The organism is Stutzerimonas kunmingensis (genome assembly GCF_014764705.1).
GTDB lineage: Bacteria > Pseudomonadota > Gammaproteobacteria > Pseudomonadales > Pseudomonadaceae > Stutzerimonas.
Map to the genome: position 1 here is coordinate 1 of NZ_JACXXG010000012.1, position 110,344 is coordinate 110,344.

Annotated in this window: 110 protein-coding genes and 1 pseudogene (1 of these 111 cut by a window edge); 68 read left to right on the forward strand and 43 right to left on the reverse strand. The window is 61.8% G+C overall.

Annotation, left to right across the window (positions count from 1 at the left end):
* Positions 1-1,229: hypothetical protein (locus tag IEG05_RS11280; protein ID WP_191122063.1), on the reverse strand; the 1,229-nt coding region annotated here is incomplete at its 3' end.
* A 146-nt stretch (positions 1,230-1,375) separates the two neighbouring features.
* Between IEG05_RS11280 and IEG05_RS11285 the strand changes: the two are divergent.
* Both IEG05_RS11285 and recX read left to right on the forward strand, forming a co-directional pair.
* Positions 1,376-1,927, forward strand: a pseudogene (locus IEG05_RS11285) (recombinase RecA family protein); the annotation flags it as partial.
* Positions 1,928-1,932: 5 nt separating this feature from the next.
* Positions 1,933-2,400: a recombination regulator RecX gene (gene recX / locus IEG05_RS11290; RefSeq protein WP_090519012.1), complete on the forward strand. Its 468-nt coding sequence runs from the start codon at positions 1,933-1,935 to the stop codon at positions 2,398-2,400.
* 111 nt (positions 2,401-2,511) lie between these two features.
* Here recX and IEG05_RS11295 read toward each other — a convergent pair whose 3' ends face one another.
* Together IEG05_RS11295 and IEG05_RS11300 are read right to left on the reverse strand one after the other, a co-directional pair.
* Complete coding sequence (locus IEG05_RS11295) at positions 2,512-3,603, reverse strand: LOG family protein (protein WP_023444835.1); 1,092 nt, start codon at positions 3,601-3,603, stop codon at positions 2,512-2,514.
* Between the two features lie 115 nt (positions 3,604-3,718).
* On the reverse strand, positions 3,719-5,128 hold the full coding sequence (locus tag IEG05_RS11300; protein ID WP_102833037.1) for an MBL fold metallo-hydrolase RNA specificity domain-containing protein: 1,410 nt from the start codon (positions 5,126-5,128) through the stop codon (positions 3,719-3,721).
* Between the two features lie 132 nt (positions 5,129-5,260).
* On the opposite strand from IEG05_RS11300, the gene IEG05_RS11305 reads away from it, so the two are divergent.
* Positions 5,261-7,675: a phosphoketolase family protein gene (locus IEG05_RS11305; RefSeq protein WP_191122065.1), complete on the forward strand. Its 2,415-nt coding sequence runs from the start codon at positions 5,261-5,263 to the stop codon at positions 7,673-7,675.
* Positions 7,676-7,730: 55 nt separating this feature from the next.
* Here the strand turns inward: IEG05_RS11305 and IEG05_RS11310 are convergent, their stop codons facing one another.
* A complete protein-coding gene (locus tag IEG05_RS11310; protein ID WP_014819882.1) occupies positions 7,731-8,129 on the reverse strand; it encodes a PA3611 family quorum-sensing-regulated virulence factor in 399 nt (132 codons plus the stop codon).
* Positions 8,130-8,256: 127 nt separating this feature from the next.
* Here IEG05_RS11310 and IEG05_RS11315 point away from each other — a divergent pair, with 127 nt between their 5' ends.
* Positions 8,257-8,967, forward strand: coding sequence for a tRNA-uridine aminocarboxypropyltransferase (locus IEG05_RS11315; RefSeq protein WP_125897175.1), 711 nt, complete (start codon positions 8,257-8,259; stop codon positions 8,965-8,967).
* 13 nt (positions 8,968-8,980) lie between these two features.
* Here IEG05_RS11315 and IEG05_RS11320 read toward each other — a convergent pair whose 3' ends face one another.
* Positions 8,981-9,892: a DMT family transporter gene (locus IEG05_RS11320; RefSeq protein WP_046621319.1), complete on the reverse strand. Its 912-nt coding sequence runs from the start codon at positions 9,890-9,892 to the stop codon at positions 8,981-8,983.
* Positions 9,893-10,138: 246 nt separating this feature from the next.
* Here IEG05_RS11320 and erdR point away from each other — a divergent pair, with 246 nt between their 5' ends.
* The gene (erdR, locus tag IEG05_RS11325; protein WP_003299411.1) at positions 10,139-10,789 is read left to right on the forward strand and encodes a response regulator transcription factor ErdR; all 651 of its coding nucleotides are present in this window, start codon (positions 10,139-10,141) and stop codon (positions 10,787-10,789) included.
* 14 nt (positions 10,790-10,803) lie between these two features.
* Here the strand turns inward: erdR and IEG05_RS11330 are convergent, their stop codons facing one another.
* The gene (locus tag IEG05_RS11330; RefSeq protein ID WP_023444829.1) at positions 10,804-11,730 is read right to left on the reverse strand and encodes a LysR family transcriptional regulator; all 927 of its coding nucleotides are present in this window, start codon (positions 11,728-11,730) and stop codon (positions 10,804-10,806) included.
* Positions 11,731-11,843: 113 nt separating this feature from the next.
* Here IEG05_RS11330 and fpr point away from each other — a divergent pair, with 113 nt between their 5' ends.
* Positions 11,844-12,620, forward strand: a complete 777-nt coding sequence (gene fpr / locus IEG05_RS11335) for a ferredoxin-NADP reductase (protein WP_014819886.1) — start codon at positions 11,844-11,846, stop codon at positions 12,618-12,620.
* A gap of 55 nt (positions 12,621-12,675) precedes the next feature.
* Here fpr and IEG05_RS11340 read toward each other — a convergent pair whose 3' ends face one another.
* Complete coding sequence (locus IEG05_RS11340; protein ID WP_046621316.1) at positions 12,676-13,161, reverse strand: YchJ family protein; 486 nt, start codon at positions 13,159-13,161, stop codon at positions 12,676-12,678.
* Between the two features lies 1 nt (position 13,162).
* The gene (locus tag IEG05_RS11345; protein ID WP_045666942.1) at positions 13,163-13,660 is read right to left on the reverse strand and encodes a DUF6231 family protein; all 498 of its coding nucleotides are present in this window, start codon (positions 13,658-13,660) and stop codon (positions 13,163-13,165) included.
* A gap of 132 nt (positions 13,661-13,792) precedes the next feature.
* Here IEG05_RS11345 and IEG05_RS23465 point away from each other — a divergent pair, with 132 nt between their 5' ends.
* Positions 13,793-14,431, forward strand: a complete 639-nt coding sequence (locus tag IEG05_RS23465) for an OmpA family protein (RefSeq protein ID WP_473243922.1) — start codon at positions 13,793-13,795, stop codon at positions 14,429-14,431.
* 59 nt (positions 14,432-14,490) lie between these two features.
* On the opposite strand, the gene IEG05_RS11355 is transcribed toward IEG05_RS23465, so the two are convergent.
* A complete protein-coding gene (locus IEG05_RS11355; RefSeq protein WP_046621313.1) occupies positions 14,491-14,955 on the reverse strand; it encodes a CopD family protein in 465 nt (154 codons plus the stop codon).
* A gap of 87 nt (positions 14,956-15,042) precedes the next feature.
* Here IEG05_RS11355 and dinG point away from each other — a divergent pair, with 87 nt between their 5' ends.
* The 4 genes from dinG to pdxH all read left to right on the forward strand — a co-directional run bounded on the left by dinG (position 15,043) and on the right by pdxH (position 20,052).
* Entirely contained in the window at positions 15,043-17,187 is a 2,145-nt protein-coding gene (dinG, locus tag IEG05_RS11360) for an ATP-dependent DNA helicase DinG (RefSeq protein ID WP_046621311.1), read from the forward strand.
* Positions 17,188-17,296: 109 nt separating this feature from the next.
* Positions 17,297-18,445 (forward strand): EstA family serine hydrolase, encoded by a 1,149-nt coding sequence (locus IEG05_RS11365; protein ID WP_046621307.1) that lies wholly within the window; start codon positions 17,297-17,299, stop codon positions 18,443-18,445.
* A gap of 136 nt (positions 18,446-18,581) precedes the next feature.
* Positions 18,582-19,208, forward strand: coding sequence for an OmpA family protein (locus IEG05_RS11370; RefSeq protein ID WP_046621304.1), 627 nt, complete (start codon positions 18,582-18,584; stop codon positions 19,206-19,208).
* 196 nt (positions 19,209-19,404) lie between these two features.
* Positions 19,405-20,052 (forward strand): pyridoxamine 5'-phosphate oxidase, encoded by a 648-nt coding sequence (pdxH, locus tag IEG05_RS11375; RefSeq protein ID WP_046621302.1) that lies wholly within the window; start codon positions 19,405-19,407, stop codon positions 20,050-20,052.
* A gap of 223 nt (positions 20,053-20,275) precedes the next feature.
* Here the strand turns inward: pdxH and IEG05_RS11380 are convergent, their stop codons facing one another.
* Positions 20,276-20,512: a hypothetical protein gene (locus IEG05_RS11380; protein WP_023443738.1), complete on the reverse strand. Its 237-nt coding sequence runs from the start codon at positions 20,510-20,512 to the stop codon at positions 20,276-20,278.
* A gap of 164 nt (positions 20,513-20,676) precedes the next feature.
* Between IEG05_RS11380 and IEG05_RS11385 the strand changes: the two genes are divergently transcribed.
* The 7 genes from IEG05_RS11385 to IEG05_RS11415 all read left to right on the forward strand — a co-directional run bounded on the left by IEG05_RS11385 (position 20,677) and on the right by IEG05_RS11415 (position 27,063).
* Positions 20,677-21,138: an outer membrane lipoprotein gene (locus IEG05_RS11385; RefSeq protein ID WP_046621300.1), complete on the forward strand. Its 462-nt coding sequence runs from the start codon at positions 20,677-20,679 to the stop codon at positions 21,136-21,138.
* 216 nt (positions 21,139-21,354) lie between these two features.
* Entirely contained in the window at positions 21,355-24,147 is a 2,793-nt protein-coding gene (locus IEG05_RS11390) for a monovalent cation/H+ antiporter subunit A (protein WP_046621298.1), read from the forward strand.
* Positions 24,147-24,476: a Na+/H+ antiporter subunit C gene (locus IEG05_RS11395; protein WP_003299385.1), complete on the forward strand. Its 330-nt coding sequence runs from the start codon at positions 24,147-24,149 to the stop codon at positions 24,474-24,476. The genes IEG05_RS11390 and IEG05_RS11395 overlap by 1 nt, the downstream gene beginning before the upstream one ends.
* A complete protein-coding gene (locus IEG05_RS11400; protein WP_046621297.1) occupies positions 24,473-25,972 on the forward strand; it encodes a monovalent cation/H+ antiporter subunit D in 1,500 nt (499 codons plus the stop codon). The genes IEG05_RS11395 and IEG05_RS11400 overlap by 4 nt, the downstream gene beginning before the upstream one ends.
* Positions 25,969-26,469 carry a Na+/H+ antiporter subunit E gene (locus IEG05_RS11405; RefSeq protein ID WP_046621294.1) on the forward strand — a complete coding sequence of 167 codons (501 nt, stop codon included), beginning with the start codon at positions 25,969-25,971 and terminating at the stop codon, positions 26,467-26,469. Before IEG05_RS11400 ends, IEG05_RS11405 begins: the two co-directional genes overlap by 4 nt.
* Positions 26,454-26,723, forward strand: a complete 270-nt coding sequence (locus IEG05_RS11410) for a K+/H+ antiporter subunit F (RefSeq protein ID WP_003299380.1) — start codon at positions 26,454-26,456, stop codon at positions 26,721-26,723. Before IEG05_RS11405 ends, IEG05_RS11410 begins: the two co-directional genes overlap by 16 nt.
* A gap of 10 nt (positions 26,724-26,733) precedes the next feature.
* Positions 26,734-27,063, forward strand: a complete 330-nt coding sequence (locus IEG05_RS11415) for a Na+/H+ antiporter subunit G (RefSeq protein ID WP_003299378.1) — start codon at positions 26,734-26,736, stop codon at positions 27,061-27,063.
* A gap of 53 nt (positions 27,064-27,116) precedes the next feature.
* Here IEG05_RS11415 and IEG05_RS11420 read toward each other — a convergent pair whose 3' ends face one another.
* Together IEG05_RS11420 and map are read right to left on the reverse strand one after the other, a co-directional pair.
* Positions 27,117-29,819, reverse strand: coding sequence for a [protein-PII] uridylyltransferase (locus IEG05_RS11420; protein ID WP_046621289.1), 2,703 nt, complete (start codon positions 29,817-29,819; stop codon positions 27,117-27,119).
* 37 nt (positions 29,820-29,856) lie between these two features.
* Positions 29,857-30,639 (reverse strand): type I methionyl aminopeptidase, encoded by a 783-nt coding sequence (gene map / locus IEG05_RS11425; RefSeq protein WP_014819901.1) that lies wholly within the window; start codon positions 30,637-30,639, stop codon positions 29,857-29,859.
* A 286-nt stretch (positions 30,640-30,925) separates the two neighbouring features.
* Between map and rpsB the strand changes: the two genes are divergently transcribed.
* From rpsB to ispD, 23 genes are all read left to right on the forward strand, one after another.
* Positions 30,926-31,666 (forward strand): 30S ribosomal protein S2, encoded by a 741-nt coding sequence (gene rpsB, locus IEG05_RS11430; protein WP_014819902.1) that lies wholly within the window; start codon positions 30,926-30,928, stop codon positions 31,664-31,666.
* Between the two features lie 127 nt (positions 31,667-31,793).
* Entirely contained in the window at positions 31,794-32,657 is an 864-nt protein-coding gene (gene tsf / locus IEG05_RS11435) for a translation elongation factor Ts (RefSeq protein ID WP_014819903.1), read from the forward strand.
* Between the two features lie 200 nt (positions 32,658-32,857).
* The gene (gene pyrH, locus IEG05_RS11440; RefSeq protein ID WP_014819904.1) at positions 32,858-33,601 is read left to right on the forward strand and encodes a UMP kinase; all 744 of its coding nucleotides are present in this window, start codon (positions 32,858-32,860) and stop codon (positions 33,599-33,601) included.
* On the forward strand, positions 33,598-34,155 hold the full coding sequence (gene frr, locus IEG05_RS11445) for a ribosome recycling factor (protein WP_014819905.1): 558 nt from the start codon (positions 33,598-33,600) through the stop codon (positions 34,153-34,155). Before pyrH ends, frr begins: the two co-directional genes overlap by 4 nt.
* Positions 34,156-34,292: 137 nt before the next feature.
* A complete protein-coding gene (uppS, locus tag IEG05_RS11450) occupies positions 34,293-35,054 on the forward strand; it encodes a polyprenyl diphosphate synthase (RefSeq protein ID WP_014819906.1) in 762 nt (253 codons plus the stop codon).
* Positions 35,048-35,863 carry a phosphatidate cytidylyltransferase gene (locus tag IEG05_RS11455; protein WP_046621283.1) on the forward strand — a complete coding sequence of 272 codons (816 nt, stop codon included), beginning with the start codon at positions 35,048-35,050 and terminating at the stop codon, positions 35,861-35,863. The genes uppS and IEG05_RS11455 overlap by 7 nt, the downstream gene beginning before the upstream one ends.
* The gene (gene ispC, locus IEG05_RS11460) at positions 35,860-37,050 is read left to right on the forward strand and encodes a 1-deoxy-D-xylulose-5-phosphate reductoisomerase (protein WP_046621282.1); all 1,191 of its coding nucleotides are present in this window, start codon (positions 35,860-35,862) and stop codon (positions 37,048-37,050) included. The genes IEG05_RS11455 and ispC overlap by 4 nt, the downstream gene beginning before the upstream one ends.
* 59 nt (positions 37,051-37,109) lie before the next feature.
* Positions 37,110-38,462, forward strand: a complete 1,353-nt coding sequence (rseP, locus tag IEG05_RS11465; protein WP_046621279.1) for an RIP metalloprotease RseP — start codon at positions 37,110-37,112, stop codon at positions 38,460-38,462.
* A gap of 69 nt (positions 38,463-38,531) precedes the next feature.
* The gene (gene bamA / locus IEG05_RS11470; RefSeq protein ID WP_003299362.1) at positions 38,532-40,883 is read left to right on the forward strand and encodes an outer membrane protein assembly factor BamA; all 2,352 of its coding nucleotides are present in this window, start codon (positions 38,532-38,534) and stop codon (positions 40,881-40,883) included.
* Between the two features lie 48 nt (positions 40,884-40,931).
* Entirely contained in the window at positions 40,932-41,435 is a 504-nt protein-coding gene (locus IEG05_RS11475) for an OmpH/Skp family outer membrane protein (protein ID WP_003295019.1), read from the forward strand.
* A gap of 1 nt (position 41,436) precedes the next feature.
* On the forward strand, positions 41,437-42,495 hold the full coding sequence (lpxD, locus tag IEG05_RS11480) for a UDP-3-O-(3-hydroxymyristoyl)glucosamine N-acyltransferase (protein ID WP_046621273.1): 1,059 nt from the start codon (positions 41,437-41,439) through the stop codon (positions 42,493-42,495).
* Positions 42,496-42,599: 104 nt separating this feature from the next.
* Positions 42,600-43,040 (forward strand): 3-hydroxyacyl-ACP dehydratase FabZ, encoded by a 441-nt coding sequence (fabZ, locus tag IEG05_RS11485; protein WP_003299359.1) that lies wholly within the window; start codon positions 42,600-42,602, stop codon positions 43,038-43,040.
* Positions 43,037-43,813, forward strand: coding sequence for an acyl-ACP--UDP-N-acetylglucosamine O-acyltransferase (gene lpxA, locus IEG05_RS11490; protein ID WP_003299358.1), 777 nt, complete (start codon positions 43,037-43,039; stop codon positions 43,811-43,813). Before fabZ ends, lpxA begins: the two co-directional genes overlap by 4 nt.
* Before the next feature lies 1 nt (position 43,814).
* Positions 43,815-44,948 carry a lipid-A-disaccharide synthase gene (gene lpxB / locus IEG05_RS11495; RefSeq protein ID WP_046621271.1) on the forward strand — a complete coding sequence of 378 codons (1,134 nt, stop codon included), beginning with the start codon at positions 43,815-43,817 and terminating at the stop codon, positions 44,946-44,948.
* Positions 44,948-45,586 (forward strand): ribonuclease HII, encoded by a 639-nt coding sequence (gene rnhB, locus IEG05_RS11500; RefSeq protein ID WP_046621270.1) that lies wholly within the window; start codon positions 44,948-44,950, stop codon positions 45,584-45,586. Before lpxB ends, rnhB begins: the two co-directional genes overlap by 1 nt.
* Before the next feature lie 154 nt (positions 45,587-45,740).
* Positions 45,741-49,262 (forward strand): DNA polymerase III subunit alpha, encoded by a 3,522-nt coding sequence (dnaE, locus tag IEG05_RS11505; RefSeq protein ID WP_191122066.1) that lies wholly within the window; start codon positions 45,741-45,743, stop codon positions 49,260-49,262.
* 182 nt (positions 49,263-49,444) lie between these two features.
* Complete coding sequence (locus tag IEG05_RS11510; protein ID WP_191122067.1) at positions 49,445-50,395, forward strand: acetyl-CoA carboxylase carboxyltransferase subunit alpha; 951 nt, start codon at positions 49,445-49,447, stop codon at positions 50,393-50,395.
* 144 nt (positions 50,396-50,539) lie between these two features.
* Positions 50,540-51,829: a tRNA lysidine(34) synthetase TilS gene (gene tilS, locus IEG05_RS11515; protein WP_080950601.1), complete on the forward strand. Its 1,290-nt coding sequence runs from the start codon at positions 50,540-50,542 to the stop codon at positions 51,827-51,829.
* A 168-nt stretch (positions 51,830-51,997) separates the two neighbouring features.
* Positions 51,998-53,629 (forward strand): CTP synthase, encoded by a 1,632-nt coding sequence (locus IEG05_RS11520; RefSeq protein WP_014819917.1) that lies wholly within the window; start codon positions 51,998-52,000, stop codon positions 53,627-53,629.
* A complete protein-coding gene (gene kdsA / locus IEG05_RS11525; protein WP_191122068.1) occupies positions 53,626-54,471 on the forward strand; it encodes a 3-deoxy-8-phosphooctulonate synthase in 846 nt (281 codons plus the stop codon). The genes IEG05_RS11520 and kdsA overlap by 4 nt, the downstream gene beginning before the upstream one ends.
* 33 nt (positions 54,472-54,504) lie before the next feature.
* Positions 54,505-55,794, forward strand: coding sequence for a phosphopyruvate hydratase (gene eno / locus IEG05_RS11530; RefSeq protein WP_014819919.1), 1,290 nt, complete (start codon positions 54,505-54,507; stop codon positions 55,792-55,794).
* 142 nt (positions 55,795-55,936) lie between these two features.
* Positions 55,937-56,215 carry a cell division protein FtsB gene (gene ftsB, locus IEG05_RS11535; protein ID WP_014819920.1) on the forward strand — a complete coding sequence of 93 codons (279 nt, stop codon included), beginning with the start codon at positions 55,937-55,939 and terminating at the stop codon, positions 56,213-56,215.
* On the forward strand, positions 56,212-56,928 hold the full coding sequence (gene ispD, locus IEG05_RS11540) for a 2-C-methyl-D-erythritol 4-phosphate cytidylyltransferase (protein WP_046621258.1): 717 nt from the start codon (positions 56,212-56,214) through the stop codon (positions 56,926-56,928). The genes ftsB and ispD overlap by 4 nt, the downstream gene beginning before the upstream one ends.
* A 33-nt stretch (positions 56,929-56,961) precedes the next feature.
* Here the strand turns inward: ispD and IEG05_RS11545 are convergent, their stop codons facing one another.
* The 3 genes from IEG05_RS11545 to IEG05_RS11555 form a co-directional block, all read right to left on the reverse strand.
* Positions 56,962-58,128 carry a baeRF3 domain-containing protein gene (locus tag IEG05_RS11545; RefSeq protein ID WP_014819922.1) on the reverse strand — a complete coding sequence of 389 codons (1,167 nt, stop codon included), beginning with the start codon at positions 58,126-58,128 and terminating at the stop codon, positions 56,962-56,964.
* A 75-nt stretch (positions 58,129-58,203) separates the two neighbouring features.
* On the reverse strand, positions 58,204-58,518 hold the full coding sequence (locus IEG05_RS11550) for an HPF/RaiA family ribosome-associated protein (RefSeq protein WP_014819923.1): 315 nt from the start codon (positions 58,516-58,518) through the stop codon (positions 58,204-58,206).
* A 123-nt stretch (positions 58,519-58,641) separates the two neighbouring features.
* Positions 58,642-59,553: a LysR substrate-binding domain-containing protein gene (locus IEG05_RS11555; RefSeq protein ID WP_191122069.1), complete on the reverse strand. Its 912-nt coding sequence runs from the start codon at positions 59,551-59,553 to the stop codon at positions 58,642-58,644.
* 163 nt (positions 59,554-59,716) lie between these two features.
* Between IEG05_RS11555 and IEG05_RS11560 the strand changes: the two genes are divergently transcribed.
* Positions 59,717-60,832 (forward strand): S-(hydroxymethyl)glutathione dehydrogenase/class III alcohol dehydrogenase, encoded by a 1,116-nt coding sequence (locus IEG05_RS11560; protein ID WP_041013633.1) that lies wholly within the window; start codon positions 59,717-59,719, stop codon positions 60,830-60,832.
* Between the two features lie 88 nt (positions 60,833-60,920).
* On the forward strand, positions 60,921-61,766 hold the full coding sequence (gene fghA / locus IEG05_RS11565) for an S-formylglutathione hydrolase (RefSeq protein WP_125862399.1): 846 nt from the start codon (positions 60,921-60,923) through the stop codon (positions 61,764-61,766).
* 134 nt (positions 61,767-61,900) lie between these two features.
* Here fghA and IEG05_RS11570 read toward each other — a convergent pair whose 3' ends face one another.
* Complete coding sequence (locus tag IEG05_RS11570) at positions 61,901-62,950, reverse strand: alkene reductase (protein WP_125862400.1); 1,050 nt, start codon at positions 62,948-62,950, stop codon at positions 61,901-61,903.
* A gap of 38 nt (positions 62,951-62,988) precedes the next feature.
* A complete protein-coding gene (locus IEG05_RS11575) occupies positions 62,989-63,291 on the reverse strand; it encodes an ArsR/SmtB family transcription factor (protein ID WP_003285796.1) in 303 nt (100 codons plus the stop codon).
* Between the two features lie 181 nt (positions 63,292-63,472).
* Here IEG05_RS11575 and ispF point away from each other — a divergent pair, with 181 nt between their 5' ends.
* The 8 genes from ispF (at position 63,473) to IEG05_RS11615 (ending at position 70,017) form a co-directional block, all read left to right on the forward strand.
* Positions 63,473-63,946 (forward strand): 2-C-methyl-D-erythritol 2,4-cyclodiphosphate synthase, encoded by a 474-nt coding sequence (gene ispF, locus IEG05_RS11580; RefSeq protein ID WP_125862401.1) that lies wholly within the window; start codon positions 63,473-63,475, stop codon positions 63,944-63,946.
* Positions 63,943-64,983, forward strand: a complete 1,041-nt coding sequence (gene truD / locus IEG05_RS11585; RefSeq protein WP_125862402.1) for a tRNA pseudouridine(13) synthase TruD — start codon at positions 63,943-63,945, stop codon at positions 64,981-64,983. The genes ispF and truD overlap by 4 nt, the downstream gene beginning before the upstream one ends.
* Entirely contained in the window at positions 64,983-65,732 is a 750-nt protein-coding gene (surE, locus tag IEG05_RS11590) for a 5'/3'-nucleotidase SurE (protein ID WP_003299332.1), read from the forward strand. Before truD ends, surE begins: the two co-directional genes overlap by 1 nt.
* A 38-nt stretch (positions 65,733-65,770) precedes the next feature.
* Entirely contained in the window at positions 65,771-66,406 is a 636-nt protein-coding gene (locus IEG05_RS11595) for a protein-L-isoaspartate(D-aspartate) O-methyltransferase (RefSeq protein ID WP_125862403.1), read from the forward strand.
* Between the two features lie 19 nt (positions 66,407-66,425).
* Complete coding sequence (locus IEG05_RS11600) at positions 66,426-67,361, forward strand: polyprenyl-phosphate transporter (RefSeq protein WP_023443764.1); 936 nt, start codon at positions 66,426-66,428, stop codon at positions 67,359-67,361.
* A 79-nt stretch (positions 67,362-67,440) separates the two neighbouring features.
* The gene (locus tag IEG05_RS11605; RefSeq protein WP_191122070.1) at positions 67,441-68,241 is read left to right on the forward strand and encodes a peptidoglycan DD-metalloendopeptidase family protein; all 801 of its coding nucleotides are present in this window, start codon (positions 67,441-67,443) and stop codon (positions 68,239-68,241) included.
* Between the two features lie 100 nt (positions 68,242-68,341).
* Positions 68,342-69,337 (forward strand): RNA polymerase sigma factor RpoS, encoded by a 996-nt coding sequence (gene rpoS / locus IEG05_RS11610; protein WP_003299327.1) that lies wholly within the window; start codon positions 68,342-68,344, stop codon positions 69,335-69,337.
* A 542-nt stretch (positions 69,338-69,879) separates the two neighbouring features.
* Entirely contained in the window at positions 69,880-70,017 is a 138-nt protein-coding gene (locus IEG05_RS11615; RefSeq protein ID WP_003299325.1) for a hypothetical protein, read from the forward strand.
* An 18-nt stretch (positions 70,018-70,035) separates the two neighbouring features.
* Here the strand turns inward: IEG05_RS11615 and IEG05_RS11620 are convergent, their stop codons facing one another.
* Complete coding sequence (locus IEG05_RS11620; protein WP_042925625.1) at positions 70,036-70,881, reverse strand: GNAT family N-acetyltransferase; 846 nt, start codon at positions 70,879-70,881, stop codon at positions 70,036-70,038.
* 154 nt (positions 70,882-71,035) lie between these two features.
* On the opposite strand from IEG05_RS11620, the gene IEG05_RS11625 reads away from it, so the two are divergent.
* Positions 71,036-72,973, forward strand: a complete 1,938-nt coding sequence (locus IEG05_RS11625) for a sodium:solute symporter family protein (RefSeq protein ID WP_191122071.1) — start codon at positions 71,036-71,038, stop codon at positions 72,971-72,973.
* 269 nt (positions 72,974-73,242) lie between these two features.
* Positions 73,243-73,758 (forward strand): hypothetical protein, encoded by a 516-nt coding sequence (locus tag IEG05_RS11630; RefSeq protein WP_014819933.1) that lies wholly within the window; start codon positions 73,243-73,245, stop codon positions 73,756-73,758.
* 113 nt (positions 73,759-73,871) lie between these two features.
* Here IEG05_RS11630 and IEG05_RS11635 read toward each other — a convergent pair whose 3' ends face one another.
* From IEG05_RS11635 to IEG05_RS11645, 3 genes are all read right to left on the reverse strand, one after another.
* Positions 73,872-74,663 carry an SIR2 family protein gene (locus IEG05_RS11635; RefSeq protein WP_191122072.1) on the reverse strand — a complete coding sequence of 264 codons (792 nt, stop codon included), beginning with the start codon at positions 74,661-74,663 and terminating at the stop codon, positions 73,872-73,874.
* Between the two features lie 6 nt (positions 74,664-74,669).
* Positions 74,670-75,218 (reverse strand): non-canonical purine NTP pyrophosphatase, encoded by a 549-nt coding sequence (locus IEG05_RS11640; RefSeq protein WP_191122073.1) that lies wholly within the window; start codon positions 75,216-75,218, stop codon positions 74,670-74,672.
* Between the two features lie 185 nt (positions 75,219-75,403).
* On the reverse strand, positions 75,404-75,844 hold the full coding sequence (locus IEG05_RS11645) for a group II truncated hemoglobin (protein WP_104097770.1): 441 nt from the start codon (positions 75,842-75,844) through the stop codon (positions 75,404-75,406).
* Between the two features lie 135 nt (positions 75,845-75,979).
* Between IEG05_RS11645 and IEG05_RS11650 the strand changes: the two genes are divergently transcribed.
* Positions 75,980-76,411, forward strand: coding sequence for a universal stress protein (locus tag IEG05_RS11650; protein ID WP_003299314.1), 432 nt, complete (start codon positions 75,980-75,982; stop codon positions 76,409-76,411).
* A 21-nt stretch (positions 76,412-76,432) separates the two neighbouring features.
* On the opposite strand, the gene IEG05_RS11655 is transcribed toward IEG05_RS11650, so the two are convergent.
* On the reverse strand, positions 76,433-76,777 hold the full coding sequence (locus tag IEG05_RS11655; protein ID WP_003299313.1) for a YajD family HNH nuclease: 345 nt from the start codon (positions 76,775-76,777) through the stop codon (positions 76,433-76,435).
* 93 nt (positions 76,778-76,870) lie between these two features.
* A complete protein-coding gene (locus tag IEG05_RS11660) occupies positions 76,871-77,569 on the reverse strand; it encodes a YebC/PmpR family DNA-binding transcriptional regulator (protein ID WP_014819936.1) in 699 nt (232 codons plus the stop codon).
* Between the two features lie 215 nt (positions 77,570-77,784).
* Between IEG05_RS11660 and IEG05_RS11665 the strand changes: the two genes are divergently transcribed.
* Positions 77,785-78,669 carry an O-acetylserine/cysteine exporter gene (locus tag IEG05_RS11665; RefSeq protein WP_014819937.1) on the forward strand — a complete coding sequence of 295 codons (885 nt, stop codon included), beginning with the start codon at positions 77,785-77,787 and terminating at the stop codon, positions 78,667-78,669.
* Between the two features lie 38 nt (positions 78,670-78,707).
* Here IEG05_RS11665 and IEG05_RS11670 read toward each other — a convergent pair whose 3' ends face one another.
* The 3 genes from IEG05_RS11670 to IEG05_RS11680 all read right to left on the reverse strand — a co-directional run bounded on the left by IEG05_RS11670 (position 78,708) and on the right by IEG05_RS11680 (position 80,066).
* Complete coding sequence (locus IEG05_RS11670) at positions 78,708-78,974, reverse strand: hypothetical protein (RefSeq protein WP_023443774.1); 267 nt, start codon at positions 78,972-78,974, stop codon at positions 78,708-78,710.
* Positions 78,975-79,158: 184 nt separating this feature from the next.
* The gene (locus IEG05_RS11675; protein ID WP_191122074.1) at positions 79,159-79,872 is read right to left on the reverse strand and encodes an MOSC domain-containing protein; all 714 of its coding nucleotides are present in this window, start codon (positions 79,870-79,872) and stop codon (positions 79,159-79,161) included.
* Positions 79,869-80,066, reverse strand: coding sequence for a hypothetical protein (locus tag IEG05_RS11680; RefSeq protein ID WP_179484493.1), 198 nt, complete (start codon positions 80,064-80,066; stop codon positions 79,869-79,871). Before IEG05_RS11680 ends, IEG05_RS11675 begins: the two co-directional genes overlap by 4 nt.
* Before the next feature lie 107 nt (positions 80,067-80,173).
* On the opposite strand from IEG05_RS11680, the gene dgt reads away from it, so the two are divergent.
* Positions 80,174-81,670: a dGTPase gene (gene dgt, locus IEG05_RS11685; RefSeq protein ID WP_191122075.1), complete on the forward strand. Its 1,497-nt coding sequence runs from the start codon at positions 80,174-80,176 to the stop codon at positions 81,668-81,670.
* A 280-nt stretch (positions 81,671-81,950) separates the two neighbouring features.
* Complete coding sequence (locus IEG05_RS11690; protein WP_191122076.1) at positions 81,951-83,159, forward strand: ammonium transporter; 1,209 nt, start codon at positions 81,951-81,953, stop codon at positions 83,157-83,159.
* Between the two features lie 34 nt (positions 83,160-83,193).
* On the opposite strand, the gene IEG05_RS11695 is transcribed toward IEG05_RS11690, so the two are convergent.
* The gene (locus IEG05_RS11695) at positions 83,194-84,126 is read right to left on the reverse strand and encodes a 2-hydroxyacid dehydrogenase (RefSeq protein WP_191122077.1); all 933 of its coding nucleotides are present in this window, start codon (positions 84,124-84,126) and stop codon (positions 83,194-83,196) included.
* Between the two features lie 117 nt (positions 84,127-84,243).
* Here IEG05_RS11695 and IEG05_RS11700 point away from each other — a divergent pair, with 117 nt between their 5' ends.
* Positions 84,244-84,480: a DUF2789 domain-containing protein gene (locus IEG05_RS11700; RefSeq protein ID WP_014819944.1), complete on the forward strand. Its 237-nt coding sequence runs from the start codon at positions 84,244-84,246 to the stop codon at positions 84,478-84,480.
* 54 nt (positions 84,481-84,534) lie between these two features.
* Here the strand turns inward: IEG05_RS11700 and IEG05_RS11705 are convergent, their stop codons facing one another.
* Positions 84,535-84,930: a DUF3597 domain-containing protein gene (locus IEG05_RS11705; RefSeq protein WP_191122078.1), complete on the reverse strand. Its 396-nt coding sequence runs from the start codon at positions 84,928-84,930 to the stop codon at positions 84,535-84,537.
* 387 nt (positions 84,931-85,317) lie between these two features.
* Between IEG05_RS11705 and IEG05_RS11710 the strand changes: the two genes are divergently transcribed.
* The 3 genes from IEG05_RS11710 (at position 85,318) to IEG05_RS11720 (ending at position 87,309) form a co-directional block, all read left to right on the forward strand.
* On the forward strand, positions 85,318-86,136 hold the full coding sequence (locus IEG05_RS11710; protein ID WP_191122079.1) for an inositol monophosphatase family protein: 819 nt from the start codon (positions 85,318-85,320) through the stop codon (positions 86,134-86,136).
* Positions 86,137-86,323: 187 nt separating this feature from the next.
* Positions 86,324-86,584 (forward strand): hypothetical protein, encoded by a 261-nt coding sequence (locus tag IEG05_RS11715; RefSeq protein WP_014819947.1) that lies wholly within the window; start codon positions 86,324-86,326, stop codon positions 86,582-86,584.
* 311 nt (positions 86,585-86,895) lie between these two features.
* Positions 86,896-87,309, forward strand: a complete 414-nt coding sequence (locus tag IEG05_RS11720) for an HPF/RaiA family ribosome-associated protein (RefSeq protein ID WP_014819948.1) — start codon at positions 86,896-86,898, stop codon at positions 87,307-87,309.
* Between the two features lie 40 nt (positions 87,310-87,349).
* On the opposite strand, the gene IEG05_RS11725 is transcribed toward IEG05_RS11720, so the two are convergent.
* Together IEG05_RS11725 and IEG05_RS11730 are read right to left on the reverse strand one after the other, a co-directional pair.
* A complete protein-coding gene (locus tag IEG05_RS11725) occupies positions 87,350-87,811 on the reverse strand; it encodes a DUF3597 domain-containing protein (protein ID WP_014819949.1) in 462 nt (153 codons plus the stop codon).
* Between the two features lie 97 nt (positions 87,812-87,908).
* On the reverse strand, positions 87,909-88,277 hold the full coding sequence (locus IEG05_RS11730; protein WP_003299292.1) for a SpoIIAA family protein: 369 nt from the start codon (positions 88,275-88,277) through the stop codon (positions 87,909-87,911).
* Between the two features lie 296 nt (positions 88,278-88,573).
* Here IEG05_RS11730 and IEG05_RS11735 point away from each other — a divergent pair, with 296 nt between their 5' ends.
* Positions 88,574-90,169: a methyl-accepting chemotaxis protein gene (locus IEG05_RS11735; protein ID WP_191122080.1), complete on the forward strand. Its 1,596-nt coding sequence runs from the start codon at positions 88,574-88,576 to the stop codon at positions 90,167-90,169.
* A gap of 96 nt (positions 90,170-90,265) precedes the next feature.
* Here IEG05_RS11735 and IEG05_RS11740 read toward each other — a convergent pair whose 3' ends face one another.
* Positions 90,266-90,547 (reverse strand): peptidylprolyl isomerase, encoded by a 282-nt coding sequence (locus tag IEG05_RS11740; RefSeq protein ID WP_014819951.1) that lies wholly within the window; start codon positions 90,545-90,547, stop codon positions 90,266-90,268.
* A 154-nt stretch (positions 90,548-90,701) separates the two neighbouring features.
* Here IEG05_RS11740 and IEG05_RS11745 point away from each other — a divergent pair, with 154 nt between their 5' ends.
* Together IEG05_RS11745 and IEG05_RS11750 are read left to right on the forward strand one after the other, a co-directional pair.
* Positions 90,702-90,929 carry a hypothetical protein gene (locus IEG05_RS11745; RefSeq protein ID WP_014819952.1) on the forward strand — a complete coding sequence of 76 codons (228 nt, stop codon included), beginning with the start codon at positions 90,702-90,704 and terminating at the stop codon, positions 90,927-90,929.
* The gene (locus IEG05_RS11750) at positions 90,926-91,213 is read left to right on the forward strand and encodes a cell division protein ZapA (protein WP_102840885.1); all 288 of its coding nucleotides are present in this window, start codon (positions 90,926-90,928) and stop codon (positions 91,211-91,213) included. The genes IEG05_RS11745 and IEG05_RS11750 overlap by 4 nt, the downstream gene beginning before the upstream one ends.
* A 19-nt stretch (positions 91,214-91,232) precedes the next feature.
* Here IEG05_RS11750 and glpD read toward each other — a convergent pair whose 3' ends face one another.
* The 7 genes from glpD to IEG05_RS11785 all read right to left on the reverse strand — a co-directional run bounded on the left by glpD (position 91,233) and on the right by IEG05_RS11785 (position 100,755).
* A complete protein-coding gene (gene glpD / locus IEG05_RS11755; RefSeq protein ID WP_191122081.1) occupies positions 91,233-92,768 on the reverse strand; it encodes a glycerol-3-phosphate dehydrogenase in 1,536 nt (511 codons plus the stop codon).
* Positions 92,769-93,144: 376 nt separating this feature from the next.
* Positions 93,145-93,903 (reverse strand): DeoR family transcriptional regulator, encoded by a 759-nt coding sequence (locus IEG05_RS11760; protein WP_041013582.1) that lies wholly within the window; start codon positions 93,901-93,903, stop codon positions 93,145-93,147.
* Positions 93,904-94,035: 132 nt separating this feature from the next.
* Positions 94,036-95,544 carry a glycerol kinase GlpK gene (glpK, locus tag IEG05_RS11765; protein WP_191122082.1) on the reverse strand — a complete coding sequence of 503 codons (1,509 nt, stop codon included), beginning with the start codon at positions 95,542-95,544 and terminating at the stop codon, positions 94,036-94,038.
* 12 nt (positions 95,545-95,556) lie between these two features.
* Positions 95,557-96,438, reverse strand: coding sequence for an MIP/aquaporin family protein (locus IEG05_RS11770; protein ID WP_191122083.1), 882 nt, complete (start codon positions 96,436-96,438; stop codon positions 95,557-95,559).
* Between the two features lie 233 nt (positions 96,439-96,671).
* Positions 96,672-97,436, reverse strand: coding sequence for a YoaK family protein (locus IEG05_RS11775; protein ID WP_191122084.1), 765 nt, complete (start codon positions 97,434-97,436; stop codon positions 96,672-96,674).
* Positions 97,437-97,511: 75 nt separating this feature from the next.
* The gene (locus tag IEG05_RS11780) at positions 97,512-99,872 is read right to left on the reverse strand and encodes an SUV3 family DEAD/DEAH box RNA helicase (RefSeq protein WP_191122085.1); all 2,361 of its coding nucleotides are present in this window, start codon (positions 99,870-99,872) and stop codon (positions 97,512-97,514) included.
* 94 nt (positions 99,873-99,966) lie between these two features.
* Positions 99,967-100,755, reverse strand: coding sequence for an ion transporter (locus IEG05_RS11785; protein ID WP_191122086.1), 789 nt, complete (start codon positions 100,753-100,755; stop codon positions 99,967-99,969).
* Between the two features lie 87 nt (positions 100,756-100,842).
* Between IEG05_RS11785 and IEG05_RS11790 the strand changes: the two genes are divergently transcribed.
* On the forward strand, positions 100,843-101,592 hold the full coding sequence (locus IEG05_RS11790) for a DUF72 domain-containing protein (RefSeq protein ID WP_191122087.1): 750 nt from the start codon (positions 100,843-100,845) through the stop codon (positions 101,590-101,592).
* Here the strand turns inward: IEG05_RS11790 and IEG05_RS11795 are convergent.
* Positions 101,589-102,185: a hypothetical protein gene (locus IEG05_RS11795; protein WP_041013588.1), complete on the reverse strand. Its 597-nt coding sequence runs from the start codon at positions 102,183-102,185 to the stop codon at positions 101,589-101,591. The two genes, IEG05_RS11790 and IEG05_RS11795, sit on opposite strands and share 4 nt — an antisense overlap.
* A gap of 180 nt (positions 102,186-102,365) precedes the next feature.
* Positions 102,366-103,229, reverse strand: a complete 864-nt coding sequence (locus tag IEG05_RS11800; RefSeq protein WP_191122088.1) for an SDR family oxidoreductase — start codon at positions 103,227-103,229, stop codon at positions 102,366-102,368.
* Positions 103,230-103,591: 362 nt separating this feature from the next.
* Between IEG05_RS11800 and IEG05_RS11805 the strand changes: the two genes are divergently transcribed.
* On the forward strand, positions 103,592-104,782 hold the full coding sequence (locus IEG05_RS11805) for a sugar transporter (RefSeq protein WP_191122089.1): 1,191 nt from the start codon (positions 103,592-103,594) through the stop codon (positions 104,780-104,782).
* Positions 104,783-104,866: 84 nt separating this feature from the next.
* Here IEG05_RS11805 and IEG05_RS11810 read toward each other — a convergent pair whose 3' ends face one another.
* The 3 genes from IEG05_RS11810 to IEG05_RS11820 all read right to left on the reverse strand — a co-directional run bounded on the left by IEG05_RS11810 (position 104,867) and on the right by IEG05_RS11820 (position 108,221).
* Entirely contained in the window at positions 104,867-105,592 is a 726-nt protein-coding gene (locus tag IEG05_RS11810; protein ID WP_046621773.1) for a hypothetical protein, read from the reverse strand.
* Positions 105,593-105,619: 27 nt separating this feature from the next.
* Complete coding sequence (locus tag IEG05_RS11815) at positions 105,620-107,620, reverse strand: peptidase U32 family protein (protein ID WP_191122090.1); 2,001 nt, start codon at positions 107,618-107,620, stop codon at positions 105,620-105,622.
* A gap of 199 nt (positions 107,621-107,819) precedes the next feature.
* Complete coding sequence (locus IEG05_RS11820) at positions 107,820-108,221, reverse strand: hypothetical protein (protein ID WP_014819968.1); 402 nt, start codon at positions 108,219-108,221, stop codon at positions 107,820-107,822.
* Positions 108,222-108,374: 153 nt separating this feature from the next.
* Between IEG05_RS11820 and IEG05_RS11825 the strand changes: the two genes are divergently transcribed.
* Both IEG05_RS11825 and IEG05_RS11830 read left to right on the forward strand, forming a co-directional pair.
* On the forward strand, positions 108,375-109,211 hold the full coding sequence (locus tag IEG05_RS11825) for a CAP domain-containing protein (protein WP_046621769.1): 837 nt from the start codon (positions 108,375-108,377) through the stop codon (positions 109,209-109,211).
* A gap of 139 nt (positions 109,212-109,350) precedes the next feature.
* Positions 109,351-110,344 carry the 5' portion of a metallophosphoesterase family protein gene (locus tag IEG05_RS11830; RefSeq protein WP_052742225.1) on the forward strand. Its footprint extends 917 nt past the window's final position, so the window shows 994 of its 1,911 coding nt (coding positions 1-994); it begins with the start codon at positions 109,351-109,353; its stop codon lies beyond the right edge, outside the window.

Consider the following 110,344-nt stretch of genomic DNA (forward strand, 5'->3'; position numbering starts at 1 on the left):
CAGGCTGAAGCCTTGGGTACGACCGATTTGAATGGTGGCGCGCTCTTCAACGCTGAGTTCGGTATAAGACATAGGGGCAGCACCGTACCGGAAAGGTCAGGTGTTGCACTCAGTTTTTGCCGCCGCCCATCCATGACGAAAAGATAGTTGGAGTTCAAAGCCTTGGAGTGCTGAGTTCTCATTTGTAACAGCATCCATAGCGTAGTATTAGCGTCTATACTTTCTGCATCGACTTTAATCTCGTTCGAAGCTTTTGGTGCATGGCGCTCAATTAATTTGTTAGCCCGGGGTTTAAGGGTAGTGACGGTGATCCCGCCATCCTCGCGGATGGTGACGAATTGCCCATCTTTCGTTTTCTTTACTTGGGCGTTTGCCAAGTCGATGACGTTAATTCCAAGCTCATCAATAATGATGCACATCGCCGCAACAGCAAATTCGTCAGTGATTCCCAAGTATGATTTAATTTTCATTGAAGACCAGGAATAAATGTGATGTGATCCAGGAAATGATTTGCGAGTAAAAAGGCCGTCTTGTTCTGTGGCTAGGTACGCAACAGAGTTAATGAAGCCATTTGGGTGGGAAGGTGAGAAAAAACTAATATGTTGGCCGGTGCCAAAGCCTCTCAGGTTAGGATCTAAGTTGTCCTTTGTTAGTCGAATAGCAATTACATCGCTTCTGCGAATAATGTCTGGGGTTTTTAAATAACGCGCAAAACTTTCTGCAACAACATGTTTGCATTTGGAGAGAATGACAGCTCTATGTTTTTCGATTTGTTGCGCAATTTCGCTCAGAGCGATTTCCATGGAGGCTGCTTGAACGGCATGTTCCAAAGTCAGATAACCAAGGATATTGCATTCTTTTTCCGAGAATACGTCTGACGATTTGGGGATTGGGGGGATCAGCGCATTACTAGGCAGTTTCTTGGCTTTTTGAAGCCTGTTTAAGTAATGACTAACTGCTGTGTAGTCAGAGATTACGGTAACTTCTTTGACCGGCTTGCCTGTGGTTTTTGATATTGCACTACGGCGATGAAAGAGAAATGTCCGACATGCATTGGTAATCACCCCAGAGTTCCGATGCCATTCCGGATCAAGGTCGTGAGCGATCATGAAAAATTCGCGGATGAAGGGCGCCCGACGCTTTGGAGGATGCTTTTCCACCCAGGTCAGGATGTCCTTCGGGCAGCAGGTTTTGATACCATTCAGGAAATTTTCCAGCTTCCCGCTCATCACGTTCCTACCTGAAGTTGGTTCAGATAGGAAGCGTAGATGGGGATTTGGCTTCCGCAAGGGTGAAAGGCATGAACAGTATGGCTTTGCAGCGCGTTGGCCTCGTAAGAGCGACCCTACCTGAACCCCTCCAAATACTGCTTCCCCTCCAGGCCCGTCTGATGTCCCAGGCGCTGCGCAAGATCACCGGCAACATCAAGAACGCCAATTGCCTGGTCATCTTCATCAACCAGATCCGCATGAAGATCGGCGTGATGTTCGGCAGCCCGGAAACCACCACCGGTGGTAACGCGCTGAAGTTCTACGCCTCGGTTCGTCTGGACATTCGCCGTACCGGCGCGGTCAAGGAAGGCGACGAAGTGGTCGGCAGCGAAACCCGCGTCAAGGTAGTGAAGAACAAGGTGGCGCCGCCCTTCCGTCAGGCTGAGTTCCAGATCCTCTATGGCAAGGGCATCTACCGCAATGGCGAGGTCATCGATCTCGGCGTGCAGCAGGGCCTGGTGGAGAAGTCCGGCGCCTGGTACGCCTACAAGGGCAACAAGATCGGCCAGGGCAAGGCCAACGCCGCCAAGTATCTGGAAGACAATCCGGAGATCGGTCAGGAGATCGAGCAACAGATCCGCGACAAGTTGCTGGTAGTTGCGCCAAACACCAAGGCCAACCCGGTTACCGAAGATCTGGCTGACGCCGATTTCTGATCCCCATGGCTGCCGTGCTCGATAACCCCGTCGCGGTACGGCGGACGGCCATGGATCTGCTGGCTCGACGCGAACATGGTCGCGTCGAGCTGGCTCGCAAGCTGCGCCAGCGTGGCGCCCCGCCTGAGTTGATCGAGCAGGCCCTGGATCGTCTATGCGAGCAGGGGCTGCTTTCCGAATCCCGATATCTCGAAAGCTTTGTCAGAAGCCGGGCCAATGCCGGCTATGGGCCGTTGCGTATCCGCGAGGAATTGGCCCAGCGCGGGCTGGTCAGAGCGGATATCGAGCAGGCATTGCGTGACAGTGGTTTTGACTGGGGTGAGCAGCTACGCGAACTCTGGCAACGCAAGTTCGCTGGACGGTTGCCTGCCGATGCCAAAGAGCGGGCGAAGCAGGGGCGCTTTCTCAGCTATCGCGGTTATCCGCTGGAGTTGATCAGTCGAGTGTTGCGCGGCGACAGCTCGGCGGATTGATGCGGTAACGGGGCTCTATGCCAGGTTGTGCGCGTCGGAGACCAGTCGGTGCTGAAGCCGACTAGCCTTACGAGCGCTCGCAATATCCGGAGTCCAGGCCATCAAAGGCCATCAGTCCTCGCTTGCCAGCGGCCGCGCCCAGTTGGCCGGTTCGTTGACGTAGTCCGTCAGCTCCCTCAAGCGCCCGTGGTTGCGGCCGTTGAAGACGAAGCTCAAGCGCGGCAGGCGCTGTAGTTCGGGCTCGTCCAGTTCCGATTCACAGCAGTTCTGCTGTTCGAATACGCCTTTCAGACACAGATCGGTGAACTCCGCGTTCAGGTATTCCATCGCCTGGTCGTTCAGTGCGTGGTTGAGGCGCAGAACGAAACGATCCTTCAGCCAGCGGCTCGAGTGGAAGTTGCGATAGAAGTTGGCGATTTCCCTGGCTGCTTCCTCGGCATCGTCCACCAGGCGCATCAATCGCATGTCGCTGGGCAGGATGTAGCGATTCTCCTCCAGCTGTCCGCGCATGAACTGCAGTGCATCCTTCCAGTAGGTGCCGCCGGGTTCGTCGAGCAGCACGATCGGCACCAGCGGACTCTTGCCAGTCTGGATCAGCGTCAGCACTTCCAGTGCTTCGTCCAGCGTGCCGAACCCACCGGGGCAGAGCACCAGCGCATCGGCTTCCTTGATGAAGAACAGTTTGCGCACGAAGAAGAAATGGAACGACAACAGGTTCTCGGTGCCACCCACTGTCGGGTTGGGGTGTTGCTCGAAAGGCAGCGTGATGTTCAGCCCGAGGCTGCTGTCGCGCCCCGCGCCCTCGTGAGCGGCGGCCATGATGCCGCCACCGGCGCCGGTGATGACCATGAAGTTGTAATGCGCAAGGATGGAGCCCAACTGACGGGCCAGCGCATACAGGGGATGTTCGACCGGCGTACGGGCTGAGCCGAAAACCGTGACCTTGCGGCGCCGCTTGAACTGGTCGAGCCGGCTGAATGCGTGCTCCATTTCGCGCATCGTCTGCAGCAGGATTTTGGCATCCCAGCGGCTGCGGTCGGCCTGAGCCATGCGCATGACGGTCACCAGCATCTCCCGGTATAGGGGCAGGTTCGCACTGTTCTCCGGAACGACCAAGGCGGCCAGCTCATCGATCTTGCTTTCCAGCTCGGCGCCGCTGGTCTTGAAATGCCGCGACAGATAGTCATCCGAATCAAAGGACATACAACATCTCCATGTATGAGCGTCGCGTTCAGGCTATAGGGTGCGGTCAGCCGGCTCAAGCCGGTTGCGTGGCGCGCAGGCGACCGAAGCCGCAAGCGGCTTCGGCGGGCTGCGTTCAGATGGCGATTCGGTCGCCAGGTTCCGGAATGCGTGCTTCCCAGTCGAGACGTTCACGGATGGTCTGCTGCAGCGCCTGCATCTTCTCCAGCTCGCCGTGCACCAGGTAGAGCTCCGGACGGCTTTCGAAGTTGCTGACCCAGTCGATGAGCTGAGACTGGCCGGCGTGGGCGGAGAACCCTCCGAGGGTATGCACCTTGGCATTCACGGCGATGCGCTGGTGCAGCAACTTGACGCTTTTCGCTCCGTCGACGATGGCACGGCCGAGGGTACCGCGTGCCTGGAAACCAGGGATCACCAGATGGCACTCCTCGCGCCAGAGGTTGTGCTTGAAGTGGTGCAGAATGCGCCCGCCGGTGCACATGCCGCTGCCAGCGATAATGATCACGCCGCTCTTGAAGCGGTTGATCGCCATCGATTCTTCCGGTGTCGGCGTGGATCGGAGGATCGGCAACCAGCGCTCGGCGTAAAGCTTGCCGCTGGCTCCGCTCAGGGCATTGTCGATGCCGTCGAGATCCAGCTGATCCTTGTAGTGCGAGTAGATGGCGTTGGCGCCGATGGCCATCGGGCTGTCCAGGAATACCGCTTGCTGCGGCAGGCGGCCTTCCCGGTAGAAGCGCCCGAGATAGTAGATCAGGTCCTGCGTACGTCCGACGGCGAAGGAGGGCATCAGCACGTTGCCCCCATCGCGATGGGCCTGTTGCAGGATGCCGGCCAGCTCCTCGATCGTGTCTTCGTGGCTGCGGTGGTCGCGGTCGCCATAGGTGGACTCCATGAGCACCACGTCAGCTTCCTTGAGCACGGTCGGCGCATGCATCAGCGGCGAGCAGTCGTTGCCCAGGTCGCCCGAGAAGACCACGCGCCGTGTTCTGCCATGGTCGTGCACATCCAGTTGCACGATCGAGGAGCCGAGGATGTGACCGGCATCGTGGAAGGTCACCGCGACACCTGGCGCGACATCGAACGTCTCGCCATAGGCGTGGGGAGTGCGCTGGCTCAACATGCGCTCGGCGTCGACGCGGGTGTAGAGCGGCTGGATCATCGGTTTGCCGATCCGTGCGCGCCACTTGTTTTCCCACTCGGCATCCTTTTCCTGAATCTGCGCCGAATCCAGCAGCATCAGTTCGAGCAGCTCCGCGGTGGCATCGGTGCAGTGCACCTCACCGCGGTAGCCGAGGGCGACCAGGCGCGGCAGCAGGCCGCTGTGGTCGATATGCGCGTGGGACAGCACCACCGCATCGAGTGTCTTGGGGTCGAAGGCGAAGGTGCTGCGGTCGCTGCCGGCTTCTTCCCGGCGGCCCTGGTGCATGCCGCATTCGAGCAGAACCCTTGCACCGTCGTGGGTCTCAATGAGATAGCAGGAGCCGGTGACCTGCTGAATGGCGCCTAGAAAACTGAGCAAAGCCATGTTGCCTTCCTGTCTGTACGATGATGTCCACATTGCCCGCTCGGTTGCCATGACCACTTGATACATATCAGAGATAACGAATCGAGCGCTGCCTAGACTACAGCACAACCCGCTTACCAACGGAGTGAACCCATGAGTCAGCTACTGCCCAGCCTTGTCGAGCTGGATCAACACGCGCAAGCCGAACCGGAGTTCGCCACCTGGCGTGTAGGTTTCGGGCCGTTCGAGCACGCGCTGGAGACCCAGGCGGCGGTGTTCCGGTTGGCCCATCAGCTGGTACAGGCAGGTCATCAGCCGGATCTGGCCAGTGTTTACCGGCTGCTGCAGGCGGTCGACCGGGTCGCCAGCGCCGGACTCTGGCTGGTGGTGCACATGACCTACGCGCGCCAGGTGCATCTGGACGGTTCGCCGTTGGCTGCCGAGGATTTCAAGCAGAACCCCGAGGGGCATACCGGCGGCGCGCTGAACATGGTGCCGGCCTATGCCGGTTACCTGGCCCTGAATGCGCTGACTGGCCGCACCCGCGCCTGGCTGATGGGGCAGGGCCACTGTGTGGCGGCCGTCGATGCGCTTAACCTGCTGACGGGCAACCTGCATCCGGAGCAGGCGCAAGCCTATGCGGGCGGCGAGGCGGGCATGAATCGCCTGCTGCAGGATTTCTACGGTTACGGCCAGGCCGCCGACGGCAGTCCGCTCGCGCCCCTGGGCAGCCATGTCAATCCGCACACCGCCGGCGGCATTGCCGAGGGCGGTTATCTCGGTTTCGCCGAGTTGCAATACGCACACATGCCGCTGCCGGGCGAGACGCTGGTGGCCTTCCTCTCCGATGGCGCGGCGGAAGAGCAGCGCGGCAGTGACTGGATTCCGCGCTGGTGGCGTGCCGAAGATTGCGGCGTCGCGCTGCCGGTGATGATTGCCAACGGACGGCGAATCGAGCAGCGTACCGCGCTTGGCACCGAGCAGGGGCTCGAGGATTTCCGTCAGCACTTGAGTCAGTGCGGCTTCGACCCGATGCCGTTCGATGGGCGTGATCCTGCTGCTTTCGTCACCACCCTGTGGGAGATGGAGCTGCGCCTGGAGCGACGCGTGGAAGAGAAGGCGCGCGGCATTCTCAACTATCCGCTGCCGATGCCCTACGGCATCGCCGAGACGGTGAAAGGCTTCGGCTTCTATGGTGCCGGCAGCAACGCAGCGCACAACCTGCCATTGCCGGGTAATCCGAGCCGCGATGAGCAGTCACGCGACCTGTTCAACGAGCACGCGGCGCGTCTGTTCGTACCGCAACAGGAGCTGGCTGCTTCACTGGAGCTGTTCACGCGCAGTCGCCAGGGTCGAACGCTGGAGCGCGACAATCCGCTCGCCTCGCGACGCCCGCCTGCGCCGACCATGCCGAAGTTGAACTACCGCGACGACGCCTGTTCACCAATGGCAGCGGTCGATCGTTTCTTCGTCGAGCTGACGGCCGCCAACCCCGCGTTGCGGCCGCGGGTGGGTAATCCGGACGAGCTGGCCAGCAACCGTTTGGGCGGCGTGCTAAAGGCGCTCAAGCATCGCGTCATCGAGCCGGAAAGCGAGCTGGAGGCCGTGGACGGCGCCATCATCACCGCTCTCAACGAGGAGGCGGTGGTATCCGCCTGCCTTGCCAACCAGGGCGGCTTGAATCTGGTGGCGAGCTACGAAGCCTTCTGCGTGAAGATGCTGGGCGTGGTGCGGCAGAGCATTATTTTTTCCCGGCAGCAAAAGGAGATTGGCAGGCCTGCAGGCTGGCTCGGCTGGCCCTTGATCGCGACGTCGCACACCTGGGAAAACGGCAAGAACCAGCAGTCCCACCAAGACACGAGCTTCTGCGAGGCGCTGCTCGGAGAGATGAACGACATGGTCCGGGTGCTGTTTCCGGCTGACCACAACAGCACTCTGGCGCTACTGCCATCGATATACCAGGCGCGTGGCGAGCTGGCCTGTCTGGTCATGCCCAAGCGCGACCGGCCGTGCTACTTCGATCAGACCCAGGCCGAGCAGTTGGCGCGCGACGGCGCCATCGTGGTCGAGGAGCAGCCGGGCAACGAGGCATTGCTGCTGATTGCCAACGGCAGCTATCAGCTGGGCGAGATGCTCCGTGCGGCCAAGCGGCTCAAGGAGGCCGACTGCGCTTATCGCCTTGTCTATCTGCAGGAGCCGGGCCGCTTCCGCGGTCCGCGCGATCATTGGGAAGTCGGGGCGCGCGCCAGCGAAGGCGTGGCGGAGCGGTTGTTCCCGGATGCGATGGAAATGCGCGTGCTGTTGACGCACATGCGGCCAGAAGTGGCGCGCGGTCACCTGTGGCCGATTCTGCCGGACGCGCGCAAGTGCTCGGCGCTCGGCTATCGCAACCGCGGCGGCACGCTGGATGAGTTCGGTATGCAGTTCGCCAACCGCGCCAGCTGGGCCAACGTGCTCGCGGCTTGCGCACGCCTGCGTAACGTGCCGCGCACGGCGCTGCTTACCAGGGACGAGGCTGCCGCAGTGGCCGGCAGGGGTGATCCGCAGATACTGCGGGGCGACGCTTGATACATAAACCTGGCAGGACGGCGGGCCGTGGCCTGCGCCTGCCAGCGTTCACCTGTTAGCGGTCGCAGTCCGAGGCCTTGTAGCGCTCGCTGGCGATGGGCTTGTTGCTCTGGTACTCGCTGAAGTCATAACGCAGGACTGCGCCCTGGCTCATCAGCTTGCGTAGTCCTTCATTGCCACAGACGCTAACAGCGAGCTGGCTGCGCACATCGGCCGGGTTATCGCGCATCTGCGCCGCATGTCGCGGCTGTACGCTGAGATGGTTTACCAGCATGTTGTTTTCTACGGTGTAGCCCTGGTCAAGAATGTCTTCGTTGATCGCGCGGGGCGTTCCGACACTGCTTTCGCGGGCGACCTGCTCGAGCAGCTGATTCAGCTGTTGCTCCTGCAGCGAGGCGGCGTGGGCAACGGGGAGGGCGAGGCTCAGAGCGAGCAGGGTGGTCAGACGATACATGGCGGTCTCCTTTTGACTGCGCTATTTCGACCGGCTGCCTGTGGTGCGGTTCATTTAACGGTGCTGGGCAGAAGTCTCGCTGGCGCTGGTAGACTGCCGCGCTTCATCGTCACCCTCGAGTCGATTCATGCCCCATGCCGTAGCCCGTCTGCGCAGCGAACGCCTGGCCAAGAGCCTCAAACCCTTCGTTGCCCGCGGCTCCCGGGCGCCGCGCTGCGAGCGCTGCCGGGTACCATTCAGCCATTGCCTTTGCCCTTGGCTTCCGGCGATCGAAAGCGATTGTGGTGTCTGCCTGCTGATGCACGATATCGAGCCGCTCAAGCCGAGCAATACGGGCTGGCTGATTGCCGATGTGGTGCGCGATACCTTCGCCTTCACCTGGCAGCGCACGGGCGTGGACCCGCGATTGCTGGCTCTGCTGGCCGATCCGCAATGGCAGCCACTGGTGATCTTTCCGGGCGAATACGCCGAGTCGAGGCGGGTGGTCGAGCAAGTTGAGCGGGATAACGCTAAGCGCCCGCTGTTCATACTGCTCGATGCCACCTGGACCGAGGCGCGCAAGATGTTTCGCAAGAGCCCCTACCTGGATGGCCTGCCGGTGCTGAGCCTGCGACCCGAGGTGCTGTCGCGCTACCGGCTGCGCCGGTCGACTCGCAGTGACCATCTGTGCACCGCCGAGGTCGCAGCGCTCTGTCTGGATCTGGCTGGAGATTCGGCCGCGGCGAACACGCTCGATGCCTTGCTCGACGTGTTCACCGAGCACTATCTGGGTGCCAAGTATCATCGCCAGCCGGACCTGCAGAACGCCGCGCATCTGGCATTGAGGCCTGCGCGCTGAACTCGATTGGCCGTCAGGCCTTGGCAGGACTGGCTGCGGTTAGCGGCTCGGCTTTGCGCGGCCAGAGTTGTGCGGCGAGCATGCCGATGAACATCAATACGCAGCCCATGTAGCCGCGCAGCGTCAGGCTTTCCTCAAGGAACAGTGCGCCCGCGATGGCTGCGAACACCGCTTCCAGTGAGAGGATGATCGCCGCATGGGAGGCGATCGCATGCTTCTGCGCAACAACCTGCAGCGTGTAGCCAACCGCAACGGCGAACAATCCACCGTAGATGAGGGCCGGCCCGGCGAGCCAGATGCTGGTCGGCTCAATCTCTTCAAAGATCAATGCCAGCAGCAGGCTCACCACGGCACAGGTGGCGAACTGCAGGAAGGCCAGGCGAATCGCGTCGTGACGGCTGACGAAGAAGCTCACCAGCAGCACATGCAGGCCCCAGACGAAGGCGCCGGCCAACTGGATCCAGTCACCAGAGGCAACGGTGAAATCCTCGCCGATGCTCAGCAGCGCCATGCCGGCAACGGCGAGAAAGGCGCCGACCCAGGTTCCGAGGCCTGTCCTGTGGCCAATGATCAGTCCCAGCAGTGGCACCACGATCACGTACAGGCCAGTGATGAATCCCGAGTTGGTCACGCTGGTAAACAGCAGGCCCACCTGCTGCAGGTTGATTCCCACGGTCAGCGCAAGCCCCATGCTCAGGCCGCCGAGCAGCAGGCCACGCTGCAGAAAGGGTTCGTGCCGGGCTTTGGTGCGGCCCTGGTAGATCACCAGTGGCAGCAGCGCGAGAGCGCCCAGGGCGAAGCGCAGGCCGGTAAATAGAAACGGGCCGATGTTGTCCATGCCGATGCGTTGGGCGACAAAGGCCGTGCCCCAGATCATGGCGGTGATCAGCATCAGGAAGTCGGCGCGGAGGGCTTGGCTACGCATGTTTCGGCTCGGTCGGGAAAAGTCGCAGACTTTGCTACAAAGCGCCGCGCTTGACCACTTATTCATGGGTGGGCATGCTTGCGCCGCTTGATTTGTTGTGGCGGGCGGCCGATATTCGGTCTGGCCGGCCGAAAATTTCACATCGGACCATCCCCGGAGCGTTGTCTCGGGGTTTCTGCCGTCATCTTGTCGGCATCGGCTGCTCAAGCCGATGAAAAAGCGCCAATAAAAACTACAGGTCTGCCAATGGCTGCTTACGAAATAATCATTGCCGATGATCACCCGCTTTTCCGCAGCGCGCTGCAACAGGCGCTCACCATGGGGCTAGGGGAAAACGTACGTCTGGTGGAAGCGGCCAGCATCGCCGAACTGGAAAGCCTTCTAAATCAGGGCGCCGATTGGGATCTGGTGCTGCTAGATCTGAACATGCCTGGAGCCTATGGTTTCTCGGGGCTGGTACTGCTGAGGGGGCAGTATCCGCATCTACCGGTAGTCATGATCTCGGCACAGGAGGACGCAGCGGTCGTTGCGCGCTCCCGTGAGTTCGGTGCCAGCGGTTTCATTCCCAAGTCCAGTTCTCTGGAAACCATCCAGGAAGCGGTACGTGCTGTTTTGGATGGTGATGTCTGGTGGCCTAGCAACATCCAGGATGTGGCCAACGTCAGCGATGAGGCCAAGGCCGCCAGCGCCGGGCTTGCCAGCCTGACGCCGCAACAGTTCCGAGTGCTGACCATGGTCTGTGACGGGCTGTTGAACAAGCAGATCGCCTACGAACTGAGCGTTTCCGAAGCGACCATCAAGGCTCACGTTACCGCTATCTTCCGCAAGCTCGGCGTGCGTACCCGCACCCAGGCAGCCCTGTTGCTGCAGCAGATGGGTTCCATTCCAACCAGCTGATCCGGATGCGGGCCTCAGGCGATCGGCGGCAGCTGGATTTCATCGCTGCGGCGCACGCCTGAGGTCAGGGCGCGGCACTGTTCGACGAACTCGAGCATGGCCGCGGTCTGATACTTGTGCGAATGCCATATGAAGTAGAACTGGCGGCGCAGGTCCAGCTCGGGCGTCGCCACCGGTACCAGGCTGCCACGGCGAAAGGCGTCACGCAGCGCCAGTCGAGAAATACAGCCGATCCCCAGTCCCGACTCCACCGCGCGTTTGATCGCTTCGGTGTGCTCCAGCTCGAGCCGCACGTTCAGCTTGCCTGGCCGATGTCGCACAGCCTGTTCGAAGGTCATCCGCGTGCCGGAGCCCTGCTCGCGGAGAATCCACGCTTCTCTGGTCAGCTCGTCCAGTCCCACCTCGCCGCGCCCGGCCAGCGGGTGCTGCGGCGCGCAGAACACCACCAGCTCATCCTCGATCCACGGCTGGACCTCAAGGTCCGGGTGCTGGCAATCACCTTCGATCAAACCCAGATCAAGTTCGTGTTGCGCGATCTGATGCACGATGTGTGCAGTGTTGTGTACGTGCAGCTTCACTCGGCATTCCGGGTGGCGCTGCATGAAGCTGCCAATCAGCAACGTGGCGAGGTAGTTGCCGATCGTCAGCGTCGCACCGACCGCCAGTGAGCCGAAGCCGCTCTTGCCGTTGAGCAAATCCTCGATGGCGCGTGCCTGATCGAGCAGGGCAACTGCCTGCGGCAGCAGCTGTTGTCCGAGCGCGTTCAAGCAGAGCCTTTTGCCGGCTCGGTCGAAGAGCTGGCAGCCGGACTGGCGTTCCAGTTCGGCCAGCGACGTACTGGTTGCGGACTGTGACAACGAGAGGCTCTCGGCTGCGCGCGACACGCTTTCCTGGCGTGCGACAGCGGCAAACACTTCGATCTGGCGGAGAGTAAAATGCATATCTATATAACCGATAACCTATATCTTTATTATCCAGTTAACGAATAAAGACGCCATCGCTAGACTAGCGCCACGTAACGACGCCCGTCGCGACACCACGAGGAATTCGTAGCATGAGCAATCTGAACGTAGAGCGCGTTCTCAGTGTGCACCATTGGAACGACACGCTGTTCAGCTTCAAGACCACCCGCAATGCAGGCTTGCGCTTCGAGAACGGCCAGTTCGTCATGATCGGCCTAGAGGTCGAGGGCCGTCCGCTGATGCGCGCCTACAGTATCGCCAGTCCCAACTACGAAGAGTATCTGGAGTTTTTCAGCATCAAGGTGCAGAACGGCCCGCTGACTTCTCGACTGCAGCACCTGCAGGAAGGCGACCAGATCATGGTCAGCCGCAAGCCAACCGGAACATTGGTGCTCGACGACCTGCTGCCTGGCAAGCATCTTTACCTGCTCAGCACCGGCACGGGCCTGGCGCCATTCATGAGTGTCATCCAGGACCCGGAAACCTACGAGCGCTTCGAAAAAGTCGTGCTGGTGCATGGTGTTCGCTACGCAAACGAAGTTGCCTATCGCGAATTCATCACCGAGCACCTGCCGCAGAACGAGTTCTTTGGTGAGGCGGTGAAGGAAAAACTGATCTATTACCCGACTGTGACGCGCGAGCCTTTCGAGAATCAGGGCCGCCTGACCGAGCTGATGCGCAGCGGCAAACTGTTCAGCGACATCGGCCTGCCTCCGATCAATCCGCAGGACGATCGCGCGATGATTTGCGGCAGCCCGAGCATGCTGGACGAAACCAGCCAGGTGCTGGACAGCTTCGGTCTGAGCGTCTCGCCGCGCATGGGCGATCCGGGGCACTACCTGATCGAACGCGCATTCGTCGAGAAGTAGCGCATCCGCTCCACGCCGCCGCCTCGCGCGGCGGCTATCCCGGTGCGGTCTGGCATCAGACGTAGGCGGCGCAGCACTTCTTGAATTTCGAACCGCTGCCGCATGGGCAGGGATCGTTGCGTCCGGCCCTGAGTGGCACCGTCGGATCGATGAAATACCATTTTCCGTCGCATTGAACGAAGGCCGAGCGTTCCTGGTGGACATGCTCGCCCGCCTGGTCGTGCCAGCGGGCGGTGAAGGTCACCCGTGCATGTTCAGGCTTGCCGCCGAGCACTGCACTCTCGTTCACTTCCAGCCCCAACCAGGTGCTGTCCAGGCTCCAGCGGCGCATGCCGTCCATGTCCAGCGCCGTCTGTTGCACCGGCAGCGTGGTGGCCTGCAGATAGTCGACCAGACCCAGCACGTAGGCGCTATAGCGCGAGCGCATCAGCAGTTCGGCGCTGGGTGCCGGTGTGCCTGCGTGATAACGGCCGCAGCACTGGTCAAGCGTATTGCCGCTGCCGCAAGGGCAGTTAGGCGCGAAGGGGCGCTGTTCGCTCATGTCACCACCAGTACTTTCCGAAGTTTTCCGGGTTGGCCCAGAACCTGGCATTCAGCCAGTCCGGAACCTGCTTGTATTGGAGCAGGTCGTAGGTGAAGAGCGTCAAGGTCTGTCCGTCGCGCTGGAAGCGCTCGCTGACTTGCAGGGCTAATGCATAGAAGTCTGTGGTCTGCCATTCGGATGCGTCGAGATCCACGAGTACCGCCATACGGCTGGCATTCAGATTGCGAACGCTGCCGAGCAGCTCCAGGCCGTTACGCTTGGGCATGTGCTCCAGGCAGTCGACGAACAGGGCCAAATCGTAGCGCTGAGAGGCCAGTTGTTCTGATAGCGGCGCGGCATCGGCGCGGTCTAGCTGAAACTCCGGATGACATTCGGCGTAGGCAGCCAGAGCAGGTTGATCACTGCGCCCCACGTGCAATAGACGGCTTGGGGCATAGTGCTCAAGCATCGCCGCAAGCGCTTGTTGTGGCGTGTGCACTACAGGGTTTTCAGTCAATCGAGAATCCTCGTTTCAAAGGTGAAGACTAGCGCTGTGCCGTTTGTCGGCCTAGTCTGAAAATAACCGGAGCCGCCCGGATTCCCGTACGTGGCGATTCTGGCTGAATGTCCACACTGGAGGTTTTGATCGATGAGTACATTACGGACAGCAGTACCCGTTATTGTCATGACCACGTTCCTGGCTGGTTGTGCAGGCGTGCAGAAACAGGATTGGCCGACATGTGCGGCCGTGGGTGGCGTGAGCGGTGCCGCGCTGGGGGCCATCGAGAGCAGCTCCTATGCCGGTTGGGGTGCGCTGATCGGTGGTGGTGTCGCGGCAGCCTATTGTTGGGCCAACGGCATGGAAGAGGAAACTGTCGCCGTCGTCGAGACGGTCGAGCCGATGCCTCAGTCCGAGCCGGAACCGGAGCCTGCGGCAGAGCCGGTGCGCGTCGAACTGGACGTCAAGTTCGACTTCGATCGTGATGTGGTCAAGCAGGATAGCTATGGCGACATCCAGAATCTGGCTGATTTCATGAAGGAATATGGCCAGACCACGACCGTGCTCGAAGGCCACACCGACTCCGTCGGTACCGATGCCTACAATCAGCGCCTTTCCGAGCGCCGCGCCAATGCGGTTCGTAAAGTGCTGGTCGACGAGTATGGCGTTGGTGGCGATCGGGTGAATGCGGTTGGCTACGGTGAGTCGCGCCCGGTGGCCGATAACGCAACCGAAGAAGGCCGAGCTATCAACCGTCGCGTAGAGGCTGAGGTCGAAGCACGCCCTTGAGTCGAATGCGGTAACAGATCCAGCCGGGCCCAGTGTCCGGCTGTTTTATTTTACGGCTGTCAGAACGACGGCCGTACGCTGGCCAGCGCGATCACCAGCAGGCCAAGCACGAGGTTGATGCCCACCAGTCGGCGAATCTGCCCGAGCACCGCACCACCGTCCGGCCACCGCTTGGTCTCGACCGCGCGCTTGAGGACCGGCAACTGCAGTAGCTGGATACGCAGAAACAGCGCCAGCATCACCAGATACAGCCCGGCCATGATGTGAACGTAGCGCGGCGCGCTTTCCAGCGGGCCGAAACGCATGTGCCACATGCCGATGCCGCTTAGCGGCAATACCAGCACCGCCACCCACACCCAGACGAAAAAACGTCGGAACACATCTGCCCATAAGGTCAACCGTTCCGGTGCCTGCAGCACCGCCACCGCCGCCGGGCGCAGCACCATCCAGGCGAAAAACATTCCGCCCACCCAGACCGTCGCGGCGAGTACATGCAGGGTGTAAAGCAGGGCAAATGACGTCATGGGGCAAATCTCCGGTGGCGGCAGGGCGAACGCGCGCTATCATAGCTGCCCCATTGAAGTACTGAAAATATATACAGCTCCGCGCCCATGCTCAGCACCGAACTCAAGTCCCAGATCCAGGGCGCCTACAGCCGTTTTCTCGAAGCCAAGGGGCTCAAGGCCCGCTATGGCCAGCGCCTGATGATCGCCGAGGTCGCCAAGGTGCTCGGCACTATCAAGACCGATGATGAAGGGCGTCGCGAGAGCGAGCCCGCGGTCGTCGCGGTCGAGGCGGGCACCGGTACAGGCAAGACCGTCGCCTACAGTCTGGCGGCGATCCCCACCGCCAAGGCGGCTGGCAAGCGGCTGGTAATCGCCACGGCAACGGTCGCCCTGCAGGAGCAGATCGTGCACAAGGATCTGCCGGACCTGATGCGCAACAGCGGACTGAATTTCAGCTTCGCATTGGCCAAGGGCCGCGGGCGCTACCTGTGCCTGTCAAAGCTGGATCTGTTGCTGCAGGAGGGCCAGGCGCAGAGCGCGACCGCCCAGTTGTTCGAGGAAGAAGGCTTCCGCATCGAGGTCGACGAGCGCAGCCAGAAGCTCTTCACCGGCATGATCGAGAAGTTGGCGGGTAATCACTGGGATGGCGACCGCGACAGCTGGCCGGAGGAGCTGGGCGATGCGGACTGGTCGCAGCTCACCACGGATCACAGCCAATGCACCGGCCGGCATTGCCCCAACTTTCAGCAGTGCGCGTTCTACAAGGCGCGCGAGGGCATGACCAAGGTCGACGTGATCGTCACCAACCACGACATGGTTCTGGCTGACCTGTCCCTTGGCGGCGGTGCGGTGTTGCCCGATCCACGTGACACCATCTACGTCTTCGACGAAGGGCATCACCTGCCGGACAAGGCCATCGGTCACTTCGCCCATTTCACCCGGTTGCGCTCCACGGCTGACTGGCTCGGGCAGGTGGAAAAGAACCTGACCAAGCTGCTTGCCCAGCATCCGCTGCCGGGCGAGCTCGGTCGGCTGGTGGAGGGCATCCCAGAACTGGCTCGTGATCTGCGCACCCAACAGCAGTTCATGTTCAGCGCCTGTGAGCAATTGGCCGATTTCAAGGCCGGTGAGGACATGGAGGGCCGTGAGCGGCCGCGGCACCGCTTCGTCGGTGGCGTGGTGCCGGAGCATCTGATCGAGCTGGGCACCGAGCTGAAGAAGGGTTTTTCCAAGCTGACCGACCTGTTCAGTCGGATCGCTGAACTGCTCAAGGAGGCCATGGACCGCGAAGCAGGTGGTGGAATCGCCAGCCATCAGGCCGAGGAGTGGTACCCGCTGTTCGGCAGTCTGCTGACGCGTTCGCAGAACAATTGGGAGTTGTGGACCGCATTCACCGTCGAAGACCCGGAGGATAGCCCGCCAATGGCGCGCTGGCTGACCCTGGCGGAAGGCGGGGCGCTGTTCGATATCGAGGTCAATGCCAGCCCGATCCTTGCAGCGGAAACATTGCGGCGCAATCTCTGGAATGTCGCCTTTGGTGCGCTGGTGACATCGGCGACGCTCACGGCGCTGAACAGTTTCGACCGCTACCGCATGCGGGCCGGCTTGCCCAAGGCTGCGGTCACCGCCGTGGTGCCGAGTCCTTTTCATCATGCCGATGCCGGGGTGCTGCGCGTCCCCGATCTGAAGGCCGATCCGCGCGATGCTGCAGCACACACGGCAGCCATCGTCCGCGAACTGCCGGGATTGGTCGAAGGTGCACGGGGAACGCTTGTACTGTTCTCGTCACGCAAGCAGATGCAGGACGTGTTCGACGGCCTGGAGCGTGAATGGCGTCGGCGGGTGCTGATCCAGGGCAACCTGTCCAAGCAGGAAACCCTGAACAAGCACAAGGCGCGGGTGGACGATGGCGAGTCCAGTGTGCTGTTCGGGCTTGCCAGCTTTGCCGAAGGCGTCGATCTGCCGGGGGCATACTGCGAGCATGTGGTGATTGCGAAGATTCCGTTTGCGGTCCCCGATGACCCGGTCGAGGCCGCATTGGCAGAGTGGATCGAGGCCCGCGGCGGCAACCCCTTCATGGAGATCGCCGTTCCAGATGCCTCTCTGCGGCTAGTGCAGGCCTGTGGGCGGCTGCTGCGTACCGAGGCGGACCGTGGAACCATCACGCTGCTCGACCGGCGAGTGGTGACGCAGCGCTATGGCAAGGCGATCCTCAATGCGCTTCCGCCGTTCCGTCGCGAGATTGGTTGATAGGCGAGATAACCGGTCGCGATATCACCCCATCACCGCTTCGTCTGGCGGTTTTGTTGCGTAATGGCGGCTGCAAGAATCCCGAGAATTGATTGCGAGAGGTGACAGCGTGCAGGTTCAGGGCTATTTCGATCTTCGTTTCGAGGCCGTTCGCGATGCGTTCGGCGCGCTGTTCGATGGCACCCAGCAGCGCGGCGCGGGACTCTGCGTGCAGATCGGCGGCGAGACGGTCGTCGATCTCTGGGCCGGCGTTGCCGACAATCAGGGCGAGCAGGTGTGGCACAGCGATACGGTGGTCAACCTGTTCTCCTGCACCAAGACCTTCACCGGGGTTGCTGCGCTGCAGCTGGTCGAGGAAGGCAAGCTGCAGCTGGATGAGCCCGTCGGCCGTATATGGCCGGAGTTCGCAGTCAATGGCAAGGAAACGATCACCCTGCGTCAGCTGCTCTGTCATCGGGCGGGATTGCCGGCGATTCGCAGACCGCTAGCCGCCGAAGCGCTGTACGACTGGGACGTCATGACCGCCGCGCTAGCAGCCGAAGAGCCATGGTGGACGCCCGGCACCGATCAGGGCTACGCGGCGATGACCTACGGCTGGCTGGTTGGTGAGCTCCTGCGTCGTGTCGATGGCTGTGGGCCTGGGGAGTCGATCGTTCGTCGTACGGCGGTGCCGCTCGGGCTTGACTTCCATATCGGTCTCGGCGACTCCGAGGCTCATCGTGTCGCTTATCTCACGCGCACCAAGAACGACTTCGGTGACGCTGCCGCGCAGCGCCTGTTCAAGGCCTTGATGAGCGAGCCGGAGTCAATAAGTGTCCGGGCCTTCAACAATCCACCATCCATCATGAGCAGTGGTAACAAACCGGAATGGCGACGCATGGCGCAACCGGCAGCCAACGGCCATGGCAATGCCCGCTCGTTGGCGGGTTTCTATACAGGGTTGCTGCAGGGCAAACTTCTGGATGAGTCGCTGCTGCGCGAGATGACCAGCGAGCACAGCGCAGGACAAGACCGCACTCTGTTGGCGGCCACGCGTTTCGGCCTCGGCTGCTGGTTGGATCAGCCGCACGTCGCCAATGCCACCTTTGGCATGGGAGAGCACGCGTTCGGTCACCCTGGTGCCGGTGGCAGTGTTGGTTTTGCCGATCCGGAGCGTGAACTGGGGTTCGGTTTCGTGACCAATACCCTCGGCCCCTATGTGCTGATGGACCCGCGTGCTCAATCGCTGGCGCGCAGCGTTGCAGCATGCCTGCGTTGAACCACTCGTCACTTCTGGCCTCGCAGGCTTTTCAAAAGAAGGGCTTGCGTCCACAATTTCAACTCGAACTCAATAGTGGCCTCACCTCGATTGGTCGCACCCTCCTAGAACGCTTCTGGTTGACGGAACCTGCCTCATGAACCTGCTGAAGAGCGTCTCCCTGATTTTCTGCATGATCGTCGTTGCCGGCTGCAGCTCGAAGAGCGAGAAAGCGAGCGAGGCCGCTGCCCCGGCTACGGTCAAGGTGGATTACGCCTGGCTCGATGAGTACGAGCCGCAGTTGAAGGATGCGCTCGTGGGCAGTGGTTTCGAGGTGGAGCGCCGTGACAGCGTGCTGGTGGTGACAGCGCCGGTGGACTCGTCCTTCAATCCGGATCGTCCCGGCATGCTCCTGCCGGTAACCCTCGGGCCGATCACCCGTGTTGCAAAGCTGGTCGAGAAGGACGACAAGACTGCCGTAGTCGTACTCGGTCATGCCGACAGCACTGGCTCTGCGGACACCAATCGCACCGTAAGTCGCGAGCGTGCCGGTGCCGTGGCGGCCATTTTCCGCCTGAGTGGCCTCAAGCATAACCGCCTGCGCATTCGAGGCCTGGGTTCCGACATGCCGCGTGCAGCCAACGACAGCAAGGAAGGCCGGGCTCTGAACCGTCGGGTCGAGATGGTACTGGCGCCGCAGGCGACGATGCTCGCATTGATCGCCAAGTACGAGCAGCCGGCGCAGGCCGCGACTCAGGTGGCGCAAGCCGAGGTCGCCAAGTAGCGCTGCCAGGCATTGGATATCGACAGGCCCGCATGCGGGCCTGTTTTCGTTGGGCATGGTTGCCTTGAATCAAGCGCGTTGCCTGAGCACGCGGATAAGCTAGTTCATGCAGGCCGGCTGGGTTCAACCACCGTCGCCCGGCGAATGGCCGCCTGGTAGGCTGAAGCCTGCTTATTCGACTACAAGGAGCCCCGCGATGATCCAGACCCTGGCCGATATGCGCCGTGACTACACCCGTGACGGACTCAGCGAGGCCAATGCACCAGCCGAGCCGTTCGGATTGTTTCGTCAGTGGTTCACCGAGGCCACGAAAACCGAACAGGCGCCGGTGGAGCCTAACGCGATGTCCCTGGCTACGGTCGACTCCGACGGCCGTCCTCACTGTCGCATCCTGCTTCTCAAGGCGCTGGATGATCGAGGCTTTACCTTTTTCACCAATTACGACAGCGCCAAGGGTGAGCAACTGAATGCTGCGCCCTATGCAGCCATGACTTTCTTCTGGCCGACACTCGAGCGTCAGGTTCGTATCGAGGGGCGGGTGGAGAAGGTTACTCAGGAGGAGTCGGATGCTTATTTTCAAGTCCGCCCCTTGGGTAGCCGGCTCGGTGCCTGGGCATCGCCGCAGAGCCAGGTGATTCGCGATCGCGCCGAACTTGAGCGTTTGCTGGCGGAAACCGAGCAGCGCTTTCTCGACACGGCACCCCATTGTCCGCCGCACTGGGGTGGTTATCGCCTGCTGCCGGAGCGTATGGAGTTCTGGCAGGGCCGGCCTAGCCGCCTGCATGATCGTCTCGACTATCGTTTGATCGCAAACAGCTGGCAGCGGGAGCGCTTGGCGCCCTGAATGGTCTCCCAGCAACAAACTAGTCCAGGCGCTGTTGCTCCAAGCCTCTTGTGCCGGAGAGCGGCGCTTTGCTGGAGCGCCAGCGGGTAAGCTCTCGCGCCGTGCTGGCAACGTTCTGTGACCAGCAAACGATCACCTGGTGCTAGGGATGTGCTTTCCGATGGCCAGAGACCATGAAAGCGTGGCTTGTCTGTTCGGGTCTGATTTTCTGAAAGTGTCCGAATCAGAGGCCGGGGTAGTGTTGTACCTGCTGCTCCAGCCAGCTTTGTAGTTCCCGCCGCTTGATCTTCTGACTCTTCGCGTCGGCGAGGCGTTGTAGCATCCAGCTGCGCTTGTCTGGGTCGCTGCCGGCGATTGAAAGCGCCAGGTCCCGATCGGCCCAAAGTCGGAAGCGCATGATCAGCCAGCCGTGAAAAGCCAGGCCAGCTATGGTGGTGATGGCTATGATGAAGTAATCCATGGATCGTCTCGGCGAGAGGAACCGGTGCGCCAGGTTCGACTCGCATAGGTATGCTAGGAAGGTAGTAAATGCTGAGTCAGGACGGAGAAGTTGCCAAGCGCTTTTTTGTCGCTACTGCTCATGCCGCCGTTCAGAACGAAACAGCTGTCCGCAGGAGAATTGCAATGCGTAGGTCCATTTATGTCGCTTCCTTTACAGCTCTGACGCTCGCTCTGGGTGGGTGCGCCTCCAGCCTGACCGGAGATACCTATTCTCGGGATGAGGCGCGAGCCGTACAGACCGTGCGTTACGGAACCATCGAATCGCTGCGTCCAGTGAAGATCGAGGGAACCAAGACCCCCATCGGCACCGGCGCTGGCGCAGTGGTTGGTGGCGTTGCCGGCAGTGGCATCGGCGGCGGTCGTGGCAGCGCGGTTGCCGCTGTAATCGGTGCGGTTGCCGGTGGCATGCTCGGTGCCGCGGCAGAAGAGGGGATAACCCGTACCCAGGGTGTCGAGATCACCGTGCGCGAGGATGATGGCAACATGCGCGCCTATGTGCAGGCCGTGGAGCCCAATCAGGTGTTTCGGGTCGGACAACGGGTTCGCATCCTCACCGTCAGTGGTACCAGTCGCGTGGCGCCCTGATCTTCATAGCAGCTGCCCGAGGCTGAGGTCAGAGCGCTGTCACCGCTCCGTAAACGGAACGGTGACAGCGCTTTTTGTTTTTCGAAATACATGAATCCATGACGCCAGCATCATCGGTATGGATAATCGGGCACACATTTATGTGCTGTTTCAGGCAGTTGCTGTGCCTGCAAGGATAAGAATGCCTCCGCTCAGGTGGCTTAAGGGGTCTCGTTCATGGCGCTTGCGCTGATCATCGCTTTGCCATTTCTGGGCATCTTCCTGCCTTTGCTCCTGGAGCGGTTTGGTCGCTCCGCTTGTGCCTTTGGCGCGGGCTTGGCGCCACTGACAGCGCTGATTCTGCTGCTGACCAAACGGGCCGACGTATTTGCCGGCCAAACCGAAATCATCCATTACGAGTGGTTGCCGCAGCTCGGACTCAACCTGAGCCTGCGCCTTGATGGATTGGGCTTCCTCTTCGCCCTGCTGATTCTCGGCATCGGTCTCCTGGTCATTCTCTACGCACGCTATTACCTGTCGAAGAAGGACCCAATGGGGCGATTCTTCGGCTTCTTCCTGTTGTTCATGGGCGCCATGCTCGGCGTGGTGCTGTCCGAGAATCTGCTGCTGATGCTGATGTTCTGGGAGCTGACGAGCCTTTCGTCGTTCCTACTCATTGGTTACTGGAATCACCGCGCCGATGCGCGCCAAGGCGCGCGCATGGCGCTCGCCATCACCGGGGGGGGCGGCCTCGCTCTGCTCGCCGGGATTCTGCTGATTGGCCATATCGTCGGCAGCTTCGAGCTCACAACCGTGCTCGCTTCGGGCGATCTGATCCGTGCCAATGCGCTGTACCCGCTGACCTTGATTCTCGTGTTGCTCGGTGTGTTCACCAAGTCCGCGCAGTTCCCTTTTCACTTCTGGTTGCCACAGGCAATGGCAGCGCCCACGCCGGTATCGGCCTTCCTGCATTCCGCGACGATGGTCAAGGCCGGTGTCTTCCTCCTCGCTCGGCTGTATCCGGCGCTGGCCGAGTCGGAGTGGTGGTTCTACATGGTCAGCGTCACCGGGCTGGCGACATTGCTGCTGGGTGCGGTGATGGCGCTGTTCCAGCACGACCTGAAAGGCCTGCTGGCCTATTCCACCATCAGCCACCTGGGCCTGATTACCTTGCTCTTCGGCCTGGATTCGCGTCTTGCGGCGGTGGCGGCGATCTTTCACATCATCAACCACGCAACCTTCAAGGCTTCGCTGTTCATGGCCGCCGGGATCATCGATCACGAGACGGGCACTCGCGACATGCGCCGCATTAATGGCATGTGGAAGTACATGCCGCATACCGCGGCACTCGCCATGGTGGCGTCGCTGGCGATGGCGGGCGTGCCGTTGCTCAATGGCTTCCTGAGCAAGGAGATGTTCTTCGCCGAGACGCTCGATCAGCACCTGCTCGGTAGCTTCTATTGGACGATTCCTGCGGCAGCGACGCTGGCCGGTGCGTTCTCGGTCGCCTATTCGCTGCGTTTCGTTCACGACGTGTTCTTCAACGGCGAGCCGATCGATCTGCCGAAGTACCCGCCACACGAACCTGCCCGCTACATGAAGATTCCGGTGGAAATCCTCGTGTTGCTCTGCTTGCTGGTGGGGATGCTACCGGCTTTCACCGTAGGCCCATTGTTGGCGGCGGCCGTGTCGGGAACGCTGAATGGCAATGTGCCTGAATACAGCCTGTCGATCTGGCACGGCTTCAACTTGCCGCTAGCCATGAGCTTTGCAGCGCTGATCGGCGGGATAATGATCTACTCGCTGCGCAAGTGGGCGTTCCGCTGGTACGAAGGGTTGCCCACCGTCGATTCGCTGGAGGTGTTCGAACGGGTGATGGGCGGACTGACCCTCGCTGCACGTCACTTCACCTGTCTGCTGGAAAATGGCTCGCTGCAACGCTACATCGCCCTCATGCTGCTCAGTACGCTGGTGCTCGTGGTTTTTGCGTTGACCCCGTTGGAAACGCTGCATGGACCGGTCGCGCTGACGCCGCTTGATGGAATCACCGTGCTGGGCATGGCGATTCTGGCGCTGACTTCGCTGCTGACCGTGCTTTTCCATCGCCGCCGTCTGACCGCGCTGATCGTACTCAGTGTCGTTGGTCTCATGGTCGCGCTCGGGTTTGCCCGTTATTCCGCCCCGGATCTGGCGCTGACCCAGCTTTCGGTAGAGGTGGTGACGATCATCCTGCTGATTCTCGCGCTGTTCTTCATGCCCGACCGTACGCCGGCCGAGTCGAGCAGCCTGCGTGCCTTCCGCGATTTCGTTCTTGCGGGCGGCAGCGGCACCATGGTCGCGCTGCTTGCCTACACCGTGCTGACCCGGCCCTATGACAGCATCGCGTCGTACTTCCTCGAGAACAGTGTTTCCGGCGGCGGCGGCAAGAACGTCGTGAATGTGATCCTGGTGGACTTCCGTGGGTTCGATACCCTGGGCGAGATCGCAGTGCTGGCGATCGCCGGCGTAGGCATCTATGCGCTACTCAAAGGCCTGCGCCTGCCGCACCCGGTTCGCGACTATGGCGGGCGACTCTGGTCGGTTGACCGGCACCCCATGGTTCTGGATGCACTTGCCCGCGCGCTGCTACCGATGGCGCTGCTGATTTCCGCCTTCATCTTCCTGCGCGGGCACAACCTGCCGGGTGGCGGATTCATTGCCGGTCTCATCACCGCGGTGGCACTGATTCTCCAATACATCGCGCATGGCGTGAGCTGGGCACAGGCGCGGCAACCGATCAGCTATCACGCACTCTGCGGCGCAGGCCTGCTTATTGCGGGGCTGACGGGGCTGGGCAGCTGGGCGTTCGGCTACGCGTTCCTGACGTCGTCATTCGGGTATTTCCATCTGCCTCTCGTCGGAGAGTTCGAGCTGGCGACTGCAATGCTCTTCGATCTGGGGGTTTATCTAGTGGTTGTCGGCGCGACATTGCTGATTCTTTCCAACATCGGCCAGGTCAGCCAGGACGATTCCAACAGGGAGGTGCTGTAGTGGAAGCGCTGTTCGCGATCACGCTGGGAATCATGACGGCCAGTGGCGTCTATCTGCTCCTGCGTGCCCGGATCTTTCCGGTGGTGATGGGGCTGACGCTGATTTCCTATGCGGTCAACCTGTTCATCTTTTCCATGGGCCGGCTGGCGACCGGCGTTCCGGCGGTGATAGGCAAGAGCGCGGAGTATGGCGATCCGCTGCCGCAGGCGCTGGTGCTTACGGCCATTGTCATCGGCTTCGCCATGACCGCCTTCGTGGTGGTGCTGGCGTTGCGCAGCATCGGAGAGCTGCGTACCGATCACGTCGATGGTGAGGAGCCGCGCAAATGAATCATGCGTTGATTCTCCCGCTGCTGCTGCCGTTGTTCATGGGGGCGCTGTTGCTGTTCGCTCATCGCGCGAACAAGTCGACCAAGCGCGTGCTTTCACTGGCGGCAACCTGGACCCTGGTCCCGATTGCGATCTGGCTGGTGCTGCTTGCCGATGATGGCCAGCTGCGTATCTATGCGCTGGGTAGCTGGCAGCCGCCATTCGGCATCATTCTCATGCTGGACCGGTTGAGCGCGCTGATGCTGCTGGTGACGGCGGTGCTGGCTGGTTTCGCAGCGCTTTATGCCTGCCGTGGTGATGATGAGCGCGGGCCCAACTTTCACGCCCTCTATCAGTTCCAGCTGCTCGGCATCAATGGTGCCTTCCTGACCGGCGACCTGTTCAACCTGTTCGTGTTCTTCGAGATCCTGTTGATCTCTTCGTATGCCTTGCTGCTGCACGGCCATGGTCAGCGCAGGGTGCGCTCGGGTATGCACTATGTTGTGCTGAATCTGCTCGGCTCCTCGCTGTTTCTGATCGGCGTGAGCATGCTCTACGGGCTGCTGGGCACCCTGAACATGGTCGACATGGCTGCCCGTGTGAGCGCGGCCGATCCGGCCGATGCGCCGCTGCTGGCGGCCGCCGGGTATCTGCTGCTGGTGGTGTTCGCGCTCAAGGGCGCAATCCTGCCGCTGTACTTCTGGTTGCCGCGGGCTTATGCATCAGCCACCGCGCCGGTCGCTGCGCTATTCGCGATCATGACCAAGGTCGGTCTGTACGCGATCATTCGTGTGTTCACCCTTGTCTTCGGCAGCGAAGCGGGCGAGTTGAGCGGCATGGTCGATGTCTGGCTCTGGCCGCTAGCTCTGCTGACGCTCGGTGCGGCTGTGATAGGCGCATTGGCCGCTCGCAGCCTGCAGGTGCTGCTGGCCTATCTGGTGGTCGTGTCGGTGGGCACGCTTCTGGCGGGTATTGCGCTCGGCAGCGAGGCAGGGCTTGCTGCGGCACTTTATTACCTGGTCCACAGCACGCTGGTTGCGGGCGGCTTGTTCCTGCTCGCCGATCTGATAGCTCGTCAGCGCGGAGACCTGGGGACCGATCTGATTTCGGCGCCTGCGCTGCGTCAGCCGCTGCTGCTTGGCACGCTGTTCTTCATGGGCGCCATCTCCGTGGCCGGTTTGCCTCCGTTCTCCGGCTTTCTCGGCAAGGTGATGCTGCTGCGCGCCATCGAGCTTGGCGCAGACGCTATCGCGCTGTGGGCCGTGGTGTTGGTCGGGGGGTTGGGCATGCTGATTTCACTGAGCCGAGCCGGCAGCCTGGTGTTCTGGCGTCCCAGTGCCGAGGCGGTGGGGCAGCCTGCCGATGCCATTCGGGTTCTGGCGACGGTCGGCCTGCTGCTTGGTAGTGTGATGCTGGTTGTCGCCGCCGGCCCGCTGCAGGCGTTCGTTCAGGCCACTGCTGCGCAGCTGCTGGATGTTGCGCCTTATCTGCAGATCCTTCAGGGAGGTGCGGCATGAAAGCGCGCTGGTTACCTAATCCCGCCCTGACCTTGATGCTGGCCATTCTCTGGCTGCTGCTCAACAACAGGCTGAGCTTCGGGCAGTTCTTGCTCGGTCTGTTTCTTGGTTGGGCGATTCCACTTCTGGTTCGGGGGTTTCTCGTCGAGGTGCCGCGCATACGCAAGCCGCTGCGGCTGTGCGTGTTCTCGCTCAAGGTGCTCTACGACATCGTCGTGGCCAATGTGCACGTTGCCAAGCTGGTGCTGGGACCGAAGAAGAACCTGCGTCCTGCGTTCATTGAGGTGCCCATGGCCATCGAGAACGAGTTCGTCCTGTCCACCCTGACCAGCATCATCTCGCTGACGCCTGGGACGGTGTCAGCCTGTCTGAGTGAGGATCGCCAGATGCTGATGGTGCATGCGCTGGACGTGCCTGATGTCGATGCGCTAATCGCTGACGTCAAGCGTAACTATGAAGCGCCACTGCTGGAGATCTTCGAATGCTCGCCTACGTGATTCCGTTCTGTATGGCCGTTTTGGGGCTGGCGGCGGTGTTGAATGTCGTTCGTCTGGTCCAGGGGCCGGACATGCCCGACCGAGTGCTCGCGCTCGATACGCTGTACATCAACGCGCTCGCGCTTATCGTGCTGTTCGGCATCTGGCTCGCCTCCGACCTGTTCTTCGAGGCTGCACTGCTGATTGCCGTGATGGGTTTCGTCAGTACCGTGGCAGTCGGTAAGCACCTGCTGCACGGCGACATCATTGATTGAGGGAAACGACATGCCATTCTGGATCGAAGTGCTGGTAAGCGTGTTCCTTATTATCGGCAGTCTGTTCGCGCTGATCGGTGCGATCGGCCTCTACCGGCTGCCGGATTTCTACACGCGCCTGCATGGCCCGACCAAGGCGACGACGCTGGGTGTTGGCGGTATCGTGATTGCGTCGATGATCTTCTTCAGCAGCCAGAACGATGGCTTGAGCCTGCACGAGCTGCTGATCACGCTGTTTCTCTTCCTCACTGCGCCGGTCAGTGCGCACATGCTGGCTAAGGCTGCAATGCAGCAGAAACTGCCAGCTGTCGAACAAACGCGGGGTCAGCCCTGGGATTGAGCCTGCCTCCTACCTGTCTTGCGGCGCCAGGTAGGTGAGCAGGCGAGGCCATCTCAGATCAGGATGCTGCTCGGTGAGGGTTGCTGTTCGTTCTCCTGCTGCAGCTCCTTGACGAGCGCCTGTTGCAGGCGCAGGCAGAACTGCGGGTCGGACAGCGGCTGGTTGTCTGCGTCGGTGACGAAGAATACGTCCTCCACGCGTTCGCCCAAGGTCGCGATCTTGGCGTTCTGCACCGATAGATCGAAATCGAGGAACAGCTGGCCCACCCGCGCCAACAGCCCGGGCCGGTCCGGTGCAATGATTTCCAGAATGGTCTGCGGCCGCTGTGTGTCGTTGTGGATGGTGACCTGCGGCGGGAAGGCGAAGTGCTTGAGTTGCCGTGGGACACGGCGCTGGATGATGGTCAGGTAGTCGTCCGGGTTGCGCAGGGCGGCGATCAGGCCGCTGCGAATCTCCTCGATCCGCTTCGGATTATTGCCGATCGGGCTGCCGTCGGCGTCCAGCACGATGTAGGTGTCCAGCGTGAACTGGCTGCTCGACGTCAGAATGCGTGCGTCATGGATGTTCAGGTTGAGCTGATCCATGGCCGCCACGGTCACGGCGAAGAAGTCATGCTGGTCCGGTGCGTAGATGAATATCTGCGTGCCGCCTTCGAATTCGCGCTGTGTGGTTTCCTTGATCAGGACGAGCGGCCCACCGTTGGCAGGGTGCTCGATGATCGCGTCGGTATGCCAGGCCACATCGGTGGCTGTATGCCGGAGGAAATAGTCGTCCCCCAGCTGCGCCCAGAGCTGCTCAGCATCGTCCGGATCGGTACCTTGGCGGACCAAGTCATCCAGCGCGGCACGTTGGGTCTGGCGAATCTGCTCTTCGCGCCCCAGCGGGTTTTCCAGCCCGCGTTTCAGGGCTCGCTTGGTTTCGGTATAGAGCTGACGCAGCAGGCTCGCACGCCAGGAATTCCACAGGGTCGGGTTGGTGGCGTTGATGTCGGCCACGGTCAGGACGTAGAGATAGTCCAGGTGCGTCTCGTCGCCGACCAGTTGGGCGAAATCATTGATCACCTGAGGGTCGGACAGATCCTTGCGCTGCGCTGTGGTGGACATGACCAGATGGTTTTCCACCAGCCAGACCACCAGTCGGGTATCCCACGCCGGCAGCTTGTGACGACTGCAGAATTGCTCGGCATCCACCGCGCCGAGCTCCGAATGGTCGCCGCCACGGCCCTTGGCAATGTCGTGATAGAGCCCGGCAATGTAGATCAGCTCTGGTTTGGGCAGCCTTTCGACCAGCTTGCTGGCCAGCGGGTACTTCTCGGCGACGCCCGGCTTGGTCAGTTTGCGCAGGTACTTGATGACATTGAGCGTGTGCGCGTCGACGGTGTAGATGTGGAACAGGTCGTGCTGCATCTGCCCGACGATGTGGCCGAACTCCGGCAGATAGCGGCCCAGGATGCCGTAGCGGTTCATTCGGCGAAGGTTGCGGTGAATACCTTCCTTGCACTTGAACAGCTCGATGAACAGGCTGGTGTTGCGAAGATCCTGGCGAAAGATGTCATCGATCAGGTAGCGGTGATCGCGGAGCAGGCGAATGGTGTCCGAGCGGACTCCCTGGATGTCGGGATGCTGGGCGAGCAGCACGAAGGTTTCCAGGATCGCGAAAGGGGTGCGTTTGAAGATAGCTGCGTTGCTCACCTCAAGGTAGCCGTCGCGTACCTGAAATCGGCTGTTTAGCGGCACGATCGGGCCTGACTCGCCTTCCCAGAGAATCACTTCGGCGAAGTGCTGACCGACAAGATCGCTGAGTTCGGCAATGCTCATGACGATCCGGTAGTACTTCTGCATGAAGCGCTCGATCGCCAGCTTGGCATCATTGTCTTCATAGCCCAGCAGCGCGGCCAAACTGCGCTGATGGTCAAACAGCAGGCGATCCTCGGCGCGACCGGCAAGCATGTGCAGGCCGTAGCGCACCTTCCAGAGAAACTCCTGGGCGGAGGTCAGCAGGCTGTGTTCACCCTCGGTAAGAAAGCCCTGATCGACCATCGCCTGCAGATTGAGCGTGCCGAACTCGCGACGGGCGATCCAGAGGATGGTCTGGATGTCGCGCAAGCCGCCGGGGGAGCCTTTTACATTGGGCTCCAGGTTGTACTCGGTGTTGTTGTACTTGGCGTGTCGTGCGCGCTGCTCGTTGCGCTTGGCGAGGAAGAATTCCTTGCTAGGCCACATCTGTTGGGTACTGGTGACCCGCAGCATGGCCTGGCGCAGGCGCTCCGGGCCGGCGATCGTCCGGCTTTCCATGAGGTTGGTGATGACCGTGAGATCAGCGCGCGCTTCGTCGGCGCATTCGGCAACGGAGCGCACGGCCTGCCCGACTTCCAGGCCGATATCCCAGAGCAGGGTCAGAAAGCCCTCGATCGAGTCGCGAAAGATTTCCTGGTCGTTGGCGTCGAGCAGAATGAGCAGGTCGATATCGGAGTAGGGGTGCAGTTCACCTCGGCCGTAGCCACCCACGGCGACGAGCGCGATATCTGCGCCATTGTTCCAGTCGAAGCGATCCCAGGCCGAGCGCAGAATCTGATCGACGAACCAGGCGCGATCCTGAATCAGGCGACGGATGTCCCGACCTGCCTTGAACCGCTCGTCCAGTACCTGCCGCGCCTGGCGTATGGCCTTCTTGTACGCAGCGATGGGGCTGGCCTTCAGAGCCAGCTCCGCCTGAAACTGGCTGCGGTCAAACAGCTCCGGGTCAACCTGGGGCATGCGAACGTCCTCCCGTGGGGGCTGCGGCTGTGAAATCTCAGGCAGAGGTGCGAGCGATGGTGTCGTCGCTGCGCAGAGTGAAGATCTCGTAGCCGTCGGCGGTCACCAGGATGGTGTGTTCCCATTGCGCCGACAGCTTGCGATCCTTGGTGATCGCGGTCCAGCCATCACCAAGCAGTCGGGTTTCCGAGCGACCCTGGTTGATCATCGGCTCGATGGTGAAGGTCATGCCTTCCTTGAGCTCCATGCCGGTGCCGGCTCGGCCGTAATGCAGAACCTGCGGCTCCTCATGGAAGACCTTGCCGATGCCGTGGCCACAGTATTCGCGGACCACGGAGAACCCATTCTTCTCGGCATGTTTCTGGATGACTTCACCGATGTCCCCGAGTCGTGCGCCCGGGCGAACCAGCTCGATGCCTTTATAGAGGCATTCCTGAGTGACCTGGCAGAGGCGATCGGCCCACTCGGGCACCTTGCCGACCATGAACATCTTGCTGGTGTCGCCGTGATAGCCGTCCTTGATCACAGTGATATCGATGTTGAGGATGTCGCCGTCTTTCAGCGGCTTGTCGTTCGGGATGCCGTGGCAGACAACGTGGTTGATCGAGGTGCAGATCGATTTGGGAAAGCCCTTGTAGTTCAGCGGAGCGGGAATGGCCTGCTGAACGTTGACGATATGCTCGTGGCAAAGGCGGTCGAGTTCCTCGGTGGTGACGCCTGGCTTGACGTGCTCGCCGATCATCTCGAGAACTTCGGCGGCGAGGCGCCCGGCAATGCGCATCTTCTCGATATCTTCGGGCGTCTTGATGGTGACAGTCATGCAAACCTCTTGTATGCCCGCAGGCGAAGGCAATAACGGAAAGTCGCGATGATAAACCAAAGCGCCTGCGGCCTGCAGGTCAGGGCTGATTGCACCGCTGAGCCTGTTGTGGAGAGTTCAAAGCAGTAGCCTCTCGATGGTCGTTGTGCTATAAAACGCGCCGCTCAGCGGGGTAGACCCCGTCGGGCCTAACCCCACACACGTGTCGACACGGTATCCTGGGTGCTCGCAAGAGTTGGATATCGGGACGCGTGGAGGCCTAACCCGACTTATTCGAGGACTGATCATGTCTCAAGTCACTATGCGCGATATGCTGAAGGCCGGTGTGCACTTCGGCCACCAGACCCGTTACTGGAATCCGAAAATGGATAAATACATTTTCGGCGCGCGCAACAAGATCCATATCATCAATCTGGAAAAAACCCTGCCGATGTTCAACGACGCGCTGCGTTTCGTTGAGAAGCTGGCTGCAGGCAAGAACAAGATTCTGTTCGTTGGCACCAAGCGTTCCGCCGGCAAGATCGTTCGCGAAGAAGCTGCTCGTTGTGGCTCGCCGTACGTCGATCATCGCTGGTTGGGTGGCATGCTGACCAACTACAAGACCATCCGCGCCTCCATCAAGCGTCTGCGTGAGCTGGAAGGGCAGTCTCAGGACGGTACTTTCGAGAAGCTGACCAAGAAAGAAGCTCTGATGCGCACCCGTGATCTCGAGAAGCTCGAGCGCAGCCTGGGTGGTATCAAGGATATGGGCGGCCTGCCGGACGCCATGTTCGTCGTCGACGTCGATCACGAGCGCATCGCTATCTCCGAAGCCAACAAGCTGGGTATCCCGGTCATCGGCATCGTCGATACCAACAGCAGCCCGGAAGGCGTTGACTACATCATTCCCGGTAATGATGACGCCATCCGTGCCGTGCAACTCTACCTCGGCTCCATGGCTGACGCTGTTCTGCGCGGTCGCCAGAACGGTGCCGGTGGCGCTGACGAGTTCGTCGAGGAAGTTGCTTCCGAAGCGGCTCAGGGCTGAGTGCGGCGCACTGCAGCGTGACACCCGATGAACAAAAAGGGGGCTAGGCCCCCTTTTTGTCTCTTGCGAATTGATCACCCGTGTATTGGGTGAGTGGTTTAGAAACCAAATCGAGAGGATTCCCAACATGGCAGAAATCACTGCAGCCTTGGTCAAAGAACTGCGCGAGCGTACCGGTCAGGGCATGATGGAGTGCAAGAAGGCTCTGGTCGCCGCTGGTGGTGACATCGAAAAGGCGATTGACGACATGCGTGCCTCGGGCGCCATCAAGGCCGCCAAGAAGTCGGGCAACATCGCTGCCGAGGGCTCGATCGCCGTTCGCGTCGAGGGTGGCCGTGGTCTGATCATCGAAGTCAACTCGCAGACTGACTTCCTGGCTCTGCAGGATGACTTTAAGGCATTCGTCAAGGAAAGCCTGGACGAGGCCTTCGAGCAGAAGCTGACCGATGTGGCCCCGCTGATCGCTTCTCGTGAATCCGCGCGCGAAGCGCTGGTCGCCAAGTGCGGCGAGAACGTCAACATCCGTCGCCTGACCGCAGTGGAAGGTGAAGTGGTTGGTGCTTATCTGCACGGTCACCGCATCGGTGTGCTGGTCACCCTGAAGGGTGGCGATGCCGAGCTGGCCAAGGATATCGCCATGCACGTGGCTGCCAGCAATCCTGCGGTTCTGAGCCCGGCTGATGTTTCCGAAGAGCTGGTTGCCAAGGAAAAGGAAATCTTCCTGCAGCTCAATGCCGACAAGATCGCCGGCAAGCCGGAAAACATCGTAGAGAACATGGTCAAGGGCCGTATCAACAAGTTCCTGGCCGAAGCCAGCCTGGTTGAGCAGGCGTTCGTCAAGAACCCGGAAATCAAGGTTGGTGAGCTCGCCAAGAAAGCTGGTGCCGAAATCGTATCCTTTGTTCGCTACGAAGTAGGCGAGGGCATCGAGAAGGCCGAAGTCGACTTTGCTGCTGAAGTTGCTGCTCAGGTCGCTGCGACCAAGAAATAAGGCCGCTTCGGTGGTTCTGGCAAAGAGGCTGCCCGCTCACGCGCGCGGCCTCTTTGTCGAATTGGGCAGCGGAATTGTTTTTTTGTCACGATATAGTCATCGCCTGGCACCAACCCCGGGTTGAGCTGTCAAAGCGCAGATATTTTTTGGTCTGAGTCATTCAGACTTGATCACAGCACGCCGCAGGAGATAACACGCCAATGGCTCAGCAGATGAGTGCACGCAATCCTCGCTATAAACGCATTCTGCTCAAATTGAGCGGCGAGGCCCTGATGGGCTCCGAAGACTTTGGCATAGATCCCAAGGTCCTTGACCGTATGGCTCTGGAAGTCGGCCAGTTGGTGGGCATCGGCGTCGAGGTCGGACTAGTCATCGGTGGTGGCAACCTCTTTCGCGGTGCTGCGCTCTCGGCGGCCGGTATGGATCGCGTCACCGGCGACCATATGGGTATGCTGGCCACCGTGATGAACGCGCTGGCCATGCGCGACGCGCTTGAGCGTTCGAACATCCCGGCGCTGGTCATGTCTGCCATTTCCATGGTCGGCGTGACTGATCACTATGACCGTCGCAAGGCGATGCGTCATTTGAAGACCGGCGAGGTGGTTATTTTCTCCGCCGGTACCGGCAATCCATTCTTCACCACCGACTCGGCCGCCTGTCTGCGTGCGATCGAGATCCAGGCGGATGTCGTGCTCAAGGCCACCAAGGTCGATGGTGTTTACACCGCAGATCCGTTCAAGGATCCGAATGCGGAGAAATTTGCCGAGCTCACGTACGACGAAGTGCTGGATCGCAAGCTTGGCGTGATGGATCTGACAGCCATCTGTCTGTGCCGTGACCACAACATGCCGCTGCGGGTCTTCAACATGAACAAGCCCGGCGCCCTGCTCAACATCGTGCTAGGTGGCGCTGAAGGAACCCTGATCGAGGAATCGAAAGAATGATCAACGAGATCAAGCAAGACGCGCAGGAGCGCATGAAGAAAACCCTGGAATCGCTGGACCATGCATTCGCCAAGATCCGTACCGGCCGTGCGCATCCCAGTATTCTCGATAGCGTTATGGTCTCCTATTACGGTTCCGACACTCCGCTGCGTCAGGTTGCCAACGTAATCGCCGAAGACTCCCGCACTCTGGCATTGACAGTGTTCGACAAGAGCATGATCCAGGCGGTAGAGAAGGCGATCATGACCTCGGACCTGGGTCTGAATCCGGCCACCGCTGGCACCACGATTCGTGTGCCGATGCCCGCGCTGACCGAGGAGACCCGTAAGGGCTACACCAAGCAGGCCCGCGCAGAGGCCGAGAACGCCCGAGTCGCAGTGCGCAACATCCGCCGTGATGCGATCGCGCAGCTGAAGGACCTGGTCAAGGAAAAGGAAATCAGTGAGGACGAGGAACGTCGTGGCCAGGATGACGTCCAGAAGCTAACCGACAAGTACGTTGCCGAGATCGACAAGGCCCTCGAAGCCAAAGAAGGCGACCTGATGGCCGTATAAGGCCGGCATCGAATCGCTGCTGTCGTGTCCTGAATCGGGGGACCGGTTCGTGATGCGACAGTGCAGATGCCCCAGAGCTGTTGCTTGCAGCTTTTTCTTTTGGTTCGCAGCGTGTTTTAGCGCAAGTAGAGTTGTTCATGGAAAAGGTCAGGCAGATCGCCGGGCGGAATGTACCCCGTCACGTGGCGATCATCATGGATGGCAACAATCGCTGGGCGAAGAGGCGTTTGCTGCCCGGTGTGGCCGGGCATAAAGCCGGTGTCGACGCGGTTCGCGCCGTGATTGAGGTCTGCGCCGATTCCGGCGTCGAGGTGCTGACACTGTTTGCGTTCTCCAGCGAGAACTGGCAGCGCCCGGCAGATGAAGTCGGTGCGCTGATGGAACTGTTCCTGTCGGCGTTGCGGCGTGAGGCGCGCAAGCTCGATGAGAACGGCATTCGCCTGCGCATCATCGGGGATCGTGCCCGTTTCCATCCCGAATTGCAGGCCGCGATGCTGGAGGTGGAAGAGATGACTTCCGCCAATCATCGTTTCGTCCTCCAGGTTGCCGCCAATTACGGTGGGCAGTGGGACATTCTTCAGGCGGCTCAGCACTTGGCTGCCGAGGCGCAGTCCGGGCGTCTGAATCCGGCGGAAATTACGCCTGCTCTGTTTCAGAGCTATCTGGCGACCGGCGACATGCCGTTGCCCGATCTGTGCATTCGCACCGGCGGTGAGCGGCGCATCAGCAATTTCCTGCTTTGGCAGCTCGCCTATGCGGAACTGTATTTTTCCGATCTTTATTGGCCCGACTTCAAGCACGTTGCCATGCGCAAGGCGCTCGCCGATTTCGCCACTCGACAGCGGCGATTTGGCAAAACGGGCGAACAGGTCGAAAGCGAGGTCAAGGCCGAATGCTGAAGCAGCGCATCATCACCGCCGCCATCCTTCTGCCCGTCGCGATCATTGGGTTCTTTCTCCTTCATGGACTCGCTTTCGCCATCTTCATTGGGCTGGTCGTTGCGCTAGGTGCCTGGGAGTGGGCCCGGTTGGCTGGATTCGCGGGCCAGCCGGTGAGAATCGCTTATGCGGCGCTGGTCGTGGTGCTGCTTGCCGTGCTGTATCAACTTCCGGCACTGGCCCCCTGGCTGTTGGCGCTCGCCGTGCTCTGGTGGCCGGCAGCAACCTATCTGGTGTTGACCTATCCGCAGAGCAGTCGTCTCTGGGGTGGCTCCGCTGGCAGTCTGGTGATCGGTCTGGCGATTCTGCTTCCGTCGTGGCAGGCGCTGGTCGTGCTCAAGCAATGGCCATTGGGTAACTGGTTGATCCTTGCCGTGATGATTCTGGTCTGGGCTGCGGATATCGGGGCGTATTTCTCCGGCAAGACGTTCGGCAAGCGCAAGCTTGCACCGCAGGTCAGTCCTGGCAAGAGCTGGGAGGGGCTGATAGGTGGCCTGTTGACCAGTCTGCTGATCACGCTGGCGGTCGGCATTTACCGCGGCTGGTCGGTGCGAGAGCTGGTGCTAGCGCTGCTGGGTGCAGCGGTGGTGGTGTTGATCTCGGTGATCGGTGACCTCACCGAGAGCATGTTCAAGCGTAGCTCGGGCATCAAGGACAGCAGTCAGCTGCTGCCCGGGCATGGCGGTGTAATGGATCGCATAGACAGTCTTACCGCGGCCATTCCGATCTTTGCGGTGCTTCTTTGGCTTGCTGGCTGGGGCGTGCTGTGACGCGACCTCTACAGATAACCGTGCTGGGGGCGACCGGTTCGATCGGACTTAGCACATTGGATGTCATCGCTCGTCATCCCGATCGCTATAGCGTATTTGCGCTGACCGGCTTCAGCCGGCTCGCCGACCTGCGTTCGCTCTGCCTCAAGCATCGTCCGAGCTACGCAGTGGTCGGTGATGAAGCGCAAGCCGGCGTGCTGCAGGGGCAGTTGCAGTCCGATGGCGTTGCCACCCGAGTGCTTAGCGGCGAGGGCGGTCTGAGCGAGGTGGCGGGCCATCCCGAGGTCGATGTCGTGATGGCTGCAATCGTCGGTGCCGCTGGGCTGAAGCCGACTCTCGCCGCCGTGCAGGCAGGCAAGCGAGTGTTGCTGGCGAACAAGGAAGCGTTGGTGATGTCCGGCGCGTTGTTCATGCAGGCACTGCACGATAGCGATGCGGTGTTGCTGCCGATCGATAGCGAACACAACGCGATTTTTCAATGCTTGCCATCCGATTATGCCCGTGGGCTTGGTGCTGTCGGTGTGCGGCGGATATTGCTCACCGCTTCTGGCGGGCCGTTTCGAGATATTGCGCCGCAGCTTCTGGCGGATGTGTCGCCGGAGCAGGCCTGCGCTCATCCCAACTGGTCGATGGGGCGCAAGATTTCCGTGGATTCGGCCAGCATGATGAACAAGGGGCTTGAGCTGATCGAGGCCTGTTGGTTGTTCAACGCGCGACCAGATCAGGTCGAGGTGGTGATTCACCCGCAAAGCGTTATCCACTCTATGGTGGACTACGTGGATGGTTCGGTGCTCGCGCAACTCGGCAATCCCGACATGCGTACGCCGATTGCGCATGCGCTGGCATGGCCGGAGCGAATCGATTCCGGTGTGTCGGCGCTGGATCTGTTGCAGGTTGGGCGACTGGATTTCCAGGCGCCGGACAACCTGCGCTTCCCTTGTCTGCGGCTTGCTCGCCTGGCCGCGGAGACCGGTGGTACGGCGCCGGCGATGCTCAATGCCGCGAACGAAGTGGCGGTTGACGCCTTTCTCAATCGACGCATCCGCTTCACCGAGATCGCGAGTATCATCGACGACGTGTTGAATCGAGAGGCATCGGTTCCGACTGTCTGCCTTGAAGATGTACTGGCAGCTGACAACCAGGCTCGTGAAACTGCCGGCCTCTGGTTGAGCTGCCGCGGGCGATAGGGTCTGCCGGCCTCGCGGCTTGCAGCGAAACGTCAACAGACCCACTCCCGGAGGAAAATATGGGCGCGCTCTACATGATCATCGGCACCCTCGTTGCGCTCGGGGTGCTGGTGACCTTTCACGAATTCGGTCATTTCTGGGTTGCCCGTCGCTGTGGCGTGAAGGTGCTGCGATTCTCCGTTGGCTTCGGTAGTCCGCTGCTTCGCTGGCATGACCGGCAGGGCACCGAGTTCGTCATCGCTGCGATACCGCTTGGCGGTTACGTCAAGATGCTCGACGAACGTGAGGGCGACGTGCCTCCCGCTTTGCTCGACAGTGCATTCAATCGCAAGAGCGTCCGCCAGCGCTTCGCTATCGTATCCGCCGGGCCGTTGGCCAATTTCCTGTTAGCTATGGTGTTCTTCTGGCTGCTGGCGATGCTTGGCAGCGAACAGGTGCGGCCTGTTGTCGGTGCTGTCGCGCCAGGCAGTCTCGCTGCTCAGGCGGGGATGGCGGTTGATCAGGAGATCGTTGCGGTCAATGGCAAGCCAGTCAGCGGCTGGTCCGAGGTCAATCTACAGTTGGTACGGCGCCTGGGCGAGAGCGGTCAGCTCGATATGACGGTGCGAGAGCTTGGCGGTTCTGGCGAGCAGCACTTGCAGATCCCGTTGCAAAATTGGCTGAAAGGCGTGGAGGAGCCGGACCCGATCACCTCGCTCGGAATCAGACCCTGGCGCCCTCAGATTGTCCCAGTGGTTGCTCAGTTGGACCCTGAAGGCCCGGCGCAGGCTGCAGGTATTCGTCTCGGTGACCGCCTGTTGAGTATGGATCAGCAGCCACTGGACGATTGGCAGCAGGTGATCGACGCAGTCAAGGTACTGCCCGGTGAGGCGGTATCCCTGCAGGTGGAGCGCGCCGGTGAGCGACTCGATGTGTCGTTGACGCTGGCCGCGCGTGGCGAAGGCGATGCGCGCCGCGGTTATCTGGGGGCGGGTGTCGAAGGTGGTGAATGGCCAGCGGAAATGCTGCGCGAAGTCAGCTTCGGTCCTCTTGAAGCGGTGGTCGAAGGCGTAAGGCGCACCTGGACCATGAGCCTGCTGACCCTCGATTCGCTGAAGAAAATGCTCTTCGGGGAGCTCTCGGTAAAAAACTTGAGCGGTCCGATAACCATTGCTAAAGTGGCGGGCGCTTCTGCCCAGTCGGGGCTAGGGGATTTCCTCAATTTCCTCGCCTATCTGAGCATTAGTCTGGGGGTTCTCAATCTATTGCCTATCCCGGTGCTCGATGGCGGCCATCTGCTCTTCTATCTCGTCGAGTGGGTCCGCGGACGTCCTCTGTCGGAGCGGGTACAGGGATGGGGAGTACAGATCGGCATCAGCCTGGTGGTTGGGGTGATGCTGCTTGCACTGGTCAATGACCTTGGCCGTCTGTAATGCCGAATCCGTAGTGTCGCCATGCCGAATCGCCGGTTCATTTATCAGGTTTGAATAAGAAAGGACTTCATGAAACGTCTGCTGCTACCTGCGGTTATCTCCGCATTGATGATCGCCGAAGTTCACGCTGAGTCCTTCACTATTTCCGATATCCGGGTCAATGGCCTGCAGCGGGTTTCCGCCGGCAGCGTATTCGGCGCTCTGCCTTTGAACGTGGGTGAGCCCGCCGATGACAATCGCCTCGTCGATGCCACTCGTGCGCTCTTCCGAACCGGTTTCTTTCAGGATATTCAGCTGGGGCGGGATGGCGATGTGCTGGTCATCAGCGTAGTCGAGCGACCATCTATTTCCGGCATCGAGATCGAAGGCAACAAGGCGATCAAGACCGAAGATCTGCTGTCAGGTTTGCAGCAGTCCGGTCTGGCCGAAGGGGAAATCTTTCAGCAGGCCACGCTCGAGGGTGTACGTAATGAACTGCAGCGCCAGTACGTTGCCCAGGGGCGCTATTCGGCGACCATCGAAACCGAGGTCATTTCGCAGCCGCGTAATCGGGTGGCGTTGAAGATCAAGATCAACGAAGGCTCGGTGGCGGCGATCAAGCACGTCAATATCGTGGGCAATTCTGTCTTCGCGGACGAAGATCTGGTGGATCTGTTCGAGCTGAAGACCACGAACTGGCTGTCGTTCTTCCGCAACGACGACAAGTACGCGCGTGAAAAGCTCTCCGGTGACCTGGAACGCCTGCGCTCGTATTACCTGGATCGCGGTTACATCAACATGGATATCACCTCGACCCAGGTATCCATCACGCCAGACAAGAAGCACGTCTATGTCACCGTGAACATCGACGAAGGCGAGCGCTATACCGTGCGCGACGTCAAGCTGAGCGGTGATCTCAAGGTTCCGCAGGAAGAGATCGAGGCGCTGTTGCTGGCAAAAGAAGGTCAGGTGTTCTCGCGCAAGGTGATGACTACGACCTCCGAGCTGATTACACGGCGCTTGGGTAACGAAGGCTATACCTTTGCCAACGTCAACGGTGTTCCTGAAGCTCACGACGAAGACAATACGGTGTCGATCACGTTCGTCGTCGATCCGGGTAAGCGTGCGTACGTCAATCGCGTCAATTTCCGCGGGAATACCAAGACCGAAGATGAAGTGCTGCGTCGCGAGATGCGCCAGATGGAAGGTGGGTGGGCGTCGACCTATTTGATCGACCAATCCAAGACTCGTCTCGAGCGCCTGGGCTTCTTCAAGGAAGTGAACGTAGAAACGCCACAGGTTCCAGGTACGGATGATCAGATCGACGTCAACTACAGCGTCGAGGAGCAACCGTCCGGTTCGATCATGGCCAGCATCGGTTTTGCGCAAAACGCAGGCCTGATTCTGGGTGGCTCCATCAGCCAGAACAACTTCCTCGGTACCGGTAACCGGGTCTCCCTGGGCTTGACTCGCAGCGAATACCAGACGCGTTACAACTTCGGTTTCGTCGACCCCTACTGGACCGAAGACGGTGTCAGCCTGGGGTATAACGCCTTCTATCGCACCACCGATTACGACGAGCTCGATTACGACGTTTCCAGTTATTCGGTGGATAGCCTTGGTGGCGGCATCAACATCGGCTACCCGATCAGCGAGACGTCTCGACTGTCATTCGGCCTGACTGTGCAGCAGGATGATCTTGATACTGGCCGTTATACCGTGGACGAGATCTTCGACTTCATGGAGGAGGAGGGCGACAGCTTCCTCAACTTCAAGGCATCTGCAGGTTGGTCCGAGTCGACCCTCAATCGCGGCGTGCTCGCAACTCGCGGCCATTCGCAGAGCCTGGTATTCGAAAGTACTATTCCGGGCAGCGACCTGTCTTTCTACAAACTCGACTACAACGGCCAGCTGTTCGTACCGATGAGCAAGGATTACACCCTGCGCATGCATACGCGCCTGGGTTACGGGGACGCCTATGGCTCGACCTCGAGCCTGCCGTTCTACGAGCATTACTATGCCGGCGGCTTCAATTCGGTACGCGGCTTCGAGGATAGCAGCCTCGGCCCTCGTAGCACGCCGAGTGACGGGTCGCGCCCAGGCACCATCGCCGACCCGGATCAGGATCCTCTGCCGTTCGGTGGTAACGTACTCATCCAGGGGGGCTTGGAAGTGCTGTTCCCCATGCCGTTCGTCAAGGATCAGCGCTCGCTGCGTACCTCGGTGTTCTGGGACGTAGGTAATGTGTACAACACCAATTGCCCAACAGAGTCGAGTAATTGCAGTGATATCGACTTCGGCGATATGGCCAGCTCGGTGGGTGTCGGTCTGACCTGGATTACCGCAATGGGCCCGCTGAGCTTCAGTCTGGCTATGCCGGTGGTCAAGCCGGACGAGGCCGATACTCAGGTATTCCAGTTCTCGCTGGGACAAACGTTCTAACATTGCGGCGTGATGCCTCAGTGCTTTCTTTCAGGAGTGGTGTTTACCGTGCGTAAGTTGACTCAACTGTTTCTCGTCGTTGCCGCGCTGGTAGCGACCCCAGCATTTGCCGAAATGAAGATCGCCGTCATGAACTATCAGATGGCGCTGCTTGAGTCGGATGCGGCCAAACGTTACGCGGTCGACGCGGAGAAGAAGTTCGGCCCCCAACTGAGCAAGCTGAAAACACTCGAAAGCGACGCCAAGCGTATTCAGGATCGCCTGGTCAAGGACGGCGACAAGATGCAGCAGGCCGAGCGTGAACGTCTGGAGCTCGAATTCAAGCAAAAGGCCCGTGACTTCCAGTTCCAGTCCAAGGAGTTGAACGAGGCAAAGGCTGTGGCGGATCGGGACATGCTCAAGCAGCTCAAGCCGAAGCTTGACCAGGCTGTCGAAGAAGTCATCAAGAAGGGCAACTACGACCTGGTGTTCGAGCGTGGTGCCGTGGTGGATGTCAAACCGCAGTTCGATATCACCCGCCAGGTCATCGAGCGCATGAATCAGCTGCGCTGATATGGCAGGCGCAGTCTATACACTCGGCCAGCTGGCCGAGGAACTGGGTGGCACCCTGCGCGGCGATGCTGACCAGACTATTAGCGGGCTCGCTACCCTGCAGGAGGCGGGCCCGGCGCATTTGAGCTTCCTTGCCAATGCTCAGTATCGCAAGTACCTGTCGACCACCCAGGCCGCCGCGGTGTTGTTGGCTCCCGCTGATGCCGAAGGCTACGAAGGCGCGGCAATTGTCGTTAGCGACCCCTATCTGGCTTATGCGCGCGCGTCGCACTTGTTCGAGACTCGACCGGTAGCGAATAGCGGCATTCACCCGACGGCGGTGGTCGCTGCCGATGCTTATGTAGATTCGTCGGCCAGCATTGGTCCCTATGTGGTGATCGAGTCCGGCGCAACCATCGAGGCGGATGTGGTGATCGGTGCGCAGTCATTCGTCGGCGCCCGTAGCCGAATCGGCGCTGGCGGGCGACTCGCACCGCGAGTCACGCTTTATCACGACGTGCAGATCGGTAAGCGCGTGGTGATCCAGTCCGGTGCCGTGATCGGTGGTGAGGGGTTCGGCTTCGCCAGGGAAAAAGGTGCCTGGCAGAAGATCGCTCAAATCGGCGGTGTGCGTATCGGGGATGATGTGGAGATTGGCTCGAATACCACCATCGACCGCGGCGCCCTTTCCGATACGCTGATTGGCAACGGCGTGAAGCTAGATAATCAGATCATGATCGCGCACAACGTGCAGATTGGTGACAACACGGCGATGGCTGGCTGTGCCGGCATCTCCGGTAGCACCAAGATCGGACGCAATTGCATGATCGCCGGTGGCGTCGGCATGGTTGGGCACATCGAAGTGTGCGACAACGTGTTCGTGACGGGTATGACGATGGTCACGCGCTCGATCACGGAACCCGGAAGCTACTCCTCGGGCACGGCGATGCAGAATGCTGCCGATTGGAGAAAGAGTGCGGCGCGTATTCGTCAGTTGGATGACATGGCTCGCCGGCTGCAACAGCTGGAGAAAAGCCTGGCTACCGTGACTCAGGGTCAGAATCCGGCTTCTGATGCCTGAGCTTACCGTCTGATCCGGTTTTTTTTCGGGGTTAATGCCTGTCAGTGCTCGCGCGGGCTTTCAGCGCAGGCGGCCCTATACTTTTTTACAGGCTCTTTCCTGACATGATGGATATCAACGAGATTCGCGAATATTTGCCTCACCGCTACCCGTTCCTGCTGGTGGACCGTGTGACGGAGATGGACGTCGAGGCCAAGCGCGTTCGTGCCTACAAGAACGTGACCATCAACGAACCGTTCTTCAATGGACATTTTCCACAGCATCCGATCATGCCAGGCGTGCTGATCATCGAAGCCATGGCGCAGGCGGCCGGTCTGCTTGGTTTCAAGATGATGGGCGTCAAGCCAGCCGATGGCACGCTTTACTATTTCGTCGGCTCTGACAAGCTGCGCTTCCGTCAGCCGGTGGTTCCGGGCGATCAGTTGGTCCTGGAAGCTTCCTTCATCAGCGCCAAACGCGGCATCTGGAAGTTCGATTGTCGTGCCAGCGTCGAGGGCAAGCCGGTCTGCTCGGCAGAAATCATCTGCGCGGAACAGAAGATATGAGTTTGATCGACCCTCGCGCCATCATCGACCCTGCGGCTCGCTTGGCGGATGACGTCCAGGTCGGCCCATGGTCGATCATTGGTCCGGACGTCGAAATTGGCGAGGGTACGGTGATCGCGTCGCATGTGGTCATCAAAGGGCCGACCCGTATCGGTCGGCACAATCGCATCTATCAGTTCTCCTCGGTTGGCGAAGATACGCCGGATCTGAAGTACAAGGGTGAGCCGACGCGCCTGGTGATCGGCGATCACAACGTGATTCGCGAGGGTGTCACCATCCATCGCGGCACCGTGCAGGATCGCTCCGAAACCACCCTCGGTGATCACAACCTGATCATGGCTTATGCTCACATCGGCCACGACAGCGTGATCGCCAATCATTGCATTCTGGTCAACAACACCGCGCTGGCCGGTCACGTCCATGTGGGCGACTGGGCCATTCTCTCCGGTTACACCCTGGTGCATCAGTTCTGCCATATCGGCGCCCATAGTTTTTCCGGCATGGGCACGGCGATCGGCAAGGATGTACCGGCGTTTGTCACCGTGTTCGGCAATCCGGCTGAGGCGCGCAGCATGAACTTCGAGGGCATGCGTCGTCGTGGTTTCAGCGCCGAAGCCGTTCACGCCCTGCGCAACGCTTACAAGGTCGTCTACCGCAAGGGTTTGACCGTGGAGGCCGCACTCACCGAGCTGGCCGAAAGTGCAGCGGCATTCCCCGAGGTTGCGATCTTCCGCGACTCGATCCAGGCTTCAACTCGTGGCATCACCCGCTGAGATGAACCGGCCGCTCAGGGTTGCCTTGGTTGCCGGGGAGTCCTCCGGTGACATCCTTGGTGCGGGCCTGATGCAGGCGCTGAAGGCTCAGCACGCGAATGTCGAATTCATCGGGGTCGGCGGCTCGCGCATGCAGGCCGAAGGGTTGCAGTCGTACTTTCCGCTCGAGCGTCTGGCAGTGATGGGCCTGGTCGAAGTGCTCGGTCGTTTGCCGGAGCTGCTGGCCCGCCGCAAACGCCTGGTGGACACGCTGATCCAGCAGCGGCCGGATGTATTCATCGGCATCGACGCACCGGACTTCAATCTCGGGCTTGAGCTCAAGCTGCGCGGCGCCGGAATCAAGACCGTGCACTACGTCAGTCCGTCGGTCTGGGCCTGGCGTCAGAAGCGGGTACTGAAGATCCGTGACGCCTGCGATCTGATGCTCACGCTGTTTCCGTTCGAGGCCAGGTTCTACGACGAGCACCAGGTACCTGTTCGCTTCGTCGGTCATCCCCTGGCTGATGCCATTCCGCTTTGCGCCGATCGTGCCGCGGCGCGGCAAGCGCTCGGATTGCCAGCGGATGGCCTGGTCGTCGCGCTGATGCCCGGTAGCAGGGGCGGCGAAGTCGCTCGACTGGGGGATCTGTTCCTTTCCGCTGCCGAGCGGTTGCGCGCCATGCGTCCCGGGATTCGTTTTGTCATGCCTTGCGCCAGCCCCGAGCGGCGGCTGCAGCTTGAGCAGATGCTGGTTACTCGTGATTTGCCGCTGACCCTGCTCGATGGCCGGTCCCATGAGGCATTGGCCGCCTGCAACGCCGTGTTGATTGCTTCCGGTACGGCAACGCTTGAGGCGCTGTTGTTCAAACGTCCTATGGTGGTGGCCTACAGCGTAGCGCCAATGACTTACCGCATCCTCCGGCGGCTGGTGAAGAGCCCCTATGTTGCGCTTCCCAACCTGCTGGCCCAGCGTCTGCTGGTTCCCGAGTTGCTGCAGGACGCCGCTACCCCCGAAGCGCTTGCGCAGTCTCTGTCGCCACTGCTGGACGATGGTGACGTGCAAACCGAAGGCTTCGACAGTATTCATCGCACCCTGCGTTGCGATGCGTCGAGTCAGGCCGCCGATGCCGTGTTGCGCCTGGTTGGAGTTCGTTGATGCAGTTCGGACTCGATTTCAATCTGGTCGAAGAGCTGGTTGCCGGCGTCGACGAGGTCGGGCGCGGGCCGCTGTGTGGTCCTGTAGTGACCGCCGCAGTTATCCTCGATCCGGCGCGTCCGATCGAAGGCCTCAACGACTCGAAAAAGCTGAGCGAAGCCCGTCGTGAAGCGTTGTTCGACGAGATCTGCGCAAAGGCGGTGGCGTGGTGCATTGCCCGAGCCGAGGTCGAAGAGATCGATCAGCTGAATATCCTTCACGCCACGATGCTCGCCATGCAGCGTGCGGTTGATGGACTGAGTGTCACGCCGCGGCTGGCACTCATTGATGGCAATCGGTGCCCTCAGCTGAACGTGCCCAGCGCACCGGTGATCCAGGGCGACGGTCAGGTGCCGGCTATCGCTGCGGCATCCATCCTGGCCAAGGTCAGTCGTGACCGCGAGATGCAGGCCCTGGATCTCTGCTATCCGGGTTATGGGCTGGCCGGGCACAAGGGTTATCCGACTCCAAGCCATCTGGAGGCGCTTCGTCGGTTAGGACCAACGCCCATTCACCGGCGCTCTTTCGCCCCCGTGCGTACGCTGCTTGAGCAGGCAGTTGTCGAGACCGACATCTCGGCCAGCGTACTGCTGGTCTAGCTGGTAACTGTACGCGGGCCAGCCAGGTGCTTTATGAGGCCTGGGCCGCCGAACACCCTTTTGCCGTGTCGGCTACCGCTAGCGCGGTCGCCAGCCCGTCCGTGCTTTCCGGTACAATCCCGCGCTTGTCGTTCTGCCAGCTCAAGGTCTGTTCATGCCTGTTTCCTTCGTCCATCTACGTCTGCATACCGAGTACTCGCTGGTCGATGGGCTGGTTCGGGTCAAGCCGCTGATCAAGGCGGTCGCGGCAGGTGGCATGCCGGCAGTGGCGGTGACCGACATGAGCAATATGTGCTCGCTGGTCAAGTTCTATAAAGCCGCGCAGGGCGCCGGCATAAAGCCGATTTGCGGTGCCGATATCTGGATGGCTGGTTGTGACGAGGACGGTCCTCTCAGCCGCTTGACCTTGCTGGCGATGAATCCCAAGGGGTATCGCAATCTCACCGAGTTGATCTCTCGCGGCTGGACCGAAGGCCAGCGCAACGATCTGGTGATCATCGAGCGCGACTGGGTCAAGCAGGCCGCCGAAGGTGTGATCGCCTTGTCTGGCGCCAGGGAGGGAGAGGTCGGCCAGGCGCTGCTCAATGGCGACGAACCACTGGCCGAATCGCGTCTGGCTGAATGGCGCGATGTGTTTGCCGATCGCTTCTACCTGGAAGTTCAGCGCACCAGCCGGGTCAATGACGAAGAGTATCTGCACGCTGCAGTCGCGCTCGCCGAGCGCAGCGGTACGCCGCTGGTCGCGACGAACGACGTGCGTTTCCTCAAGCAGGAAGACTTCGAGGCCCACGAGACCCGCGTATGCATCGGTGAAGGCCGAACTCTGGACGATCCGCGGCGGCCGCGTACCTACTCTGATCAGCAGTATCTGAAGACTCCGGCAGAGATGGCCGAGCTGTTCAGCGACCTCCCCGAGGCGCTGGAAAACACCGTCGAGATCGCCAAGCGCTGCAACATCGAAGTGCAGTTGGGTACCTACTTCCTGCCGAACTTCCCCGTGCCCGAGGGCATGACCATCGACGACTACCTGCGTCAGGTGTCGTTCGAAGGGCTGGAAGAACGCCTTGAGGTGCTGCTACCCAAGGACACTCCTGACTACGAGGCGAAGAAGCAGGTCTACATCGATCGCCTTGAGTTCGAGCTGGGCACCATCATCCAGATGGGCTTCCCCGGTTACTTCCTGATCGTTATGGACTTCATCAAGTGGGCGAAGAACAACGGCGTACCGGTCGGCCCAGGCCGTGGCTCGGGTGCCGGCTCACTGGTCGCCTACGTGCTGAAGATCACCGACCTCGATCCGCTGGCCTATGACCTCCTGTTCGAGCGCTTCCTCAACCCCGAACGTATTTCCATGCCCGACTTCGACGTCGACTTTTGCATGGATGGTCGCGACCGGGTCATCGATTACGTGGCCGAGGCATATGGCCGTAATGCGGTCAGCCAGATCATCACCTTCGGCACCATGGCGGCCAAGGCCGTGGTGCGCGACGTGGCGCGGGTGCAGGGCAAGTCCTACGGCCTGGCTGATCGGTTGTCGAAGATGATTCCCTTCGAAGTCGGCATGACGCTGGAAAAGGCCTACGAAATGGAGGAGCCGCTGCGCGACTTCCTCGCCGTTGACGAGGACGCCCGGGAAATCTGGGAGATGGCGCTCAAGCTCGAAGGTATTACTCGCGGTACCGGTAAGCACGCCGGTGGTGTGGTGATCGCGCCAACCAAGCTCACCGACTTCGCGCCGATCGCTTGCGACGAGGAGGGTGGCGGCCTGGTGACCCAGTTCGACAAGGACGACGTCGAGCAGGCCGGTCTGGTGAAGTTCGACTTCCTCGGCCTGCGGACGCTGACCATCATCAAGTGGGCGCTGGAAACCATCAACCGCGAACAGGCCAAGAAGGGCCTGGAGCCGATCAACATCGACTTCATCCCGCTGGATGACAAGCCAACCTACCTGTTGCTGCAGAAGGCCGAGACCACCGCGGTTTTCCAGCTCGAATCCCGCGGTATGAAGGAGTTGATCAAAAAGCTCAAGCCCGACTGCCTGGAAGACCTGATCGCACTGGTGGCGCTGTTCCGTCCCGGTCCGTTGCAATCGGGCATGGTGGACGACTTCATCAACCGCAAGCACGGGCGTGCCGAAGTCTCCTATCCACACCCGGACTACCAGTACGCCGGGCTGGAGCCAGTGCTCAAGCCCACCTACGGCATCATCCTGTACCAGGAACAGGTGATGCAGATCGCACAGGTCATGGCCGGCTATACGCTGGGTGGTGCGGACATGCTGCGCCGCGCCATGGGCAAGAAGAAGCCCGAGGAGATGGCCAAGCAGCGCGGTGGTTTCATCGAAGGCTGTTCCAACAATGGCATCGATAAAGAACTCTCAGGCAACATCTTCGACCTGGTAGAGAAGTTCGCCGGTTACGGTTTCAACAAGTCGCACTCGGCGGCCTACGGTCTGGTTTCCTACCAGACGGCCTGGCTCAAGGCGCACTACCCGTCGCCGTTCATGGCTGCCGTGCTCTCGGCGGATATGCACAATACCGACAAGGTGGTGATCCTTATCGAGGAATGCCGCAGCATGAAGCTGCGCATCGACCCGCCCGATGTGAACATTTCCGAGTTCAAGTTCACCGTCAACGATGACGGCCGTATCGTCTATGGCCTAGGTGCAGTCAAGGGCGTGGGCGAGGGGCCGGTCGAGGCCATCGCTGAATGTCGTGCCGAAGGTGGGTCATTCAAGGACCTGTTCGACTTCTGCGCGCGGATCGACCTGAAACGGGTCAACAAGCGTACCCTTGAGGCGCTGATTCGCTCCGGTGCGCTGGATCGTCTAGGTCCGTATTTCTTCGAAGAGGTCAAGGCCTATCAGGCCAACATCGACCGCAATCGGGCGGTTTTGCTGGCGGCGATGGAAGAAGCGGTGCAGGCCGCGGAGCAGACGGCGCGCAGCGCTGAGAGCGGCCACATGGACCTGTTTGGCGGCTTGTTCGCCGAGCCCGAAGCTGACGTCTACGCCAACCATCGCAAGGCGCGCGAGCTGTCTCTGAAGGAGCGTCTGAAAGGTGAAAAGGACACCCTAGGCCTCTATCTCACTGGTCACCCGATCGATGAATACGAGGGCGAGGTGCGCCGCTTCGCACGCCAGCGCATCGTCGATCTACGTCCGGCGCGTGGCGAGCAGACCATTGCCGGCCTGATCGTCAATCTGCGGGTAATGAAGAACAAGAAGGGCGACAAGATGGGTTTCATCACCCTGGATGACCGCTCGGGGCGCATCGAGGCGTCACTGTTCGCCGAGGCTTTCAATACTGCTCAGGCGTTGTTGCAAACCGATGCGCTGGTCGTGGTGGAGGGCGAGGTAAGCAACGATGACTTTTCCGGTGGCCTGCGGCTGCGCGCCAAGCGGGTTATGAGCCTGGAAGAGGCGCGCACCGGGCTCGCCGAAAGTCTACGGGTCAAGGTCGCTGGTGAAGCGCTCAAGGGTGAGCGCATGCGTTGGCTGGCCGAGGTCTGTGGCCGTCATCGCGGGGCCTGCCCGATTACGCTGGAATACACCGGTCGCGACGCGCGTGCCCTGCTGCAGTTCGGTGAAGCCTGGCGGATCGACCCGGCCGACAACTTGATTCAGGCATTGCGTGACCAGTTCGGACGCGACAACGTCTTCCTGCAATACCGATAGAGGGCCGAGGCCCGGAAGGTCGCCGATGGCGCTTTCCGGGTCAGGCCCGAACGGCCCGGTGATGACCGGGTCATGGTTCAGAACAATTTTTGTTCGACCTGAATGCGCCCGTCCCGTAAGGTAAGGCGCAAAAAACGGAACAGCCTCCCGGCCGCCTGGCCGTCGACGCATGACGGATGCCTATGAACCCGAATTTCCTGGATTTCGAACAGCCGATCGCCGACCTGCAAGCCAAGATCGAAGAATTGCGCCTGGTTGGTAACGACAACTCGCTGAACATCGGCGATGAGATTGCCCGCCTGCAGGACAAGAGCGAATCGCTCACCGAAAGCATCTTCGGCAATCTGACCAGCTGGCAGATCGCCCGCCTGGCCCGCCACCCGCAGCGCCCCTACACCCTCGACTACATCAATCACCTGTTCACCGAGTTCGAAGAGCTGCACGGTGATCGCCACTTCTCCGATGACGCCGCTATCGTGGGCGGTACTGCGCGTCTGGACGGACAGCCGGTGATGATCATCGGTCATCAGAAGGGCCGTGAGGTGCGCGAGAAGGTACGCCGTAACTTCGGCATGCCGCGCCCCGAGGGTTACCGCAAGGCGTGCCGTCTGATGAAGATGGCCGAGCGCTTCAAGATGCCGATCCTGACCTTCATCGACACCCCGGGCGCCTATCCGGGTATCGATGCCGAAGAGCGCAACCAGAGCGAGGCAATTGCCTGGAACCTGCGCGTCATGGCACGTCTGAAGACGCCGATCATCGCCACCGTGATCGGTGAGGGCGGTTCTGGCGGAGCCCTGGCTATTGGCGTCTGCGACCAGCTGAACATGCTGCAGTATTCCACCTACGCGGTGATTTCGCCGGAAGGCTGCGCCTCGATTCTCTGGCGCACCGCCGAGAAGGCACCTGAAGCGGCCGAGGCTATGGGTGTGACGGCTGAGCGTCTCAAGGACCTGGGCATCGTCGACAAGGTGATCCCGGAGCCTCTGGGCGGCGCCCACCGCAATCCTGCCGTCATGGCTGCGGCCATGCGTGAGCAGCTGAACAGCCAGCTGCATATGCTCAAGTCGCTGGATACCGATGCGCTGCTCGCGCGCCGCTATGAGCGCCTGATGAGCTACGGTATCGCCTGATCCGTCACGCCTGATTCGCGTCTCGATTTCGCCGTTCGGAATCGAGGCGCGTAAGCCAGTGGGTTGATCGCCCCCAACGTCCTATCGCTGCTTCTGCCGCCGGGCTTTATGCTTGCCGTCAACGCCGGTCATCGAAGCGCTCGTATGTCCCTCGACTCCCTCCTGCTTTCAGCTCTCGCACCTTGGCGTGGTTCACCGACATGGTGGGTCGCGTTGTCTGGGGGTCTTGATTCGACCGTCCTGTTGCATTTGCTGGTACGGCTCGCTGGACAGCATGAGTTGCCTGCGATTCGCGCGATCCATGTGCATCATGGTCTGCAAGCCGCTGGTGAGGGCTGGCCGGCGCATTGCCAGGCGATCTGCGACGGTTTAGACGTTCCTTTGCAGATAGTCCGCGTGAAGGTCGTGCCTGGCGCAAGCCTGGAGCGTGCGGCGCGCGAGGCTCGCTATGAAGCGTTCTCCGAATGCCTGGGGGAGGGCGAGCTGCTCCTGACAGGTCAACACCGTGACGATCAGGCCGAAACTGTGCTGTTTCGTCTGCTCCGAGGGGCTGGCGTGCGCGGTCTGGCAGCGATGCCGGTGGAGCGGTCGCTAGGTCTGGGCAGACTGGTGAGACCGCTTCTCGGCGTATCGCGCATCGAACTCGAGGCGTACGCCCGGCGCAACGCATTACGCTGGGTCGAGGATCCGAGCAATCAGGATCACAACTATTCGCGCAATTTTCTGCGCCGCGAGGTCATGCCGCTTTTAAAGCGGCGCTGGCCGCAGGCGGCTTCGAGTATGGCTCGAGCAGCGGCTCATATGACTGAAACGCAGCAACTGCTGGACGAGCTGGCGCAACAGGATCTGCTCATTGCGAACACGGCCAGCGCTTTTGAGTGGCTACGCCTGCCCAGCCTTGCGCTACCGCCGTTGCGAGCATTGACGCCGGTGCGTCAGCGCAACGCGCTACGTCATTGGCTGGCGAGCTTCACGCTGGCGCCGGATGAGGGTCACTGGGCCGGCTGGGCGTCGCTGCTGAATGCCCGGCCGGATGCCACGCCGCGATGGTGCTTGGCAGGGGGCGAGCTGCAGCGCACAGGCGAGCGGGTCTGGTGGCTGCCCGATAGCTGGCTTGAGCCGGTTGTCGAGCCGATCGACTGGTCGGACCCGTCTACAGCCCTGGAGCTCCCAGGCAATGGCATGCTTCGAGGGGCGGGTGAGCCACCTGCCGGTAAACTCCAGGTCCGTTATCGGCACGGTGGCGAGGCGCTTCTCGTGCCTGGCCGCGGCCGGCGCGACCTGAAACGTCTGCTTAACGAGGCTGGCGTTCCCTATTTTGCGCGCAGTCGTCTGCCGTTGCTTTACTGCAATGATGAACTGATCGGCGTGGCCAATCTGCCACTCCTGCCCGACGGGCGGTTCGCCCTGTATTGGTGCGTGCCGGACTTCTAAGTGGTTTGAGCTGATAAGGCCTTTCCGGTAGACTACCCTCCCGTCTCAATACAGCTTCTGCGGTTTCTTCGAATCCGTGGCAGTTGCGCTATTGCCGCTCGCGAGCAATGGCATCTTCGCTTTCCCCCGGCGGCGCCGGCCGCTTAACGCAGACTTCTAGGGTTTTTCATGACGCGCTACATCTTCGTCACGGGTGGTGTTGTTTCTTCATTGGGGAAAGGCATCGCCTCGGCTTCATTGGCGGCCATCCTGGAGGCGCGGGGCCTGAAGGTCACGATGCTCAAGCTTGACCCTTACATCAACGTCGATCCGGGCACCATGAGCCCGTTCCAGCACGGTGAGGTGTTCGTCACTCATGACGGCGCCGAGACCGATCTCGATCTGGGGCACTACGAGCGGTTCATCCGCACCCGCATGACCCAGAACAACAACTTCACCACCGGTCGCGTATACGAAGACGTGCTGCGCCGCGAGCGCCGGGGTGATTACCTGGGTGCGACCATTCAGGTCATTCCGCACATCACCGACGAGATCAAGCGTCGCATCATCAAGGGCGCCGGCGATGCCGACGTTGCCCTGGTTGAAGTCGGCGGCACCGTCGGGGACATCGAGTCGCAGCCGTTCCTTGAGGCGATTCGCCAGTTGCGCGTCGAAGTGGGCGCCAAGCGCGCCATGCTGATGCACCTGACGCTGGTGCCCTACATCGCCACTGCCGGCGAAACCAAGACCAAGCCCACGCAGCATTCGGTGAAGGAGCTGCGCTCCATCGGCCTGCAGCCTGACGTACTGGTCTGCCGCTCCGATCGTGCCATCGACGTTTCCTCGCGGCGTAAGATTGCGCTGTTCACCAACGTCGAAGAGCGCGCGGTGATCAGCCTTCCGGACGCCGATACGATCTACAAGATTCCAGGCATCCTGCATGCCCAGGGCCTCGATGACTACGTGGTCGAGCGCTTTGGCCTGGAGTGTCGTGGTGCCGATCTCTCCGAATGGGATCGTGTCGTCGATGCCAAGCTGCACCCGGAGAAGGAAGTCACCATCGCCATGGTCGGTAAGTACATGGAACTTCTGGACGCCTACAAATCTCTGATCGAGGCGATGAGCCACGCTGGCATCCAGAGCCGTACCAAAGTGAACCTGCGTTATATCGACTCCGAAGACATCGAGAATCAGGGCACCAGCCTGCTGGAAGGTGTCGACGCCATTCTCGTGCCGGGCGGTTTCGGTCTGCGCGGCGTCGAGGGCAAGATCGCGACGGTACGTTATGCCCGTGAGAACAAGATCCCGTATCTGGGCATCTGCCTGGGTATGCAGGTCGCGGTCATCGAGTTCGCCCGTGACGTGCTGGGCTGGTCCGACGCCAACTCGACCGAGTTCGACAAGGACAGTGGTCACCCGGTAGTCGGTCTGATCACCGAGTGGGAAGACGCCAGCGGTGCCGTGGAAACCCGCAGTGATAACTCGGATCTGGGCGGCACCATGCGTCTTGGCGCGCAGGAATGCGGCCTCGAAGCCGGCTCCAACGTATTCGAGTGCTACGGCCAGGAGCGCATCGTCGAGCGCCATCGCCACCGTTACGAAGTGAACAACAACCTGCTGCCGCAATTGCAGGCAGCGGGCCTGAAGATTACCGGGCGTTCCGGCGACGGCGCGCTGGTGGAAGTGGTCGAGGCTCCGGATCATCCCTGGTTCGTTGCTTGCCAGTTCCACCCTGAATTCACCTCCACGCCGCGTGACGGCCATCCGCTGTTCAGCGGTTTCGTCAAGGCAGCGCTGGAACACAAGGCGAAGAAAGCATGAGCCAGAAGACCATCCGCGTAGGCAACATCGAGATCGCCAACGACAAGCCGTTCGTGCTGTTCGGCGGCATCAACGTGCTGGAATCCCGCGACTTGGCCATGCAGGCCTGCGAAGAGTACGTGCGGGTGACCGAGAAGCTCGGCATCCCCTACGTGTTCAAGGCCAGCTTCGACAAGGCCAATCGCTCCTCGATCACCTCGTTCCGCGGTCCGGGCCTGGAAGAAGGGATGAAGATCTTCGAGGAAGTTAAGAGGACCTTCGGCGTGCCGGTCATCACCGATGTGCACGAGCCCTGGCAGGCGCAGCCGGTCGCGGACGTCTGCGACATCATCCAGCTGCCGGCTTTCCTCTCCCGGCAGACCGATCTGGTCGTGGCGATGGCCAAGACCGGCGCGGTGATCAACATCAAGAAGGCGCAGTTCCTCGCGCCGCAGGAGATGAAGCACATCCTGCGCAAATGCGAGGAAGCCGGCAACGATCAGCTGATCCTCTGCGAGCGCGGCTCCTCCTTCGGCTACAACAATCTCGTAGTCGACATGCTCGGCTTCGGCATCATGAAGCAGTTCGAATACCCGGTGTTCTTCGATGTCACCCACGCCCTGCAGATGCCAGGCGGTCGCGCCGACTCGGCGGGTGGTCGCCGTGCCCAGGTGACCGATCTGGCGAAGGCCGGCCTGTCCCAGGGCCTGGCCGGGCTGTTCCTCGAAGCGCACCCCGATCCGGACAATGCCAAATGCGACGGCCCGTGCGCGCTGCACCTGAACAAGCTCGAGCCTTTCCTTACCCAGCTCAAGCAGCTGGATGATCTCGTCAAGAATTTCCCGCCAATCGAAACTGCTTGAAGCCTTGCAGCTATCTACGGAGTGTTAACAACAATGGCAAAGATCGTCGACATCAAGGGGCGTGAAGTTCTCGATTCCCGTGGCAACCCCACAGTGGAAGCCGACGTGATCCTGGACAACGGCATCATCGGCAGCGCCTGCGCGCCGTCTGGTGCATCCACCGGTTCCCGCGAGGCTTTGGAACTGCGTGATGGCGACAAGAGTCGTTACCTGGGCAAGGGCGTACTGACCGCCGTAGCCAACGTAAATGGCCCGATCCGTGACCTGCTGTTGGGCAAGGACCCGCTCGATCAGAAAGCGCTGGACCAGGCGATGATCGAGCTCGACGGTACCGAGAACAAAGGCAAGCTTGGGGCCAACGCCATCCTTGCCGTGTCGCTGGCTGCTGCCAAGGCTGCTGCTCAGGCCAAGGGCGTGCCGCTGTACGCGCACATTGCCGATCTGAACGGCACCCCGGGCGTCTACTCCATGCCGGTACCGATGATGAACATCATCAACGGCGGCGAGCATGCCGACAACAACGTCGACATCCAGGAATTCATGGTCCAGCCGGTCGGCGCCAAGACCTTCGCCGACGCGCTGCGCATGGGCGCCGAGATCTTCCACCACCTGAAGGCTGTGCTGAAGGCCCGTGGCCTGAGCACCTCCGTGGGTGACGAGGGTGGCTTCGCGCCGAACCTGGCGTCCAACGAAGACGCCCTGGCCGCAATCGCCGAAGCTGTCGCCAACGCCGGCTACACGCTGGGTGACGACGTCACATTGGCTCTGGACTGCGCTTCCTCCGAGTTCTTCAAGGACGGCAAGTACGACCTGGCCGGCGAAGGCAAGGTGTTCGACGCCGCCGGATTTGCCGACTACCTGGCCGGTCTGAGCCAGCGCTATCCGATCATCTCCATCGAAGACGGTATGGACGAGTCCGACTGGGCTGGCTGGAAGGTGCTGACCGACAAGATCGGCGACAAGGTGCAACTGGTCGGTGACGACCTGTTCGTGACCAACACCAAGATCCTCAAGCGCGGCATCGACGAGAAGATCGGTAACTCGATCCTGATCAAGTTCAACCAGATCGGCTCGCTGACCGAAACGCTGGAAGCCATCCAGATGGCCAAGGCCGCCGGCTATACCGCGGTGATCTCGCACCGCTCCGGTGAGACCGAGGACAGCACCATCGCCGACCTGGCCGTGGGTACTGCCGCTGGTCAGATCAAGACCGGTTCGCTGTGCCGTTCGGACCGCGTGTCCAAGTACAACCAGCTACTGCGTATCGAAGAGCAGCTGGCCGGCAAGGCGCCGTACAAGGGTCGCGCCGAATTCCGAGGCTGATCCGCGGTACTTAAAAAAGGGCGGCGCAAGTCGCCCTTTTTTGTTTCAATCGCTCCGTGCCCGCGTGCAAACTCTTCGTGCCTCCAGAGCCGTCGCTGTTTGCCAATACCCGAATTTCAGCTGAAGTCGTTTCATGCCTTCTATGCGTCGCCCCTACTGGTTGTTCGTCGTACTGATACTGCTGCTGGGTGGTCTGCAGTACCGTCTCTGGGTGGGCGAGGGCAGCCTGGCTCAGGTCAATGGCCTGAACAAGCAGATCGCCGAACAGCAGGGTGAGAACGAGCGTCTCCTGGAGCGCAATCGAATCCTCGAGGCGGAGGTTCTGGAGCTCAAGCAGGGCATGGAGACCGTCGAAGAGCGGGCCCGCCAGGAGCTCGGCATGGTCAAAGAGGGCGAAACCCTCTATCAGCTGATCGAATGAGCCTGCGCGATCAGCCTGCCTTCTGGGTCGTCATCCCGGCTGCCGGCGTCGGCAGTCGTATGCGCGCTGACCGTCCCAAGCAGTATCTGTTGCTGGGTGAGCGCAGCATCATCGAACACACCCTCGATTGTTTTCTGGACCACCCGGCACTTGCTGGTTTGGTGGTTTGCATCGCGCCTGACGATCCCTACTGGCCGGCGCTGCCCTGCGCTCGCGATGCTCGCGTGCAGCTTGCACCGGGCGGTCGTGAACGTTGCGATTCGGTACTCAGTGGGCTGCAGCGCCTCGATGAGCTGGGCGCGAATGAGCATGACTGGGTGCTGGTGCACGACGCGGCCCGTCCCAATCTTGCGCGTGAGGATCTGGACAGGTTGCTGGCCGAGTTGGCCGATGATCCGGTCGGTGGTCTGCTGGCTGTTCCGGCGCGGGACACCCTCAAGCGCGTAGGTCCGGATGGGCGTGTGGTGGAGACGGTGGACCGCAGCGTCATCTGGCAGGCTTTCACTCCGCAGATGTTCCGCCTGGGCATGTTGTGCGACGCGCTCGAAGCTGCACTCGCCTCCCGTATGCAGGTTACCGACGAGGCGTCGGCACTGGAGTGGGCAGGTCACTCGCCTAGGGTGGTAGAAGGGCGGGCGGACAACCTGAAGGTCACCCGGCCCGAAGATCTGGAGTGGCTGGCGCAGCGCTGGAAGACAGACCGCGAGTCTTGAGAACGGGCAGGGGTTGCCTGCCCGCCATTTACATCAGAAACGATAGATCGCCGCAGCGCCGGTGCCGGTCGGCATCCGTTCGGTCGGTACCACAACCACGTCTCCACCTTGCTCGAGTGTCCAGATGGTCAGCTCATCCAGCAGGTCGGGTGTGTTGACGTCATCTTCGCTGGTCGGCGTTGCCGTTCCGTCAGTTTTGTCGACATGGCCGGGAATCTGCCGCTCGGCCTCCACCAGCAAGGTGGCGACCCGGCCTTGGCGGGTGGCCTGACCGATATCTTCGAGGTGGTCGGATGCCAGCCCCTGGCCATGGGATGCGCCGAACTGGTTGAGCAAGCCTTCCAGGCGCTTGAGATAGCGCGGCTGCATCACCATCCAGCTTTTCTCACGTAGCTCATTGACGCTCAATGCGTTCTGGCCGGTCTCGATGCCCTCCGGCAGCAGGCAGTCATTGTGGCTGAGGCGTCGGAAGTGCGACTGCTGCTCGGGCAGAGCGGCGAGGATCAGCGGCAGGCCGGATGGGCGCGAGTGATGTTCGGTGATGGCGCGATCGACTTCGCGAAAGTAGCGATCACGGTCCCGGTCGATCTCCGCCTGCTTGCCGCTGCCGCCAGCCTCCACCTGCATCGGGTCGCCGCGTTCGCTGGAGCGGCCATAACCCTGGGGAAACCCACTTTGACCCTTCTCGGTGAGGTCGCTGCCCAGGGCGTCGGCGAGTGTCCGGGGCACACCGTCGTGCAGCTTCACCTCGTCGAGGGCATCACGGTTGCCCTCGAACAAGCGTACCGAGTCGCGCGAGAGGCAGAGGATCTGAAAGCGGTCGGCTGACTGTGCAATGCGTACCAGCGGTTTGAGGTGCATGCGCGCGTTGGCCACGGCCATTTCCGGCACGCTGCGTTGCAGTCGATAGACCTGGAAGTAGTCCTTGGCGGCAAAAGCGGCCAGGCCGTCGAGGCTGTGGTTCCAGAAGTCACTGTTGTCGATCAGGGCGTAGAACGGCTCGAGCAGGGTGTGTGCCTTGTCGCCATGGCCTTGCTGCTTGAGTGATTCTTCCAGCTGCTTGACCAGGTGCTTGAAGCGGATCGGGTCCTGCTGACGCTCGGGAAAGCTGCGATGAGTGGGCTGGTACACGGACAGGCAGGGCCCGTCTCGTTTTGACAGCAGTTTGGTCAGGGTTTCACGGTCGAGCAGTCGGTTCATGCGTGGCCTCCAGTAGCGGTGGTTCGGTCCCTCGCAGAAGTGTCGATGGCGTGCTCATTGGCCATCGAGGGCCAGTCAGTGGCGGTTGAGCTTGTCCAGAACGTGGCTCAGCGCGTGGTTCAGCTTCTCCGCGGCGCCGTTGATTGCCAGGTCCAGCGTTTCGGCCTTGTGGGTGGCCGAGATGGGGTCGTGACCCTTGACCCTCGCCTCCATCTGGCAGCGCTTGTCATGGGGGCCGCTCTTGCTGCTGTTTTCGTCGTTGAGATGGACCTCGACTCGGGTCAGGTGATCATCGAAGCGCTCCAGTTCGGTCTCGACCGTGGCCTTCACTCGTTCTTCCAGATCGGCGGTGACGCTGATGCTGTGGTTACTGTTCACCAGAACCTGCATGGTTTCCTCCTGATTGCAGCGCTGCGCTCGTCCAGCGCGGGCGGCTCGAAGAGCAGCAGCTACAGGGTACGACGTGGGGGATTAAGGCGGGTTCCGCGTCATTAGAGGCGTCTGACGCGCGGTTCAGTGCCCGTTCCGGTCGCCGGTCCTGGCGTACTCCGAACGCTTGGCAAGACCGGTCTTGAGGGCCTCGACCAAGAGCCGAACTTTCGGTAGCGGGTAGCGCCGTTGCGGGTAAACCGCCCACACGGCGGTATCTGGCGGCTGATTGCTTTCCAGTAGCGAAACCAGCTCGCCTCGAAGCAGCGGCTCTTGCACGTAGTAGTCCGGCAGCTGGCACAGGCCAAAGCCACGCAGGGCTGCATCCAGCACCGCCTCGCCACTGTTGCAGCGCCAGTTGCCGCTGGGCTTGAAGTGCTGCTCGCGGCCCTCGATCTGAAACGACCAGATGTCGCTCGTGCCGATCAGGCAGTTGTGTCGCGCCAGCTCCGACAGGGTGTGTGGCCGTCCGTAGCGTTCCAGGTAGCTCGGTGCAGCGCACAGATACATTGCTCGCGGCGCGATGCGGGTGGCGACCAGGCGCGACTCGCCGAGTTTGCCGAGGCGGATGGCCAGGTCGTAGCCCTCCTGAACCAGATCGAGGGTGCGGTTGGACAGCTCGATATCGACGCGCAGTTGCGGGTGCTGGGCCATGAATTCGTTCACCAGCGGCACGATGAAGCGCTCGCCATAGGCCACTGCAGCGGTCATACGTAACAGCCCGGTCGGTGCGCTGTGCAGATCGCTGATGGCCAGAAAGGCTTCGTCACGTTCCTCGATCAAGCGCTGGCAGCGGGTGAAGAAGGTATGCCCGGCCTCGGTCAGCGAGACGCGGCGGGTGGTGCGATAGAGCAAACGCGCTTGCAGGCGTTCTTCAAGGCGCGCGACCTGTCGGCTGACATGCGAGGACGAAACCCGCAGCTGCTCAGCGGCGCGCATGAAGCTGCCGCATTCGGCGACAGCCACGAATTCGTCAAGGCCTTCCCAGCGGCTCATGGGTTCTCCGGTGTCAGATTCCAGCAAGCGGGTTGCAAAGATCCTAACGTGATGAGCGCCGATTGTCCCTCAACAGCAATAATGTTTTCCCGGGGCCGTCGTTAATCCCTGTTTGGCCATGAATTACACTCTCTGCTTTCCAATCACATCGAGAGTGATGTCCATGACCATCAAGTCGCGCGCCGCCGTTGCCTTCGGCCCCAACCAGCCTCTGCAGATCGTGGAAGTGGACGTAGCCCCACCCAAGGCTGGCGAAGTCCTGATCCGCATCGTCGCCACCGGTGTGTGCCACACCGATGCTTACACGCTCTCGGGCGAGGATTCGGAGGGCGTGTTTCCGTGCATCCTCGGTCACGAGGGCGGCGGCATCGTCGAGGCGGTGGGCGAGGGCGTCACCTCGGTTGCCGTCGGCGATCACGTGATTCCGCTCTATACCGCCGAATGCCGGCAGTGCAAGTTCTGCAAGTCGGGCAAGACCAACCTCTGCAGCTCGGTTCGCGCCACTCAGGGCAAGGGCCTGATGCCCGACGGCACCACCCGCTTCAGCTATCAGGGCGAGCCGATCTACCACTACATGGGCTGCTCGACCTTCTCCGAGTACACCGTGCTGCCGGAGGTCTCGGTGGCGAAGATCCCGAAAGAGGCCCCGCTGGAAAAGGTCTGCCTGCTCGGTTGCGGCGTCACCACCGGTATCGGTGCCGTGCTCAACACCGCGAAGGTGGAAGAGGGGGCGACCGTGGCGATATTCGGCCTGGGCGGTATCGGCCTGGCAGCGATCATCGGTGCGAAGATGGCCAAGGCCAGCCGGATCATTGCCATCGACATCAATCCGGGCAAGTTCGCCATTGCCGAAGAACTGGGCGCCACCGATTTCGTCAATCCGAAGGACCACGACAAGCCGATCCAGGACGTGATCGTCGAGATGACCGACGGCGGCGTCGACTATTCCTTCGAGTGCGTTGGCAACGTTCAACTGATGCGCGCGGCGCTCGAGTGCTGCCACAAGGGCTGGGGCGAATCGACCATCATCGGCGTCGCCGGTGCGGGGCAGGAGATCAGTACCCGTCCGTTCCAGCTGGTCACGGGACGCGTCTGGCGCGGTTCGGCGTTCGGCGGCGTGAAGGGTCGTACCGAGCTGCCGAGCTATGTGGAGAAGGCGCAGAGCGGCGAGATTCCACTGGACACCTTCATTACCCACAACATGCCGCTGGACCAGATCAACGAAGCGTTCGACCTGATGCACGAAGGCAAGAGCATCCGGACCGTCATTCACTTCTGATCCCAGGGTGGATAACGCCGTCGCCAGACAGCTTGTCCACCTCGACCGGTGGAGGCCCGCGCGGTTTCCACCTTCGCGAGGCCTGTACATGACCCTTGAAATCGTTTCCAGCAACAAGAGCTTCGGCGGCTGGCACAAGCGCTATCGCCACCGTTCTAGCAGCCTTGCCTGCGACATGGTATTCGCCGTGTATCTGCCGCCTCAGGCGGAGCAGGGCGAAAAGCTGCCGGTGCTGTACTGGCTGTCGGGGCTGACCTGCACCGATGAGAACTTCATGCAGAAGGCCGGGGCGTTGCGGCTGGCTGCCGAGCTCGGCCTGATCATTGTCGCGCCGGATACCAGCCCACGCGGCGCCGGCGTGCCGGACGATCCCGATGGCGCCTGGGACTTCGGCCTTGGCGCTGGCTTCTACCTCAACGCCACCCAGGAACCCTGGGCTCAGCATTACCGGATGTACGACTACGTGGTCGACGAGCTGCCGGCACTGGTCGAGGCGAACTTCCCTGTCTCCGACCGCCGGGGCATCAGCGGGCATTCGATGGGTGGCCACGGCGCGCTGGTCTGCGCGCTGAAGAATCCCGGTCGCTACCAGTCGCTTTCGGCTTTCGCACCCATCAGCAATCCGCTCAGCTGCCCGTGGGGCGAGAAGGCGTTCAGCCGCTACCTGGGCGCCGACCGTTCGCGCTGGCGCGAGTGGGATGCCTGCGCACTGATTGCTGAGGCGAGCGAGAAGCTGCCGATGCTGGTCGATCAGGGCGATCGTGATGACTTCATGGAGGGTCAGCTCAAACCGCAGGCGCTGCGTGCCGCTGCGGACGCTGTCGGGCACCCGCTGACGCTGCGCATCCAGCCGGGCTATGACCATAGCTACTACTTCATCGCCAGCTTTATCGATGATCACCTGCGTCATCATGCCGAGGCGCTGAAGGCGTAGGGTGGATGACGGTGGAGCCTCAGCCGCGCGTCCGGTTCGGCTCGCCGCGCTGGTCGATACGTCAGGTGCCTGTGCGGCAGGAATAAAAAAGGCCCGTCCGGACATGCCGGTCGGGCCTTTCCATCGCCAGGAGCTTAGAGCGACGGATAATCGGTATAGCCAGCCGGGCCCTGGGCGTAGAACAGCTCGGGTTTCGGCTCGTTCAGCGGTGCGTCCTGACGCAGGCGCTCGACCAGATCCGGGTTGGCGATGTATGGAATGCCGAAGGCCACGGCATCGGCCTTGCCCTCAGTCAGCCAGGCGTTGGCCTGTTCCTTGGTGAAGCGTTCGTTGGCGATATAGATGCCACCGAATATCTTCTTCAGCTGTGGGCCGAGGCTGTCTTCACCGGCTTTTTCGCGAGTGCAGATGAAGGCGATACCGCGCTTGCCCAGTTCACCGGCAACATAGCCAAAGGTCTCGGCGCGGTTGGAATCGCCCATGTCATGGGAGTCGGCACGCGGCGCCAGGTGTACGCCAACACGTCCTGCGCCCCACACGGAGATGGCCGCATCGGTCACTTCCAGCATCAGCCGGGCGCGGTTTTCCAGCGAGCCACCGTAGGCGTCACTGCGCTGGTTGGTGCTGTCCTGCAGGAACTGGTCGAGCAGATAGCCGTTCGCGCCATGAATCTCGACCCCATCGAAACCAGCTTCCTTAGCGTTCTCCGCACCCTTGCGGTAGGCCTCGACGATGCCCGGAATCTCAGCGGTTTCCAGCGCACGAGGCGTCTCGTAATCCTTCATTGGTCGCACCAGGCTGACATGGCCGGCTGGTTTGATGGCGCTGGGTGCGACCGGTAGCTGGCCGTCGAGGTAGATCGGGTCGGAGATACGGCCGACGTGCCAGAGCTGCAGGACGATCTTGCCGCCTTTGGCGTGCACTGCATCGGTGACCTTCTTCCAGCCCCGAATCTGCTCGGCGGACCAGATGCCGGGGGTGTCCGGGTAGCCGACGCCCATCGGGGTCACGGAGGTGGCTTCGCTGATGATCAGGCCGGCGTCGGCGCGCTGGGCGTAGTACTCGGCAATCAGGTCGCCGGGAACGCGGCCGGGCTCGGCGCGGCAGCGGGTCAGGGGCGCCATGATGACGCGGTTGTTCAGTTCCAGATCGCCGATCTTGATCGGGTCGAAAAGTGTGGGCATAGCAATACCGCTCCTTTACTGGTGGTGCGAAAAGGGACTCAGAGTTCCTGGCCGATGCGCTCGACGAACGACTCGATGATCGCGTCGTTGCGCTTGAAGAAGTGCCACTGGCCGACCTTTTGGCTGGTGATCAGCCCGGCTTTCTGCAGGGTCGCCAGATGGGCCGATACGGTTGACTGCGACAGGCCGGCACGCTGGTCGATCTGCCCGGCACAGACGCCGTTTTCCAGCGAATGGTGCTGCTCGGAGAAATACCGCTGCGGCTCCTTCAGCCAGCGCAGGATGTCGCGACGCAGCGGGTGGGCGAGGGCCTTGATGATGTCGTCGAAGTCGTCCGGCATGGGATGGCTCTGGGCTGTATATCGGAATGAGGCGAACTATATATCGTTGTTTTCCGATATGAGATCGATTCGACTGATGGTGGTTATTGGCTGTGTCGATGATCGGGAGGTGCCGCGGACACTCAAGCAGCACCCGGCTCCTGTAGAATCGTCGCCTCGAGATTTTCAGGGTTTTGCATCTATGCGTATCGGCCACGGTTACGACGTGCACCGCTTCGGCGAGGGCGATCACATCACGCTTGGCGGCGTGCGGATTCCACACAGGTTTGGGCTGTTGGCTCATTCCGACGGTGACGTGCTGCTGCATGCCTTGAGTGACGCGTTGCTCGGTGCCGCTGCGCTGGGCGATATCGGCAAGCACTTCCCGGACACCGACCCGCAATTCAAGGGCGCCGACAGCCGCGCTTTGCTGCGCCATGTGCTCGTCCAGGTCCAGGCCAAGGGATACGTCGTCGGCAATGTCGACGCCACAATCATCGCCCAGGCGCCGAAGATGGCCCCGCACATCGACAGCATGCGCGCGTTGATCGCGGCCGACCTGCAGGTCGAGCTGGACCAGGTCAACGTCAAGGCCACCACGACCGAGAAGCTGGGTTTCACCGGGCGTGAGGAGGGGATCGCCGTTCACGCGGTTGCCTTTCTGGTCCGCGCATGACCGAAGATCAGCTGCTCGGGCCACGCGCCCATGGCGAGCCTTGTGGCAGTGCGGTGCTGAAAGCGGTTGCCGAGGATTTTCAGGTCGATGAAGTGCTCGATATCCCGCTGTCCGGCGAAGGCGAGCACCTCTGGTTGTGGGTGGAAAAGCGCAATCTGAACACCGAGGAAGCCGCCAAACGCATCGCCCGCGCCGCTGGCGTGCCGCTGAAGATGATCAGCTACGCCGGGCTCAAGGACCGCCAGGCATTGACTCGTCAGTGGTTCAGCCTGCATCTGCCGGGCAAGAGCGATCCAGATCTTGCCGCTGCCGAGAGCGACGGCCTGGCGATTCTCAAGCGCACCCGGCATCAGCGTAAGCTGCAGCGCGGCGCGCACTCGGCCAATGGCTTCCGCCTACGCTTGACGGAGCTGCGCGGTGAACATGCCGCGCTGGATGAGCGGCTGGAGCGGATCAAGGCCTCCGGCGTGCCGAATTACTTCGGCCTGCAGCGTTTCGGCTATGAGGGCAGCAACCTACACGGTGCTCGGCACTTCGCGGCGAAAGGTGAGCTTCCGGAGCAGCGCAACATGCGTTCGCGGCTGCTCTCGGCTGGTCGCAGTTACCTGTTCAACCGTGTGCTCGCCGAACGGGTTGGGGATGGCAGCTGGGATCAGGCACAAGTAGGCGATCTCCTGGCATTCACCGACAGTCGCAGCTTTTTCCCGGCCGGGCCGGAGGAGTGCGGCGACCCGCGCCTGACGATTCTGGATCTACATCCGACCGGCCCTTTATGGGGCATGGAAGGCTCTCCAGCAGGTGACGAAATTCAGGCACTGGAAAACGCTGTCGCCGAAACTGAACCTGCGGTCGTCAATTGGTTGGCGCAGGCAGGAATGAAGCACGAACGGCGCATTCTTCGCCTCCCCATCGGCGGTTTGTCGTGGCATTATCCCGAGCCTTACATTCTGCAACTGGAATTCGTCCTGCCGACCGGATGCTTCGCCACCGCCGTGGTGCGTGAGCTGGTCAGCCTGGCAGGGCAGACGGACATCTGATGCGTATTCTGATCGCCAACGACGACGGGGTGTATGCACCCGGGCTCGCCGCGCTTTATGACGCGCTGGCCGACTATGCCGAGTGCAAGGTGGTAGCCCCGATCCAGGATATGAGCGGCGCCAGCAGCGCACTTACCCTGGACCGCCCGCTTCATCCTGTCAGCATGCCGAACGGCTTCATCGGGCTGAACGGCTCGCCCACCGATTGCGTGCATCTGGGCCTGAACGGGCTGCTCGAAGAAACACCGGACATGGTGGTTTCGGGCATCAACCTCGGCGCCAATCTGGGTGACGATGTGCTCTATTCCGGCACGGTCGCCGCGGCCATCGAAGGCCGCTTCACCGGCCGCCCGGCCTTTGCCTTCTCGCTGGTCTCCCGCTCGACGGAAAACCTGCCGACCGCTGCGCATATCGCGCGCCTGCTGGTGGAGAAGCACGACCAGCTCGAAGTGCCGCCGCGCACGGTGCTCAGCGTCAACGTGCCGAACCTGCCGCTTGATCACATTCGTGGTATCCAGCTCACTCGTCTGGGGCATCGCAGCCGTGCCAAGCCGCCGGTCAAGCAGGCCAACCCTCGGGGCAAGGAGGGCTACTGGATATCCGTGGCCGGGGACGTCGAGGATGGCGGACCGGGTACCGATTTTCATGCGGTGATGCAGGGTTACGTATCGATTACCCCGTTGCAGCTGGATCGAACTTTTCATGAGGCCTTCAACGGTCTCGAGAGCTGGCTGGAGAACGTGCTGTGAGACATCGCGAACAAGACAGCCTGCTGCATGGGTCGGGAATGACCTCCCAACGCACCCGTGATCGCCTCATCCAGCGCCTGTACGAGGAAGGTCTTTCCAGCGCCCAGGTGCTCGAAGTCATCCGCCGCACGCCACGTCATCTGTTCGTAGACGAAGCCCTGGCGCACCGTGCCTATGAAGATACGGCGCTGCCGATCGGACACAACCAGACCATTTCCCAGCCGTTCATGGTTGCACGCATGAGCGAGCTGCTGCTGGCCGACGGGCCGCTGGACAAGGTTCTCGAAATCGGGACCGGCTCCGGCTACCAGACCGCCGTGCTGGCGCAGCTGGTCGAGCGGGTCTTCTCGGTCGAGCGCATTCAGGCGCTGCAGGACCGAGCCAAGGAGCGCCTCGCCGAACTCAAGCTGCGCAATGTGGTCTTTCGCTGGGGCGATGGTTGGGAAGGCTGGCCAGCATTGGCGCCTTACAACGGGATCATCGTCACCGCAGCGGCAGCCGATGTGCCGCAGGCCCTGCTCGATCAGTTGGCGCCCGATGGGCGTCTGGTGATCCCGGTAGGGGCCGGCGAGGTCCAGCAACTCATGCTGATCATTCGAGAGGAGAACGGCTTTTCGCGTCATCTTCTGGATACCGTACGTTTCGTGCCGCTGCTCAATGGCCCCGTGATTTGATCATTCAGCGGAAGAAAGCATGAAAGACGCTTTATTGTTGTACGCCAAGGGCATGGCCATGGGCGCAGCGGATGTGGTGCCCGGTGTCTCGGGCGGTACGGTGGCTTTCATCACCGGCATCTACGACGAGCTGCTGCGTTCGATCAGTGCGGTGCCCTATGCCATCCGCCCGTTGCTGCGGGGGCGCGTCGCCGAGGCGTGGAAGACCGCCAACGGCAGTTTTCTGGTGGTGCTGTTTGCCGGCATCCTGACCAGCATCCTCAGCCTGGCCAGGCTGATTACCTTCCTGCTGGAAGAGCATCCGATTCCCGTCTGGTCCTTCTTCTTCGGCCTGATCCTGGTTTCCGTGCATCTGGTGGGCAAGGAGATCCAGCGGCGCAACCTGTCGCGGCTGGTGAGTTTCTGCCTGGGTATCGGTTTCGCCTACTGGATAACGGTGGCGGCCCCGGTGCAATGGGGCAGTGACGGCCTGAGCCTGTTCTTCGCCGGTGCCATCGCCATCTGCGCCATGATCCTTCCGGGGATATCCGGCAGCTTCATCCTCGTCTTGCTGGGGCTGTATCCGGTGGTGCTGGGTGCGGTAAAGAACTTCGATATCGGCGTGATGGCGATCTTCGCTGCCGGTTGCCTGGTGGGTCTGCTCAGCTTTGCCAAGTTCCTCAGCTGGCTGCTCAAGCGCTGGCGCGACTTGACCCTGGCGTTTCTGACCGGATTGATGCTCGGCTCGCTGAACAAGGTCTGGCCGTGGAAGGAAACGCTGACCTGGCGTACCAACTCCAGCGGCGAGAACGTTCCGGTCCTGCAGCAGAATCTGCTGCCCGGCGCCTATGGCGATCTGACCGGCCAGGACCCGCAGTTGCTGCTGGCCATACTGCTGGCCGTGGGCGGCATCGTCCTGGTGCTGGGTCTCGAGTGGTTCGCCGGGCGACGCCAGCCGATGACGGAAGGCGTTTGACGCACGTGTCTATGAAAGGGAGCGGGCATTGAGGCTCACAGCAGTACGGCGGTGGATTCGCGACCCTTTGGTCCGCTCGATGGTCGGCGTGCTGGTGATCGCCGGCACGCTGGTCGGTTGCGCATCCTCGCCTCCGGGCGGTGGTGTGCAGGTCGTCGATCGCAACCAGCGTGATCGTGTCACCAGCGGGCAGTACATCGTGCGCCGCGGCGACACGCTGTGGTCCATCGCTTTCCGCTTTGGCTGGGATTGGCGCGATCTGGCCCGCGTAAACGGCATTCAGCCGCCGCATGTCATCTATCCCGGTCAGCGGATTCGCTTTAGCGGCGGCGCCACCCGAACGGCCGCTGCTACCCCGCAGCCGGTGCCCAAGCCTCCTTCCAGTCCCGCCTCATCCACCCCGGTCGTGGTCGCCAATCCGGTGCCGCGCCAGCCGGCGATCACCACACAACCTAAGCCCGCGGTTAGCCAGCCGGCGCGCACTCCGGTTACGCCTGTGACCCGCTCTGCAAGCGGTTGGGCATGGCCAGCGAACGGCACGATCATCGGTCGTTTTTCCTCAAACGGTAGTTTGAATAAAGGAATTGATATCGCTGGGGATTTGGGACAGCCTGTCCTGGCTGCTTCTGATGGGACTGTTGTGTACGCCGGCAGTGGATTACGGGGTTACGGCGAACTTGTGATCATCAAGCACAGCGATACCTATGTAAGCGCCTACGGACACAACCGCAGGCTGCTGGTGCGGGAGGGTCAACAAGTCAAGGCTGGGCAAAGTATCGCCGAGATGGGATCGACGGGAACCGACCGGGTGAAGCTGCATTTCGAGATTCGTCGCCAGGGCAAACCCGTAGACCCGCTGCAATACCTGCCAAGACGTTGACCTGTCGCCTGCCTGTTCCAGCACTAGGTTGGGCTTGAGCGTAGCCAGGGACCCGCGCCGCTTGGGCCTGTTGTCGAACCCGGAACAGGACAAGAATTAAATGGCACTTAAAGACCACGCGCTGGAGTTTGACGTCGACGATGCGGTTCTGCTCATGGAAACGCCGATCCACTTCGACCAGAAAGACAAAGTGACCAAGGCTGCCAGTGCAGGCAGACCCAAGGCCACATCCAGCAAACAGCACAAGTTCATCGACTACAACCGGGCGCTAGATGCAACCCAGTTGTATCTCAACGAAATCGGTTTCTCCCCCCTCCTGACCCCCGAAGAAGAAGTGCATTTCGCGCGTTTGGCGCAGAAAGGCGATCCGGCGGGGCGCAAGCGCATGATCGAAAGCAACCTTCGCCTGGTGGTGAAGATCGCCCGACGCTACGTCAATCGCGGTCTTTCCCTGCTCGATCTGGTCGAGGAGGGCAATCTCGGTCTGATTCGCGCGGTGGAAAAATTCGACCCCGAGCGCGGCTTCCGCTTTTCCACCTATGCCACCTGGTGGATTCGACAGACCATCGAGCGGGCGATCATGAACCAGACCCGCACGATTCGCCTGCCGATTCATGTGGTCAAGGAATTGAATGTCTACCTCCGGGCCGCTCGCGAGCTGACCCAGAAGCTCGACCACGAACCCAGCCCTGAAGAGATCGCCAACCTGCTGGAGAAGCCGGTCGGTGAGGTCAAGCGCATGCTCGGGCTCAACGAACGCGTCACTTCGGTGGATGTGTCGCTTGGCCCGGACACGGACAAGACGCTGCTCGATACACTGACCGACGATCGCCCGACCGATCCTTGCGAGCTCCTGCTGGATGACGATCTGTCCAACAGCATCGACCAATGGCTGTCTGATCTGTCCGAAAAGCAGCGGGAGGTGGTTATCCGTCGTTTTGGCCTGCGCGGCCATGAAGCCTCGACGCTGGAGGAGGTGGGGCAGGAGATCGGCCTGACCCGCGAGCGTGTTCGCCAGATCCAGGTGGAGGCGCTGCGCCGTCTGCGCGAGATTCTCGAGCGTAACGGCCTGTCGAGCGACGCGCTGTTCCAGTGACATCAATGTTGTCGGGTCTGGTTGCCGGGCCCGACGACAATCCCGCCGCTGCTGCACTCTTCCTGACCCCTTACACACGCTGCCTTGGGTCGATCCCTTAGCTTAATCCGCCGCGGTCGATTTTCCTGGTTGTCCTCTCCCCGTGTACGCATTTGCTTACAAGCGTTGTAAGCAAACCCCACGAAACAGCTACGGTGACCGGCGATTTATGCCAGCATCACTACGCAAGTGACTGATTTTTATAGAACTTATTAGATGCTCTGGATGGGCCAGGCAGTGCTGCGGCCGGATGCCACAGCTTGTTGTCGTCACGCCGATCATTAATATCGCACCCGTGCTCAGGGATTAGCGCGGCCTTCAGGATGAAGGTCAAGGACCGCCGCAGGAAGCGGTGTCATCCAGGAAGATGAGAAGGGATACAGGGAACAAGGAAGGAGGCGGGCGGGGTCAAACCCGCCCCTTTTTTTGCCTGCAAGAAACTCCCGCTGAACCGAGTGGCCGGGGCACGGCCTAATGGGAACAGTCCATCAGCGGAGAACCACATGAACGGCGACCAGCACAACGACCAGCCCACCAAAGAGCAGGACGACGTGACCCGTCGGCCGGATGAGGCTGACGAAGATCAGCTCGATGAGGCTATCGAAGAAACCTTTCCAGCCAGCGATCCGATCTCGCCCTGATCAACCGGAGGCGCACGCTCAGACGGCTTGTTCCTTCCCCTCCGTACGCATCAATAGCGCAGGCATGATATGCCTGCGCAACAGCGGCGCCACATCCTCCCTCGCGCATGGCGCGATCTCCAGCCAACCCAGTTCTTCCAGTTCGGCCTGCACCTTCACTGCGTGGGGCAGGCGTCCGATGAACACATCCGCCTCGACCTGATGGTCCGGCTCGTTGGCAGCCGGTGCGCGGAAATGCCCGAACGACTCGAGGTCATCATCCTCGAGCCTCAGGTCGAGTTCTTCATGAAGCTCACGCTTGAGGGTTTGCAGAGGTGTTTCGCCCGGCTCTGCCTTGCCCCCGGGGAGCATGAAGAAGCGGGTGCTGCGTTTGCGCACGACCAGGAGGCGTCCGCGTTCGTCGATCAGGCAGGCGATGGCGATGTTCAGGGTTGCTGCTGGCATGGGCATCATCCTTCGGTCATTGAGCAGGGCAATCAGTGCCTTGGTCCGTCGGTAGCGGGCCAGTCGGTCGGCCAGGGTGTCAGGCAGCTGGTCCGTCATGACGAAGCCAAGTTGCGTATAGAAATCCAGAAGTTCCGGTTTACAGAACAGCCAGACCGGTCCGCTGTTCGACATCAGCGCTTCGCGTACAAGCTGCGCGCCGATGCCGCGGCTCCGCTGCGAAGGGGTCACCAACAAGCCGGTCAGAAAATGCCCATCCGCTACTGGCGTCAGGCAGAGCCCACCCAGGATGGCGCCGCGCCGGGCCACCCAGCATGTGGCCTCGGGACGTATGCGGTTACGGCTGTTGTGGGCTCGATAGAACCTGACCAGCAGCGGCTGCAAAGCCTTGGGGAGCGGCGAATAGTCGAGAGTGGGCATGACCGACCGTGGATTTTTCGAGGGCGCTAGTCTAGCGCCTGTGCTGCGATCACCAAACGCCCTGTATCCGACCGCTGCCGTTCATCCGTTCGCTGCATCTTTCCGTCGTCTTGGCGCTCTCACCCTTAGCGTTTCCAACGACAGGAATAACAACATGTTGGATCTACTGATTGTGCTCGCATTCGTTTTCTACGGCCTTTCGGCAGGGATGCGCGCCCGCTCCAAAGCCTCGCAGAGCCTTCATGAATACTTTCTTGCCGGACGAACCATCAAGGGCTGGCGCGCAGGTGTGTCGATGTCCGCCACGCAGTTCGCGGCCGATACGCCGTTGCTGGTCAGCGGTCTGGTCGCGACTGCCGGGGTTTTCGCGTTGTGGCGGCTGTGGATCTATGGGTTGGCATTCCTGCTGCTTGCATGGGTATTCGCCTCCGGCTGGCGCCGTGCCGGGGTGCTCACCGACGCCGAACTCACTCGTGTGCGCTACAGCGGTCCCGCAGTGGTGCCGTTGCGCCTGTTCAAGGCGATCTATTACGGCACCGTTATCAACTGTGTGGTGCTGGCGATGGTACTGGTCGCGGCCATTCGCATTGCCGAAGTGTTTCTGCCATGGCACGAGTGGCTGCCGGGCGGCGTCTACGCGGTGATCATGGGCGCAGTGGAAGCCAGCGGCATACGGCTTGGTGAGAGCATCAGTGGGCTCGATCAGCTGACGACCAGCACCAACAATCTCATTTCGATCCTGTTGATCCTGACCTTCACGGCGATGTACTCGATCACTGGAGGCCTGCGTGCGGTGGTGCAGACCGATGTCATGCAATTCAGCGTGGCGATGCTGGGTACGTTGGTATACGCCTGGTTCGTGGTGGACGCAGCCGGTGGACTGGGCGGCCTGACCGACCGGATCGTCGAGCTGTATGGCAGCGAGCAGGCGGCCAAGATGCTTTCGTTCTCGCCGCCGAGCAATGCCGGCGAGGCGCTGACGCCATTCCTGGTGATCGTCGGTTTGCAGTGGCTGTTCCAGATGAATTCCGACGGTACCGGATACCTGGCGCAGCGCAGCATGGCTTGCCCGACAGATCGTGAGGCCCGTATTGCCGGTTTGGTATTCACCTGGCTGCAGATATTCCTGCGCAGCCTGTTCTGGCTGGCGATAGCGATCGGTCTGCTGGTGCTGTATCCGTTCAGTCCGGAAGAGATGAGTGGTGAAGGCTTCACCGCCGCGCGCGAGGCGCTGTTCGTCACCGGTATTGAAGAATTGCTACCACCGGGTTTCCGCGGGTTGATGCTGGTGGGCCTACTGGCGGCCCTGGCGTCGACCGTGGATACGCATCTCAATTGGGGCGCTTCGTACTGGAGCAACGATGTCTATGGTGGGGTCGTGGCGCCGAAGCTGCTCAAGCGCAAGCCCAAGGACAAAGAGCTGGTTCTGGTCGCGCGTCTTTCCAACGTGCTGATCCTGCTGATCGCGATGGTCATCATGGCCAACCTCGGTTCGATCCAGACGGCCTGGTTCATCTCCTTGCTGTTCGGTGCCGGAATGGGTTCGGTGCTGGTACTGCGCTGGCTCTGGGAGAGGATCAATCTGTACTCCGAGCTGACGGCAATGATCGCATCGCTGATCACCGCCCCCTTGCTGCTCTACTACCTGGGCACCGATCCGGAGCGGGAGTGGATACGTCTGGGCATCATGTCCCTGGTTACCTGCAGCGCCGCGATTCTGGTTAGCTACATCACCCCGCCCACGGACAAGGAGACGCTGGATCGCTTCTATCGCAGGGTGCGGCCGTTCGGCTTCTGGGGACAGACCGCCATGCGTTGTGGCGTCTCGCGCCGGGAGTCGCTCAAGGCTCTCGGTGTACGGCTGTTTGCGGTAGGCGTTACGGCGCTATCGGTCTACACGTTATTGATCGGCGTGGGGCGGTTGCTGTTTCCTCAGCCGGAAGGAAGTTCTGTGCTGGCGTGGATATGTATCGCCGTTGGGTTGGCTTTGACACCCGTGTGGATGTATCTCGCGTTTAGCCGTTATTTCGATGATGAACGGGAAGATGATGCGCTTGAACTTCACGAGAAGAGTGTGGATGTGGCTGGCTGAATCAATGGACAGGTTTATATGTATATCACGCAACGATTCTATAATTGCCTTTCTAATATCTATTTGAAGGTTGTCGTGCTGGCATAACAGTATCGCGTTCTAGGCTAAATTTATAAAAATCATCGAATTGACGCTTTTTTCTATTGTTTTGCATGAAAAGCCGGTCATTCGTCGATTCCTTTGAGCAGTCTCAGGGTTTACATGCTTGTCTCAGGAATACGCATTGCTATTGCGTATTTCATAACAAGCACAAAAGCAGAGGTGCCGTCATGAATCGACTTTTCAAAACTTCCTTAATGGTTGCCGCCATGCTTCCGGCTGTTGCCGGTGCGGCTCCCATGACCGGTGACAAGGAAATCACATTGGGTGGTGCAGGAAGCAGCGACAAGGACTTTGACGATACTGTTTTTTCCGTACAGGGAAGTTGGGGTCAGTATTTAAGCGAATCTTCTCTCTGGGGTGTCCGGCAGACTGTCAATGCGCGTGATACCGAGGGAGAAAGTGTCAAGTTCGATGGCTCGACTCGCGTCTTCTATGACTATCACTTCGGCACCGGCAAGGCACGGCCTTTCATCGGTGCGAGCATTGGTGGTGTCTACGGTGACCGGGTAGACGAGACGTTCATGGCGGGGCCGGAAGTCGGCTTCAAGTACTGGGTTCAGGACAAGACGTTCATTACCGCGATGGCGGAATATCAGTTCCTGTTCAAGAGCGGCAGCGATGCACAGGATCGATATGATGACGGAGTGTTCCTCTACAGCATCGGTGTTGGCTTCAACTACTGATCAGGACATGCGCGATGTCACCCGACATCGCGCATGCTAAATTGCCTGTGTCTTCGTCAAAGTGCCGTTTCGCTTGTTTTAATGCCGCTTCGCTTGTTTTTGGAAAAAGGCTCTCAGGTTTCAACCAGTTGCTGCAGGAAGTTCTTCAGCGCAACGCCGGGTTCATCGTCTTCCGATGCAATCATGCGAATTCCCCATTGCCTCAACACTTCTTCCTGAACCGGGTTCGGCTTGTGTGAGAACACATATGAAATGGGCCGTACACCGAGCGTCTCGTGTTCGTTCCATATCTTCGACAGCTTGTGAAATAGCAGACGTATATTGGTATCGGAAAGACTGTATCCGATAAACAGAACGGCCTTGCTCAATGTGTCGGCGCGTAACTTGATATCCAGCGGCGTTTCGAACTGCAGGCGCTGGTAGTAGCTGGTCTCGTCAAGCACGATCGAGGCGTCATCATCGAAGTCACCGTGGAACTTGACGATCTGCCTGACGCCATCACGGGCCTTGGTCAGGTCACTGGCGTTGGCGATCTTGATGTAGTCCACCGCATGGGCGTCATGGGCGTACTCCAGCCAACGGTCATAGTTGGTGGTATAGATCGCCGGAAAACGGCCACGCACGATCAGCCGATGAATTTCCGAGTCTCGTATTTCGATGTTGCGATGCCACTCGCGGTCCATCCAGCTGCGCAGCGGGCCGATGCTGCCTTTCTTGATCCGGTAGTACTCGGCCAGGGCGAGGAAATTACCGTAGGTGTTGAACACCTCCGGGTCGTAGTCGAGCTGCACGGCGATCTCGTCGATCAGCTCCTTCCACGGCGGCAAGCCAATGTTGGCGGATACGACGGAACCGACAAAAAGGATCAGGCGATTGTTCCGGTACGCTTCGTGGAGCTGGTCCATGGTTGCTCAGGACTCCCGCAGATAGGCGACGAAGGCGTCGAGTGCGCGCCGGCGCATGGGAAGGCCGTTCTTTTGCGTGCCCAGCTGCGCGAACGTCTGGGTCTGGCCTTCGGGAATGAACACGTCGTCCCATTCGAAGCCGCCATGCCCGGCTGGCGACGGTGCGATGCGCCCGGCGACCACGCCTTCGAAGAAATGCCGTTTGCGACCGTCGCAATAGCCGATCAGGGTCCGCGCCTCGGCGGCCGGATCGTCCAGCCGCCCGATCAGCTCCGAGAATCGCTCGGCCTGCAGTCGGTCCCAGAAGATCTGCGTCAGCCCGCCGGGAAAGCCGTTGAGGCTGTTGATGAAAAGCCCGGTGTGTTCGACGAAGACCGGTTTACCGATCATCTTGAAGGCGACCAGCAGCTTGTCGCTGACCAGCTGGTGCAGGTCCTCGGTACGCAGCTCCTCGATACGGATGGGAAAGGGCTTCACCTCGATTCCGCTGGGCTGGAGAATCTCGCAAACCTCGAGGATCTTCTGCGGGTTGATGGACGCGAAGCGGATTTTCATGGAACGAGCCAGCTCCGGTTTCGACGGATGAATGCTGCCGCCACGACGGCCGCCCTTGTCTGTATGACGCAAGGTGAGTGGCTCGGTTCTCCTGCCCAGCGGATTAATCGATCAGGCGCGCCTATGGACGTTGTAGCGCCACGTCTTAAAGGAATGACATTGCAGACTCTGGCGGGGAGGGCGCTTCAGCTCCGGCCCGGACGCATCGGGCAGACTGCCTGCACCTGACGGATGCGCTCGGCGGGGACGCGCAGCTGCCGTAGCAGGTACTCGGCGAATTCCGGCGTGAATGGCTGACGGGCGATGGCCTGTTGCATGCAGAACAGCCAGGCATCGCGTTCGGCTTCGCCGACCTGCCAGCGGGTATGGAACTGCGGAATGCTGATGCCGCCATACTTCTCTGCGTATCGCTTCGGGCCACCCAGCCAGCCGCTCAGAAAGCTCGCCAGCCGGTCCCGGGCGTCGCTCACGTCTGCCGGATACATTGCACGAACGCCCGCGGCTTCTGGCGCCAGGTCCATCACCTGGTAGAAGTCCGCGACCAGCTGTTGCAGGCCCGGTTCGCCGCCGGCTGCCTGGAACGAGGCGTCGCCGACGCCGAACGCGGGACCTTGATTGGGGTTCATCAGACTCGTCTCTGGCTCGTTGAAAGGGCGCGAGATGATGCGCGCTTGTGCCAGATCAAAACAAGTGCGAGCAGCGCCCGCAACGCGCAGGCAGCTGGTCTAAGCTGAAGGTCCACACAACAGCGGAGACAGGAAATGCGCAGGCTTCTGGTTGCATACGATGGTTCGGACAACGCCAAGCGCGCCCTGCAGTATGTCGTCGATCTGGCGCGGGATACCGGGATCGCGCTACAGGTGCATGTGGTCAACGTTCAGCACGAACCGATCATCTACGGCGAATACGTGACGTCGGCGATGATCGATGAACTCAACAACGGCCTGATGGCCAAGGCGCGCTCCGTGCTCGACGAAGCGGCAGCCGTGTTGCAGGCCGGCGGCCTGAGCTGCGAAACCCATGCGCTGCTGGGCAATGTTGCCGAGCAGGTCAACGACGCGGTCAAGCGGCTGGGCTGCGACACGGTGGTAATGGGCACTCGCGGTCTGGGCAGCTTCACCGGGATGCTAATGGGCTCGGTGGCGAACCGGGTGATCCATGAGGTATCGGTCCCGGTGCTCTTGGTCAAGTGAGCTGAATGCCGGTCTGGCCGATCAGTCCTGCTTACCCTTGAGCAGATCGGCCAGGTTGGCGAAGGCCTTGAAGGTTTCCTTCGGGCCCAGGTCGCTGCCCGGCCTGGCTTCGGCCTGGTACTGGTTGTCGGTGTAGCGGGAATGCTCGTTGTCGTGGCAGTACAGGCAGAGCAGCTCCCAGTTCGAGCCATCCTCGGGGTTGTTGTCGTGGTTGTGGTCCTTGTGGTGGACCGTCAACTCGCTCAGGCGCTTGCCGGAAAATTCCCGCGCGCAACGACCGCAGACCCAGGGATACATCTTCAGTGCTTTTTCCCGATAGCCTTGTTCGCGCTGACTGTAGGGCGTGGTCGGTTTGCTGCTGCTCATGGTGAATGCTCGCCGGGTTCGTTGTTCGTCAGGGCCCATCCCCGCGTCGGCATCGCCACGCGCGGGAACAGCCCCAAGTAAAGTCGATGGCTGTCAGCCCGCCAAGCCGACGTAGACGTTCTGCACGTCATCGTGGGCGTCGATGGCCTCGAGAAAGGCTTCGACTTCTTCCAGTTCGGCACCGGACAGGCTGACCGGATTCTTCGGACGATAGCCCAGTTGCGCGGACTGCACGGTAAAGCCGAATTCCGGCAGCGCCTTGCACACGGCGTCGAGATCGGTGGGTTCGGTAATGAACAGCGTGCTGCCTTCGTCGGCTGCTTCGAAATCCTGCGCACCGGCCTCGATCGCGGCCATTTCCGCATCGGCGTCGCCTTCAGGCGCGGCTTCGATCATGCCGACGTGGTCGAAGTCCCAGCTCACCGAGCCGGAGGAGCCCAACTGGCCTTTGCGGAACAGCACGCGGATTTCGGCAACGGTGCGGTTGACGTTGTCGGTCAGGCACTCGACGATCAGTGGCACCTGATGCGGCGCGAAGCCTTCGTAGAGTGTGCGTTCGTAGTGGACCACCTCACCGCTGAGGCCTGCGCCTTTCTTGATGGCGCGCTCCAGGGTGTCCTTGGGCATCGAGGCCTTCTTCGCCTGTTCGACGACCAGGCGCAGGCGCGGATTCATGTCGGGGTCGGCACCGCTGCGGGCTGCGATCATGATTTCCTTCGACAGCTTTCCGAAGATCCTGCCCTTGGCGTTCGCCGCCGCTTCCTTATGCTTCGCTTTCCACTGTGCGCCCATGCTCGTCCCCGTCTGAAGTGATGAAGTCAGGCGCGGATTCTATAGCGTATTCCGGCCTTGCGTCGCCGGTGGCGGTTGAGCCTGACGTGTGCTGCCTGTGTCAGGGCGATGGGCGGTTGCTCCGCACTGTGCCGCTCATTTTGGCGATCACTGTATGGAGCGCTCATCGGAAGCGGCGTCTTTAATGCTTCTTTTACGCAACAGGGTGCGTCGCCATGTCGCCTCGGGATCTGCTGCTCGCGCTGGTCGTCATCGTCGTCTGGGGCATGAACTTTGTGGTGATCATGGTCGGCCTGCACGACGTGCCGCCGATGCTGCTGGGGGCGCTGCGTTTCATGCTGGCGGCCGTGCCGGCGGTGTTCTTCATCAAGCGTCCGCAGGTGCCGTTGCGCTGGATGCTGGCCTATGGGCTGACCATCTCGCTCGGGCAGTTCGCCTTTCTGTTCACCGCGATGAAACATGGAATGCCGGCCGGACTGGCCTCGCTGGTGCTGCAGTCGCAGGCGTTCTTCACGCTGTTCTTCGCGGCGCTGTTTCTCGGCGAGCGATTGCGCGCAGCCAACTTGCTGGGACTGGTCATCGCGGCCTGCGGTCTGGCGATGATCGGCGCGCAGACCGGCCTGGGCATGACCCTGAGCGGTTTCGTGCTGACCATCTGCGCGGCGTCGATGTGGGCGCTGGGCAACATCGTCACGCGCAAGGTCGGCAAGGTGAACCTGGTCGGGCTGGTGGTATGGGGCAGTCTGGTGCCGCCGCTGCCATTCCTGGCGCTGTCGCTATGGCTCGAGGGGCCGGCGGTGATCGAGGCGGCGCTGCGCGGCATTGGTTGGCAGACGATTCTAGTGCTGGCCTATCTGGCATTCGGCGCGACGATTCTCGGCTATGGCCTGTGGAGTCGCTTGCTGTCGCGTTACCCTGCGAGCCAGGTGGCCCCGTTCTCGCTGCTGGTGCCGGTGGTCGGGCTGACGTCAGCCAGCGTGTTGCTGGGCGAGCGGCTGGGGACGCTGCAATTGGGTGGGGCGTTACTGGTGATGCTCGGCCTGGGGGTGAATGTTTGCGGTAGCTGGTTGTTCGGTCGGTTGCGTCTGGCCAGGGTCTGAAACGCCCGGCATCAGACCGGGCGTCGCAGCGATAAGGCTCAATGGGTGGCGGCGTGGGCGCCGAGCAGCGTAGTGCCCGAGCCACTCTTCTTGTCGCGCTTGGCCATCCGTTTTTCTTGCGCCGTTTTCATCGGCTTTTTCTTGCCGTTCTTCTTTGCGTCCATTCCCTTGCTCATGGTGTTCACCTCTGATTGCTGGCTGGACATGTCCTGATGTGCGAAGACCTGACTGTCGCTGCTGGAGCGAAGCCTGTTTCCGGCCTGTGTCTTCCATGACCGCTGCAGTATGGCACTGCTGGGCTGCATTGCACGCACTGCTTTGCTTAGGGTCTGTTCCCGTTTCGTCGCAAGCCGCGTTGCTGCGCCAAATAGCGCCATGCCCGGGCGGCGTTCCGCAGGCGCGGGACGCAGGTAATGGTGGTTCCCTTGCCAAGTCCCGCAACGCCGGATGGCGCCATTTGCCGCACGAAACGGGAACAGCCCCTAGTTATCAGTCGAACAGGCTGTGTTGGTCGCGCTGGGCGCGAAGGGCGTCGTAACGCTGGCGGAAGATCGCCCGATAATGCATGGCCAGACGCGGCAGCTTCGCCAGTTGCTGCAGGTTGTCTTCAGTCAGGTTCTGATCGAGAAAGCAGCGCCACAGGTGCGCGACGCTGATCTGCGGGTGCGGGCGCTCGAGCAACTGCAACGTGTCGCCAGGACGCACGGTGCCTGGCTCGATGGTCCGATAGAGCCAGCCGGTGCGGCCGCTCCCCGACAGCTCCCGTGCCAGGCCACGCACACCGTGACGGTTGTCCAGCCTGATGCAGGGCGAGCGCGGCTGGCTGATCTCGATCAGCGCGGTGCCCCAGCGAAGAAGATCGCCGATGCATACCTGCTCTTCGTCCAGCGCCTGGCTACCTAGGTTCTCACCGAAGGCGCCGAGACCAAGCCGCGCGCGCAGCGGCGGGAAGCGCTGCGACCAATACTGATAATGCTGGGTCGGGTAGTGGCAGAGGCTGCGATCCGGCCCACCATGAAAACGCCGATCGGCGATCCGATCACCCTGCAGGCCATCCAGGCCCAGCCACAACGGGCCGTCGCTGGCTTGCTTGTCCATGGCGGTGGCTCTGCGACTATCCGGCAGCGGCGAAAACTGACGGCACAGCAATGGGCCGTCGACGGTCCAGGCTCCGAGCGAGGTGCGTGGCGCCTGCTGGGTCACGGCTGCTGTGCTCGGTTGAGCTGCTCCAGTTCGCGGCGGACCATGGCGGTGTATTCCGGTGGGCTGAGCTGATACAGCTCGGTGGCAACCCAGGCCAGCCAGCGCGAGCCGAGGGCCGCTTGCTGGTCCAGCAGGCGTTGGGCTTCGGCGAGGGCGCGCTCGGCATTGTTCTGATGAAAATCTGCTCGACTCACGAATCGTCTCCGTCGCCGTACTCGGCGATGAAAGGGGCAGCGATGGTAAACCCGGAACGCTCGCGTTAGGCTCGATGGCTATTCTTTTTGCGCCGCGAGAACGATGCATGCCGGTGTCCATGAACTTCAAGCACAAAATCTCCCGCCAGCGCCCCTATGGCAAGGCCGAAGCGGGCCTGCGGGCCAGCGATGGCAGCCTCGACGTCGTGCTGGACCAGCTGGAGAGCGATCGCGGGCGCATCATCAACTCGGCCGCGGTGCGCCGCCTGCAGCAGAAGACGCAGGTGTTTCCGCTGGAGCGCAATGCCGCGGTGCGCAGCCGCCTCACCCATTCGCTGGAAGTGCAGCAGACCGGCCGCTTCATCGTTCGCACCCTGTACAAGCAGCTCGGCCACCGCGCCGCGGAGTTCGGCCTGGACGGACTCGAGCCGGCGTTGCAGAGCCTGGTCGAGATGACCTGCCTGATGCACGATATCGGCAATCCGCCGTTCGGCCATTTCGGCGAGTACGCCATCGGCGAGTGGTTCGAGCGCAATCTCGACGCGCTGTTCACGGCCGCCGTGACCCCGGGGCAGGGCGATGCCGAGCTGCGCAAACGGATGCTGGTCGATCTCAAGCTCTTCGAAGGCAATGCCCAGGCGGTTCGCCTGGTGGTCTCGCTGCAACGCCTCAACCTGACCTATACGCAGACCGCCGGACTGCTCAAGTACGTCCGTCCGGCCTATCAGGCCAAGCCCGCGAAGGGCACCCCAGGCGCCTACCTGCTGAAGAAGCCCGGCTTCTATCTGTCCGAGGAACCCTTCGTGCGTGCGCTGCAGGCGGCGCTCGATCTGCAGCCGTGCACGCGTCACCCGCTGGCCTACGTGATGGAGGCCGCCGACGACATCGCCTATTGCCTTGCCGACATCGAGGATTCGGTGGAGAAGGGCATCTTCAGCATCGAACAGCTGGCGCAGCTGCTGCTCGCCAAGTTCGCGCTGCATGGTTCGGTCGATGCCCCGGTGCCGGGTCCGGAGCGCAGTTTCCGGGGCATGGTCAACTATGCGCTGGAACGCGCACAGAAGGAGCCGATCAACAAGGCCGGCGAGTTCTTCATCTGGCTGCGGGTGAACATGATCCACCCGCTGGTGCAGCACGCTGCGCGGCAGTTCATCGACAACATCGACGCGGTTTATCACGGCACCCTGGATCGCGCGTTGCTGGAGGACGACAGCCTACCCAACGCCATCGTGCAGACCTTCAAGGATGTCGCGATGGAGCACGTGTTCTGCCACCGCGAGGTGGAAACGTTGCAACTGCAGGGCTATCGCATTCTCCAGGGCCTGCTCGACTTCTATGCGCCGCTGCTGCGCGTGCCGGCCACCGTGTTCGATGCACTCAGCCTCGGCACCTGCCGCAGCGAACCTCACCTGCAGATGCTGGCTCGACGCCTGCCCAACCAGCTGATCAAGGCCTACCACGAAGCGCTCAAGGAGCATGCTGAGCAATCGGCGGATTGGCCTCTGTGGGAGTTCTACTACCGCAACCGGATGCTGCAGGACTACATCAGCGGCATGACCGACCAACTGGCTCAGGACGAGTATCGGGCCCTTTCCGCCCTCTGAGGGTGCGCTGCACCAGAACTGCCGCTGCGCTTGGTACGCGCCTTGCTTTTGCTTGGTGCAGCAGTCGTCGTGCGAGCCCCGCAATGGCGCATGACGGATTTCCGGTAGTTTCCTTAACCTGTTGATATCAAAGGTTTCATGGCGCTTCAGCGTCTCGCTGCAAGCAAGCTCCGGCTGCAGGTGACGGTGGCCCGACATGACGCGTTGATGCATCTCGGTGCATGCGTCTGGCGGAGGTAACCGTTTTGGTGCGATTTATCCGCTGAGGCTGTAGTGACCCATGGAAAACCTCAACAGCGCCGTGGAAACCCTGGTCCACGGTTCGAATACCCTGTTCATCCTGATGGGCGCGGTGATGGTGCTGGCCATGCACGCCGGCTTCGCCTTTCTCGAAGTCGGTACGGTACGTCTGAAGAATCAGGTCAACGCGTTATCGAAGATCATCACCGACTTCGCAGTGTCGACCCTGGCGTATTTCTTCATCGGCTACTGGGTCGCCTATGGCGTGACCTTCATGCAGCCGGCCGGCCAGCTGGTGGTGGACCACGGCTACGCGCTGGTGAAGTTCTTCTTCCTGCTGACCTTCGCCGCGGCCATTCCGGCGATCATCTCCGGCGGTATCGCCGAGCGCGCGCGGTTCGGCCCGCAGCTGTGCGCCACACTGCTGATCGTCGCGTTCGTCTATCCGTTCTTCGAGGGCCTTATCTGGAACGGCAATTTCGGCTTCCAGGGCTGGCTCGAGCACCAGTTCGGTGCATCCTTCCATGACTTCGCCGGCTCCGTGGTGGTGCACGCCATGGGCGGCTGGCTGGCGTTCGGCGCGGTAGTGCTGCTGGGGCGGCGCAACGGTCGCTACCGGGATGGCAGGCTGGTGGCCTTCGCGCCGTCGAACATTCCGTTCCTGGCGCTGGGCTCGTGGATTCTCATCGTCGGCTGGTTCGGCTTCAACGTCATGAGCGCGCAGACCATCGAGGGTATCAGCGGGCTGGTTGCGGTGAATTCGTTGATGGCGATGGTTGGGGGCACTGCAGCGGCATGGCTCGCCGGGCGTAACGACCCGGGCTTCCTGCACAACGGCCCGCTGGCTGGCCTGGTGGCGGTCTGTGCCGGCTCCGATCTGATGCATCCGGTCGGCGCACTGGCTACTGGTGTGATCGCCGGCGCACTGTTCGTCTGGACGTTCACTGCTACGCAGAATCGCTGGAAGATCGATGATGTGCTGGGTGTCTGGCCACTGCACGGCCTGTGCGGGATCTGGGGCGGGGTGGCCTGCGGCATCTTCGGCCAGTCCGCGCTGGGCGGTCTGGGCGGCGTGAGCCTGATCAGTCAGGTGATCGGCAGCGGCATGGGCATGCTGGTGGCGCTGCTCGGCGGCTTCGGCGTCTACGGCCTGCTCAAGCTGACCACCGGTATTCGCCTGAGCCAGGAGGAAGAGTTCAACGGCGCGGATCTTTCCATCCACCGGATCGGCGCGCTCAGCCAGGATTGAGCCGCTTGCTTATGTCCGGTTGTCGCAGCCGCGCTCAGTAGCCGCGGCTGCGCTCCACCAGATCATGCAGCGGCTCGCCGTCACGCAGCGCTTGCAGGTTAACGGCGACGATCCGGGCCGCGCTGCGCATGTCCGTTGCGGCTGCGATGTGGGGCAGCACGGTCACCTGTGGATGCTTCCAGAACGGATGCTCTGCCGGCAGCGGCTCGCTGCGAAACACGTCGAGCACCGCATGGCCGACCTGGCCACATTCGAGCGCCTGCAGCAGATCAGCCTCGACCAGGTGCCCGCCCCGTGCGAGGTTGACCAGCCCGGCGCCGGGGCGCAGAGCTTCGAAGAAACGCCGGTCCAGCAGATCGCCAGTCTGTGGCGTCAGTGGCAGCAGGTTGATGACGATGTCGCTGCATGCCAGCAGCGGCCAGAGGGCATCCATGCCGTGCTCCAGCGCGACGCCCTCGGCAGCGCCGCTGCGAAGCTTCCAGCCGGTCACGCGGTAGCCCTGGGTGACCAAGCGCTGGGCACATGTCCGGCCCATCTGGCCCATGCCCAGCAGCGTCACCTGGATTTCGTCAGCCCGCCGCTGCGGCAGTTGCCGCCAATCGCAGGCGTGCTGCTGCCGGGCGTAATCGTAGAAACCCCGATGCAGCGAGAGAGTCGCCCACAACGCGGTTTCGGCCATGGCCGCGCTCATGGCCGGGTCGACCATGCGTGCCACCGGCACGTCCGGCAGGCTCGGGTCGCTGAGCAGGCGGTCCACGCCGGCCCAGAGCGACTGGATCAGCCGCAGGTTTGGCAAGCCTTGCAGCAAGCCCTCGGGTGGGTTCGCGACCACCGCCGCGTTGATCAGCCCGGCGTTCTCCGCCGTCGCGGACAGGTGCCAGCGGGCTTGCGGCAAGGCGCGCTGCAGCTCTGCGAGCCAAGCGTCGCGCTCGTTATCGTCGAAGCTGCCGCAGAGCAGGATGTCCATGCAGTCGTTCCTCATCGGTCCAGGCGGAACTGTAGTCAGCCGCAGAGTCTCTGAATAGGCAAGTAGCGGAACGCGCGACGCGCCTTTCAGCCTGTTGACGAGCCTAAGGAGAACATCATGGAACTACCCAACAAAGACCTCGGTACTCTGTTCGAGCAGCTGGGTCTGGCGTCAGACCCGGCGAGTATCGATGCATTCATCGGCAAGCATGGGCACCTGCCGGAAGACGTTCGGCTAGCCGATGCGCCGGTCTGGAACGAGTCGCAGCGCGCGCTGCTGCGCGATGAGTGGGTCGAGGATGCGGAGTGGGCGCCGATTGTCGACGAGCTGAATGTGCGCATGCACGAGCATTGATCACCAGGCGAGCTGCCGCAATCGCTGCAGCTCGCCTGTCGCCCTCGAGGCAGATCAGTCCAGCAGATCGGCTGGTACGTTGCCGCCATTCTCGGCCAGTTTGTTCAGCACCGCCTTGTGCAGCCACATGTTCATCTGCGCTGAATCCCCCATCTTGTCAGCCGGGCAACCCAGCTCGGTAGCCAGTTCCTTGCGCGCGGTGAGGCTGCTGTCCAGGCCGAGCAACTTCAGCAGGTCGACGATGGACGTGCGCCAGTTGAGTTTCTCCGGGTGATTCTGCGCCATGCTGTCGAGCTTGGCCGCGACGTCCACCTGGTCCACTGCAGGGCCCGTGGGGGCGCCGGCACCGCCTGTGGAGGCCTCAGGTGGTGTGGTGGGCGCTGTGCTGTCGGGTGCGGCATGTGCCTGGCCGAGGCCGATCTTTTCCAGTATCGAGTTGAACAAGCCCATGGGGATCTCCTGTCTGCGTGAATGATGAGCCGTGGCTCGCAGATTAGGACCGCACGTGTATCGATTCGTCGCGTCCCTATTGAACGGGGCGTTCCGGCGAGTGGCGTGGGGAAATTGGGCTTTTGGGCGCCCTGGGTGGACCGAAGTCATTCATCTTCTTGCCCAGTCGATTCCCTGCATCGCTCGTGCTGTAACAGGCGCATGTCGAGTGGCCTGTTTGGCAGGTTCAGTTGGTCAATTTCGGCGCCCATGGCCCCGATACAGCGTTGCTGCTCCTTGCCATAGCCCCGCTATGACTCGTCGCAGGGAGCCCTGATCATCCGAACTTGCCTCAACCAACTCACCAAACAGTCCACTAGAATGCCGCTTTTGTTTCAGGAACCGATCATGAGCGAGTCGACCCAGCAAGACCTCGATATCGATGCCCGCTACGCCTGCGCCAGGAGTCTCGCACTGGAAGCCGCGCAGCTGGGCATGGATTTCTATCGGCAACGCGAGACGCTGGATGTGGAGCACAAGGGCAGCGATCGCCAAGACGTGGTCAGCATCGCCGACAAGCGCATCGAGGACTTCATTCGCGAGCGGCTCGCCGAACGTTTTCCCGAGGACGGCTTTCTCGGCGAGGAGAGCGGCTCGGCCGATCTCAAGGCACGTTGCGTCTGGGTCATCGACCCCATCGACGGCACCGCCTGCTTCGTCAACGGCCTGCACAACTGGTGCGTCTCCATCGGTCTGCTGGTCGACGGCGAACCGCACGTCGGCGCGATCGCCGATCCCAACCATGACGAACTCTTCCATGGCTGTCTCGGCCGCGGCGCCTATGTCAACGAGACACCCATCACGGTCAGCGCCGCCAGCCATGTGCGTGATGGCCTGACCGGCGCGGGCACCTTCCATCCGCGCGGCAAGGAGCATTTCATTCCGTTTCTGGAAAAGCTGCTGGCCGAAGGCGGCATGTTCATCCGCAATGGCTCCGGCGCGCTGATGACGGCTTACGTCGCCGCAGGGCGACTGATCGGTTACTACGAGACCGAACTCAAGAGCTGGGATTGCCTGGCCGGGCTGGTGCTGGTGGTCGAGGCGGGCGGGCTGCGCAACGATTTCTTCCGCAACGATGGGCTGCTCAGGGGTAACCCCTATCTGGTGGCGGCGCCCGGCGTGTATCGACAGCTGGCCGAGCTGATCGGCCCTTCGCTGGATGGCTGAGGCGTTGCGCGTTCGTCAGTCGACCGTGCACTGCCAGGCCCGAGTCGGGCAGCCTGTGCTATACCGTTCTGACGCGCTGGGGCCGGCGAAACGGCCCTGTTCATCAGGGGGGGACAATCGGCGGCCCATCAGCCTGAGCCAACCTGCGTGATCTGATGGCTGCCCGCATAGAAGCGAGGTAACGATCATGACCATGATGCAATGCACCCACCGCGACCACCTCATCACCGCCGAGGTGATGGAATATCCCGGCACCCCGACACCCTGGGCTGGCGGTTGCCGGATTACCGATCCCGCCGGGCACGTGACTCGCCGTATGCCGCTACCGCTCGAGCATGCGTTCATGGACGAGCTGGAAAAGGCCCAGCGACTGTCCATCGCCCATGGCAAGTGGCTGGTCGATCAGCATCTCGATCACGGCCGCGAGCTGTTCCAGAAGGCCGCCTAGCAATGCTTGAAGCGTCTTTTCATGCGTCGGATGTCCATCGTCCGACGCATGCCTTGAGCGCGTCAGATGGGCGTGTAGCATGCGTCACCTGCACACACAATTCTCTTCACAGTTGCCAGCGCATGAATCTGTACCGTTTGCGGCAGGAACGCCGGCGAACCGGCTAAGTTTCGGATAGCAAAGCGAAAAGTGCTGACGGGCAGGACTGCGTCGGCGGCATTTTGCCCGTTGCTTAATAAGTGAAACGGTGGCATAGCTATCACCAAGCCACCGGAAACGGTGGTGCTCATAAGCGGAAGTAAGGACGACTTATGCAAATCCAGGTTCACAGCGATAACCACATCGAAGGCAGTGCCCGTCTGGCTGATTGGGTCAGTGCCAGTGTCGCAAGCAGGCTGGACCGGTTCGACGACGAGCTGACGCGCGTCGTCGTGCACCTCAACGACGAAAACGGTGACAAGGCCGGCGCCCATGACAAGCGCTGCCAGATCGAAGCGCGGCCGAAGGGGCTGCAGCCGATCTCCGTCACCCACAAGGCCGAATCGCTGGAGTTGGCGATCGACGGCGCGGTGGACAAGCTGAACAATGCGCTCGCTCACCAGTTCGGCAAGTTGCGTAGCAAGCGCTCCGGAGCCCAGCCGCAGATGATCGATGGCGCGGTGGCCGAGCGTGACGCGCTCTTGGAGGAAGATTTCCTCGCGGACGAGCAGGTCCGCAATTCATAAGCCGTAAGCAAGGGCCTTCCTCGGAAGGCCCTTCACACATCTAGTGCAGCAATTCCGGCGGAATCCTGCCGCCATTTTCGGCAAGCTTCTTCATCACCGCCCGGTGCAGCCACATGTTCATCTGCGCCGAGTCCGCCATCTCTGCCGGCGGGCAGCCTAGTTCCGTAGCAAGTTCCCGGCGTGCTTCCAGGCTGCTGTCCAGCCCGAGCAACTTCAGTAGATCGACGATCGAGGTGCGCCAGTTCAGCGCTTCCGGGTGTGCCGCCGCCTTGGCTTCCAGTTGTGCCACCACATCCACGCCACTCGCCGTGGCTGATGACTGATTCAAGTCCTGGTGCGGCGCGATAGTCGCGTTGTCGGTGGCGGTGGGCCTTTCTCCCAGCGTGATGCCCTCGGCGCTTGAGCGGGTAGCGTCGGCTGGTGGTGCATCAGCCTTGTGTTGCGCCTCGTTGGAAGCATCACCCAGGCCGAGCTTGGCCTTGATCGTATCGAAAAGTCCCATGTCCGTTCTCCTGACTGTTGATGTCCATATTCGACAGCAATCCAGGACAGACCATTCGCTCCCGCAGGTCGGGTAATTGTCGGCCTGGCGTGGCCCCTCAGCCGTGCTCCAGCCAGGCGCTGGCTTCGGCTTCCTGGTGCAGGTCGAAGGCCTTGATGGTCAGCCCGGGGATCAGCGCGCCTTCCACCTCGCTGGCCTTGCGCAGCCATTCCTTGCCGGCGACCACCGCGCAGCGGTCGAAACGGCGTATGAAACGGAACAGGTGCGGCAGCCGTGACAGCTCCACGCCGACAGCGCCGAGCGTAGGCAGGTCGAAGTCGCCGATGCGATAGAGCATGCGGCCATGGCTGATGCCTTCGGATTTGAACAGCAGGTCATCCAGCGCAGCGCGCATGGCCTGACTGTCCAATTTGCCGGAGAAGTCGATATCGATGCGGTTTTCGCCTCGGCGCGATACGTGAAACATGCGCAGACCCTCGATTGATCTGTGTTTTATGCGAGTTACCCCGCATACCTGACCATAGACGTTGCGTCGCGACCGGGCCAAAAAAACAGGTGCGCAAGTGCCGTTTTCGTTGATCTGCGTCAGTACGTGGGGCTGCGTTGCGTGAGCGCCAAGAAAGGCGCGCAAAGCCAGCAATAGCGCAGCTTGCAGATAGTTGATAAACGGTATCAAGTTGCCCCTGGCGCCGCCGAGAACATTGTTAGCTGCGACGCCATTCGACGCTGGCATCGCTTTCTCTCCCTGTAGTGGATACCCCCATGACCAGCACCTTGGCGAACGTCATTCAGTCCCTTTTGCGCGGACTGGGTCTGCGCACCATCAACCATCAGTTTTTCTTCTCCTACAGCCTGATCTTCCTGTGTGCGGCCCTGACCGCCGCTGTGCTGTTCATGTCCGCCAAGGACGCCAGCCAGATCGACATGGCCGGAGCCCAGCGCATGCTCAGCCAGAAGATGATGAAGGAAGCGCTGCTGGCGGCGCAGGGCGTCGGCGACAAGACCGCCGTCGACAAGACCATCCAACGCTTCGAGCAGTCGCATCGGCTGCTGCTCAACGGCGACCGCGCCCAGGGCATCGCACCGGTGGAGCTGACCAGTGCACAACCGCACCTGCAGCGCGTCGATCAGATCTGGCAGCGTTATCGGCCCGCCGTACAGGCACTGGCCGCAGGTCAGAGCGCTGACGTGAACGCCATTGCCACCGACTCAAACGACATCCTTGCCGCTTCCAACGAAGTGGTGCTGCTGATTTCCGCTGAAGCCAACCGCAGTGCGTCGCAGCAGCTCTGGGTCGCCCTGGGTTCGACCCTGTGCATCCTGCTGATGGTCGTGCTGGGACGGGTCGCCGGCATGAACTGGCTGATGCTGCAGATCGACGAGCTGCGGGGGCGTCTGGAGAGGGTCAGCCAGGGCGACTTTTCCGCGCCGCTGCAGGTGCGGCACGCCGATGACGAGATGGGCATGATCACCCTGGCGTACAACCGCCTGCTGGGGCAGGTTGGAGAGATGATCCGCGGTGTGCGTCTGGCTGCTGACGAAGCCGATGGCCAATGCGTGCGCATGGCGAATCTGGCCGGGGACAGCGCGCGCAACGTCGAGGGGCAGCAAGCCGAGATTGATCAGGTCGCCACCGCCATGAACGAAATGCTCGCCACCTCCCAGGAAGTCGCGCGCAGCACGGTCGAGGCCGCCAATGCCGCAGATGTCGCTGAGCAGGAGACCAACTCTGGCAGCGCGGTGATGAATGAGTCGGTCGGCGCCATCCGCACCTTGAGCGGTCATGTCGACAGCCTGTCCGATGTGATGCAGCAGCTGGTGCAGGACAGTCACGAGATCGGCAAGGTGCTGAACGTGATCAGCGGGATCGCCGAGCAGACCAACCTGCTGGCGCTGAATGCGGCCATCGAGGCGGCGCGTGCTGGCGAGCAGGGCCGCGGTTTTGCGGTGGTTGCCGACGAAGTCCGCAGCCTGGCCAGCCGCACGCAGAGCTCGGCCAAGGAGGTAAGCGTGCTGGTCGAGCGCTTGCAGAGCCAGGCCACCCGCGCGGGTACGGCCATGGATGCGTCGCGTCAGAGCAGCTCGGTGACGCTCACCCAGATCGAGGCGGCGCAGCATGCGCTGGGGCAGATCGTCGGTGCGGTGCAGACCATTCGCGGCATGACCAATCAGATCGCCACGGCGGCCGAGGAGCAGTCACAGGTGGCCGAGGACATGAACCAGTCGCTGACACGCATCGCCCAGGTTGCTGACCAGGCCGCTGGTGTCACTCAGGACACGGCGACGTCAGGCAATACCATCATGCAGAGCATGAAAGGCCTCAAGGCGCTGACCGGGCGTTTCCGTCTCGAGGCGTGATCAGGTCGGCGTGAATCGCGGGAGGGCAATGCTGGCGGAGGGCGCCTGTCCGGCGCTAGGGCATCCCCGCCCATGAGGGGCGGGGACTGGGGGTAATCAGTCCTGACGGCTGGTCACTTCCAGCAGGTGATAGCCGAACTGGGTCTTCACCGGGCCTTGCACCTGATTGAGCGGGGCGCTGAATACGACGGTGTCGAATTCCTTGACCATCTGACCCGGGCCGAACGAACCCAGGTCGCCGCCCTGACGGCTGGAAGGGCAGCTGGAGTTTTCCTTGGCGACCTCGGCGAAGTCGGCACCGCCTTCGATAGCGGCTTTCAGTTCGTTGCACTTGGCTTCGGTGGAAACCAGGATGTGGCGGGCGGTAGCGCGTGCCATGGGGACTCTCCTCTTCAAATAGGCTGCCGAGGCTACCGCAAACCGGTGGCATTGGCGACCGGACCGCGTGGCATTGAAGGCTTAATGAAGGCCCCCGGTGACCTTCCTTTCGGGTACTCTCGCGCGCTTTTTCATCGGACCCGGAAAACGCTCCATGCTTGATAGCACCCTCGCGCAACTTGAAAACGTCATCAACGATCTGCTGCAGCGCAACCAGAGCCTCAGCGAGCACTGTGTCTTGCTCGAGCAGCAGCTGCAGCAGGCACGTGAGGAAAACGACAATCTGCAACTGGCTGCGCTAGAGCAGGAAGACCGGCAGGGCGCTACCCTGGCGCGGCTGCAGGCGCTGGTGGAACGTGCAGCTGGCAGTAGCGCCGCATGACGGCGGATGGCGTTCAGGTGCTCAGGGTATTCGGCCGCGAATACTCGTTCCGCGCGCCGCCCAGCCAGGATGCTCTGCTGCAGGAGGCGGCGGCCTTGCTGCAGCAGCATCTGGCCGATAGCCAGCGGCAGTTTCCTAACGCCACGGGCGACAAGCTGCTAGTGCTGACTGCGCTCAATCTCTGCGTGCCGCTGCTGCAACAGAACGAGCAGATGCAGGATGTCGAGCAACGCATCGCTGCCAGCGTTGCCCGTATCAGTCAGCAGCTCGCGGCGCAGGGCTGAGCGGCTGCCTCAGGCTGCCTCAGGCTGCGTCGCTGCTGCGCGTGTTTTCGCTGACCGGCCGCTCTGTCAGGTAACGCTGCAGGCAAGCCATTTCCGGCTCGCTGAAGGCCAGCCCGAGCTTGGTGCGGCGCCAGAGGATGTCATCCACCTGGGTTGCCCACTCCTCGCGCCGCAGGTAGTCGACTTCCTGCGTGTACAACTGCTGGCCGAGATCCTCTCCCAGTGCATCGAGCGAGCGCGCTTCGCCCAGCATGCGCCACACCCGATTGCCGTAGAGGGTGGCCCAGCGCTTGGCCAGCGGTAGTTTCAGCCCCTGTACCTTGGCTACCAGCTCTTCGGCCAGCGCGTCGGCCGTGCTCATGCCTTCACCGCCAGGCAGTGCGGCCTGTGCCGTCCAGCTTTCACCCATGGCCGGGAAGAACGGCTTGAGCTGCGCCATCGCCGACTCGGCGAGCTTGCGGTAGGTGGTGAGCTTGCCGCCGAACACCGAAAGCAGCGGTGCCTGCTTTTCTTCCGCCGTCAGCGACAGGGTGTAGTCGCGGGTAACTGCGGATGGGTTGTCCGATTCGTCGTCGCATAGCGGCCGGACGCCGGCGAAGGTATGCACGATGTCCCTGGGCTCGAGCTGCTTGCGAAAGTGCGTGTTGGCCACGCCCAGTACGTAGGCGATCTCCTCCTCGCTGATACTCACCTTGGCCGGATCGCCACGGTACTCACGGTCGGTGGTGCCGATCATGGTGTAACGATCCAAGTAGGGGATGGCGAAGACGATGCGCCGATCCTCGTTCTGCATGATGTAGGCCTGCTCACCTTCATACAGCTTGGGCACGATGATGTGACTGCCCTGAATCAGACGGATGCCGTACGGCGAGCGCTGTTGCAGGTTTTCGCCGATGAACTGTGCGACCCAGGGACCGGCCGCATTGACCAGTGCCTTGGCCTTTAGCGAGAAGCGGCTGCCGTCCTCGCGCTGCAGCTCGACATGCCAGATGCCGCCAGCACGCTTGGCGCTCAGGCATTGGGTGCGGGTATGGATATGCGCGCCTTTCTCCCGCGCCGCCATGGCATTGAGCACCACCAGCCGCGCGTCGTCGACCCAGCAGTCGGAGTATTCGAAGCCGCGGGTGATGGCTGGCTTCAGGGGGCTCTCCTTGCCGAAGCGCAGGCCCCGTGAAGCTGGCAGCTTCTTGCGCATGCCCAGGTTGTCGTAGAGGAACAGGCCGGCGCGAATCATCCACGCCGGGCGCAGGTGAGGACGGTGGGGCAGCACGAAGCGCATCGGTTTGACGATATGCGGCGCCTTGGCCAGCAGCACCTCTCGCTCGGCCAGCGCCTCGCGAACGAGGCGGAATTCGTAGTGTTCCAGATAGCGCAGCCCGCCATGAATGAGCTTGCTGCTGGCCGATGACGTATGACTGGCCAGGTCGTCGCGTTCGCAAAGGAACACCGACAGCCCGCGGCCGGCGGCATCGGCAGCAATGCCGACACCATTGATACCGCCGCCAATTACGGCGACATCATAAAGCTCGGAGACGGGCTGAGCGGAATGGGGCACGGGCTTCTCCTCGAAAACGAAAGATCATGTTCGGTTTTGAACATGCTATTCGTAAAAGAATCCGTATGAAAGTAAAAATGTTCGAAATCGATTAAAAGGAAAATATTCGAAACTACAGATGGGGATATCCACTGTTGAGCACAGCCGAGCGCCTGCTTATATCGGCATCCGCATGCGTCTTGTAGTGGTTGCCCATACTGGGGCGACGTCCTTGAGCCCCTGGCTACGCCGCGGCGCGGAGTGCGCTCCTCCCTGGATCATGGGAGCGCTCAGTCAGTAGATGCTGCGTGTTGGCTGGCTGCGATTCGCGGCCGAGACCGCTGCTACAGGTTCAGCGTCGCCGGGTGGGAAGCTGGCCACGAGGGAGGCGGTCCGCCTACTCGGCGATTTCCAGCTGTACCTTGTGGCGGGCCAGCAGTTCGGCGAACACCTCGGAAGGTGCCGAGTCGGTGAACAGGCAGTCGATCTGTTCCAGCGAGCCCAGGCGCGTCATGGCGCTGCGGCCGAACTTGCTGGAGTCCGCGGCGAGGAAGACCTTGCGTGCGTTATGGATGATCGCCTGGGAGACGCGGACTTCCTGGTAGTCGAAGTCGAGCAGGGTGCCGTCCTCGTCGATGCCGCTGATGCCGATCAGGGCGAAATCGACCTTGAACTGGCTGATGAAGTCCGCGGTAGCCTGGCCCACCACGCCGCCGTCGCTGCGCACGTTGCCGCCGGCGATCAGCACGTCGAAGTCTTCCTTGGTGCTGAGAATGCTCGCCACGTGCAGATCATTGGTGATGATCTTCAGGTCGCGGTGGTTGAGCAGGGCGCGGGCGATTGCCTCGGTGGTGGTACCGATATTGATGAACAGCGAAGCCTGGTCGGGGATGCGCGCGGCCATGGCGGCAGCGATACGCAGTTTCTCGTCGCGCATCTGGTGCGCGCGCTGGCTGTAGGCGGTGTTCTGTACGCTGGAGTCGTAGGCCGCGCCGCCGTGGTAGCGCCGCAGCAGGCCGGCGTCGCCGAGCTGGTTGATGTCGCGGCGGATGGTTTGCGGCGTGACGGCGAAGTGGCGTGCCAGCTCGTCGATGCTCACGTAGCCGCGCTCGCGCACGAGTTCCAGAATGTTCTGCTGTCGGGGCGCCAGGCTCATGAGGCTTCCTTGTTCGCGGTTGTGCGGGAAGCATGCCGTAGTCTGGCGTTCGATTAAAGCGCTGGCTTTTCGAATTCGCGCATTCCGCGCCTGCATCCGAATGATCGGAGCTCAGACGCGGTCAGCTGCCTATCAGTCCTCGGCCCAGTTGCGCGTACGGTCGACCGCCTTCTGCCAGCCGCGATAGAGCGCTTCGCGCTGTTCGCTTCCGCACGCCGGTTCGAACACCCGCTCGATGCTGCTCTTGCTGCGCAACTCGTCGAGATCGCTCCAGAAACCGGTCGCCAGCCCGGCCAGGTAGGCCGCTCCGAGGGCGGTGGTTTCCTTCATCTGCGGGCGTTCGACCTGGGTGCCGAGCAGGTCGGCCTGGAACTGCATGAGGAAGTTGTTGGCCACTGCGCCGCCGTCCACGCGCAGGGCGCGCAGGCGCTCGCCGGCATCCTGCTGCATGGCATCGAGCACGTCGCGGGTCTGGTAAGCGATGGATTCCAATGCTGCTCGGATCAGGTGATCAACCTTGACCCCGCGGGTCAGGCCAAACAGTGCGCCACGGGCACGCGGGTCCCAATAGGGCGCGCCAAGGCCGGTGAACGCCGGCACCAGGTAAATGCCGTTGCTGTCCGGCACCTTGGTGGCGAAGTATTCCGAATCCAGCGACTCGTTGAGCACCTTCAGCTCGTCACGCAGCCACTGCACGGTGGAGCCACCATTGAAGATGGCGCCTTCCAGTGCGTAGTTCACTTCGCCACGCGGTCCGCAGGCGATGGTCGTCAGCAGGCCATGTTCGGATTGCACCGCCTTGGTGCCGGTGTTCATCAGCAGGAAACAGCCGGTACCGTAGGTGTTCTTCGCCTGGCCTGGCTCGACGCACATCTGGCCGAACAGAGCGGCTTGCTGGTCCCCGGCGATACCGGCGATGGGGATGCCGGTGCTCTGGCCCGAGCCAAGGTAGGCGTGACCATAAACCTCGGAGGACGAGCGCACATCCGGCAGCATCTCGCGTGGGATATCCAGGGTTTCCAGCATCACCGGGTCCCAGTCCAGCTTGTGGATGTCGAACAGCATGGTGCGTGAGGCGTTGGTGTAGTCGGTGACGTGGGCCTTGCCCTGGGTCATCTTCCAGATCAGCCAGCAATCGACGGTGCCGAACAGCAGTTCGCCGCGGCGGGCGCGCTCACGGCTGCCCTCGACGTGGTCGAGAATCCACTTGATCTTGGTACCGGAGAAGTAGGGGTCGATCACCAGGCCGGTAGTCTTGCGGATGTGATCTTCCATGCCGTCGCGCTTGAGCTGGTCGCAGATCGGCGTGCTCTGGCGGCTCTGCCAGACGATGGCGTTGTAGATCGGCCGGCCGGTGATCTTGTCCCAGACGATGGCGGTCTCGCGCTGGTTGGTGATACCGATGGCCGCCACCTGTTCGTTGGTGATGCCGGCCTGGGCCAGGGCTTCGACGAACACACCGCTCTGGGTCGCCCAGATTTCCATGGGGTCGTGCTCGACCCAGCTCGGTTGCGGGTAAATCTGCGCGAATTCGCGCTGAGCGATGGTCACCACGTTGGCGTTGCGGTCCAGCACGATGGCGCGGGAGCTGGTGGTGCCCTGGTCGAGGGCGACGATGAATTGCTTGTTCTGATTGCTCATGGCGTCGTTTCCTTAGCGAACTTTGCTGATATCGGGCTGGGCGGAGCCCATTTCGGCAGAGGCCTTTTCCTTGGGTTTTGGTGCATCGCAGGCGGCCGATCCAACGCCTGGCAGGTGCCGGCAGATGAGTGCCTTGTAACCTGCAGCGCCGAGGCAGGCGCCGAGAATCGGGGCGAAGATCGGGACCAGGAAATACGGAATGTCTCGCCCGCCAGTGAAGGCCACGTCACCCCAGCCGGCAAAGAAGGTCATCAGTTTAGGCCCGAAATCCCGTGCGGGATTCATCGCGAAGCCGGTCAGCGGTCCCATCGCGCCGCCGATTACGGCGATCAGCAGGCCGATCAGCAAAGGTGCGAGCGGGCCGCTGGGCAGGCCGTTGCCGTCGTCGGTGATGGCCATGATCATCGCCAGCAGAATGGCGGTGATGACGACCTCCACCAGAAACGCCTGGCCGAACGACAAGGAGGCGTGGGGGTAGGTCGAGAAGATCGATGCGAGTTCAAGGCTCTCGACACTGCCGCGAACCATTTGCTGGGCCTGTTCGAAATCGAAAAACAGACTGCTGTACAGCCCGTAGACCAGCGCCGCAGAACAGAAGGCGCCGGCCACCTGCGCCAGGATGTAGGCCGGAACGCGGTGCCGCTCGAATGTGCCGAACAGCCACAATGCGACAGTGACGGCCGGGTTCAGGTGGGCACCGGAGACGCCGGCGGCAAGGTACACCGCCATCGAAACGCCGATGCCCCAGATGATGCTGATTTCCCACAACCCCAGGTCGGCACCGCCGAGCTTGAGCGCTGCGACGCAGCCAGTACCGAAGAAGATAAGAAGGGCAGTGCCGAGAAATTCGGCGATGCATTGTCCCTTGAGCGTAGGGACGATGGGCGTACTCATGCGCGGAGCCTCGTTCGTTTGTTTTTGTTTTATTCCGAGCACTGCGTTGGTTCGGAATTGTTCGGAAACGAAAACTTAGAGGCAAAGAATGCAGCTGTCAAAGTAAAAATTCGAACATTTTACGGGCGCGCTGCGGGAACAAATGAGGGTGCTTGCTGTCGCGGCGGTCCCGAGTCTGCCCCGTGACCGATGAAGCCTTGCCAACCGGGAGGGCGTTGGAAACCGTCGGTGTCTTAGCGCCGACGCCGCCAGAGGCGCCAGCCGAGCAGCATATCGTCAGCCATCGGCACCAGAGCCAGTGCCAGCAGCAAGGCGGCCAGCGGGACCGTGGCGATGAAGCCGAAATGCTTGAAGCCGGCTGCGCCGCTCAATCCGCCGATGAAGAAGCTCATCACCATCAGCAGGTTGATACGCAGGCGCTGTCGGTTGGCCCGAACCGGTGGCATGTCGTCATGACGATTGCGGTTGAAGTAGATCAGCCTGCCCAGCTCGATGCCGATGTCGGTCACCATGCCAGTGATATGGGTGGTGCGCACTTCGGCATTGGAGAGCTTGGTGATGATCGCGTTCTGCAGGCCCATGATGAAGCACAGCAGCACCACGGTCAGCGGCACGAAGAAACCCGGAACCGTCATCAGCCGTGCGCCGAGGATACCGAACAGCAGCAACAGCGCGGCTTCCAGCGCCAGCGGTAGCGCGTACTGGCTATGCAGACGGCGACGTCGCGAGAAATTGATCATCAGCGTCGAGCACATTGCGCCAAGAACGAACGAGAGCAATGCACCCAAGCCTGCCAGCGCCAGATCGGTGGCACCGAGGGCCAGGTTGTCGGCCATTGCCGAAACGATACCGGTCATGTGCGAGGTGTACTGCTGGACGGCGATGAACCCGCCGGCATTGGCGGCACCCGCGACAAACGCGAGGCACAGGCCGAGCTGACGATTGCTATGGGCGGACCGTCGGCGATCGGTCAGACGACGGGCGTACTTGATCGGCATGGCAGGCTCGCGCTCGGCAGCAAAGCGGCGATTATAGAGCGGCCGGCCTGGCTGGATCGCGATTGGTGGATATTCTCAACGTCGTCGCCCGGCCTTGCGGCCGCCGCCGCGTCGTGCAGCCCGCGGTTTGCGCTGGCGTGACAGTTCGCGGGTGATGGCGTCGTTGAGCAGCTTGCGCGCGTCTTCACCGTCGTCGTGCTCGGGAAAATGCTCGGGCAGGCTGCGGGCCAGATGCAGGTAGGTTTCCACCACATGCAGGGTACTTTCCAGGCTGGACAGGTCGCTGCCGAGCAGTAGCTTGGGCATCGAGATGGCGTGGCCTTCGGCGACTCGCTTGATCCAGCGCTGGGCATGCTGGCTGGCCGGGCTGTCGAAGCCGCCGCGGATCGGCGTGCAGGCGAACGTCCAGCGCAGCCAGAGCGGAATCTTCGGATCGTCGATCAGCTCGATCCATTCGGCCAGTTCGTCCGGCAGTACCGAGATAAATGCCTCGCCGTAGTTGATATTGCGGTTGAAGGTCAGCCAGGACCGCAGCAGGCTTGGCTCGCCCATCAGTTCGGAAATGGCGGACAGGTGATCGATGGATGGGCGCACCTGAAACTGGCTTAGGTCCACCGGCGCGTCCGGGCTGTTGAACAGGCGGCGGATGGACTTGAGCGTCTGCGGGTCCAGCGCGGTGATTTCGCCGCTGTCGTGGTGACCGAAGCGCCCGGCGCGGCCGCCGATCTGCTTGACCTCCTGCACCTTGAGCTGGCGATTCTGGATGCCGTCGAATTTCTCATCGGTATAGAAACAAAGCGTGTGCGCCGGCAGGTTGAGGCCCATGCCGACCGCATCGGTAGCGACCATGATGTCCGCCTCGCCCTCGCGGAAGCGCCGGGCCTGCTCGCGTCGTACCTCGGGCGAGAGCGCACCGTAGACCACCGAGACGCTTTTGCCGGCGCTTTCGAGCATGCCCTTGAGCTCCAGCACCAGCTTGCGGCTGAATGCCACCAGCAGCGAGCCGGGTTCCAGGCGTTCCAGCGTCGTGGCGTGGCGGGCGACTTCAACCGGCGACAGGCGCTTGGTGCGCTGCACCACCAGTTTGTCCTCGCACAGATCGCAAAGCGTGCGCAAGGAGGGTTCGATCAGCGCTGGCCCGGTCATCATCAGTTGCGGCGTATGGGCGCTGACCAGTGCATCGACCCAGGCCCAGCCACGTTGCGAGTCGGCCATCATCTGTACCTCGTCGACCACCACCACATCCCAATGCTGATGGCGGAAACGCGCGAACTCCTCCACGGTGCAGCAGAAGTGTGTGGCGCCTTCGCGGATGATTTCTTCCTCGCCGGTTACAAGTGAGCAGGGCACGCCCATCGCCTCAATGCGCTCCTGGTTTTCCAGCGCCATCAGGCGCAGCGGCGACAGGTAGATGCCGTGCTCGGCCGCAGCCATCGCCTCGATAGAGCGATGCGTCTTGCCGCTGTTGGTTGGGCCGAGCAGGGCGGTCCAGCGTCGCGTCAGGCGCCGGGCCGGGTAGAGCTTGTGGTAGTGGACGAAGCGCGGGTTGTTCTCCAGCAGCACGGCAAACGCCATTTTTTCCTCGTGCTCGCGGCGGGCGGCGCGAATCGCCTTGCGCATGCGGCCGGGTTCCAGGGCGATGAGCTCGGTAAGACGCTTGTGCCCGAGCAGTTGCAGGTCGAAATCGCCGGCGAGCTCGAGCATGCGCTCGAACGTGGCCTGCAGCTCGTCGCGATCCTGGCGCTTCCACGCCTCGACTTCCGCCACGCTGAGCAGATGATCCTGGCCGGAAGGAACCCGCCGCGCCAATTCGAGGGTGAGATTGCCGCGCTGCAAGGCCACCACGTAGCGCAGCTCATGGCGAATCTCGTTGAGGGTGGCGATGGCATGTGGCAGAAATTCATCGACCCGTGGCAGTTCCGGGCGGATGCGCGCCAGGCACCGCTGCCGCTCGTCCTCGTCCATTTCGGCGAAGGGCCGTTCGAGCACCTGCAGCCGATTGCGCACATAGCGCTGCACGGCCTGTTTCAGGTTGTCGGCGAAATCGTCGCGCCGCGGGCTATCGTCCAGACGCAGCGCCCAGTCCGGCTCCAGCAGATGGACCGGCGAGCCCAGGCTGAAGGTCTTCTCGCTGCCGAACACATCCACGCTGCAGTGGATCTCGCCGAGATCACGACTGACGACCCGATCGAGCAACTCGTCTGCAGCAGGTGCCGCCAGCAGTTCATCCACCGCCTGCCCATGCAGCCCCAACCAGAACGCTTTGGCCGCGCGAGCCAATCCGACGATGGGATAGCCGACGTACGGGGTGAACCACTTTTCCTGGTGATGCTTCTTCGCGGTGAATTCCGGATATCGCGCCGTTGCCCAGTCGAGGAAGCGCGCCAGACGTTCGAGCCTGATGGATTTGAACTGCTTGCCCCCGGTCTTGGCCATGATCGACACCTTTGCTGATCAGTCTTCTTTGTACGACTCGCGTTGCGCTCGTTTGCTCGGCAGACTGTGCGCTTTGGTCGACGATACGTACAAATCAAACCCCTCGCTCTGCCGCATCGCCATCGTCACGGCGATCGTCCCCCAGCTGCAGCTTCAGGCTGCGCACTTCTTCAGTCAGGCATTCCACCTGTACCAGTAGTCGCTGCAGGGTTTCGCGGTCGGCCAGCTGGTCGCGGTTGTCTTCCTCGTTGCGGTCGGCGACGAACAGCGAACCGATGTAGGCCGCGAAGCTGCCGAACAGACCGACTCCGGACACCATCAGCAGCACCGCAACGATACGGCCCAGGGTGGTGACCGGATAGAAGTCGCCGTAGCCGACCGTGGTCACGGTGACGAACGCCCACCACAGCGCCTCTTCCGGCGTGTTGATCGAGCTTTCTGGGTTCGGCGCTTCCACCAGCAGCATGGTCAGCGCGCCAAACGCTACCAGCAGCATGGTTGCCGTGGCGGCGGAGGCGACGATGCCTTCGGCGCGGTTGCGGAACAGGATGCGCCAGATCAGCCGCAACGACTTGATCGCCCGCAGCACCCGCAGAATCTGGAAGGCCCGAAACAGCTTGGCTGCCTGCAACCCGCCCGCCGGTACGCTGGCCAGCAAGTCGATCCAGCCCCAGCGCATGAAGCGCAGCTTGTCGTCGGCTTCCTGCAGGCGCATCCAGAAATCGATGAAGAAAAAGAAGCACACGATGTTGTCCAGATACCCGAGCAGAGTCGATACGTCGTCGGGTAAGTCGAACACCAGATCAGCCACCAGCGCACCGATCACGTAGACCGATAGCAGCAGGATGAAGATCTGAAAGGGTGTGATGGCGCGCTGCTTCATGAGTCAACCGGGTTCGTGGGGCAGGTGGGCGCGAGTTTAAAGCACACCGCGGTAATCGGGCCGGAACGATGGGCAGGAATGTTGGGTATGGAAGTGCGCAAGATGGTTGGTATCGGCTGTGCCGGCTGGAGCTTGCCGCGCGAGGCGTGGCCGGCATTCGCTGAGCAAGGTACGCACCTGCAGCGCTACAGCGGAGAGCTATCGGTGGTCGAGATCAACAGCTCGTTCTACCGACCGCATCGTCCGGCCACCTATCGCAAGTGGGCGGCGAGCGTGCCGGAGGACTTCCGCTTTTGCGTGAAGCTGCCCAGGCAGATCAGCCATGAGCTGCGCTTGCGCGAGTGTGACGAGGCACTCGGGCGCTTCCTCGGTGAAGCGACCGGGCTGGCTGAAAAGCTCGGTTGCCTGTTGTTGCAATTACCGCCATCGCTGGCCTTCGATCGGTCAGTGGCGGAGGACTTCTTCACCGCCATGCGCGCACGCTACGACGGTGCACTGGTACTCGAACCGCGGCATGCGAGCTGGCTGGACGCCGGTGAGCTGCTCGAGCGCTGGCGTATCGCACGGGTGGCGGCTGACCCTTCGCCGCTTGCGGGTGGAGACAAGCCGGGCGGCTGGTCGGGCATGCGCTACTACCGACTGCACGGGTCGCCACGCATCTACCATTCTGCGTACTCGGCCGAATGGCTGGAGCGGCTGGCTGGCGAGTTGCGGACTTCTGCTCGGTCCGGCGTGCCGTGCTGGTGCATCTTCGACAATACCGCCAGCGGCGCTGCGGTGAGCAATGCGTTGGTACTGCAGGCGCTGGTGGCAGACGAAACCGCCTGGTCGCCCTAGCGCGGGATGATGCGTACGCGACCCGCAGTGTTGTCGCGCCGGGCAGCCTTTTCGTTTTCCGCGCGGCCGGGAATCGAGCCGAAATCCGCTCCGCGATCCGGTGTCGAGCTGCCGTCCAGTTCGCGCTCGTCGACGCTGATCGAGGTGGCGTCCGGGTAGCCGGTGGTCAGCGTCTCGGTGCTGGCGGTAACCGGGGTGGCATCGTCGTCGCCCCACTTGGCGCTGCGCTCGTCGATATCGATGGCGCCGTTGCGCTCCATGACACGCTCGACTGCGGAAACCCGGCTGTCGTCCTCCAGCGTCACGGTGACGATGGTCGATCCGCGGCGGGCCGCTTCGGGGTAACGACCGGCATGCTGGCTCGATCCGTCGCCGAAGACCTTGTGAAAGAAACTGCCGATCTTGTCGGCCACTGTTGCGTCTTCACCCGGCTCTTCGCCGACCACTTCCACACGGCTGCTGTCGACGGTGTCGCTGTTGAAGGATGCCGATATCTGGATGTCGTCGCTGGACACTCCTTCGCTCACGAGTTCGGCTTTCACTTTCTCTGCTTCGGCATAGCGGTCGAAAGCGGCAATTAGAATCTGGGTCATGACTTCACCTTTCATATGCAGCGAGGCTGCGGTGGCGGGCGTCTGGACCAATAGCGGTCAACGCATGGGTACTGATCCTTGGGCGCGGCAAGCCGCACGATGGTTCCGTTTGGACTCATTACCCGATGCTTCGCTTAGGGCTGGCCCCGACTCGACCCCGGCGCGGCTTCCGGCCGCTGGCTAGCCGTTGACCACCTTGCCGCCATTGATATGAATGGTCTGGCCACTGACATAGGACGAGTCCTCGCAGGCCAGATAGACATAAGCCGGACCCAGTTCGGAAGGCTGGCCGCAGCGGCCCATGGGCATCTGGCTGCCGAAGTCTTCGAGCATCTGCGGGTCGTGCTTGCCGAGCGACGGTGGCTGCAGCGGCGTCCAGATCGGGCCTGGCGCGATCTGGTTGACGCGGATCTCGCGCTCGATCAGCTGCTGTGACAGTGCCCGGGTAAAGCCATCGATCGCGCCCTTGGTCGAGGTGTAGTCGACCAGCAGCGGGTGCCCGATAAAGGAGTTGATCGAGGTGGTGTTGATGATCGACGCACCGGCCTGCAGATGGGGCAGGGCGGCACGGGTGAGATAGAAGTAGCCGTGGATGTTGGTGGCGAAGGTCTTCTCCCACTGCTCGTCGGTGATGTCCTCAAGGCGGGTCTGGACCTCCTGGCGGCCGGCATTGTTGACCAGCACGTCCAGCCGACCGAAGGCCTTCACGGTTTGTTCGACGGCATCGTTGCAGTGGCGGCTGTCGCGGATATCACCAGCGATCAACAGGCAGCGCCTACCTTCGGTTTCCACCATGCGCCTGGCGTTTTCGGCGTCCTCGTGTTCGTTGAGATACATGATCGCGACGTCCGCGCCTTCACGGGCGAAGTGCACCGCTGCCGCGCGACCGATGCCACTGTCGCCGCCACTGATCAGCGCGACCTTGCCGGCCAGCTTGCCACTGCCCTTGTAGCTGTCGCGGATGAACTCGGCCTGCGGGTGCATTTCGGTTTCGCGACCGGGCAGACGGTCCTGCTGCTGAGCGGGAATCTTCGGGTAAGCCATACGTACTCCAGTCCTGAAATGGGTTCTGTAGGTACGGCTGGCGCTCGCCTGGAAAGTTTCGCCAGGATGCCGAACGGAAGTCAGGCAGCGGCAGAGCGCAGTGACGAACCACCGGCAGCAGCGACGCCATCGCGGCCGCTCGTCGTGGCGCACGTTTGCGACCTGACATCGGCGGATGGCGGGCGTAGAATCCGCGCCGCTTCGACTGTCCTGCCCCTCGATTCCATCCGCTCCCGCTGCCATCCTGCTCGCTTCGCGCAAGCGGGCCGCGTGCGTCATGGCATTCGGGCAGGAACCGTCGCCCTTACACCCTCATTCGTCGCGCTTTGCTTCGACTGAATCGATACCAGACCCACTTCTCCATGAACGAATCGCAAAGCTCCCCGGCCGGGAGCTGGCTCAGCGTGATCGCACTGGCGCTGGCCGCCTTCATCTTCAACACCACCGAGTTCGTCCCTGTGGCGCTGCTCAGCGACATTGGCCGCTCGTTCGACATGCCGCCATCCCAGGTCGGGCTGATGCTGACCATCTACGCCTGGGTGGTTGCGTTGATGTCACTGCCGATGATGCTGCTGACGCGCAATTTCGAGCGCCGCACGCTGCTCGTCCTGGTCTTTGTGGTGTTCATCGGCAGCCATCTGGTTTCGAGCGTGGCGTCTAGCTACGGCATGCTGATGCTCAGCCGGATCGGCATCGCCCTGGCGCACGCGGTGTTCTGGTCGATCACCGCATCGCTGGCGGTGCGTGTCGCACCCGCAGGCAAACAGGCGCAAGCCTTGGGCCTGCTGGCGACCGGCAGTGCGCTGGCGATGGTGCTGGGCATTCCGCTGGGGCGCGTGGTGGGCGAGGCGCTGGACTGGCGCACCACCTTCCTGGCCATCGGCGTGATCGCCGCGCTGGTGCTGGTCGTCCTGGCGCGGACGCTGCCATCGCTGCCGAGCCAGAATTCCGGTTCGTTGCGCAGCCTGCCGGTGCTGTTCAAACGCCCTGCGCTGTTGACCGCCTATGCGCTGACCGCGTTGGTCATCACCGCGCAATTCACCGCCTACACCTACATCGAGCCCTTTGCGCAAACCGTCGCGCACCTGAGCGGCGACATGACCACCGTCCTGCTGTTGCTCTTCGGCGGTGCCGGTCTGCTCGGTTCGTTGCTGTTCAGCCGATACAGCGCGCGCTATCCGAGGGGCTTTCTGATCGCGGCGATCGCGGCCATGGCGATCTGTCTGCTGCTGTTGCTGCCAGCCTCGCTTGACAGTTCGCTGCTCGGTGCGGTGGTGGTGATCTGGGGGATCGCGGGGATGTGCTTCGGCTTGGCCGTGCAATCGAAGGTACTGAACCTGGCTTCGGACGCGACCGACGTTGCCATGGCCATGTTCTCGGGCATCTACAACGTCGGAATCGGCGGCGGCGCCTTGCTCGGCAGCCTCGTTGTCAGCCATCTGGGGTTGCGTGAGATTGGCGTCGCTGCCGGCTTGCTCGCGGTCGCCGGCCTGTTGCTTTGCAGCCTTGCGACCTATCGCTTAGCCAGGCCTGCCAGCGGCACGGCGGTGTAGCTGGGTTACGTGTGATCCGCTGCCGGGCTTGGTTGTTGCGGTGGGATCAGCAGGCTTCCGCAGAGCTAGCTTGGAAAGCTGTGGCTATTCATGCGTAGCGGTGCTTTCGAAAGATGCCTGCGGTGTGCTGTGGGCGGCCTGGGTGCGTGCGATATCCAATGCCGCACGCTCCAGGCAGCGGCCGATTACCCGGTCACGATGCTGGTTGCTGCGGATGCCATCCAACAGGGCTAGAACCACATATGTAACCGTGGCTAACGCCAGCACGAATACGATGCCTTTTCCGGCGATCCAGGTATCGGTCAGCTTGATGACGTCCGTCGACAGACTGACGATCGCCGATACCAGCATGACGATGACGAGATTCTGGGAGACCCAGCGTTCCTGAGGTGGCGGGCCGGCGATCTCGGCGATGCGCGCCAACTCCTGAATGTCCGCTGCGTTGAGCCCGCGCTCTACAAGGGTATTTCGGAACAGGGCGTAGCGCAGCAGTCCTTCGCGGCGTAGAAAACCGTAGCGGTTCAGCGTTTCACGGGCATAGATATCCCGGTAGTACCACGCGCAATAGCGCTCCCGGGCCAGCAGCATGCCAAACAGAGCAAGCAGTGCGCCGGCCATGGCAGCCAACCCCTGCAAAGGTGACTGGCTATTGAGCAAGGTCCCAACCAGCAATATGCCCACAGCGATCGTCAGCGCCCAGGAAGGCCAGACCATGCGCAGCCCGCCATGCGTGAAGCTCGCCGTGAACACGCCGGGTTGGCATTGTCGATAGAGCGAGCGGATCTCTGCCCATGTCGCAAGTACAGTCACGGCAGCGCCTCTCCGGATGTATGGACGTCAGGCGTGCGGCTTGTTGCGGATTGTCTTCATCAGATCGTCCGGCGTGATGTGCCCGACCACGCTGCTGCCGCTGCCCGGCAGCGGCAGGTCGAGGATATGGCCCTTCATCTTGCCCACCACATGCATCTCGCAGGGCTTGCAGTCGAAGGTCAGGGTCAGCACTTCATCGCCGTGCACCAGCTGCATCGGCGCGACCTTGGTGCGCACCCCGGTGACGCCCTTGGCCTGCTTCGGGCAGAGGTTGAAGGAGAAGCGCAGGCAGTGCTTGGTGATCATCACCGGCACCTCGCCGGTTTCCTCGTGGGCCTCGTAGGCCGCATCGATCAGCTGCACACCGTAGCGGTGATAGAAGACGCGGGCCTTCTCGTTGTAGACGTTGGCGAGGAACGACAGGTGCGACTCCGGGTAGACCGGCGGCGGCACGCTGACCGGCTTGCGCCCGCCGCGCGGACGGATGCCTTCGCGCGCTTCGCCCAGCGCCTCGATGGCTTCGCGGCGCAGCGCCTTGAGTTGCGAGTTGGGGATGAAGAAGGCCTGCGGTGCATCCACTTCGACTTCTTCGGCGTGGTAGATGGTGGTGCCCAGCTGGCTCAGCAGATCGGCGATCTGGCCGGGCACCTGCTCGGGCTTCTTCGCTTCGCCGAACGGGCCGGCCAGCGACACGCTGGCATAGGCGCCTTCCTCGCTGGTGACGTGCAGCTCCAGCTCATCGGCGCGCAATTTTGCCAGCCAACGTACGCCGATGCGGCGCTCGGCGGAGGTCTTGAGCAGCGCGTTCTGCCAGTTGTGGTCCAGGTTGCGATTGAGTGGATGGTTCGGGCGTACCTGACGCATGGCGGCGGGCATTTCGTTGGGTTCGACGCGGTATTGCCAGAACGACTGGCCGTCTTCCTCGAACTGCTTCAGCGGCTCGACCACGCTGGCGCGGAAACCCACCACCTCGCGCTTGATCAGCACGTTGAGGCCGTCACCGTTGGACAGCGGCTCGCGGGTCTGCACAGTCAGATCATGCTTGCCGACCTTGAGTACTTCGCCGACGGCGAGGCCGGTGAAGGTCGGCGAATCGAAGGCGCCGATGTCGATCTTGCGGTCGGTAACGAAGTAGTCGGTGCTGCCGCGGTGGAAGGTCTTGTCCGGGTCCGGCACGAAGAAGTGATCGGTGCGGCCGCTGGAGGCGCGGGCCAGGTCAGGGCGTTCGGCGAGGATGCCGTCCAGGCGCTGGCGGTAGTAAGCGGTGATGTTCTTCACGTAGCTCACATCCTTGTAGCGCCCCTCGATCTTGAACGAACGCACGCCGGCGTCGACCAGGGCGCTAAGGTTGGCGCTCTGGTTGTTGTCCTTCATCGACAGCAGGTGCTTTTCGAAGGCCACCACGCGGCCCTGATCGTCCTTCAGCGTGTAGGGCAGGCGGCAGGCCTGGGAGCAGTCGCCGCGGTTGGCGCTGCGCCCGGTCTGCGCGTGGCTGATGTTGCACTGCCCGGAAAACGCCACGCAGAGGGCGCCGTGAATGAAGAACTCCAAGGTCGAATCCACTTCATCGTAAATCGCGCGGATTTCCTGCAGGTTCAGCTCGCGGGCGAGAACCAGCTGCGAGAAGCCGGCCTTGTCGAGGAACTTGGCCCGTTCCAGCGTGCGGATGTCGGTCTGGGTGCTGGCATGAATCTCGATGGGCGGAATATCCAGCTCCATGATGCCCATGTCCTGCACGATCAACGCATCGACGCCGATCTCGTACAGCTGGTGGATCAGCGTGCGCGCGGTTTCCAGCTCGTCGTCGTGCAGGATGGTGTTGATGGTGACGAACACCCGCGCATGAAACAGGTGGGCGAATTTCACCAGCTCGGCAATGTCCGCCACGCTGTTCTCGGCGTTGTGCCGCGCACCGAAGCTCGGGCCGCCGATATACACCGCATCGGCGCCATGCAGGATGGCTTCACGGGCAATGCTGGCATCCCGGGCGGGGGCGAGCAGTTCGAGATGGTGCTTGGGCAGGGACATGGCGCGGACCGGATCTGAATCGAAAGGCGCGCATTGTAATGGCTTGCGGCCGGTTTGGGACTGGCCGCCGGGCCAACCGCGGTGTGCGGGGACAAACGGCCCGCTGCTACTCAAGGTCACTCGAGCGTTTGGTAGGCGTTGCTACACCGGTGCCTGGCACGATCACCCATCGAGTCAGGCTGGCGTCGTGGCGCTGCTGTCAAAGCCCACCCAGCAGATCGTGCGCGTCGAGCAGGCGCCAGGCGATTTCCGGCTGTTTCTCCAGCCCGCGGCGTACGGCGGCGGCGATGGCGGGGCGGGTCTTGCGGCAGAGGCCGGGCTGTTCGGCGAACTCGATGGCGATGCCACGCATGCTGCGCACCTCGTTGTGGCCGGGGGCGACGGTCATGCGGATGCCGAGCTGGTCGAGCATGCGTTTCTGCACGCGCTCGAGATCGTCCAGGCTCTGCACGTTTTCCAGACGTTCGAGCAGGCGGCGTTCCTCGTGACGGGTCAGCATGAGAATGCGCACGTCGGCGCCGGCTGTTTCCAGCAGCTCGTCACGCCGGCAGGTGCAGGTGCCGGGCGGGCAGGATGGGCGGAGCGGCGGCAGGCTATTCATGGCTTTCGATCATAGCCAAGCCGGCGCAATGCGCACAGCCAGTGGCGTTGTGCCTGCCCGGTGATGACAAGTGTGGCAGCGTCGCGCACCATGGCGCTTCATTTCTGCGCCGGGTGCGCCTCGTTCCGTCAGGGATTTAGCTGGAGAACTGTCATGCGTGTTCTGTCATCCGTCCTGCTGATCGCAACCTTGTGCGTTGCTGGCGCTGCTGTGGCCGAGGAGGCCCGCCTGGTCGAGGCGATCAATGCCTACCGTGGTGAAGTGCAGCGCTGTGGCGACAAGGCGAGCGAAGAGCTGCCGCCGCTTACCGCCGACTCGCGCCTGAATCTGCCGGTCGATGGCGCAGGCGACCTGCAGCAGGCACTGTCCCGCGCGGGCTATCCGATGGTGACGGTGCAGGCGATCACGCTGTCCGGCCCGCGGGATGCCCAGGCCGCGATGCAGGCGCTGCGCGAGAGCTTCTGTCGGGTGATCCTCGACCCGCAGTTCGCCGATATCGGTGTGAGCCGCAACGGCCGTGACTGGCGCATCGTGGTGGCGCGGCCGTTGCTCGATGGTCGTCTGGGTGACTGGCAAGCCGAAGGGCAGAAGCTGCTGGAGCAGATCAACACGGCCCGCGCCTCCGCCCGCCGTTGCGGTAAGCAGGACTTCGCCGCAGCCGGGCCGCTCAGCTGGAACGAGACGCTGGGCAGCACCGCCGAAGCCCACAGCCGGGCCATGGCCAACGGCAACTTCTTCAGCCATCTGAGCGAAGATGGCCGCACCCCCGGCGACCGCGCCGAGCTGGCGGGTTACGCCGGCAGGCAGGTTGGCGAGAACATTGCCGCGGCGCTGCCGACTGCCCGCAAGGTGCTGGACGGCTGGCTGGCCAGCCCCGGTCATTGCGCCAATCTGATGAATCCGCAGTTCAGCGAGCTTGGCGCGGCCTACGCGGTCGATCCGCAGAGCGACGCGGCCATCTACTGGACGGCGATGTTCGGCGCGCCTTGAGCAGTCGTTCAGCGACCACCGCCAAGCCGCTTTCGGCTCGATTGTTGAGCGATCCGGCCGAGCGCGCTGTCAGACGAACCTGTTCCCATCACCAGGGTTGCCCTTGACCGATATCCCTACCCCCGAGCAACTGCCCGCCGTGCTGGCGGGCCCGCTATTGCGGCGTCTCGAGCCTGGCCTTGTGACGTTCTGGCTGGTCGGCTCACGGCCGCTCGAGCTGTCGCTGATTCTCGAAAGCCCGGCGGGCGGATTGCAAAAATCTGTGTCGCTCGATGAGCTGAGCTGCCAGCGCCTGCCGATCGGCAAGCACGCGGTATTGCATCTAATCGAGTTCGTGCCGGACGCACCGCTGCCAACCGATTGCCTGATCGAATACGACCTGCGCATCCACGATGGTGCAGGGGAGCAGGGCATCGCCGGCTGGGCGCCGCATCTGCTCTACGACGGCGCGACGCGGCCGAGCTTCGTCATCAAGTCGCGGCTCGATCGTGTGCTGCATGGTTCCTGCCGCAAGCCGCACCATGCTGCGGCAGATGGTCTGCTGTGTGTCGACGAACTGCTGAGTGACGCGCTGGACAGTCCGGCCGAGCGCCCGGCCGTGCTGTTGATGACGGGCGACCAGGTCTATGCCGACGATGTCGCGGGGCCGATGCTGGTGGCGATCCACGCATTGGTGCGCCGGCTGGGGCTTTATGGCGAACAGCTCGAAGGCGCGGTGGTGAACAATAGCGATGAGCTGATGACCCATCCGGCCAGCTATTACCGTCGCGAGCAGCTGTTGCCCGCATTCAAGTCCAACGAGGCGTTGCGCGAGCGCTTCTTCGGTGGCGTGGAAAAGCCGGTGTTCACCACCGCCAACGGGCAGAACCATCTGATCAGCCTGGGCGAGGTCATGGCGATGTACCTGCTCGTCTGGTCGCCGACGCCCTGGTCGCTGATCGCCCCGCAGATGCCCGCGCTGGAGCCAGCCGAGGGCGAGCGTTACCGGAGTGAAGAGGCCTGCCTGCAAGGTTTTATCGCGGGACTGCCGAAGGTGGCCCGCGCCCTGGCTCATATGCCGTCGCTGATGATCTTCGATGACCACGACATCACCGACGACTGGAATCTCTCCGCGCGCTGGGAAGAGACTGCCT

What these genes read in the sequence shown, in the direction of transcription:
- truD (WP_125862402.1), top strand. Translation starts at nt 63,943, where the DNA reads ATGACCGAAGATCAGCTGCTCGGGCCACGCGCCCATGGCGAGCCTTGT.
- IEG05_RS11740 (WP_014819951.1), bottom strand. Translation starts at nt 90,547, where the DNA reads ATGGCACGCGCTACCGCCCGCCACATCCTGGTTTCCACCGAAGCCAAG.
- IEG05_RS11405 (WP_046621294.1), top strand. Translation starts at nt 25,969, where the DNA reads ATGAAAGCGCGCTGGTTACCTAATCCCGCCCTGACCTTGATGCTGGCC.
- IEG05_RS11735 (WP_191122080.1), top strand. Translation starts at nt 88,574, where the DNA reads ATGACCAGCACCTTGGCGAACGTCATTCAGTCCCTTTTGCGCGGACTG.
- IEG05_RS11650 (WP_003299314.1), top strand. Translation starts at nt 75,980, where the DNA reads ATGCGCAGGCTTCTGGTTGCATACGATGGTTCGGACAACGCCAAGCGC.
- IEG05_RS11520 (WP_014819917.1), top strand. Translation starts at nt 51,998, where the DNA reads ATGACGCGCTACATCTTCGTCACGGGTGGTGTTGTTTCTTCATTGGGG.
- IEG05_RS11775 (WP_191122084.1), bottom strand. Translation starts at nt 97,436, where the DNA reads ATGCCGATCAAGTACGCCCGTCGTCTGACCGATCGCCGACGGTCCGCC.
- IEG05_RS11800 (WP_191122088.1), bottom strand. Translation starts at nt 103,229, where the DNA reads ATGGCTTACCCGAAGATTCCCGCTCAGCAGCAGGACCGTCTGCCCGGT.
- rpoS (WP_003299327.1), top strand. Translation starts at nt 68,342, where the DNA reads ATGGCACTTAAAGACCACGCGCTGGAGTTTGACGTCGACGATGCGGTT.
- IEG05_RS11510 (WP_191122067.1), top strand. Translation starts at nt 49,445, where the DNA reads ATGAACCCGAATTTCCTGGATTTCGAACAGCCGATCGCCGACCTGCAA.
- rseP (WP_046621279.1), top strand. Translation starts at nt 37,110, where the DNA reads ATGGGCGCGCTCTACATGATCATCGGCACCCTCGTTGCGCTCGGGGTG.
- IEG05_RS11300 (WP_102833037.1), bottom strand. Translation starts at nt 5,128, where the DNA reads ATGGCTTTGCTCAGTTTTCTAGGCGCCATTCAGCAGGTCACCGGCTCC.
- IEG05_RS11635 (WP_191122072.1), bottom strand. Translation starts at nt 74,663, where the DNA reads ATGGACCAGCTCCACGAAGCGTACCGGAACAATCGCCTGATCCTTTTT.
- tsf (WP_014819903.1), top strand. Translation starts at nt 31,794, where the DNA reads ATGGCAGAAATCACTGCAGCCTTGGTCAAAGAACTGCGCGAGCGTACC.
- IEG05_RS11745 (WP_014819952.1), top strand. Translation starts at nt 90,702, where the DNA reads ATGCTTGATAGCACCCTCGCGCAACTTGAAAACGTCATCAACGATCTG.
- IEG05_RS11705 (WP_191122078.1), bottom strand. Translation starts at nt 84,930, where the DNA reads ATGGGCTTGTTCAACTCGATACTGGAAAAGATCGGCCTCGGCCAGGCA.
- IEG05_RS11785 (WP_191122086.1), bottom strand. Translation starts at nt 100,755, where the DNA reads ATGAAGCAGCGCGCCATCACACCCTTTCAGATCTTCATCCTGCTGCTA.
- kdsA (WP_191122068.1), top strand. Translation starts at nt 53,626, where the DNA reads ATGAGCCAGAAGACCATCCGCGTAGGCAACATCGAGATCGCCAACGAC.
- rnhB (WP_046621270.1), top strand. Translation starts at nt 44,948, where the DNA reads ATGCAGTTCGGACTCGATTTCAATCTGGTCGAAGAGCTGGTTGCCGGC.
- ftsB (WP_014819920.1), top strand. Translation starts at nt 55,937, where the DNA reads ATGCGTCGCCCCTACTGGTTGTTCGTCGTACTGATACTGCTGCTGGGT.
- IEG05_RS11330 (WP_023444829.1), bottom strand. Translation starts at nt 11,730, where the DNA reads ATGCATTTTACTCTCCGCCAGATCGAAGTGTTTGCCGCTGTCGCACGC.
- IEG05_RS11695 (WP_191122077.1), bottom strand. Translation starts at nt 84,126, where the DNA reads ATGGACATCCTGCTCTGCGGCAGCTTCGACGATAACGAGCGCGACGCT.
- IEG05_RS11555 (WP_191122069.1), bottom strand. Translation starts at nt 59,553, where the DNA reads ATGAGCCGCTGGGAAGGCCTTGACGAATTCGTGGCTGTCGCCGAATGC.
- IEG05_RS11795 (WP_041013588.1), bottom strand. Translation starts at nt 102,185, where the DNA reads ATGACCCAGATTCTAATTGCCGCTTTCGACCGCTATGCCGAAGCAGAG.
- IEG05_RS11400 (WP_046621297.1), top strand. Translation starts at nt 24,473, where the DNA reads ATGAATCATGCGTTGATTCTCCCGCTGCTGCTGCCGTTGTTCATGGGG.
- bamA (WP_003299362.1), top strand. Translation starts at nt 38,532, where the DNA reads ATGAAACGTCTGCTGCTACCTGCGGTTATCTCCGCATTGATGATCGCC.
- uppS (WP_014819906.1), top strand. Translation starts at nt 34,293, where the DNA reads ATGGAAAAGGTCAGGCAGATCGCCGGGCGGAATGTACCCCGTCACGTG.
- IEG05_RS11825 (WP_046621769.1), top strand. Translation starts at nt 108,375, where the DNA reads ATGCGTGTTCTGTCATCCGTCCTGCTGATCGCAACCTTGTGCGTTGCT.
- IEG05_RS11790 (WP_191122087.1), top strand. Translation starts at nt 100,843, where the DNA reads ATGGAAGTGCGCAAGATGGTTGGTATCGGCTGTGCCGGCTGGAGCTTG.
- fabZ (WP_003299359.1), top strand. Translation starts at nt 42,600, where the DNA reads ATGATGGATATCAACGAGATTCGCGAATATTTGCCTCACCGCTACCCG.
- fpr (WP_014819886.1), top strand. Translation starts at nt 11,844, where the DNA reads ATGAGCAATCTGAACGTAGAGCGCGTTCTCAGTGTGCACCATTGGAAC.
- IEG05_RS11550 (WP_014819923.1), bottom strand. Translation starts at nt 58,518, where the DNA reads ATGCAGGTTCTGGTGAACAGTAACCACAGCATCAGCGTCACCGCCGAT.
- IEG05_RS11320 (WP_046621319.1), bottom strand. Translation starts at nt 9,892, where the DNA reads ATGCGTAGCCAAGCCCTCCGCGCCGACTTCCTGATGCTGATCACCGCC.
- IEG05_RS11340 (WP_046621316.1), bottom strand. Translation starts at nt 13,161, where the DNA reads ATGAGCGAACAGCGCCCCTTCGCGCCTAACTGCCCTTGCGGCAGCGGC.
- IEG05_RS11310 (WP_014819882.1), bottom strand. Translation starts at nt 8,129, where the DNA reads ATGTATCGTCTGACCACCCTGCTCGCTCTGAGCCTCGCCCTCCCCGTT.
- IEG05_RS11545 (WP_014819922.1), bottom strand. Translation starts at nt 58,128, where the DNA reads ATGAACCGACTGCTCGACCGTGAAACCCTGACCAAACTGCTGTCAAAA.
- IEG05_RS11655 (WP_003299313.1), bottom strand. Translation starts at nt 76,777, where the DNA reads ATGAGCAGCAGCAAACCGACCACGCCCTACAGTCAGCGCGAACAAGGC.
- IEG05_RS11690 (WP_191122076.1), top strand. Translation starts at nt 81,951, where the DNA reads ATGGAAAACCTCAACAGCGCCGTGGAAACCCTGGTCCACGGTTCGAAT.
- IEG05_RS11715 (WP_014819947.1), top strand. Translation starts at nt 86,324, where the DNA reads ATGACCATGATGCAATGCACCCACCGCGACCACCTCATCACCGCCGAG.
- fghA (WP_125862399.1), top strand. Translation starts at nt 60,921, where the DNA reads ATGACCCTTGAAATCGTTTCCAGCAACAAGAGCTTCGGCGGCTGGCAC.
- IEG05_RS11665 (WP_014819937.1), top strand. Translation starts at nt 77,785, where the DNA reads ATGTCGCCTCGGGATCTGCTGCTCGCGCTGGTCGTCATCGTCGTCTGG.
- dnaE (WP_191122066.1), top strand. Translation starts at nt 45,741, where the DNA reads ATGCCTGTTTCCTTCGTCCATCTACGTCTGCATACCGAGTACTCGCTG.
- IEG05_RS11595 (WP_125862403.1), top strand. Translation starts at nt 65,771, where the DNA reads ATGACCTCCCAACGCACCCGTGATCGCCTCATCCAGCGCCTGTACGAG.
- ispF (WP_125862401.1), top strand. Translation starts at nt 63,473, where the DNA reads ATGCGTATCGGCCACGGTTACGACGTGCACCGCTTCGGCGAGGGCGAT.
- IEG05_RS11805 (WP_191122089.1), top strand. Translation starts at nt 103,592, where the DNA reads ATGAACGAATCGCAAAGCTCCCCGGCCGGGAGCTGGCTCAGCGTGATC.
- IEG05_RS11660 (WP_014819936.1), bottom strand. Translation starts at nt 77,569, where the DNA reads ATGGGCGCACAGTGGAAAGCGAAGCATAAGGAAGCGGCGGCGAACGCC.
- recX (WP_090519012.1), top strand. Translation starts at nt 1,933, where the DNA reads ATGGCTGCCGTGCTCGATAACCCCGTCGCGGTACGGCGGACGGCCATG.
- IEG05_RS11570 (WP_125862400.1), bottom strand. Translation starts at nt 62,950, where the DNA reads ATGCCCACACTTTTCGACCCGATCAAGATCGGCGATCTGGAACTGAAC.
- IEG05_RS11600 (WP_023443764.1), top strand. Translation starts at nt 66,426, where the DNA reads ATGAAAGACGCTTTATTGTTGTACGCCAAGGGCATGGCCATGGGCGCA.
- IEG05_RS11645 (WP_104097770.1), bottom strand. Translation starts at nt 75,844, where the DNA reads ATGAACCCCAATCAAGGTCCCGCGTTCGGCGTCGGCGACGCCTCGTTC.
- IEG05_RS11625 (WP_191122071.1), top strand. Translation starts at nt 71,036, where the DNA reads ATGTTGGATCTACTGATTGTGCTCGCATTCGTTTTCTACGGCCTTTCG.
- IEG05_RS11820 (WP_014819968.1), bottom strand. Translation starts at nt 108,221, where the DNA reads ATGAATAGCCTGCCGCCGCTCCGCCCATCCTGCCCGCCCGGCACCTGC.
- surE (WP_003299332.1), top strand. Translation starts at nt 64,983, where the DNA reads ATGCGTATTCTGATCGCCAACGACGACGGGGTGTATGCACCCGGGCTC.
- IEG05_RS11370 (WP_046621304.1), top strand. Translation starts at nt 18,582, where the DNA reads ATGAACCTGCTGAAGAGCGTCTCCCTGATTTTCTGCATGATCGTCGTT.
- lpxA (WP_003299358.1), top strand. Translation starts at nt 43,037, where the DNA reads ATGAGTTTGATCGACCCTCGCGCCATCATCGACCCTGCGGCTCGCTTG.
- tilS (WP_080950601.1), top strand. Translation starts at nt 50,540, where the DNA reads ATGTCCCTCGACTCCCTCCTGCTTTCAGCTCTCGCACCTTGGCGTGGT.
- IEG05_RS11710 (WP_191122079.1), top strand. Translation starts at nt 85,318, where the DNA reads ATGAGCGAGTCGACCCAGCAAGACCTCGATATCGATGCCCGCTACGCC.
- IEG05_RS11720 (WP_014819948.1), top strand. Translation starts at nt 86,896, where the DNA reads ATGCAAATCCAGGTTCACAGCGATAACCACATCGAAGGCAGTGCCCGT.
- IEG05_RS11385 (WP_046621300.1), top strand. Translation starts at nt 20,677, where the DNA reads ATGCGTAGGTCCATTTATGTCGCTTCCTTTACAGCTCTGACGCTCGCT.
- rpsB (WP_014819902.1), top strand. Translation starts at nt 30,926, where the DNA reads ATGTCTCAAGTCACTATGCGCGATATGCTGAAGGCCGGTGTGCACTTC.
- IEG05_RS11575 (WP_003285796.1), bottom strand. Translation starts at nt 63,291, where the DNA reads ATGCCGGACGACTTCGACGACATCATCAAGGCCCTCGCCCACCCGCTG.
- IEG05_RS11620 (WP_042925625.1), bottom strand. Translation starts at nt 70,881, where the DNA reads ATGCCCACTCTCGACTATTCGCCGCTCCCCAAGGCTTTGCAGCCGCTG.
- lpxD (WP_046621273.1), top strand. Translation starts at nt 41,437, where the DNA reads ATGGCAGGCGCAGTCTATACACTCGGCCAGCTGGCCGAGGAACTGGGT.
- glpK (WP_191122082.1), bottom strand. Translation starts at nt 95,544, where the DNA reads ATGAGCAATCAGAACAAGCAATTCATCGTCGCCCTCGACCAGGGCACC.
- IEG05_RS11560 (WP_041013633.1), top strand. Translation starts at nt 59,717, where the DNA reads ATGACCATCAAGTCGCGCGCCGCCGTTGCCTTCGGCCCCAACCAGCCT.
- map (WP_014819901.1), bottom strand. Translation starts at nt 30,639, where the DNA reads ATGACTGTCACCATCAAGACGCCCGAAGATATCGAGAAGATGCGCATT.
- IEG05_RS11760 (WP_041013582.1), bottom strand. Translation starts at nt 93,903, where the DNA reads ATGAGCCTGGCGCCCCGACAGCAGAACATTCTGGAACTCGTGCGCGAG.
- lpxB (WP_046621271.1), top strand. Translation starts at nt 43,815, where the DNA reads ATGAACCGGCCGCTCAGGGTTGCCTTGGTTGCCGGGGAGTCCTCCGGT.
- IEG05_RS11315 (WP_125897175.1), top strand. Translation starts at nt 8,257, where the DNA reads ATGCCCCATGCCGTAGCCCGTCTGCGCAGCGAACGCCTGGCCAAGAGC.
- pdxH (WP_046621302.1), top strand. Translation starts at nt 19,405, where the DNA reads ATGATCCAGACCCTGGCCGATATGCGCCGTGACTACACCCGTGACGGA.
- IEG05_RS11750 (WP_102840885.1), top strand. Translation starts at nt 90,926, where the DNA reads ATGACGGCGGATGGCGTTCAGGTGCTCAGGGTATTCGGCCGCGAATAC.
- IEG05_RS11380 (WP_023443738.1), bottom strand. Translation starts at nt 20,512, where the DNA reads ATGGATTACTTCATCATAGCCATCACCACCATAGCTGGCCTGGCTTTT.
- IEG05_RS11730 (WP_003299292.1), bottom strand. Translation starts at nt 88,277, where the DNA reads ATGTTTCACGTATCGCGCCGAGGCGAAAACCGCATCGATATCGACTTC.
- IEG05_RS11700 (WP_014819944.1), top strand. Translation starts at nt 84,244, where the DNA reads ATGGAACTACCCAACAAAGACCTCGGTACTCTGTTCGAGCAGCTGGGT.
- IEG05_RS11770 (WP_191122083.1), bottom strand. Translation starts at nt 96,438, where the DNA reads ATGAGTACGCCCATCGTCCCTACGCTCAAGGGACAATGCATCGCCGAA.
- IEG05_RS11605 (WP_191122070.1), top strand. Translation starts at nt 67,441, where the DNA reads ATGGTCGGCGTGCTGGTGATCGCCGGCACGCTGGTCGGTTGCGCATCC.
- IEG05_RS11305 (WP_191122065.1), top strand. Translation starts at nt 5,261, where the DNA reads ATGAGTCAGCTACTGCCCAGCCTTGTCGAGCTGGATCAACACGCGCAA.
- IEG05_RS11355 (WP_046621313.1), bottom strand. Translation starts at nt 14,955, where the DNA reads ATGACGTCATTTGCCCTGCTTTACACCCTGCATGTACTCGCCGCGACG.
- pyrH (WP_014819904.1), top strand. Translation starts at nt 32,858, where the DNA reads ATGGCTCAGCAGATGAGTGCACGCAATCCTCGCTATAAACGCATTCTG.
- erdR (WP_003299411.1), top strand. Translation starts at nt 10,139, where the DNA reads ATGGCTGCTTACGAAATAATCATTGCCGATGATCACCCGCTTTTCCGC.
- IEG05_RS11295 (WP_023444835.1), bottom strand. Translation starts at nt 3,603, where the DNA reads ATGTCCTTTGATTCGGATGACTATCTGTCGCGGCATTTCAAGACCAGC.
- eno (WP_014819919.1), top strand. Translation starts at nt 54,505, where the DNA reads ATGGCAAAGATCGTCGACATCAAGGGGCGTGAAGTTCTCGATTCCCGT.
- IEG05_RS11630 (WP_014819933.1), top strand. Translation starts at nt 73,243, where the DNA reads ATGAATCGACTTTTCAAAACTTCCTTAATGGTTGCCGCCATGCTTCCG.
- IEG05_RS11725 (WP_014819949.1), bottom strand. Translation starts at nt 87,811, where the DNA reads ATGGGACTTTTCGATACGATCAAGGCCAAGCTCGGCCTGGGTGATGCT.
- IEG05_RS23465 (WP_473243922.1), top strand. Translation starts at nt 13,793, where the DNA reads ATGAGTACATTACGGACAGCAGTACCCGTTATTGTCATGACCACGTTC.
- dgt (WP_191122075.1), top strand. Translation starts at nt 80,174, where the DNA reads ATGCCGGTGTCCATGAACTTCAAGCACAAAATCTCCCGCCAGCGCCCC.
- IEG05_RS11410 (WP_003299380.1), top strand. Translation starts at nt 26,454, where the DNA reads ATGCTCGCCTACGTGATTCCGTTCTGTATGGCCGTTTTGGGGCTGGCG.
- IEG05_RS11670 (WP_023443774.1), bottom strand. Translation starts at nt 78,974, where the DNA reads ATGCAGCCCAGCAGTGCCATACTGCAGCGGTCATGGAAGACACAGGCC.
- dinG (WP_046621311.1), top strand. Translation starts at nt 15,043, where the DNA reads ATGCTCAGCACCGAACTCAAGTCCCAGATCCAGGGCGCCTACAGCCGT.
- IEG05_RS11390 (WP_046621298.1), top strand. Translation starts at nt 21,355, where the DNA reads ATGGCGCTTGCGCTGATCATCGCTTTGCCATTTCTGGGCATCTTCCTG.
- IEG05_RS11615 (WP_003299325.1), top strand. Translation starts at nt 69,880, where the DNA reads ATGAACGGCGACCAGCACAACGACCAGCCCACCAAAGAGCAGGACGAC.
- frr (WP_014819905.1), top strand. Translation starts at nt 33,598, where the DNA reads ATGATCAACGAGATCAAGCAAGACGCGCAGGAGCGCATGAAGAAAACC.
- IEG05_RS11640 (WP_191122073.1), bottom strand. Translation starts at nt 75,218, where the DNA reads ATGAAAATCCGCTTCGCGTCCATCAACCCGCAGAAGATCCTCGAGGTT.
- IEG05_RS11420 (WP_046621289.1), bottom strand. Translation starts at nt 29,819, where the DNA reads ATGCCCCAGGTTGACCCGGAGCTGTTTGACCGCAGCCAGTTTCAGGCG.
- ispD (WP_046621258.1), top strand. Translation starts at nt 56,212, where the DNA reads ATGAGCCTGCGCGATCAGCCTGCCTTCTGGGTCGTCATCCCGGCTGCC.
- IEG05_RS11780 (WP_191122085.1), bottom strand. Translation starts at nt 99,872, where the DNA reads ATGGCCAAGACCGGGGGCAAGCAGTTCAAATCCATCAGGCTCGAACGT.
- IEG05_RS11415 (WP_003299378.1), top strand. Translation starts at nt 26,734, where the DNA reads ATGCCATTCTGGATCGAAGTGCTGGTAAGCGTGTTCCTTATTATCGGC.
- IEG05_RS11455 (WP_046621283.1), top strand. Translation starts at nt 35,048, where the DNA reads ATGCTGAAGCAGCGCATCATCACCGCCGCCATCCTTCTGCCCGTCGCG.
- IEG05_RS11815 (WP_191122090.1), bottom strand. Translation starts at nt 107,620, where the DNA reads ATGTCCCTGCCCAAGCACCATCTCGAACTGCTCGCCCCCGCCCGGGAT.